The organism is Nodosilinea sp. FACHB-131, assembly GCF_014695395.1.
In the GTDB taxonomy this organism is placed as follows: domain Bacteria; phylum Cyanobacteriota; class Cyanobacteriia; order Phormidesmidales; family Phormidesmidaceae; genus Nodosilinea.
Genome location: NZ_JACJOF010000016.1, coordinates 57,528 through 170,664, shown reverse-complemented (window position 1 = coordinate 170,664; position 113,137 = coordinate 57,528). Strand labels below are relative to the sequence as shown.

The following is a 113,137-nucleotide window of genomic DNA, read 5'->3' as shown; positions in this document are numbered from 1 at the left end:
TAAGGGTTGTCTGTGATTTGATCGAGGTAGACATGCACGGTTTTGGCCCCATAAACCCCTATTCTTGGACTACTTCACTGTACTTACGTCGGGACTTTCGATTTACCCCAAAAGATGGAATCCAACCTAAAGTTTCTAAAGCAGGAATTCATCAAATATCTGAGTATGATTCACGCAGCAAAAAGAACTAAACTCTACTTGATTGATTCTGCTTTATTTAATCTAAATAAAAATGGTTAAGATTCAGCCTGTAAAGTATCTTAACCGACTAAAGAAGTTGGTAAAGGTGTCTGTTGAGGATACATTCATTTATCCTCTAAATATCTATAGTCATCATAACTTATCTTTCTCACAAGAGGGTGAAGATCGAATTTTGTGTAGAATCTTTGAGTATCAAAATCAAGGTTTCTATGTCGATGTTGGAGCTCACCATCCCCAACGGTTTTCAAACACTTATCTCTTTTATCTTAGAGGGTGGAAAGGCATTAATATTGATGCTATGCCAGGCAGCATGAAGCAATTTGAAGAACTACGTCCAGAAGATATTAACGTAGAAGCGGCAATTTCTGACTCTCAAGAGACTTTGAATTACTACATGTTTGATGAGCCTGCCTTAAATAGCTTTTCCGAAAAAGTCTCTGTTGAAAGAGGTGAGATGACCAACTACAAAATTATAGATAAAAGCCTAATCAAAACCAGAAGGCTTTCAGAGATTCTCGATCAGTATTTACTAGTAGATCAAGTGATTGACTTCTTGAATATTGATGTCGAAGGGTTAGATTATCAGGTATTACTATCTAACGACTGGTCAAAATATAAGCCCAAGGTCATTTTGGTAGAAGAATTATCCTCGTCGATAAATTCTATAGTATCATCGCCTACTGAAATAGGCTCTCTATTAAGCCATCAAGGCTATGAGCTATTTGCTAAAACATTTAACACGTCATTTTATCGACTAGTTTCTACATAACGTATGCCTTGCGCCACCCCAGTTGTCTTTCTAATCTTTCGTCGCCCTGACCTCACTGCCCGCGTATTTGAGGCAATTCGCCAGGCCCAACCTAAAATCTTACTCGTAGTCGCCGATGGTCCCCGCAATGAAGTTGAAGCCGAACTATGCCAGCAGGCTAGGGCTGTGACTGAGCAAGTAGATTGGGATTGCGAAGTGATAAGGCGCTACTCAAATAGCAACTTAGGCTGTGGCAAAAATGTCTCTCAAGGTATAACTTGGGCTTTTGAGAAAGTTGAAGAAGCAATAATTCTGGAAGATGATTGCCTGCCTCATTCGAGCTTTTTCCTTTTTTGCGATGAGCTGCTGAAGGAGTATAGATATGATGAACGAGTTATGCAGATTTCTGGCACAAATCTTTTGGGGAAATGGGAATCTAATACCCAGAGCTATCACTTTTCTCAATATGGTGGAATCTGGGGCTGGGCTTCTTGGAAAAGAGCCTGGTCTTTCTATGACTATAACTTAGAGCTCTGGGCCGATGAAAAGATCAAGAGCAGCATTCACGACATTCTTGTCAAAAAGCAACAAGTCCCTACCTGGTATAGAGCTTTCTGTGAAACTTATAGTGGTGAAATTGACACTTGGGACTATCAATGGCTTTTTGCTAGGCTGATTCAATCGGGTTTATCAATTGTACCTTCTGTTAACCTAGTGGCCAACCTTGGTTTTAGAGAGGATGCTACTCACACAAAAAATAGAGAATCTATTTATGCTCAACTCAAGCACAGTGAGATCACATTTCCTCTAAAGAAACGACTTGTGACTATGGTTGATTACGATTATGACCAACAATCACAATTGGTGCCTACTTCATCTCCTAAATCCATTATTGGCACAACAGCTTTCTTAAAAATAAAATTAAAAGCAATATTACAGAAGTACTTTAAACCGCTTAGGAATCAGAATGTAGTAAAGCGCTTAAGATTGGATAAGGCAAAATATGGGTTATCGATTTTCTTAAGAAATGTAATTCAATACAGTGAATTATTAGAAAGGCGCATTCTTCTAGATAAAAGCATCCAATTGGATCCATCAGCAAAGATTTTCCCTGAAGCTAAGATCACAAACTTAGCTGAAGATTCTAACTTAATAAGAGTAAATAAAGACTCAGTTGTAAGAGGTGAACTGCTTGTATTTGCTCATGATGGCAAAATTAGTATAGGTACTGATTGTTATATAGGCGAAGGCACTAGAATTTGGTCATCAAGTTCAATTCAGATTGGTGATCGTGTGTTTATTTCACACAATGTAAACATCCATGATACAAATTCACATTCGACTAATTCCCAGTTGAGATACCTACATTTTCGCCATATTATGTCAAGTGGTCATCCCAGGACAGATGATTATGATATAAAATCTGCGCCTATTTGGATAGATAGTGACGTGTGGATAGGGTTTAATTCCACGGTTCTAAAAGGTGTAAAGATTGGAAAGGGCTCAATAGTAGCTGCCTGTTCAGTAGTTACAAAAGATGTTCCTGAATACGTTCTTGTCGCTGGGAATCCAGCAAAAGTTGTCAAAAACTTAGAGATTGATTTGAAAGATGAATTGGCTAAAGAAAGCAAATGATAAACTGAATTTGTTGTACAAAGTTCTTTCCCTTTTGAAGGAGTTAAAAGTTACTTTAGGGAAAATTCAAGAGTCCTTAGGAAGAATAGAAGCTCGCCAAAATCAGCACTTAGATAGTAAGGATCTTCTCAGTCATGAATTTAGAACTTTTTCTCAGTGGGGAGAAGATGGAATTATTCAATTTCTTTTACGCCACATAGAAGTATCTCGGAAAGTATTCGTTGAATTTGGCGTTGAAAACTATTCAGAATCTAACACTAGATTTCTTCTTGTCAATAACAATTGGTCTGGCTTGGTAATAGATGGAGACAAGAGTAATGTTGATCACATAAAAAACGATCCAATCTATTGGAGGTATAACCTGAAAGCAGTTCACGCTTTTATTACGAAAGAAAATATTAATATCATTCTTTCTGAAAATGGTATTAAAGGTGACATTGGTATTTTATCCGTCGATATTGATGGAAACGATTATTGGGTTTGGAAGGAAATCAGTACTATAAACCCTGCAATAGTTATCGCTGAATATAATTCTAGATTCGGTAAAGACAGAGCAGTCACTACCCCATATAATGAAAATTTCGTCCGTTCTCATGCCCACTACTCCATGATCTATTATGGAGCATCACTAAAAGCTCTGTATTTCTTAGCAGAGGAGAAAGGATACACATTTGTTGGATGCAATTCTGCGGGAAACAATGCTTTCTTTGTGCGCAAAGACCTGAAGCCAGATTATATTAAAGAGTTGACTCCGGAGGAAGGTTATGTTGCAGGAAAGTTTAGAGAAGCAAGGGATGCTAATGGTGAACTACTTTTTCTTAAGGTAGAAGAAGAACAAAAGATATTATCTGATCTCCCACTAGTAGAAGTGAAGTAAACTTGATGAGTAGCCAGCCTGTCTTAGTAACAGGTGCAGCAGGCTTTATCGGTCGCTATGTTGTCCGCCATTTCATGGAACAGGGCTGGACCGTGGTAGGAATTGATAATTCTCCTCCAGAAAATGCACCCTTAGAAAATCTAACTGTCTATCATCGTCTGCAACTACCTGACAGTAGTTTAAAGTCTATTTTACAAGGAACATCTCCTCAAGTTTTTATTCATTGTGCAGGTAGGGCGTCGGTAGGGCTCTCAGTTAAAGCTCCAGAAGCAGATTTTTATGGCAACACTGTTCTCACCTTTGAACTACTAAACGCATTACGTCTCTATGCTCCTCAATGTCGTTTCATCCTGTTATCAAGTGCTGCGGTCTATGGCAACCCGGCTTCTATTCCCATTAGTGAAGACCAGTTAACAGCTCCCATTTCTCCCTATGGCTTCCACAAGCTGCAATGTGAGCAAATCTGTTTAGAATTTAACAAGCTTTATCAAGTGCCTACTGCCGCTGTTCGCATTTTCTCAGCCTATGGACCTGGGTTGCGCCGTCAGGTACTCTGGGATATTTGCCAGAAAGCCATCGTCCATCATTCCGTTCAGCTCCAGGGCACTGGACAGGAGAGCCGAGACTTTATCCACGCTTTGGATATCGCCAAAGCGTTATTTACGATCGCCAATGCCGCTGTTATGAAAGGGGAAGCCTACAATCTGGCAGCGGGCAGAGAAGTGACTATTGCCGAACTTGCTGGATTAGTGCTGGCAGCTCTGGAATATCAAGGGGAACTGAAGTTTGATGGCAAAGTACCAATTGGCAACCCCTTGCACTGGCAAGCAGATATCTCGAGATTACAAGCCCTAGGATTCACTCCCTCTGTTGCATTGGAAAGAGGTGTGCGAACCCTTGCAAACTGGTGTCGGGCTGAGTTAGTTGGCGTATGAGTAAACCACTCAAAATTTGCCTTATAATGCAGGGCGGGCGTGGCTGGATTGGTGGCAGCGAATATATCAAAAATATTGTCTTAGCGCTGGGAAGTTTGCCAAGTGAAATCCGATCAACCTTTGAATTGACTCTGTTGTGCGATGAAAAATTAGAGGATGAAATCGCGAGCCAGATTTACCTGTATTTAAGTAAGACTTATACTCAGGCAGATCTTCAGCCTATAAATTTATCAAATCGAATTCTTTGGAAAATTTCTCGAAGTCTTATTAAGATAAGTGATCCGCGACTCGAATCTTTTTTTGATAAAGAACAAATTGATTTTGTTTATCCTTATTTTAATCGAACTACCAGAAAAAGATCTTATCGCTCTGCTGCATGGGTTTATGACTTTCAGCACAAGTACTTGCCGCAATTCTTTACAAGTGAGATTCTTGAGTATAGGGATAAGCTATTTACTGATATCGCCCAATATGCCCCTTCTATCGTTTTGAGTAGTAAAACTGCTGAGACTGACCTCCATAAGTTTTTCCCAGAAACAATTGATAGAACTACTGTCCTATCCTTTAAAACTTTTCCTCGCTCTGAATGGTATTTAGGTGATCCTTTGCAGGCACAAAAGAAATACTATTTACCAGACAAATTTTTCATCATTAGTAACCAGTTCTGGCAACATAAAAATCATTTAGTTGTCTTTGAAGCATTGAAGTTTCTTAGAGAAAAGTCTATTTATCCAGTCGTTGTTTGCACAGGTCACATTCACGATTTTCGTCAGCCTGCTTATTCTGATACTATCTTACAAACAATTCACACATGGGGCTTGGCTCAGCAAGTATTTCTTCTAGGGTTAATTCCTAAAACCGATCAGGTACAACTCATGCGACGTGCCCTGGCAGTCATTCAGCCATCCCTTTTCGAGGGATGGAGTACTTTGGTTGAAGACGCAAGATGTCTTGGAAAACATTTAATTTTATCGGACTTACCAGTTAATCAAGAACAGAACCCACCCTATAGTGTTTCCTTTAGACGGGATTCTGCAGAGCACTTAGCTACTTTCTTAGCAGAATATTGGGAGAATTTAACACCTGGTCCCATTCTAGAGGATGAAGGAATGGCAAGGGCCAATAGTTTAAGGGAGATTAGAATATTTGGTGAGGCTTTTCTAAAAATTGCCCAAACACTTGGGTAATTTCCAAAGGAGGAGGCGCGATATTGCGCGATCAGACCTATGCCACAAATGACGAAAGCTCTTACTCTTGTTGACTTGCCTACCCCTGCTCCCGGCAAAACAGGATGGCCCTGGACTGAGCAAAGTAAACCTGAAGGCGGTCGAATGCCTGATGGTTCTGAGTATCCCGGCATCAGTATTGTGACACCTAGCTATAACCAGGGACAGTTTATAGAAGAGACGATTCGGTCGGTTTTGTTGCAAGGCTATCCTAATCTTGAGTACATCATTATTGATGGAGGAAGTACAGACAATACAATTGATATAATCAGGAAGTATGAAGCATTTTTGACTTTCTGGATTAGCGAAAAAGATGAAGGACAAAGTCATGGCATAAACAAGGGATTTCATCGCGTTACCGGCGATTTAGTTGGATGGCAAAACTCAGATGATTTCTATTACCCCAATGTATTTTTTGAGGCCGCAGTTAAATCTAAATTTTTCCCGGATTATGACGTATTTTATGGTGCTAGGACCTATCTGAACTTGGAGGCTCAAGGAAGCTTTACTGAAGACATTAATATGTCTAACTTCGATCTCCTGAAAATGATTCCTGATGGCAACATGTCTAACCAGTCAATGTTTTTTAGACGGAAAGTTTTTCAAGAAGGAAACTTCTTGGATCAATCGTTTAATCATTGTATGGATATAGAGTTTTTCTGGAGGCTGATCGAGAGAGGATATAAATTTAAGTTCGTACCCGAATTGAGAGGGTGTTACCGCCTGCACGAAAATTGCAAGGGTCAATCCGACAATAATAGTTACTTTTCTGACATCCTCAAAATACATGAAAGAATCTATTTGAATAGAAACCTCAAGCGCGCAGTTAGAAGAAAGGCTTGGCATCTTCTTAGAGCTTTTTGCCTGGATCTTTATGGTAAGTCACACCTTTCAGAATTCAGAAAGCATTGCAAAAAGCTGTGGATTTTGAGTAGTTTTGACATTAACAATTCAATACTGCTCGATGTGGAAATTATTAGCAAATATCTGCTTTCTCTTTTTGGAGATTCCTTCTTACAGCAGATTAGATACTACAAATCTACTCTGGTGACCAAACGTAGGTAATAAAAAAGGCATGTACAAAGCGATTGTGACTCTAGCTATTGGGAAAAAGTATCAAGAAAGATGGCAAGCAACTTGCAAAAAAAATTGGTCACAATATGCTGAAAAGCATGGCTATGATATTATTTGCATTTCTGAACCCCTAGATGAGTCGAAGCGAGCTGAAACTCGTTCTCCAGCTTGGCAAAAGTGTCTGGTGTTAGGGCATGAGAAAGTTAAGCGATATCATCAGGTTGTATGGATAGATTCGGATGTTCTGTTAAATCCTTATGCTCCTTGTATAATCTCTCAAGTTAGCGAGCCGCAAAAGGTAGGAGCAGTTGAGATGTTTTCTGGCCCTCTAAGTGAAACCTTTCCTAGTACCTCTACAAAACTTGAGTCGTTAGCGGATAGGTCTAAATCATTTTGGAGCTGGCCTTTTAGAACAGGAAAAGAATTTTATAGAAATGTAGGTCTATCTGATGATTTTTCTGAGGTGGTTCAAACAGGTGTAATGGTCTTATCCCCTAAGTTTCATCGCGACACACTTGAGTACGCGTACTATAAGCATGAGCATCAAGATGGTCAATCCTTTGAGATGGAATGTCTCTCATATGAATTAGTTAAGGCCAATTTGGTTAATTGGCTTGACCATCGATTCAATCGGTTATGGGCTGAGTGTATTTTACGAGACTACCCATTTTTACTTCCTCCAGAACCAAGTAAGAATAAAATTATCCGGCACGGGCAGAACTATTTGCATCGTATTTCAAAGCTTTCCAAGAAAACATTGACTGATTGTTGCATTAGTACCGCTCTGATAAATAATTATTTTTTACATTTTGCAGGTACGGCTCAGTTTATGAATAGCTTTAAGCCTTGTGCGTCTTCTTGGCAACAATTAAGAGGTCGTCTCCAAGCTTGAAAATTACTTACTAATGCAGGAGAAATTAACTTAAATGAATCTTTTGCAGAATAAAGACAAACAATTACATGACCCTAGTAAGCCACTGGTTCTATCTGTAGGATGCGGTAAATGTGACCCTAAGCCAGGAATTGTCAGGCTTGACATATCTAAAGATGTTTCACCGGATTATGTCTGGGATTTAGACAATACTCCTTATCCATTTGAAGATAAAGTATTTTCAAAAATTGAATGCTTTGATGTCATTGAACATCTTGTTAATATTCCCAAAACTATTGAAGAATTTCATCGAATACTGAAACCCGGAGGTGTCTTAATTATCACAACACCTCATTTTAGTTGCGCAAATTCATACATTGATCCAACTCACAAGTATCATTTGAGCTATTTTTCCTTTGACTATTTTTGTGATGGTCATGAACTGGCTTACTACTCCAAGGCACGATTTGAACTTCAATATCGCCTTTTGATGTTTCAAGGAGGGCGGTTTAATCGGTCAATTGTTTCACGGTTAGCAAATCGTTTTCCTAAATCCTATGAAGAACGATGGGCTTGGATAGTTCCAGCATGGTACCTCTATTTTGAGCTGAAATCTATTGCAGGGGTTGATTGATGCGTGTCGCTCACATTACACCCACTTATTTTGATAATAACTCAGTCATTGGTGGTGGGGAGCGATATCCAACCGAGTTAGCAACCTGGATGTCAAAACAGACCCCAACTACCTTGGTCAGTTTTGCTCCTAGTCGCCAGACCCGCTATCTTAGCAGTCTTCGAGTTGAAACCTACCCAGTTAAACACTTCATTCACGGAAACCGTGTCAACCCCGTTAGTCTTCGCTACCTTACATCCGTAATTAACGCTGATATTGTCCACATTCACAACATTAGTACTGTCGTATCAGATATGGCGTGTTTAGTAGGGCGGCTGCTCGGCAAAAAGGTATTTGTAACCGACTATGGAGGGGGCGGTAGTTTGGTACTCAATCAAAAACTTCCAGTATTCCAAGGATATCAAGGGGCCATTACTTACTCTCAGTTTGGAGTAAGCTTTATTCCTGAATCATTGCAACGAAAAGCAACTTTAATTAAAGGCGGCATCGACATCGATAAATTTTGCCCTGATCCTTCCTTGCGGAAAGAAAATAAAATTCTCTATGTAGGACGGCTAATGCCCCACAAGGGCATTAATTACTTAGTTGACGCAATGCGGTTACTTCGGGCAACAGATTATCGCCTGGTCATCATCGGCAGAGCTTATCATGACCAGTTCTACAGCGACTTAAAAGAGCAGGCGGAAGGATTACCCATTGAGTTTGTTCATGATGCTAATGATCAGCGTCTCATTAATGAGTATCGAACAGCAAAGGTAACCGTATTACCCTCTGTACACACTACTTGTTATGGCAACTATACTCCCGTACCAGAACTTATGGGCTTCACGTTGCTAGAGTCACAGGCTTGTGGAACTCCAGCTATTTGTACCGATGCAGGGGCAATGCAAGAGTTTGTAGAGCATGGACAGACAGGTTGGGTAGTTGAGCAAAACTCAGGAAAGGCGATCGCTGAAGCCATCCACCAAATCATTAATCTATCTCCAGAAGAGTTTGAGCAGTGGCAAACCCGTTCTCGCCAATGTGTAACATGCCTGAACTGGGAAAGCGTCGTTGAGCAACACCTAGAGCTTTATGCAAAATCTTAGTTTGCGGCAGGGAATGACCAGGAAACTCGAAAGACGACCTCTTCGCATTTTGATTGTGACTCATGCTCCGTTACTGCCTGAGTATGGAGCGGCCCAAGTAGCGATTAACCTAGGTCAAGTTTTCAAAGATCTAGGACATGAAGTTACCCTTTGGTCTCCACAACCGGTTCCAGAAGTTAAGCCATGGAATCGATCTCGTTATATGCGAAAAAAGCTAAAAGACTATCTAGAAACTCAAGATACATTCGATATAATTGATTGTCCCCCAATTTTTATTAAAAAGTATCTTGGAAAAAAAACGATTGTTGTTTCTCGGCATGTACAGCCTGACTTGCTATATATATTAAGCACCTTAAATATTGATCGTGATGCAACCTGGAGAAATTTTCTCAGTTTTCCAGTAAGATTGACTATCTCCATTTCTGACGCTATTAGCATTATCTTTGGATGGTATATAGCTGATTATATTTTCTGCTTGGGTACGCATGAATTGAAGTGGATGACAAAGTGGTTTCCATCTTTACGTGAAAAACTCAGCGCTTATTACAACGCAATATCTGAGAATGAGCAGGAAAGTTTAAAGAAAATAAGGGTAGCTAGAAGTCTTGAGCGATTGCCTCACATTAGGTTTTTGTGGATTGGTCGGTGGGTAAAACATAAAGGTATTAAGGAATTAGAAAACTTTATAAGCTCTTGGCTCTTAAGCAGCCCTCAAGATAGTTTTACAATCGCTGGATGCGGTGATTGTGAGACCTCAAAATCTCTTTTGAGGTTGAAGAAAATGGAGCAGGTCAGCATAGTTCCTAATTTTGATAGAGCAACACTTTTGGAATTGTTGAATAACCATGATATCGGCTTGTTTTCCAGCCAAGTAGAAGGATGGGGACTTTGTTTAAACGAAATGCTGGAATCTGGAATGCCTGTGTTTGCGACTAACACAGGTGGAGTTCCGGATCTTAAGCAATTATTAGGTGAAAAAGTTCTTGCATTCCCGCCTAATGCTCAGTCGATAAATGAGGTAACAAGTCAACGCACTTTTGATGACATTTATTACAATCATTTCTCTTGGAATTCTATTGCGAACTCCTATCTCGAAAAGATATTTGATTAAGGTTAATTTACTACTTAAAGCAGCACAAACTGTCCACGTAAATAGGTATCATCATTTACAGTCTAAACATAGACCCCTGGAAATTAGTTCAAAGCACCTTCAAAACGGCTCTAACGTGTCTTGAAGGTTTCGATGCATCTCCTTCCAGCAAATCAGTGCCCAGTCAGCGAAAACAACATCTTTTATGAAGTCGTTCTTTGTCATAGGTTGTCCGAGATCAGGAACAACTTTTCTAATGGAATGTTTGGAAGCATTGCCCTACACAGAATGTGTATCTGGTATCTCTTTTCCGGTGCCTATGGCCCATCTTGCCGCTCAACAACTACCTGAGCAAACAATGCACTGTTTGGAGTATGGTCTAAGATCTACTCTGAACGTGTATCTTGATGCTATCCCCAACTCTCGGTTTAAAGCATTTCACCGCTTAGCCGCTGGTTTTCTAGGGGTTAGCGAAGCCAAAAAAATATTTCAGCGGCAACGAAAAATTCAAAACTTGATTTATAAAGAGCCATTTTTTAGCTTTTCGCCTAATTTCCTTTATAGAGCACTGCCGGATTGTAAAATCATATATTTGTATCGTGATGGTCGCGATTGTGCTAATTCATTAGTTAAAAGCTATGACGTACTCACCAATGAAAAGCTTAAAACTTTAAATACATCAGAATCAGCACTCGGTTATCCATGCCAAGATTTTTGGATACCCTGGTGGGTTGCAGTTGACCAAGTAGATAACTTTATTGAAGCATCACCTTATGTTCGTTCTATTTGGATGTGGAGAGAAATGGTGCGTTGCTGCGAATCCTTTTTTTCTCAAACTAACGTAGTAACAAGCGGACGAATCCTGAAAATAAAATACGAAGACTTGGTATATGAACCTATGGTTTTCGGGGAAAAAATTGTTAACTATATTGGTGCTGATTTTGACAATCGTCTTCAGAAATGCTTTAAACAAGCCTCAACTAAATCAATTGGAAAGTATAAGAAGCGAGATACTATAGATATCAAGTCGGCGGAGCGAGTTGCGCATCGTGAATTGAGTTCTTACGGTTACATCGCTTAGTTCGGTCTAGCATTCTCTAATCCTTAACTAATAAGCAAAATAGAAATCCATTCAAATTCCTCCTTACAGCTCTGCTTGGAAAGCAATTATGGTTAAGCAAAGGGTTGTACTGAAATCAGTAATTAAGATATTAAGCTGAAGAATAATTTAAGGATGAATAGTAGAATATATAAAGAAATTTGCCAAATCGTCCCGCGTCTTTCTCCGAGTGTTGACGGGGTAGGTGATTATGCTCTTAATTTAGCGCACCAGCTTAGATCAGATTTTGACATTAATACCAACTTCGTGGTTTGTGACCCAGCTTGGGTAGGAGATAAACAATTAAAGGGATTTCAAGTTGATCAAGTTGGCTCTCGATCAAAAAAATCTCTTCTTGCTCATGTGTCTGATATTAATCCTGGGAGCCCTATCCTACTTCACTATGTTGGTTATGGTTACGCCAAACGCGGCTGTCCGACCTGGCTCGTCAATGGGTTAAAAGCTTGGAGGCACCAACGCCAACAGGCGCACTTGGTGACAATGTTTCACGAGACTTCTGCCTTTGGCCCAATCTGGACAAGTGCTTTTTGGCTTTCTGCAACCCAGAGATACTTAGTAAAACGATTAGTTAGATTAAGCGATCGCATTCTCACTAACAAACGTTCTTACGCCGAGCTACTTCAGAGCTACGCCCCAGAACGGTTTGTAACTATTCCAACGCTTCCTGTCTTTTCAAACGTAGGCGAACCACAAAATCCTTCCAGCCTTTTTGAAAAGACCCGTCGCCTTGTTATCTTTGGAGGGCGTAGCCAACGTTCTAAGGTTTATAAAGATTCCCTAGAGCAATTGCGCCACATTTGCCGATACCTAGACATTCAACAAATTTTTGACATCGGACCAGTCCTCGACCCGCTCCCTGCTGATGTAGATAATGTACCAATTACTGTTGCGGGTTGTCTCCCTATTGAAGAGGTTTCTACTATCCTCTCCGACTCGATAGCAGGTTTTTTCAGCTACCACCCTGCATTTCTTGGCAAATCCACTATTTTCGCGGCGTACTGTGCTCACAGAGTCATACCTATCAGCGCTACTATGTCTGATGTTTCCGAAGAGGGATTGCAACCTGGTAAGCACTATGCACTTCCAGAACAATACAATACCGAGAAAAGGGATATGGCATTGATGCAGGCGATCGCAGATCGTGCCTATGCCTGGTATCAGGTGCATAGCTTATCGGCACAAGCCAAAGCCTACTACACGCTTCTGTCAGATTTGGAAGTCACATAACCATGAGTCAGCCAGTTCTAATTCCCGCGGCGCTGCACCAACATCGGCAACAGGCTGCCGAAGCAAGCGCTGGTATCAGCAGCGGAGCTATCTATACCTGCTTTGAGAGAGAACTACTGCACCGGTCAGCTAATGGATCTGTGCTGGACTGGGGATCCGGACAGGGGCTCTTAACCCAGCGGTTGATGAACTTAAAGCAATTTCAATCCATTACTGCCGCAGATATACAGCCTCGTCCTGAAACTATTGATGCTGCCATTCAATGGAGCCAGGCTGATCTTAATAACCCGCTGAACCTGGAAGCCGAGATCTTTGATGTAATTGTATCTGCAGAAGTTATCGAGCATCTTGAAAATCCCAGAGCCGTTGCTCGGGAATGGTCCCGATTACTTAAGCCCGGTGGTCTGCTTATATTTAGTACTCCTAATAACGAGAGCTGGCGAGCAATTCTAGCCTTGATTCTGCAAGGACATTTTGTTGATTTTGGTGATTCGTCCTACCCTGCACATATCACCGCTCTGGTACGAAAAGATATTACTCATATCTTGAACGAAGCAGGCTTTTGCTCGCCCGAATTTGCATTTACTAATGTTGGAAAAATTCCCAAACTTCCTCGTTATCAATGGCAGAGCTTATCGTTAGGTTTCCTAAGAGGTCTACGCTTTAGCGATAACATTCTGGCCATTACCCATAAATCTCAATGAAGCTCCAAGTTATAGAAATGCGGATTCTAGAAGCAATCTTGATAAAAAACTAGATTACAAATATCTATCTTAAAATATGGGAGTCATCAGCTTCATTAATCGCCCGGAGTATTTCTTTCAGCCCAATCAGATCGTTAAACGGTTTAAGTTAAATTTCAAGGCTTCTCCTGTTCCCGAAACTTTCAACTTACCCTGGGGAGCTAAACTCAATGCTTTTCCTGGAGAAGTTATTGGACGCTCTATCTCTGCTATGGGAATCTATGATTTGTGCGTCTCGGAAACACTGTGGCGGATTATTGACGAGGGTGAAACCTGCGTTGATGTGGGAGCAAATATTGGTTATATGACCAGTTTGATGGCACATCGGGTTGGTTTGAGAGGAAAGGTTATCGCTTTTGAACCTCATCCAACCATTTACCAACGGCTCTCTAATAATGTTCGAAGCTGGAGTACAGAAAAGAACTGGACTCAGATCGAAACTAGCAGTCTGGCTATTTCTGAACAACTAGGTCAAGCACAGTTGTTCATACCCACCAACTTCGACCTCAACCAAGGTACAGCTTCTCTTATGCTCTCCTCAGATGAAGTTGACTGTTCGACAGGCCAGCAACTTGTAGTTGAAACTGATACCTTGGACAACCTATTCAATAGTCTTACGATTGAGCTTTTAAAGATAGACGTCGAGGGGCATGAAATAAATGTGCTGTCAGGTGCAGAAAAATTGCTAGGAGAAAATCGAATTCGTGACATTATTTTTGAGGAACACCGAGCTTATCCAAATCCTGTTTCTGAGTTTTTGAAAGAAAAAGGGTATTCCGTCTATAGAGTTACAAAAAAGTTTCTTAAGCCTGATTTAGTGCCACCTCAAGCAGCAGGTTTTCATCCCTGGGAACCGCCTTGCTACCTAGCTACAAAAGACGTTGATCGTGTGGCTAGTCGATTTAAATCGCTGGGTTGGAAGTGTCTTAAAAATACGACATTTTGATACTGAAACCGGTTGGGTAACACATATTTCATGAAGATTCTTCTTTATTCGACCTATTTTTATCCAAGTTTAGGAGGCAGTGAAACTGACGCTGAAATTTTTGCTAGAGAATTCGTCAAACTAGGACATGTTGTCAAAGTTGTAACTCAAACTCCAGGGAGTAATTTCGACGATAGGGGCAGGGCTTTTCCTTTCGAAGTTATTCGCCAGCCCAGTGCATTACATTTGCTTAGCCTCACGCATTGGAGCGATGTTTGCTTTCAGAATGGCATTATTCTTAAACAAGTCTGGGCACTGTGGCTTACCCGAACCCCTTGGGTCATTCGTCACCAGACCTGGATTCAACATCCTGGTCAACAGGCTACTTGGTTAACTCAGCTAAAACTTCGTATGGTTAGGCTTGCCACCTCGATTACTATCAGTCAACCTATTGCTGAGCATCTCAATTACCCATCTACCTTGATTCCTAACCCTTATCGTGAAGACTTGTTTCGCTATCTTCCAGAGGTTCCACGCATTAAAGAGTTAGTGTTTTTAGGGCGTTTGGTATCTGATAAAGGCTTAGATTTGCTACTAAATACCGTAGCAAACTTTAAGAATAGCAACCTATACCCTCAGCTAACTGTAATTGGTACAGGTGAAGATAATGAGGTTTTGCGTCAACAAGCTAAGGATCTTCAAATTCATGAACAGGTTCATTTTGTTGGTGCAAAAGTTGGCGATGAGTTAGTTCACTTACTTAATGAACACCAAATTTTAGTTGTTCCCTCCCGTTGGCACGAGCCCTTTGGGGTTGTAGCCTTAGAAGGTATTGCCTGCGGTTGCGTCGTCGTTGGGTCGTCGGGAGGTGGGTTAAAAGACGCCATTGGTGATTGCGGTACTACATTTCCTAATGGTGATGAGACCTCTCTAGGGCAAGTGCTTTACCAACTGCTTACTCAGCCTGAGTTACTAATCCGCTATCGAGCTAATGCGCCTAGTCATTTAGCAAAGCACAAACAAACGACCGTGGCTAAAGCCTATCTTCAAGTTTTAGAGGCTGCTGGCCGATGAGTACTCTTCTTGCAGCCTTGTCTGCTATTGGTCTAATAGTGCTGCTCTCTGCTCAAGACTGGCAGCGATCTGTAAAAGTGGTTCTGGTCTTGGTAGTGATCGAGGGAGCATTGCGAAAGTGGGTGCTTCCCCAAGCAAGCCAACTTATCTATTTTCTGAAAGACTTTGTTTTAATCGGTGCGTATCTGCGATATTTTCTGCTGTCTCCGGTTCAGATGCGGCTGTTTATTCAGAAACCTCTTATTCTAATTCTGGTCGGTTGTATAGCAGTCTGGGGTGGAATACAAGCTTTTAACCCAAGTTTGGGGTCGCCGGTAATCGGTCTATTTGGCTTCAAAAGCTATTTTCTCTACGTGCCCCTGGTTTGGATGGTGCCTCAGATGTTTAGCACTGAGGAAAAGCTGTATAAATTTATCCGTAGCTATCTGCTGTTGCTGGTTCCGGTATGTATTTTAGCTATTGCTCAATTTTTTAGCCCTTCTACTAGCCCACTGAATGTCTATGCTTGGGGTGAAGATGGCCCTGCTGTAGTGAGTTCTGGCCTGGGCACAGTGAGGGTAACGGGCACCTTCTCCTATTTGACAGGTTACGCAACTTATTTATTGGCATGTTTGTGCCTGCTATTGCCCCTAGTCTCTCGTCCTCAATCTCGCCTATGGCAGATGGTAACCCTCGCTGAAGGTGGGCTGATAGCAGTCACTTCATTTATGACTGGTTCTCGCGGCCTTGTCTTTGGTTCTGTGCTGCTTATAACTGGTTATGGACTGCTGTTGGCGCTAACGAGTTTTTCTAGCTTCGCTAGCAACGTACGTAAGGCGATTTTACCGACTGTGGTAAGTTTTTTGGCAGTTTCGCAAGGAGGACGATTAGCCTTTGAGTCTTTTTGGACCCGAGTAGAAAATGCTAATGACAGTATTTCTGATCGATTTTTAAGTCCCTTTACTGAGCCTTTTAATAATTTTTATCTTAAAGGTTTAGACGGGTATGGTTTGGGGGCCACGTTTCAGGCTAACGGAATTATCCGTCAGGTGCTTCGGCTTCCTCCAGGAGAAATGATTCCAGTCTATTTTGAAAACGAAATAGGGCGTATTGGTTTAGAAATTGGCCCCGTTGGTTTCTTTATGTGGTATGGCTTACGACTAGTACTACTCTTTACTCTAATGAGGGTTTTTCTCAAACTTTCACATCCGTTCTTGCGCCAGCTTGCCCTAAGTGTTCTTATCTATCAAGGTGTAACCTTCATTGCTCAGATGGTCTACAACCATACTGCTAACGTCTACCATTGGTTCTTTTATGGCTTTATCCTTTTGCTTCCTTATCTGGAGCGGGTAGACCAATGGCAGCGAGCTCAACAACCTAATTTTTCACATGGTCAACCGACGTATCTCTCTAGTACACCCCACCAGTAACCCTAACTCTCGTAATGCAGCGATCGCACTGGCTGAAGCCAACCTGCTGCACGAAATTGTTACTACTGTCGCGTACAACCCCAAAGGTCAATTAGCACAGGCTATTGAGCAGTTGCCTAATTCAATTGGCCTGCCTCTCCAACGAGAGTTAGAAAGACGTACTTGGGTTGCACCAGGGAGTTCAGCCCTACGCACTCATTCGTGGAGAGAAGCCCTAAGAGTTTCTTTAGTAAAGTCAGGAGTAAGTGCCAAGGTAGGGTTAGGGCAACAAGGACCTGTAGATTGGGTATACCTGTCTCTAGATCGCCATGTAGCACGACATCATCTCAATGAACTTGACGCGGTCTACGCTTATGAAGATGGCGCGGCCTATACATTTCAAGCAGCTAAACAGCGGGGTATACGCTGCTTCTATGAACTACCTATTGCTTTTCACCATACTAGCCGGCAGATTCAACAGGATGAAGCCACACGTTTTCCGGAGTTTAACTCTTCCCTTCAAGCTGCTCATGAACCTTTATGGAAACTAGAGCGAAAAGATCAAGAAATTGCATTAGCAGATCATATTTTTGTAGCCTCTTCTATGACGCACCGATCGCTTTTGGATGCGGGTATAGCTTCTGAACGTATCTCGGTAATTCCCTATGGCGCACCAATTGACTATTTTCGGCCCCAACCTAAACTTGATAAAAAATTTCGAGCGTTGTTTGTGGGTCGGGTGGGTCCCCGCAAAGGTGTTCACTACTTAATACAGGCTTGGAAAAAGCTTAAGCTCAGTGATGCCGAGCTTAAGCTAGTGGGTGTCAATGAGTTTCCAGCTGGTTGGTTGGAGTCGTTTCAAGATTGCATTCGTTATTTACCGAGTGTTCCCCACGCCACACTGAATCAGCACTACTGCAATGCCAGCGTTTTGGTTTTTCCCTCTTTAGTTGAGGGCTTTGGTCTAGTCATGCTTGAGGCTATGGCTTGTGGAATTCCGGTTATAGCTACTCCCAATGCCGCAGGCCCTGACATTATTACTGATGGAATCGAGGGGTTTATAGTTCCTATTCGTGACGCTGAAATACTTGGAGAAAAGCTAGAGTGGTGCTACCAAAATCCTGACGAGTTAGCTAGAATGGGACGCTCTGCTCGGGAAAAGGCTGAAACTTCAACTTGGTCCAGCTATCGTCAGAAGTTAGCCTCTAAAATTCAAACGCTACTTTTGGAGTAGCTAGGGATTAGAAAATATGGGAAAGAGACTTAATCAAAAATACTTAATTCATTTTTGGGTACCTAATCTCTTCGAATTTAAAGGCGGAATTCAAGTTTATCTGTGTGATATTTTATCCACGATTAGCCAGCTTCAGGTTCAAAGGAGCATTTCTTCAAGCACCAGTATATTTATTATTGACAAGCTTGACTCTGATAAACCAGAGAACTTATTGAAGACAAACGAATTAGCAGATAACTTTTCATTTGCTTTCACAGGCCAAATCCCTAAGGTGCTACGAACTTTTGCTTTTGGCTTGAAAGTTTTAGTTACTTCTTTTCAACAACGCCCAAACTTAGTTTTGTGTGGACATTTGAACTTTACCCCTGTGGCTTATTTGCTCCGCTTTTGGCTAGGTACTCCATACTGGATTTTGGTTTATGGCGTTGACGCCTGGGATATCAAGCACCCTCTTCGGCGTCGAGCTTTGCAGACAGCTGAGAAAATAATCTCGATCAGTGACTATACCCGTAACCGTTTGATAAAAGAGGAGAGTTTGCAGCCCGATAGAATCTCACTTCTGCCGGTTACTTTTGATATTGAACGTTTTCAAATAAAGCCTAAACCATCCTACTTGCTCAACAGACATAAGCTTAAAGAGAGCCAACCCATAGTGTTAACGGTCGCTCGTTTGGCTGACGACGAACAGTATAAGGGGTATGACCAGGTCATTCGAGCGATATGCTTTGTACGTCAAAAGGTACCTGATGTACATTATGTTTTAGTCGGGAAGGGCAGCGATCGCCCCCGAATTGAGCAGCTAATTGAGTCACTTGGTCTAAAAGATTGTGTAACGTTAGCAGGATTTGTCTCAGACGAGGAAATTTGTGACTACTACAATTTGTGTGATGTATTTATAATGCCTAGCAAGGGCGAGGGCTTTGGCATTGTCTACCTCGAAGCTTTGGCCTGCGGCAAGCCTACAGTTGGAGGCAATCAGGATGGTGCTATTGATGCTTTATGTAATGGCGAATTAGGCATCTTAGTCGATCCTGATAACACAGAAGAAATAGCTACTACCTTAGTAGAAATTCTTCAAGGTAAGTCAACTCATCCTATACTTTATCAGCCAGAGATATTGCGCCAGAAAGTCGACGAAATTTATGGTTTTAACCAGTTTCAAATCAATCTCTTAGGGCTACTTAACGAGGCTGGCTTCGCAGCACTGTAAGTATGAGAGTTCTTCACGTGTTGCCGTCTCTAAGCTACAAGCTGGGTGGGCCAACTCAAGTCGCCTTAAACATTATTCGCGCCCTACGAGAGATAGAAGTTGATGCCGAAATAGCTACCACCAATGACGATGAAGCCGAATTGCTAGACGTGCCTATCGGTCGGCGAGTTGATTACGAAGGCGTACCGGTTTGGTTCTTTCCGCGTCTGGCTCGATTTAAAGCATTTATTCCATCGATTGGGTTGACCCAGTGGATGGTCAACCATTTGCGCCAATACGACATTGTTCACAACCATTACCTGTTCTGCTACGCTCCCACAGTGGGGGCAAGGCTAGCCCAGTATTACCAAGTACCCTACGTCTCAAGTACGATTGGTCAACTAACTCCCTGGGCACTTCAGCAAAGCCGGTTGAAAAAACAAATCTATGGCCGTTACATAGAACGTTCTACACTCAACCGAGCCGCTGCTATCCATTGCACTACCTCTGCAGAAGCCGAGGACGCCCGACAGTTTGGAATTAGCGCACCTGCCTTGGTTTTACCGCTTGGGGTTAATCCGATAGTCACGATCGCAAGTGCAGCAGCAAAATTGCGCGATCGTTATGACTTACCTTCTGACTGCGCGATAGTTCTATTTTTATCGCGCCTGCATGAAAAAAAGCGACCTGATTTTCTGCTGCGTGCGTTTGCTCAGCTTGACCCTCAATCTCACGGCTATCACCTTCTACTAGCCGGTTCTGGGGATGCAGATTACTGCAACTATCTCAAGACTTTAACTAGCACCCTAGATATTGCCGATAGTGTCACCTTCACTGGCTTTGTCTCTGGCTCAGACAAAGATTTACTACTTCAGGGATCTAATCTCTTTGCGCTGCCATCTTATTCAGAAAATTTCGGCATCGCTGTAGCAGAAGCCCTAGCCGCTGGTCTCCCCGTTGTAATTACCCCTGACGTTCAAATTGCCCCCGACATCTCAGCTGCCCAAGCGGGGTTGGTAGTTTCTGATGATTTGGACGCGTGGGGGGATGCTCTAAGTCAACTGCTCCGCTCGCCTGATTTAAGCACCGAGCTAGGTTATAACGGCCAACAGCTGGCCGCCGCGAAGTACAGCTGGCCTACGATCGCGCGAAATCTGAGCCAGTCCTACGATGAAATCCTTACTGGTCAGCCCCTATCGTTTGCCTATAGGCCTTGACTCAGTGGGTGACACGATCGCAAATGAATTGTCGTAAAGCAGCTTCAAAATAGGGCGTAGCCAACTCTCGATCAGCGCCGGTAGGCTGTCGGCAATCGTAGCGTTTAACAGGTCGGCTTTTGCCGTTGATGCTGACAACTACCCGATACTCCCAGGTATATTTGGCACTGCGCTTAATTGTTTCAATACAGACTTGCTGCCCTTCTACGTTGCGGCAGAGAACGCTGGCCGAGGACTCAGGGATCCAAACCCACAGAACTGCCCATAGCCCGAGCAGCACGGCAATCAAAGCGCGCACTATACCCTTACTCTTTCGTCCGTTAGCGCAGGTCATAGCCAAACAAATTTGGATCTACATCACCTAGATTTAGGTCGCTCAAGCCATATTCAACCCAGCGGCTATCCACCAGCGCAGCTGTATCAGGGTCGGGGGTGAGTTCTTCACTCCAGGGGCGATCGGTTTCGGGGTAGACCTTGGTGGTAGCGTCGATGCCCATACGGCTGCCAAGGCCAGGCTTTTCGGTGGCAAAGTCAAGGCTATCAAAGGGGTTGTTGGGCAGGATAAATACGTCGCGTATTGGGTCAACCTTAGAGGTCACAGCCCACATTACCTGACGCGGGTCGCGAATGTTGAGCGATTTATCAACGACGATTACAAACTTGGTATAGCTGAACTGGGGCAGGGCTGACCAAAAGGCGAGGGCAGCACGCTTGGCCTGGCCAGGATACGACTTTTCAATGGAGAGCACGGCGGCTTTGTAGCTCAACCCTTCCATCGGTAAAAAGAAGTCCTGAATCTCGGGCACCTGCTGACGCAGAATTGGGTTGTAGATGCGGTTGAGGGCGATCGCCATCATGGCGTCTTCCTTCGGCGGGCGACCGCTGAAGGTGGTCATATAGATCGGATTTTTGCGGTGGGTGAGGCAGTGGAACCGCAGCAGAGGCGCGGCTTCGTTGACGCCGCCGTAGTAGCCAATGTGGTCACCAGCGGGGCCATCGATGGCAGTTTCACCGGGGGTGATGGTGCCCTCTAGCACGATCTCAGACTGGGCTGGAACTTCTAGATCGACGGTTTTACACTTGGCTAGGTTGAGACCTTTGCCAGCGTAAAGCCCAGCAAACAGCCACTCCGAGAGGTCGATGGGCAGCGGCGTAGCGGCGGCCAGAATCACCAGAGGGTGAACGCCGATCGCGATCGCCACCTCCAGTTTTTTGCCCATTTCAGCGGCCTTGCGCAGGTGACGGCTACAGCCTCGCACCGAGAGCCACTGCACCGTAGCAGTGTTTTTTGACTGAAGCTGGAGGCGATAGACCCCCACGTTGGGAATATGGGTTTCCGGGTCTTTGGTAATCATTAACCCTAGGGTAATGACTTTGTCGGCGTCGCCAGGATAGACCCGCAGTAGGGGAATTTGGTTGAGATCCACGGCGGCGTCTTTGAGCACTACCTGCTGACAGGGGGGCAGCAGATCGCGCATGGGCTTGGCTTTGACCACGTCAAACAGCGCTTTGCCGAGGTCAATCGCCTGGGAAAATTGCTTAGGCGGCCGAGGCTGGTAGAGCAGCGCCAGCTTTTCGCCCAGGGTTTCAAGTTCGGCGGGGTGCTCCATGCCCATGGCCCAGCACACCCGCTCGACGGTGCCCAATACGTTGATGGCCAGAGGCATAGTGGCACCCTGGACATTCTCAAATAGCAGGGCCGGACCACCCCCCAGCAGCAGGCGGTTGGCGATCTCGGCAATTTCTAACTCTGGGCTAACGGGGGCCGTAATGCGGCGCAGCTGACCTCGCTGTTCCAGAAGGGTGAGAAACTGCTGTAGATCGTTTGCCATAGGAAAGGGTTTGTGAACGAGTGTTAAGGCCACTTTTATTATGGTGGAGCGAGGGGCCAGTCTGGAGACCCTGACCCAATTCTTTGCCCTGGTGAGGTAGTGGAGACAGCATGCGATCGCGCCGACTTCCTGGCACAATCGGGATATTGCCATCGGCAATGACAGCTGCTCAAGGAATCCTCTGGCTCAATGCAAAGGCGCACGCTGAGATTATCTATATCTAAATATTTGGTCTGGCCGCTGGCTCTGGGTCTGACGGCCTGTGGCAACCGGCTCGACACCGCTGAGGTCGAGAGCACCATTCAGGCCGACATTGAGCGCCAGGGCCGCCGGCTCTCGCTTAAGGCGGTGCTCTGCCCAAAAGATGTCCCACGCCAGGCAGAGGCCTATTTTCGCTGTGTGGGCGAGGTGGAGGGTGGCGGCACCTTTACGATCAACGTGATTCAGCAAGACAACCAGGGCAACGTCACCTGGGAGGTGCCCAACTCTAAAGCGCTGCTCAATTTGCCCAAGGTCGAAGACAGCATTCAGCAAGAACTCTCGCAGGCCTACAGCCAGCGCGCCCAAATTGACTGCGGCAGCGCCACCTACCGGGTGAATCAGCCAAGAGATCGCTTCGAGTGCCAGGTCGTGGGGGGCGTGTCTACCGACACCGGCACCATCACCGCTGTTTTAGTCAGCATCGACCCCAACGGCAATCTCAGCTGGCAGGAGCAGGCGGTTGCCCCTAGGGCTTCCCTCCAGGCGATCGCTGCCCCAGGCAGCCCATCACCCACTAGCACCGCCGCCGCATCCCAGACCAAACCTGCAACAGCAGCCCCTACGACCATGCCTAAATCCACTGCGGTGACAGGGCCCACTGGGCGCACCGTCAATCGCCCCTACGTTCGCGGCGATGATGATTAAATGGGCCGCTTAATCTTTTTTTAAGTAGCCAACGCCTATTCTTTAATTTTTGGGACAACCGCTTTCGGTAGGCTTATCGTGTAGAAATACTAACGAGCAAACCAATTTAAGGTTGAAGCTGGGCTATGGCAACTGTTCTCGACGTTTTGGTCAAGGGTGGACCGGTGATGGTACCCATTATGGGGTGCTCGGTACTCACCATTGCCACGGCCCTAGAGCGCGCCTTGTTTTGGACAAAGCTCCTGCGCCGAGAAGACCAGGTCGTGTCTGAGGTGCTCGATGCCTCTCGGCGCGATCTGAGCAAGGCTGCCGAGATTGCAGCCCAGTCCCAAGATTTGCCCATCGGTCGGTTTTTGCTGGCTCCCCTGCGACTCAAGCAGCCCTCTCCCGATACCTTTCGTTTGGCGATGGAAACAGTGGGCGATCGCGAATTGGTCAAAATGCGCAAGGGCGACAAGCTTCTAGAAACCGTCGTGGCAATCGCGCCGCTGCTGGGTCTGTTGGGAACAGTAACCGGCCTCATTGCCACCTTCAGCAACCTCAACATTGGCGGCGGCGGTTCGGGGGATCAGGCGACCGCTGCCGCCGCTGGTATCGGCGAAGCATTGATTACAACCGCAGCGGGCATGGTCGTCGCCATCCTGGCGCTGCTAATTTTTCGTGTCCTAGTGACCCTACAGGCTCAGCAAGTCGACTACTTTTCCGATGCTGGCAATGAGCTAGAACTCATCTACCGCCAGTATTGGTACGAGCCCACCGCCCTGGCCAACGACCCTGCCCATCGGGAAGAGTATATCGGCAGCAGCGATCGCCTTTAATCCTCTGTGCGATCCACAGCTGCTGGACGGACAGTCTCGCAAGCAGCCCAGTCGATCCTGGCAGCGCCCCGACAAAGCAAGTGTCTCCCAATTACCCTGGCGCAGAGATTGTTATTAACCCCTGTGCTTACTTTTGTGCCGACTGTAGCGCCAGCACCACATCGCCTTCCAAAGGCCATCTCCGAGGTGCCACCAGGGCATAAAACAATGCTTCGTAGCGATCGATCGCCCGCTTAGCTGAATAATGCTCCAAAGCATACTGCCGCCCGCGACGAGCTAATAGCTCTGCCGTTTCGGGCTGATGGTACAGCGTGAGAATGCCCTTGGCTAGGGCCGTAGGATTTTCGGGTTCGACCACCAGGCCGCCACCACTGGCCAGCACTGCCTGGGCTGCCGTGCCATGGGCCGGCACAGAAGCCAAAATCGGTCGTCCACTGGCCAGCAGCACCTGAGTTTTGGAGGGCATGTTGAAGCCCACTACGCCGTGCTTCTGCAAGATCAGCCCCACATCAGCCGCCGCTAGCAAATCGGGCAGTTCGGCGCGGGGCACAAAGGGCAACAGCGACACGTTTGTTAGCCCTAGCTGCTGGCAAAAGTGATCTAATGCTTCTAGCTGCTTACCTTCACCCACAATCACCATTTGAATGTCTGGGTAAGCTCTTAGCGCTTGGGCCGCTCGAATCGCCGTCCGGATGCCCTGGGTCTCAGCAATATTGCCGGTATAGAGCACCACAAACTTGTCTTGCAGCCCGTGGCGGCGACGAAACTCACTGCTGGCCTGAGGTCGAGGGGCAATAAAGTCGACATCCACCCAGTTAGAAACGAGCACCATTTTGGCGTCGGGCACCCCCTTAGCCAACAGATTGTCGCGAAAACCCTGAGCAATGACGGTGATGCGAGTGGCGTTTTGATAGGCAAACTTTTCTAGCACCTCGAACAGGCGAATTGCCCAAGAATTGGTTAGCAGCCCGGTTTGGACGGCGGCTTCCGGCAAAATGTCTTGGAGGTTCAGCACACTGGGGCACTGAAACAGCAGCTTGAGGGCCGCCACCGGCAAGCAAGCCGGCAAAGAAGGGCTGGCGTTGAGAATGATGTCGGGTCGCCAGCCTCGCAGGGCGGGCCAGAGGCTGAGAGCAATAAAGCTCGATTCCAGCAGCAGCCGCCCCACTAGCCCCCGTCTGGCGTTGGCTAGCACAAAGCAGCGCTGAATAATGACGCCATTGCGCTCTTCGGTGGCATAGAGCCGCCCGCGATATTGAGGATAAATACTGCGCTCGGGGTAGTTGGGCATAGCGGTTACTACCCGCACCTGATGACCTCTAGCCACCAACCCCTCTGCCAACTCAGTCATCAAAGGCGCAATGCCGATGGGCTCAGGATAGTAATTATAGGAATAAATTAGAATTCGCATCGACAACGCCTGCTCCAGAAAACCACGTACACAACAGCTGTGTTGGGGCAAAAGACGACTAGGGAGAGTCTAAGGGAAAGCTAGTTTGCGCCCTAACCTGGGGTGGCTTGCTTCTACTAGACTGAGGGCAAGCGCCGTTATCCGGAAGCATCAAGGCTTTGTTCATCAAATATTGATGCATCGCCCAATTTTGCTCCATGAAAACTTTAGCCTGTAAGTCTAGCCTCACACTGGTCAACGATGGCCAGAACCACTGGCCAATCGCTAATTTGAGCGCCTAGTTATCAATAGGTTCAGCATACCCAGAGGAGAGTGACAGGTTAATGAGTAAATTCACAGAAAAGATGGCTCTTAGGGTGACAGGCCCAGCCAGATTAAGCATTCTGCAATTATTGTTCTGCTAGGTTTCCCGATGGTTTGGAACCCCCTCAGGCTGTTAAAAACCCTGATTCACTTCGAGGTCGCTGGACCTTTGAGTAAAGGACTGCGCAACTTACCCGGCATGACAGACTCAGGTATCGTTATGACACAGGCTTTAGACGCCAATAGTTTAGTTCCAGCACTGGCGAAACAGGTGCTGTGGCTACCGGGAGCAGCCGTAGGAAACGCTGAGGCTCTAGCTCAATCCGTAGCATCCCTAGGCTACTCAGTTACCACCGAGATGTCGGACCACCCGCTGGTGAACACACCCTTGGTGGTTTGGCCGGGACCGGCAGCGGGTCTACAGTTTGGCTCCATGCTCGAAGAGTTAGGGCAACGAGCCATCTACCAGGAAGCTACCCTGATCGATTTTCGCCAGCCCGACCCGGCGATCGCAGCTCTGTGGGGCAGTTTAGACGACGGTGTCATGGGTGGTGTCAGCGCTAGCCAAGTGCAGTGGCGGGAGGGGCTGCGGTTTGTAGGAGAGGTGTCTACGGCCAACAGCGGTGGGTTTGCCTCGATACGCACCCGCAACCTTGAGCCACCGCTAAATCTTGGACAGTGGCAGGGGACAGTGCTCTCTGCCCAAGGCGACGGCCAGCGCTATAAGTGGATTTTGCGCGACACCCCAGGCTGGGATAGCCTGGCTTACTGCCGCTCTTTCGATACAGAGGTAGACCGACTTAGCACGGTGAGAACGCCGTTTCTAGATATGGTTGCTACTCGTCGCGCCCGCACAGTGCCGGAGACTAGCCCCCTTAACCCGGCTCAGTTGTATTCTATGCAACTGATGCTGAGCAAGTTTGAGTACGACGGTGAATTAAACCCAGCGTTTCAAGCCGGTTCCTTTGAGCTAACGGTGCAGAGTCTTGGGGTCTATCGGCAGGGGCCAAAGCCGGTAGTCGTGCTGTTAGGAGAACATGCGGCTGAAGCTGAATTCGCCCAACTGCTAGCAGCGGCGGGGCTAACGGGAGTAATTCGCCAGGGAGAGGGCTTTGCGGTGATTGGAGCCAACGACAAGCTGCCGACAGAGGTGGAGCAAGCAGTGATAAGGGCGATTTTTGGGATTTTTAGTTAAAAACCAAGAGCCCGTGGCTTAACAGAGACTTCCGCTAAGCCACAGGCTCCTAAACGTTAGAAAGGGTTGTGTGAAGGGGTTAGTAGGCCGATCGCATGTCGCCACGTTCAGCACGGGCGCTCTCTTTAGCTTTAGCAGCGCTCTTTTTAAGCGCTTCGAGACGCTTGATGTAGCGATCGCGCTGACGCTTCTTAGGGGTTTGCTCAATTAGGGTTTTGAGGGCACTACCCAGGCTCTTATAGGCGTTGGGCAGAGTGTAGCCAAAGCGAGTGGCGATGGCGATCGCCCGCTCGTCAGCGCTGATGCTTTCTTGCAGTGTCTTTTGATTGTTATTGCGCTTATAGAGCCGCCAGCTGGAAAAACCGCACAACCCCAGGGCCAGCATGAGCAGCAGCCCGTCTTGCACCCACAGCTCGCCCACAGCGCCGCCAAGACCGATGGCGAGAGCGGCCATCTCCCAACCGTCGCGGGGAATGGTGTCGTTTTGAATGCGACCGACCTCGTGCCAAAACAGCAGGTTGCGCTGGTCTAGAGCCAGCTGCTCCCACTTGATCAGATCGACCTGAATTTCGACCTGGTCTTTGCCCAACTCTTCGCAGGTGATTAGCGGTGGGGTGACATCAATCGCTGACTCCACCGTCACCCAGCTCTGAAGCTCTGGAGGCAGCAGGCTTCTCAGACGGCGAAGCTCACCCATATCGGCGCGGGCAGTGGCGGTGGCGTACGAGGTCATGGAGATTACGGGGGTGACAACAAATCAAATTTATTCATAGATCCTACCTTAAACCTTTTTAGTCAAGGGGCGGATATCCACGTTCGGGTCTGGGGGCGAGAATTAGGCTTCGCTAGCAACGGTCAAACGATACTACAACAATAAAATTTCAGCGTTAGCCCAACCCAAATTCGAGGCTGTCATTGGCCTCAAGGTTCGGTGAGACTGAAGGGTTTTCGCAGCTCAGGCTTCTGAGGTTGAGATGAACCATAGCGACTGCGCCAGAACGTCACGTTCAAGAGGCCAAAGTGGCGGGGGAGCGACCTACGGGCGATCGCTACCAGTCTCACCCTCCAACGCAGCGATCGCTCTATCCAGCAGATCATAGCCAGCCTCCACCGCGTCAATCTGGCAGAGCTGCTGGCGGAGGGGAGCGGCGCCCTCAAAACCTTTGACATACCAGGCCATATGCTTGCGAGCCTGGTGAATACCCTTCTGACCTTTGTACTGCCACAGCAGGCTCAGGTGCTCACGGGCGCAGCGCAGCCGCTCTACTGAGGTAGGCTCTGAGGGAACGATGCCGGTTTTTAGAAAACTGTCAATTTCGCCCACCAAAAACGGGTAGCCCAGGGTGCCCCGTGAGCACATCACCCCGTCGGCCCCGGTTTCTTTCAGGCAGCGCACCGCTGACTCCACTGAAACAATGTCGCCGTTGGCAATCACCGGAATTGAGAGAGACGCCTTGACCCGGGCAATCCAATCCCAGCGGGCGGGGCCGTGGTAGCCCTGGCTACGGGTGCGACCGTGGAGGGTGAGCATTTGAGCCCCGGCTGCCTCCATGCGGCGGGCAAACTCGATCGCATTGATGTGGTCATCATCCCAGCCAAGGCGAGTTTTGACGGTGACAGGCACGGGTACTGCCTCGGCCACAGTGCGCACAATTGCTTCAGCTATTTCGGGCTGGCGTAACAGCGACGACCCGCCCCCCTTTTTGGTGATTTTATTCACCGGGCAGCCCATATTGATATCGATGGTTTTGGCCCCCTCGGCGACGGCCTTGCTGGCGGCGGCCGCCATAAAGTCGGGGCGACAGTCAAACAGCTGGATAGATATGGGCTGCTCGCGATCGCCAATATCCATAATTTTCTCCAGCTGCTGGGCATGGCAAACCCCAGTGGCCTGCACCATCTCGGTGTAGAGCATCGACACTGGCGCGTAGCGCCGCACCAGCTGCCGAAAGGCGCGATCGGTCACGCCCGAGAGGGGAGCCTGAAGCACCCGGCTTTGGATAGTTACCGAGCCAATAACCAGCGGCGATCGCAGCCGCTGGAGGAGCGTAGAGGAGAGAACCGTAGTCATGCTAATACCCGACTAGAGCTTGCTCACCAGCCAGTAGGTGAGCATTTGGCCGCGCCCCTTAACCGCCACGTAGCCACGCTGCTCAAACTGAAACTGGTCCTTCAGCCTTTCATATAGGTCGGGGGTGACTTGAATGCGCTGGGCTTCCCCAGTAGCTTCCATGCGGCTGGCAATGTTGACGGTGTCACCCCACAGGTCGTAGGCAAACTTGCGTCGCCCAATCACCCCGGCCACCACCGAACCGGTGTTGATGCCTACCCGAATTTGAAAGGTCTTGCCATCGGGGCGGGGAAACTGCTTGATCGCATCGCAGATGTCGAGGGCAAACTGGGCAATTCCCGCCGCATGGTCGTCATTGGCGGAGGGCAAGCCCCCAGCCACCATATAGGCATCGCCGATGGTTTTAATTTTTTCTAATCGGTGAAACTCGGCCAGCTGATCAAACATAGAAAATACTTCGTTGAGCAGCTTGACCAGCTGGCGCGGCGACATCTCGCTAGAGGCGGCGGTAAAGTCAACTAGGTCGGCGAATAGCACGCTGACCTGGTCGAGGCTCTCGGCAATGGTGCGTGCCCCGCCTTTGAGACGCTGAGCAATGCGATAGGGCAGAATATTCACCAGCAGGCGATCGGCCTGCTGCCGCTGCTGGCGCAGCTCAGTCTCCATCTGGCGGCGTTCGCTGATGTCGTGGACAATGCCTTCGTAGTGCAAGAAGGTGCCCGCTTTATCCCACACCTTCCAAATGTCTTCGCTCACCCAAAAGGTTGTGCCATCTTTGCGAAACACCTCTGACTCGGCGTCGGTAATTTTGTCAAAGCGATCGAGGTATACCGCCAGTTCATCGCGGCGCTTGGGCTGGAGGTAGATCTGGCGGCTGATGTCTTCGACGGTAGCTACCATTTCCGGGGCCGACTCATAGCCATAGAGGCGAGCCATGGAGGGGTTGACGCTAAGCAGCTGCCCCGTAGCCGAGGCCTTAAAAATACCCACCGTTGCGTTTTCAAAAATGCTGCGGTAGTTCATCTCAGCCGCAATCAGTGCCTGCTCCATCTGGGTGCGCTCCTGCACCTCTTGAATGAGGAGCGCATTTTGCTGACTGAGCTGCTGTCGCTGCTGGGCCAATCGCAGCTGGTTTTGCACCCGCACTAGCACTTCCTGCACCGCAAAGGGCTTGGTGATGTAGTCAGTAGCCCCAACCTGGAACGCTTTGACCTTGTCTACCGAGTCTATGAGAGAACTTAAGACAATCACCGGGATCTCGGCGGTGAGGGGGTTGTGCTTGAGCTGCTGACACAGGGAGTAGCCATCCATGTCGGGCAGCAGAATATCGAGCAGCACTAGCCCTGGACGTCCTGCCAAAATCAGCGCGATCGCCTGCTGCCCACTCTCAGCCACCTGAATTCGGTACCCCTGCTGGCTCAAAAGCCGCTGCAGCAGGCACGATGTCTCAGCATCGTCATCAACGATGACTAAATCAATGGCGATGGGGGCATCATCCACAGCACGGGGGCAGGACAAACTAGGGGATTGGTCTAAGCATACGGGTATTAAGCCGAAACGATGCACCGGATCTACACCCTGGGCTCTAGGGTAACGCCATCCTGCCAGAGGGTGTGCTCAAAGGAGTGTAATCAATGGCTGGCTAACGCACCTTCAGTGCGCCACTGCGATTGCGATAGCCCGTCACCAACCCCTGCCGAAAAGTGACTTCGCCGTCGTCAAAGTGAAACACCTCTTCGCAGCTGTTGTCGTTGCGGCTGATGGCCACCGGGGTTTGCCCCTCGGCCCGCAGCACTTCGGTCCGACTGGAGCCCATCGTCCAAAACTCGGAGGCAGTTTGGCCGGGCAGCAGGGCTGGGGGCTGCGCCGACACCTTGAGGTTTTGGTCAGAGTTGAGGTAGCCAATGACCTGGCCGTTTTCAAACAGCACCGAGCTTTTGCCGTAGTACAGGGTTGTAAAACCGTTTGAGGTGTATTGCTCCTGGCGAGTGGGTGTGCCCTGGAGCTGTAACACGTCGGTTTCGGAAGCTCCTAGGGTCCAGCGATCCTGGGGTGCGCTAACCGACACCACCACATCGCCGTCGGCCAACACCTGAAGGTTGCCGTCGGGGTTGTCGTACTGCTTTACGTAGCCGTTGTGCAGCTCAACGATGCTGTTGCCGTAGCGCAGGGTTTGCTGGCAAGCACCCTGGTACTGCATGGTTTGGGAAGGCGCTCCCTGAATTGCCGTTACCAGATCGCGATCGGAGCCTAAGGTCCAGTAGGTTTTGTGATCGGGGGCGCGGCTAGCCCGGTTACCCACATTGCTCTGGGCATACTGCAAGTTGCGCTCGTACTCGACGACCTTTTGTTTGGCCAGAGCCGCATTGGTGTTGCCATTGGGCACTGCTCGCATGTATGCGATCGCCCGTTGCCAAAGAATGACCACCTCAGCCCACTCTTCGCTAAACTCTGCACTTTGGGTGAGCTGGGCCGCTTTCATCGCCTGCTCGGACCCCTGCCGAAACGCATCGTTGTTGACGGACACAGCCGCGCGAGCGGGCAACCATGACCAGGTGCGATCTTGGGGATTAAGAAATATGAAACCAGCGGCGACGCCAAGGCCTACCGATAGCCCGACTGCACTCCAGGTCAGCCGTTCTCGCAGGGTTTGCCCTGGTCGTTTGAGTACAAAACTGTACAGAGTTTGAGGATTTTGCCCGTCTAGCTCAGGATGGCTACGTTTGGTCATGAGGATTAAGGAGGAGTGAACAACCCCAGCACTAGTCTGTGGGCCAAGGGCCACAGCAGAACTCGTCTGGAGCTTCCGTTAAGGATCAAAACCTAAGGAGATATGCAGACAATAGAAGAGGATAAAGCCCCAGGATAACGCCGGAGAGCGCAGAATTAGTATGGGTATATTTATCCAATGTGGAGGAAACTTTAGCCCTCGCCCAAGCTATCTCACAAAACTGAACTATGATTTTAGGCTTTCTTTAGTTTACGGAAGCTTCTTTAAATTGCCCGTCTGAGCCAAACTCTCACCACCTCCACCTCACTATTTCTGGATGCCCCATGGATGCCCTACCGCTGCGCTGGAACTTGCCCAAAGCGGATGCCGCCCCTGAAAGCTGGGTAGAGACAGTAGCTCGGGCAACAGGAACAACGCCTTCCCGCTGGCTGGCCCAGGTGCTGTGGCAGCGACAGATGGGTTTGACTGAGCCGTTGGAAGGTTGGCTAAACCCTGCTCTCTACCAGCCCACCCCCGCCAGCGCCCTAGGGCCAGCGATGGCGATCGCCGTCAGCCGCCTCAAGCAGGCGATCGCCACTGAGGAAAAAGTAGCGATCTGGGGAGACTTTGACGCCGACGGGGTGACCTCCACTGCCGTGCTGTGGGATGGGTTGGGGCAGCTGATCCCTAAGGGCGATCGCCTCACCTATTTCATCCCCAACCGCCTCAGCGAATCCCACGGGCTGTCGCAGCGGGGGGTCGACCACTTGGCCGACTGGGGCGCAACTCTGCTAGTGACTTGCGATACCGGCAGCACCAGCGGCGCTGAAATTGCCTACGCCAAAGCCCAAGGATTGGAGGTGATTGTCACCGATCATCACACCCTGCCTGACGGCGATATTGGCGCAATTGCGCTGATTAACCCCCGCAGCCTGCCCGCCGAGCATCCCTTAGCCACGCTGTCGGGGGTGGCGGTGGCCTACAAGCTGCTGGAGGGGCTGTACGCAGCGCTGGATTCACCCCTACCGCTACCGCTCGATCACGTGCTCGATCTAGTGGCCATTGGCCTAATTGCCGACCTAGTGGAGCTACGGGGCGACTGCCGTTACCTGGCTCAGATCGGGCTTCAGCGCCTGCAAACCCAGACCCAGCCCAACCCAACCTACCCGAGACCGGGGCTGGCCGAGCTGCTGGCGTTGTGCAAGCGCACGGGCGATCGCCCCACCGATATTTCCTTTGGGCTGGGGCCGCGCATCAATGCCGTCAGCCGCATCCACGGCGACGCCAGCTTTTGTGTGGAGCTGCTGACCAGTCGCGATCGCGATCGCACCAAAACCTTGGCCTACGAGGCCGAATTGGCCAACACCCGCCGCAAAGCCCTCCAGCGCGATCTCTATACCCAGGTGATGGCGCGTCTAGCCCAGGTCGATTTAGCTACCACCCGCTGCCTGGTGCTGGCCGACGAGACCTGGCCCACCGGCATTTTGGGATTGGTGGCAGGGCAGGTGACCCAGGCCCTCGGACGCCCAACCATTCTGCTGCGCATCGACCCACCTACGGAGGACAGTAGCCCTCGGCTAGCGCGGGGCTCGGCCCGATCGGTAGCGGGGCTCGATCTCTACCAGCTATTTCAGGCGCAATCGGCGCTACTGACCGGCTTTGGCGGGCATCCATTAGCGGCGGGGCTAACGCTGCCTGTGGAACATATTGAGGTGCTGGCGGCGGCGCTCAACCGCATGGTGCGCGAGCAGTTGGGAGGCGACGGTGCGCCCCAGCCATTACTTCAAGTCGATCTTACGGTGACCGTGGCGGATCTGGGTCAACCCCTATTTCGCGAACTAAAGTGGCTTGAGCCCTGCGGCATGGGCAACCCGGTGCCAAAGCTGCTGCTTGGCAATGTCTGGTTTCAGAATGTCTTTCACAAGAAATTGCGCGATCGCCAAAACAAAGCGGTGAGCTTCATCAAAACCGAGTTTGAGCTGTGGGATGACGCTGCCGAGGTGGGCTTTCCTGGGGAGTGGTGGGGCCACTATCGCGACGAACTGCCCCCAGGCCGCTGCGATATTGTGGTCGAACTCGACTTCAACAGCAATACCGGCTATCACGTCAAGCTCATAGACGTCCGTCCTATTGCCGTAGGCACGCCGGGGGCAGAAGCAGGGCCATTTAACTCCGTTCTCGACTGGCGGCAGCATCCCCCTGAGGAGCAGGAGCCCGCCCTGGTAGTCAGCCAGATACCGATGCAGTGGAGCGACTGGCAGGCGTGGCAGCGGCAGGCTGCTCAGGCGAGGTTGCCCCTGGCCCTGGCCTTTTCTCCAGCGATCGATGAGCTGTCGCCAGGGGAGGTATGGCAAGAGTTAGTGGGCTTAGCCAAGTACCTGGCCCGCACCCAAACCCCAGTGACGCGATCGCAGCTCGGCGATCGCCTGCGCCTCTCGCCCACCGGCCTTACCCTCGGCTTAGCCGCCCTAGCAACCGCTGGCTTTAAAGTCGCTGCCCAGGACAGCACCGCCCCTGAGGCAGACACCATTACTCTTCAGGCTGCCCCTGACCCGGTTTCGCCTGAGCCAGCAGCCGTACAACATTTCCTTGAAGTGGTGCAGGAGGAGCACTTTCGCCGCCGCTATTTTGCCCAGGTGCCAGTAGCTGCGCTTTCCTGGTAGGGTGGGCACTGCGCACCATCTTCGCCACCATGACCGCCGATTGGTTCTACCCCTTTCCGCCCCTGATTGAGGGCACAGTACTAAAGCGCTACAAGCGATTTTTTGTCGATATTGAGCTAGAAACCGGTCAGGTGATCGTTGCCCACTGTCCCAACACCGGACCCATGACCGGGGTTTACCACGTCGGTGGACGCGCACTGGTTTCCTACAGCCCCAACCCTAAACGTAAGCTGGCCTACACTTGGGAACTGGCAGAAGTACGCGACACTGTGCCCACCTGGGCCGGAGTCAACACGGCGCTGCCCAATCGCGTGGTGAAGTCGCTACTGGAGGCGCGGCAAATTCCAGAGTTGGGCGACTACACCACCATTCGTCCAGAGGTTCGCTACGGCGGTGACGGCAAAAGCCGAATCGACTTTGTCGTTTCTGGGGAAAATGCAGCCTTAACGACCTATGTTGAGGTCAAGAATACCACCTGGGCAAAGGGCACCCTAGCCCTGTTTCCCGATACGGTGACCACTCGTGGCCAAAAGCATTTAAGGGAACTGGCGGCGCTGGTTCCGGAGACCCAGGCGGCGATGCTGTACTTTATTAACCGAGGCGACTGTACCGACTTTGCCCCTGGAGACGAGACCGACCCCACCTATGGTCTGCTGCTGCGCGAAGCCATGGCTAAGGGCGTCCAGGTTCTGCCCTGTCGGTTTGAGGTGACTCCAGCCGGGCTGCGATACCTAGGTCTGGCGAACCTGAGGCTGGATTGAAAAAGGTGCAGGGTATAGGGTTTATGGCAAACCTCAAACCCTATACCCTGCACCTTGCACCCTTAAATCTTTAGCGGGCCGAGTAGGTGAGCGATCGCCACGCAAAGTGAGGCAATGCCAACATTCGCCGCCAGCGCCAGGGCTCTTTGTAGAGGCGGTAGAGCCATTCTAGGTGGTTGTTGCACATCCACTCAGGGGCGCGAGACTTGACCCCAGCCCAGATATCAAAGCTGCCGCCCACGCCAATCCACACGCTGTTAGGACAGAGGTAGCGGTGGTCACGAATCCACAGTTCTTGTCGGGGCACGCCCATACCAACCAAAATTACGCTGGGCTGGAGCTGCTCTAGATGGCGCAAAAATTCGGGCTGATCGGTTGGCCCCAAGTAGCCGTGCTGGGTGCCCACTACCTTCAGCCCGGCTACCTGGCGCTGCCAATACATAGCGGCGCGATCGGCTACGCCCGGTACACCGCCATACATAAAGACTGTTTCTTGAGGAGAGATGCGCTTGAGCACGGTGGCGGCCAGCTCAATGCCCGGCGCGCGCGCGATCCGCTGCCCTCTGGTGCGAAAGTACAGCACAACCCCTGCCCCATCGGGAATCACGAGTTCCGCATTGACAATGACCTGGCGCAGGTCGGGGTTCTGGTCCGCCTGCATGGCCATTTCGGCATTCAGAGTGACCACATGGGCGCCATACCCTCGGCGATACTGATCAACGAGCCAGTCTGCATAGTTGGTCCGCCAGTGAACAGGCAGACCCATCACCTGCAAAACTTCTGGTGCATTTGACTGTGCCAACACCATGAACACCTTCCCCAACTGAATCGTGGGCGCTAAACCGCTGAGTGTCTGTCTTCAGCGCTCGGGCTTGGGCCCCTATGCGCATTAACCATAGAAGACCATACCTCGAAACTGAATCAATGTGTTGCATTTCTCAACGTCAAGGCAGAGGCTTTAATTTGTAGCGTCGGCCAGTTCGCCCAAGGTCTCCAAGGCCCTACAGGCCCGGGCCTGCACAGCAGGAGTTTCGTCGTGGTGAAAGACCTGCTGAAGACAGGCGAGAATTGGTGGCTTTTGAGTTTCAGGCGCCGCTAGAGCTTTTGCTAGGCCCTCGAGAGCAGCCATTGCTGCATAGCGCACTACCCATTCCGGGTCTTGGGCTGCTCCAATTAGTACGTTAAGCACCTCTTGTTGAGATGAGGGCGCTTGGTCGGAAGGCAGCTTAGCCCAATCGATGGTGCCCAACCCCCGTGCCGCGGCGCGGCGCACGCTCAGAGCAAAATCCCCTTTGGCCGTCTCTAGCAGCACGGGCAGGGCGCGCGGGTCGCCGATCAGGGCCACGGCCCGAATGGCCCAGGCTCTAGCGCCGTAGTTGTAGCCATCAATTTGTTCCAACAGTGCAGGCACAGCGTCTTGGCCAAGGGCTACCAGTCCGTCCACGGCGGCCACCGCAGCACCAGGGTTGTTGTACCCCAAAACGGTTATGAGAGTAGGAATAGCAGCGACATCTTGAGCGGCTGCTAAATGATGGACCGCAACAACCATTGCGCCCTTAGAATCAGCGGCTTCGACCGCCCGAACTAGCTCTGCTACTGTCGCGCCCACAACTAACCGGTCTCCAGCCCTAATTGATACTCAATTAATTTGTTTGTGCTGCCAGCCCTCAGCCCTTACAGCAGCTCATCCATTAGTAACAATACCTGGCGAGCTTCATCCGTCAGGCCGCGCTGGGGAAACCCAATCTGTCGCAGATGAGCGTCTAAAACACCCTGGAGGGCGATCAGCTTAAGGCTGTTTTCGGCCAGGGTGGCGGCAATGGGTTGGGCGGCGGGCAAATAGCCGATCGCCCCTAAATCCATCATGGCCGATCGCCGCAGCTGCAGGTTGGGCTCTTGCAGGCGCTCTACTAGGCGATCGCAGTAGGTTGCCTGCCCCGTCAGCTGGTAGAGGGCACGGGTGGCGGCATTTTGCACTTGGGCCACCTCATGCTCTAAAAACGGGGTGATTTCGTCTACCGCATCGGTAGCGCCCAGGGTGCCCAAGGCCTCTAGCACAGCGTTATAGGGCTGCACCAGGTGAGGTTTATCGGGCACCGCAACCGCAGCAGCAACCCCGCCAGCCAGCAGCGATCGCAGCGCTGGAATCGCCTGGGGATCGCCCAGGGACTCCAGGGCTTGGGCGGCAGACTCGCGCACGTAGTAGTCGTCGCAATCTAGACATTGAATTAGCGCTGGAACAACGGTGCGATCGCCCAATTTTCCCAGTGCTCGAGCGGCATTGCGACGCAGTGGGTACCCCCCGTCGGGGGCGCGATCGCCCTCATCCTCAAGGGCCGACACCAGAGCGGCAATAGCGTCAGGCTGGGCCACGCGAAAGCGACCCAGCCACCAGGCAGCGTAATAGCGCAGCCCGGTATCGGCGGTTTGACGCAGGTTCTCAATGGCCTGATCCACCGTCAGGGATTCTCCCTGGGCGTTGACCAACTGCTGCGGATTTTGTCCCATACCTCAGTACGTCTCCAGCATTTCCAGACCCGCCGCTTGGCTTAGTCGGCCGACAAGGGCTGAATGCTGATGATTTTGCCACCCATACGGGTAATGCGCTGCATTTCTTCGTTCATCCGGCTGTAGGGCACCTTGATGAAGGTGCTGCCGCTCTGACGAATGGGGTAGTTGTTTTGGTCGGTGGCATCATTTTGGCGCAGCCCCTCAACCTCATAGAGAAAAATGCGGTTAGTAGTCTGACTGCCAAAGGCGTTTTGAGCGAGCATAGGAAACTCTCCTGGTCGTTGCGAGATCTCGTCGAATGCGGCATTTCACACATCACTGGCGCATTCACAGAGAATGCGCCAGTGATGCCATGTAATTAGAGGCTGGCAGCGGTAACACTGGTTACCCGACCACCCTGCTTATGAATCTGCTGAAGCTTGGCAGACAGCTGCTCGTAGGGCACCAGGTAGGCGGTATTGATGCGCCGTACCTTGGGATATCGGGGCAGATTAGCGCCAGATACCTCGATCCGGTAGACCTTGCCAGCACCGGCACCGTAGGGAGTAGAACCGCCTAGGGCCTGGCTGGGGGTAGCCAGCTTATTCGCCTGGGCTGACCAGCCGGCAGCAGCGCTGGTGGGGCTGATGATCGAAGACGAGGTATTGCGGCCCAGTTCTCCAGCTAGGCGCGACTTTTTGCCGCCTGCTTGGGAAGTATCACTGGTGGCATAGCCCCGGTACATTTGGAACATCCGGGTAAAGCCCACCGAACGCTGCCCCGCTTGATAGACAAAGCTGCGGTAGTAGGGCACTACGCTGTCGCCAAAGTTGGCCTGATACTCTTCGCTGTCGATGAACGAGTCGACATCGGCATCGTAGCCCTGGGTCTCGTAGCGATCGAGGTGATCAACCACCTCAGACTCATCGTAGACGGCGCGACCGAGCAGGTGCTTGGTGTGCAGCTCAATCACGCGGGTTTGGAAATTGCCGTAGAAGAATTTTTCTTTGTAGAGCTCAGATTTGGCCACAGCTCGCACAAAATCGCGCACGCTGATGTAGCCATTCTTGAGTAGCGACTCGGCACCAACTAGGCGCTCGGATTTCATCAAGTAGTCGTTACCCAACAGCTGGCGATACACGGCTCGGATGACCACATCGGCATCGTCGGGAGTCCAGTTGGCACGCAGCTCTACGGGCAGGGTTTCGTCAAACGCAGCGGTCCCCAGACGGGATGCTGCCGTTGTAATAGGCACAGGATTATCCTCCTTATCAACACAGTGAGCGTGAGCTCAATCTACACAGGCAGAATAAACGAATGGCGCAGTACTCAAGTTAGGTCTCCTTGGAGCGAGCAAGCTAAGGCCTAAACCTAGCCAACTCCACCCCGAGGAGATACCAACGCGGCCTGCAAAAGCAAGACCAAGCACTCCGCCATATGAGGTATTAAAGCCGCAGCCTAGGCCAGGTCGACTTTAGTTACCCGACCGCCGGAGCGGTTAACTTGTTGAAGTTTGCGAGACAGCTGCTCGTAGGGCACCAAAAATTCGGTGCAGGTGCGTCGCACCTGGGGGCGACCCGGCACAGTGGCCTGGGTAACTCGCACCCGATAGAGCTTCTCGCGATCGCCCCCAGACCCACCTACAATGGCGGCTCCGGTAGCTCCGCTGCCTACAGGCGACGAAGAGTTTTTAGCGATTTCAGACACGAGCCGCGAACGAACACCCCCCTGGGCGCGATCGCTGGTGCCGTAGCCCCGATAGAGCTGAAAGAAGCGGGTAAACCCGACCGTCTTTTGGCTCCGCTGGGTGAGGTGGCCACGATAGTAGGGAACTACATTGTCCCCAAAACTATCGCGGTACTCTTGGGAATCAATATAGGAGTTGATTTCCGCTGCGTAGCCATCAGTGTTATAAAGGTCGGTGTGAAAGGCGACTTCGTCCTGGCCGTAGGGCGCCCGACCCAGCAGGTGCTTATAGTTCAGCTCGATAAAGCGATTTTGTGGCCCGCTCAGGAAAAACTTATCCCGATAGAGGTCAGACAGGGCCAAAGCCCGCACAAAATCTCGAACTGAAATAGCTCCCTGCCGTAGCAAAGACTCGGCGCTGGTATTGCGCTCGCTGGCCATAATGTACTGGTTGCCAAAGACCTGACGGTAAGCAGCACGAATTACTGCCTCCACATCGGCTTCGATCCAGTTGGGCCGCAGCTCTACCCGCATCGACTCGTCGTAGGGCGAAACGCCAAGGCGTCCCGCCGCAGTGGTTACTGCCATGGTTGCCTCCTTGGGCGTATATAGATACAACAATGCCCGGAGCAGCAAACAATCGCTAACAATGCGCTAACAACTGTCTGCCCCTCCGGGCAAATGGCCAACCTAACTTAGAGCGTTGATGGCGTAGTCGATGTAGGAGTTGGCTTCGGTGGCTGCGTCGCCAGACAGACCGTGGTTAGCTTTGATGTACTTCAGAGCTTCCACGTACCAGCTGGGGGACAGTTCGAAGGTGCTGTTGATTTCGTCGAGGCCAGCAACCAGGTACTCATCCATAGGGCCAGTACCGCCAGCTACGCAGCAGTAGGTGACCATGCGGAGGTAGTAGCCGATGTCGCGGGCGCACTTGCCTTTGCCGCGCTCATCAGAAGCGTAGTTAGCTCCCTGCATTTGGGTGGTGTAGGGGAACTTGTTGTACACAGCTTGAGCAGCGCCGCTGACTAGAGAATCAGCTTTGTTGGTCAGAGCTTTAGCAGCTTCCAGACCAGCGGTGGCTTGACGTAGACGACCAAAAGCAACTTGCAATTCAGAAGCGCTCAGAAAGCGACCCTGAGAATCGGCTGCTGCAACAGCTTCGGTTAATGGGGTTTTCATAGTCTAAGATTCTCCTTAAATTGTCTTCACAGCAAACAAACAGGCAGTGAGAATTAAGCCAAATTGGCTCAACTCAAGTGAGGTTTAACTTAGGCTAAACCTAGGCAACAGCTGCAGCAGCCAGGTCGAAGTAGCTACCGATCTCAGAGTAGAGGGAGCTGCAATCGCCTTGGGTGATGCCTTGGGTGTCAGAAACGATACCAATAGCAGCAGCCTTCATTTTCTCAACGCCAGCAGCTACGGAAGCACCGGGAGTGCCCAGAGCAACGTAGGTCTCGCGTAGGCCGTTCAGGCAGCGATCGTTGAGGACGCTAGCATCGCCAGTGAAGGTAGCGTAGGTCACGTAGCGCAGGATGATTTCCATGTCGCGCAGGCAGGCAGCCATACGACGGTTGGTGTAGGCATTACCGCCGGGAGCGATGAGCTGAGGCTGTTCAGCGAACAGAGCGCGAGCGGCATCAGACACGATCTTGGAGGCGCTACCGGTCATGCGGTTAACAGCATCAATCCGCTTGAGACCGTCGCCGGTGACACGGGACAGAGCATCTAGCTGATCGCTAGACAGAAAATCGCCTCGTGCATCAGCCTGAGAAACAACCTTAGTGTATGCGTCAAACATCGACTCAAATCTCCTAATTTTTGTCGCTGAGTTGCTTGAAAATGGGTCCAAGGACCAAGTTAATCATTAGTTCAGCCGGAGCTGTCTAACCAATCTATAGGAAGGATCTTAAAGATCAGCGTGCTCGGTTTTCTCATCTAGTTTACATTTCTTCAAGGTTGTTCAAGCTTCTACACATTCGGCTCAACAGTCTCAAAGGGAAGGCAGATGAGATGAGGAAAGGCGTCTCTGTAAGGGAGCCGCAACATTCCTCGAAACCGTTGCCTGAATTGGCTTTCGCTAATTCAATTAACCCTCCAAAGATGTTTATACACTGCTGGTGTGTCTTTGTCTTTTACAAGTTATTAAGGAAACGTGACCTATACAGTGGGGACAAAGCGAAAGAATTCTGCTATTCCAAGCACTCCGGGGACTTTGAATTGGGTTCAAGTCTTCTCAGGTAACGTAACATTTCGCAATATTATGACCAGAAATGGAGCCTAATTCGCAGGGGTTAGGGGCTTTCCTGGGAAGCGCGATCGCCACCTCTACATCCGATTGCAATGGTCAGTAGACCCTCTACCTACGGCAGCCAGCCCAGGCCACCGCTGCAATAGCCCGCAGACAGCGGTAAGATCAAACCTATGCGACCTGGGGTCGGCCAGATCGGATTTGTAATTCTGAGAACGCCAGTAAGCAACAGTTAAGACATTTAGAGACTTGCCCATGGACGTAATGGATTTTTTCCGCATGAGTGCGGGCCAGTGGAACTCTCAACGCACTACTCACCACCTACCCTTTCGCCGGGCTGAGCTAGGTGGTTCTACCATTGCGGTGGAGGCATTGGATGCTGGACACCCCAGCGTAGTAGAAATTTGTAATCTGCATGAGGTCGACCCTACCCTTGCCGTCGGCGGCGCGCTTGTTACCTGGCAAGGGGCAATGGCCTGGGATAAAGAGGATGAGAACCATGAAGGCAGCACTGTGTTTGCCCTGGTTCCCGATGCTGACGACCCTAGCCGCGGTCAGCTGCTACGCGAGCGGGGCTACGCCGAGATTGTGCCCGTAATTGGCCGCTACGAAATTGACGGTGACGAAGGGCTGCTGCTGATTACTGAGTACGAAACCATGAGCTCGGTGGAGCGCTTTTGGTTTGCCAACCCCAACCTGCGCTTGCGCACCAGCGTAGTGAAGCGGTTTGGCGGCTTTAGTACCGCCTCGTTCTGCGCCGAATCGCGGCTAGCTGCACCGACTGCCGAAGCTGAGGACGAAAGAAAACAAGCGTTGGTGCCTGTGTCGGCCTTTGGTTGGTAAGAGGCTAAGTCGGGTCACCCATCTTGGTAGCACCTGTAGCTCGAACGACAAACCCCTCTTTACAGATAGCAAAGAGGGGTTTTGTGTGGGCATCTGGATTCAGCAAGGGCCAAGTCTGATGCATCAACGAGCTGACCCCCTACGGTGGATCTAGGCTGAGGGTTCGATCAGAAATTCACTTTTTCACTCCAATGCCGCATTGAATATCTTTGCCAAAAGGAAAATAGCTGAACTTCTGCTTATTTGAAGAAACATAACTGTTTGTTGCTCTCTCTGTCGAAACAAGAATACTTAATTCCCCTATCTTGTAGGCTAAGCCTTAGCTTTTTTGGCCCTTATCCAATTAAAACTCAGAGTTTTAACAAGCAGCAAAAATAGTGACGAGGTCGCTGGAAACAGCCGATCTCCAAGCCGAGAAAGAGATCTTTTTATTTTGCAAGTGGAGGAAAAATAGTTGTGACTTTGCCACTATTGGCCTATACCCCCAGCAGCCAAAATCAGCGTGTCGAGGGCTATGAGGTACCAGGAGACGAGCATTCTGGGATTTTCACCCTAAATAAAACCTTCTCCACCACGGATGTGGATGTGCTCGATATGGATGCCCTGATTTCGGCGGCCTATCGACAGATATTTCATGAGCAGCAAATGCTGAAAAGCAATCGCCAGACTCTATTAGAGTCCCAACTGCGAGGCGGTTTGATTTCAGTAAAAGGTTTTGTACGGGGATTGGCAATATCAGACGCATTTCGCACCTGGAACTACGAGGTTAACAACAATTACCGCTTTGTAGAATTGTGTGTGCAGCGGCTGCTAGGTCGCAATGTCTACGACGACAAAGAAACCTTGGCCTGGTCAATTGTGCTGGCTACTAAAGGTGTTGAGGGGCTGGTGGATGCCCTGATGGACAGTGAAGAGTATGCCACCAGTTTTGGTGATGGTACGGTGCCTTACCAGCGACGACGGGTCTTGCCCCAGCACGCCCAGGGCAACCTGCCCTTTGAGCGGGTGCCCCGCTACACCCACGACCACCTGACCGAACTGGAGTCGTTGGGCTACAACTTCTCGGCCGATCGCCGCCTCACCCAGGGCGACTGGATGGAGACTCCTGACGGGGTCCGCAAAGCCGCTGGGGCAATTACCGCTGGATTGGCCATCTTCCTGAGTTTGGTTGCGATCGCGACCATTTTGTCGTGGTTCGGCTGGATTTCTCTCTAGCTCCCCACTTTAATTACAGCCGTATGAGCGCCCCAGTAGCCGCTCACGCTGACGCATACATCGAGTTTCCGCGCCTGTGACTAGCCCTCCGCCACCAACGGGGGGCTTTTTTTGCCGGCAAAGGTGATGACTGCACCGGCCCAGGGTCAAGCCCATCACAGCGCGATATCTAAGAACATCATGATCACAAAGCCACCCATGAGACCGAGGGTGCCTCGCTGGCCAAAGGCCTTTTGATCGATGTCGGGAATGATTTCATCGACAATCACAAACAGCATGGCCCCGGCGGCAAAGCCCATGGCCCAGGGCAGGGCAGCTTGGGCAAAGGTAACGACAGCCGCCCCAAACAGGCCACCAATCGGCTCAATTAAGCCTGTCAACGACGCAACCGCAAAGGCCTGACGGGGGGCATAGCCAATGTTTCGCAGGGCGATCGCCACCACCAGCCCCTCCGGAATATTCTGAAGCGCAATGCCCAGTGCCAGGGCCACAGCCCCGGCCTGTTCACCGCCGCCAAAGCCTACACCGACCGCTAAGCCTTCAGGGAAGTTGTGTAGGGCGATCGCGATCACAAACAGCCAGATGCGCTTAATGTTTTGAGCCTCTGGCCCCTCTGGTCCCTTGAAAAAATGCTCGTGGGGAAAAACATTGTGGGCTCCCCACAGAAACGCACCGCCGAGCAGAACCCCGGTGACCATGACTAGGGCTGCGATCGGGCCGGGATAGCCCAGGGCGATCGCCGCGTCGGTACCAGGCAAAATAAGCGAAAAGGAGGTGGCCGCCAGCATCATACCGCCGCCGATGCCTAGCAGAATCCCCTGGGTGCGCTCAGACGGCTCGAAGGGCAGCAGCACCGGCAAGGCACCAATGCTTGTACTCATGCCAGCGAAGAGACTCGCGAAAAATCCGGCGGCTAGGGGATTCATGGGGTGGATGGGTAGATGGGTGGATGGATGGGTGACTGGGGTTGAGGCGGCGGTGGGCTGCTAGGCCCAGCGAGGTTACTATACTAGTCTCACTATCTTTAGTAGAGCAGTAGAACGAACTACACCCAGGGCACCCATCCACCCCTCACCCATCCACCTCTCACCCCTCACTCCCTATGACCCCTAAACTCACCCGCTTTGGCGAGGAAATGTCTCACCTCACCGGCGTGCGCGCCATTATGAAAGACATTATCGAGACGCTGCGTGCGGGTGAGGGCCAGCATTTCATCAATCTCAGCGCCGGCAACCCAGTGATTTTGCCCGAGATTGAGCAGCTTTGGCGCGACTGCACTCAGGAGCTGTTGGCCAGTCCAGAGTATGGCAATGTGGTGTGTCGCTACGGCACCAGTCAGGGCTATGAGCCTTTGATTGAGGCCATCAAGAATGACTTTAACCAGCGCTACGGGCTGGAGTTGAGCGATCGCCACATTCTCATCACCCCCGGCAGCCAGGCGCTTTACTTTTTGGCGGCCAACGCGTTTGGCGGCTACCACACCACTGGGCGCATGAAAGACATTGTGCTGCCCCTCAGCCCCGACTACACCGGCTACGGCGGCATTTCGCTGGTGCCCGAGGCGGTACGTGCCTACCGGCCCACGATTGATGTAGATGAGGCAGCTCACCGCTTCCGCTACCGGCCCGACTTTAGCCAGCTCAGCATTACCGCCGACACCGGGTTTGTGCTGTTTTCGCGCCCCTGCAACCCTACGGGCAATGTCTTGAGTGGTGAGGATGTGCGGCACATCGCCAGCTTGGCCGCGACCCACGACGTGCCGGTGCTGGTCGATTCGGCCTACGCGCCCCCCTACCCAGCGCTCAATTTTACTGACATGGAGCCGGTGTTTGGAGACAATATTCTCCACTGCATGAGTCTGTCGAAGGCCGGGCTGCCGGGTGAGCGGTTGGGGGTAGCGATCGGCGATCCGGCAATTATCAACGTGCTGGAGTGTTTTCAGACGAATTTTTGCATTCACTCGTCGCGCTACGGGCAGGCGATCGCCGCTCGAGCCATTGCCTCCGGCGAGCTGGCCCGTCTAGCCGAGCAGGTGATTCGCCCCTACTACCAAGACAAATTTGCGGTGCTCGCAGCGGCTCTAGACCAGGCCATGCCCAACGACCTGCCCTGGTACCTGCACAACGGTGAAGGGGCAATTTTTGCCTGGCTGTGGTTTGATCAGCTGCCGATTACTGACCAAAACCTGTACGACCAGCTCAAGCAGCGGGGGGTAATTGTGGTACCGGGTAATCCCTTCTTTCCAGGTCTGCGCGAAGATTGGCCCCACACCCGCCAGTGTGTGCGCATTAGCCTGACTGCCAGCCGCGAAGATTTAGCGGAGGCCGCTACCCGCCTGGGGGCTCTCGTAAGCGAGGTCTATCAAGCCCAGCCTAGCCCCGTGGCGGTAACTGCCTAATGGCTTCTCCTACGCCTAATGCAGCGACTTCCGAAGATTGGGTTGAGATTGGCCGCATTGTTGCGCCCCAGGGCGTGAAAGGTGAAATGCGCGTCTATCCCAGCAGCGATTTCCCAGAGCGATTTTTAGAACCGGGAGAACGCTGGCTCAAGCGCCCGCGCAGCCTCACGCCGGAGACCGTAGAGCTAGTGCGCGGGCGTCATATCGATGGCAAGGGGCTGTATGTGGTGCAGATTGCGGGGGTCAACAGCCGCGATGAGGCCGAAGCGCTGCGGGATGCGGTGCTGCTGGTACCAACGGGCGATCGCCCCCAGCTTGATGACGACGAATTTTATGTAGCCGACCTGGTAGGGCTACGGGTGATCGTGCAGGCTACGGGCGATGAAATCGGCACCGTTACTGACATCTTTGCCGCCGGCAACGACCTCTTAGAAGTTACTTACTATCCCGCTGCTGAAAAGAACTCGCAGCCCGCTAAACCCCGTAAGGTGTTGGTGCCCTTTGTCACCGCCATCGTACCGGTGGTCAATCTAGCTGAGAAATACCTTGAAATCGACCCTCCAGCAGGGCTTTTAGACCCATAGTCTTATGACTTTCTTATCTTTAAATCTTATGGTGACCGTCAACGACCATGAATGGAACGACCAATTCGCCCCAGCTCTCTCTTGAGAGCTGGGGTTTGCTTATGGAGTTGAGTCATCTAAGGGTTCAGCTATCACCAGCCGAAATACAAGTTTATTTACAATGCTCGCGCCTGCACCTCTCCCCACAGGTAGACCTCAAGGTATAAATTTTGCGCAGGGATTCCGTCCAACACTGACAGAAACCCACAGCCACAACATTGACAACGAAACAGACGTTGTAATTCGGTACTCTAAGGCATAGCTACCAGTGCCTAGCAAAACGAGGTGAATCGATGAAGTGGCAATCGAGTCGGCGCAGCATCAATATTGACGATCGCCGAGGCATGCCCGGTGGCGGCGCTGCCATAGGGGGGCTGGGGTCAATTCTGCTGGCACTGGTGGTGGCACTGTTGGGCGGCGACCCATCGGTGGTGTTCGAGCAGGGAGGAGAGAACCCCTACGACAGTGCTCCCCAGCCCACCTCAGAGGAGAGCGATCGCGCCGCCGATTTTGTGGCAGCCGTGCTGGGCGAAACCGAAGACACCTGGCACAGCATCTTTCAGTCTGAGTTTGGGGCCGCCTACCAAGAACCCGGCCTAGTGCTTTACTCTGGGGCTACGCAGTCTGCCTGCGGCACGGGGCAAGCGGCTATGGGGCCGTTTTACTGCCCGGCCGACCAAAAGGTGTATCTCGACACCAGCTTCTTTCGCGACTTGCAGGTGCGTCTCGGAGCCCCAGGCGATTTTGCCCAGGCCTATGTGATTGCCCACGAAGTGGGGCACCACGTACAAAACCTGCTGGGGGTGTCTAGCCAGGTGCAGCGCGCCCAGCAGCAAGCGAGCGAGACCCAGGCCAACGAGCTGTCGGTGCGGCTAGAGTTACAGGCCGACTGTTTCGCGGGGGTGTGGGCCAACCGGACGCAGAGGTCGCGGGAAATTTTAGAGGAAGGTGACATTGAAGAAGCCCTTAACGCCGCCAGCCAAATCGGCGACGATCGCCTGCAAATGGAGTCCCAGGGCTACGTTACCCCCGACTCGTTTACCCATGGGTCGTCGGAGCAACGGGCCGAATGGTTTTATCGCGGTGTTGAAACAGGTGATATCAACCAGTGCAACACCTTTGATGTAGACCGCATCTAGCCAGTGTTGCTAGCGTGAGAAATCTATCTGTAAAAGCAGTCAACTCTAGCGCGGTTGCCCTGCCCAGGAACATTTATGAATTTCTTATGTTTGTGATCTAAGCTCCTGAGGTCAAAAATGACTGAGTTTAGCGGGCAAACTTATAAGCTATTTGAGATCGCCTGTCTTTTAATTAACCCTGGGGTGATGACAGACAAAGGAGGCTAGCCGGTCACAAAGTTTTGACCATCAAGGAAGCAATTCTCTAGCTTTATAGAAGCTTTTTGAAGCAGCTTAACTCGGGTTTAAATTTTGCCCAGTCAGTTGGGCTGTAGTGTCTTTAACAACCTAGAATTCATGTTCTAGAGGTTTAGCAATCCTCTCTGTTTAAATTGGGAATATTCTGGTGCCTGCTTATGTTCAAACGCCACAGTGCTAATGCTCAAAGCGCTATTACAGCGGAGGGGCGATCGCTGCTTTGGATGACCGCAGCACCCCTACTGATTGTCGCTACCGTCGCACTCGATCGAGATGGTGGGCTTTGGGCCCAGACCGCTGACCCCCTGGAGGGCGTTGAAATTCCCACCTCGTTAGAGCGGAACAGCAAGTTAACCATTGAGAGTTCAGAGGCCATGCGTCTGGTGAATGAGACGCTGCGATCGCGCTTCTCCAGTGAGTACAGCGATGCCGATGTAGTCGTTGAATATGACAGCGCCAACAACGCCCTACAAGCCCTAATTGATGGCGACGTTGACCTCGCCGCCATCGGTCGCAGCCTCACCGAGCAAGAAGTCAGCGCCGGGCTGCGAGAAGTGCCGGTTTCGCGCCCAAAAATCGCCGTTCTAGTCAGCCCTAGCAACCCCTTTGCCGGCAGTCTAACTATTGAGCAATTTGCCCAAATCTTTCGCGGCGAAATTACCAACTGGTCTGAGGTCGGCGGCCAGGATGCCCCCATCGTGCTGGTCGACCAACCTGGCAACAGCGATACCCGCCAGGCCTTTCGCAACTATCCGGTATTTGAGAGCGGGGTTTTTGAGTCGGCCCCTGGGGCAACCGTGTTGTTAGAGGCCAGCGCTGCGGCCATCGCCGAGAATCTCGACGAGAACAGTATTAGCTATGTCGTTGCCGAACAGGCGCTGAACAATCCGGCGGTGAAAATTGTGCCCATGCACGATACTCTGCCAGACGACGAGCGCTACCCCTTCTCCCAGCCTCTTTCCTACGTTTACAATCCCGAAACGGCCAGCCCAGCGGCCCTCGCCTTCCTCGGGTTTGCCATCAGCCCTGCCAGCGAAGCGCTGATTGAAGGAGCTCAAGATGCGGCGATCGCGGGTGCGGGTACCCCTGAGGTAGAAACCGACCCCACTGCCGAAGCGACCCCAGAAACAACCCTCGAAGAAACCGACCCCGTTCCTCCCGCCTCAGCTCCGGCACGGGGTCTGCCCTGGTGGCCCTGGCTGCTGGCGCTGCCCGTCCTAGGTGGCCTACTCTGGTGGCTGCTCAAGGATAGTGCGCCGGTGGCAGCACCTTTAGCGGCTCCTCTAGCGGCCGCCGCCGATCGCCGTATCATTCTCACCCCGCGCACCTGCCGCGACGCCTACGCCTACTGGGAACTACCCGAGGGCGAAGTCGAGGCGCTTCGCCAGCAGAATTGCTCCCTGGCGCTCAAGCTCCACGATGTCACCGATATTGCCGATGTCGACCGACAGTCACCCCACAACACCTACCCGTTTGACTGCGACACCGTCGCTGTGGGCGATCGCCACCTGCCTGTGGCCGTCGACGACCGCGACTATCTAGTCGAACTGGGTTACCTAGGCCCCGATAACGCCTGGCATGCCTTGGCTCGATCGGCTCACGTGCGCGTACCGGCCTGCCCCTGCAGCGTCACCCCCAATGCTGCAGGGGCAGGCGTGACAGCGGCGGCTGGTTTGGGTGCTCTAGGGGTAGGCGCAGCTGCGATCGCCCGCCCGCCAGAAACCGCTGCCCCAGCCCGGGCCATTCTCACCCCGCGCGATTGCAGAACGGCCGACGCCTACTGGGAACTACCCGCCTCAACCGTGGACGATCTCAAGGCTGGCTCTCGCAGCCTCAAGGCTCGGCTGTACGATGTCACCGAGCTGCCCGGCCACGGCAACCGCCTCAACAGCCTGCAAGAGTTTAATGCCGAGCTGGTGGCCCAGGGCAATCTGCAGTTGCCCATTGCTATCGACGATCGCGACTACCTGGTCGAGGTGGGCTATGTAGACAGCAACTACCAGTGGCAAGCTCTGGCTAAGTCCGAACCAGTGCGCGTACCCGCCTGCCCGTCGACTGAAGCCGCAGCCTTCCCTGGCACCACCCTCGATAGTCCCCTCGGCGGGGCCGCTGGTCTGAGCGACGACCTACAGACCGAACACAGAGAGAGTGCGATCGCAGAGACAGCCCTCCCCGGCCTAGCCGGTGGAGTCACTGCCGCCGGGCTAGGTGCCAGCTTGGGGAGCCGCACTGCTGATGTCACCACCCCAGGGCGAGAGACCGCCGTTGGCGTTGGTCGACGCACCGACATGGGGGCCGAGAGCAAAATTGTTCTGGTGCCCCGCAGTTCCACCTCCGCCTACGCCTACTGGGAAGCTGCCTCAGCCCACAAAGAGGCCCTACGGCAAGAAGGCGGTCGAGTTATGGCCCTGCGCATTCACGATGTCACCAACGTAGAACTTGACAGCCAGCCCCCCCACGCCACCCAGGAATACATTTTGGCGGACAGTGACCAAGAACACCACGTATCGATCTGGACCGCCGATCGCGACTACGTGGCCGAATTGGGCTACCTCACCGACAGCGGTCAGTGGCTGCGGCTGGTGCGATCGCTCCCCGTGCGCGTGCCTACCTAGACTGTGATCCCGGCATTACCTCTCTCTAATCGCAACTCATTAGAAGGAACGACCATGTCTCTGTTTTTTGATGTTCTCAGCTCCATCAATAACCCCAACCAACAGGGCAGCATCGATCAGCTCAGCTCGGTGATGACCTCGGTGCAGCAGCTCGCCGGAAGTCAGGGCATGAACACCGACCAAATGGGGGGCATTCTCAACGCCCTGGGGAACGCTCTACAACCCACTCTCAAAGAGCAGGCTGCCACCATGGGGACCGGGCAGCTCGAAGGCATGCTCGGCAAATTGTCCGGAGCAGGTGGCGCAGCGGCACTCGCCGCCGCCATGCCGCCTCAGATGCAGCAACAGCTAATCGAGGCTGTGGCCCAAAGGAGTGGTCTCAATGCGGGCATGATTCAAGGCATGCTGCCCAAGCTGTTGCCCGTGGTAATTGGGCTGCTGAGCATGGGAGCCGCCAAACCCGGCGCAGTCAGCAGCGGCAACCCGTTGCTCAAAACATTCCTCGATTCTGGCACTCCCAACTCTACCGACCTGGGCACCGTGGTGAAGTTTGCCGAACGCTTTCTAAATCTGCCTCAGTAGGTTTTAGGCGAACCGTTCAGCGTTGGTCATGACTTCTCCTGAGCGCTGCCTTTGGGTGGCGCTTTTGCGTGAGGAAGGTGGGGAGGGTGAGGAAGGTGAGGAAGGCGGTAGCCTGACACTGCTTTTCTTGATCCCTCACCTCCTCCATCTTCCCTATCTCTTGCCTCTCTCTCACCCGCTCCGTCGCTGTAGCGTCCAAAATGGCGGCGCTTGCTCGGCGAAGGGGCCAGTCTTAACGATTTCAAAGCCGTGGCGCTGGTAAAAGCGCACCGCGCCCTCGGTCGAGGTTTCAACGTAGCAGGGGCAATGGGTACGAGTACTCTCAGCTAGGCCTGGCTGCATGAGCTGATGGCCAACGCCCTGGCGCTGAGAGTTGGGGCTAACCGCCAGCAACATCAAATACCAGTGGGGCTGAGGCATGGCTTGGTGGCGATATTGATCGAGGGCTAGGGCCGCTTGCCAGCGGGGCAAATACTGTAGGGGCAAGCGAAAGGGCAGCTCGTATAGCCCTGCCCGCAGCAGGTCGATGAGATCGACTGTCTGCTCTGGCGGCATCCAAATCACTACCCCTTTAAGAGTCTGGCCATCACTTAGACAATAGCTGTGCCCGCCCCCAGCGCCGCAGATCAGCAGCATGCGAAATAGGTAGGCCATCACCGTCTGGCGATCGCACACATCGGCAGGTACCAGGTAGCGCAGCAGCGGGTCGTCGGCGAAAGCTGCTATCAGAAGCTCGGTAGCTCCATCGAACTGGGTGGGTTGCAGAGTGGTTAGGGCCAGGGTTTCCATGGGGTTCACCAGATTAGATCGTTGAGAAGCGCGGTCAATTTAACGCCGTCAATTTTTACCAGGGTGGACATCCAGCGAATGGCGGCGCGTTGGCGCTTTAGCGCCTGTCCCGGACTCTCGCGCTCAACCCCGCACAGCAGCAGCCACTGCCACCCCGCCCACGTCAGCACCAGCCAAGGATAAATTTGGCGGCGACCATAGCGCAGCCACACCCAGAGCGAACGCAGGGTCATTGCCTTCCTCCAGGAAATTTCTCTAGGTAGGCGGTGAGTAAGTCAGCCAAAAGCTCAGCCTGCTGACGGTAGGACACCATTGCTGGGTCCACCATGCGCTCTGAGATCAGTCCGTCAATTAGACAGAGGATGTGAGTGGCTATCAGGGGATTGTCGAGCTGGAGGGCGGTCATGATTTCATCGCGCGATCGCACCGAGACCCGCTGCACCGCCTCATTCACCCGCGACTGCCCCACCCCCGCCTGCTGGTAAAAATCCATCATCAGCAAAGTCTGCTTGATGAAGTCGTCTTCGTTGGCTTCTAAAAAATCGCCTAGGGCCAAAATGCGCTCTCTCAAAGTGCTAAGTCCTTGAATCTGAGCGGTGGCCCGCAGCAAATCTTGGGTGGTCAGCTCTTCGATCAGCTGCATAAACAGATCTTCCTTACTGGGGAAGTAGTAGTACAGCGTGCCGGTGGAAACGCCTAGCGCTTTGGCAATCTGCCGAGTGGTCAGGCTAGCGTAGCCATGGTCGGCAAACAGGTCAAAGCACTGACCCAAAAGCTCTTTGCGATACTCGTCGTGATCGACAACCTTCGGCATTCTTTTTTGACTGAGCGCTCGTTATTTTTTAGAGTATCACAAGTTTTTTGATCGTCAACGTTGCCAAGCTGGTGGACTAGTTATCCAGTCTGGTCAGGGGTGAGAGCCGCGATCGCCTAGCCAATAGCCCTTAGAAATTTGCCAAACCCTCTACAATTCTTCGGGCAGGGACATGGCAAAAAACCGACGGCAAACTGTACTGATTGCAAGCTACAGATGCAGAAATTTTTCTAAGGCGGCGACCATAGCTGGAGGCCAGCGGCGCACGGTGCTGACCCAGTCTAAATCTCTGTAGCGGTGATCGAGGCCCATGACAGCGACCCAGTTGCTTTCGGCTTCGCCGCTTTGGCCCTGGCCCCAGAGGGCGGCGGTGAGGGCAGCGCGGGCGTCGGCAAAGTTGGGGTAGCGGCGGGTGAGGCTGCGGAACTGGCGAATAGCTTCTTCGGCGTTACCCAGTTGGTATTCGGCTAGGGCAGCGTTGACCCGAGCAAAGGCAAATTTGGGGTCGAGATCGACGGCTTTTTGATAGTCAGCCAGAGCTATTTCCCAATTGCCCAAACCGGCCTGGGCGTTGCCCCGGTTGTTGTAGGCGGCGGCATCGTTGGGGTTAAGAGCCAGCACTTGGCTGTAGTCGGCGATCGCATCCCCCCACCGCCCCAAGCCTTCTAAAGCCGCGCCCCGGTTGAGGTAAGGGTCGGGCTGCTCTGGGGCCAGAGTCACCGCCTGGTTGTAGTCCTCCAGCGCTTCAGCCAGCTTGTTTTGGCTCACCCGCACGTTGCCCCGGTTGCTCCACAGGGCGGCCTCGTTGGGCAGGTAGTCGATCAGCTGGCTCCAGTAGGTTTCGGCCTCGGTGAACTGACCCTTTTGGGAGGCGGTAAAAGCCTTTTGGCGTAGGTCAGAAATCTCCTGCACCACCTGGGGAGAAAGGTCTGCTGGGGTGGATTGCGCTCGGGCAGGCAGGTTCCAACCCGTGACACACAGCAGGCAGAGCAGAGCTATTACTAAAGGCCGAAAAACCAAATTCATCACAATGCTCGAGGAAAGAATGCAGCGGGTGAAATGTGGAAAAAATCAGCCAACTTTTCAATGTGCTCAACGGTAAAATTGCGTTGGCCGTTGAGAATGGCCGAGACAATGGACTCGGTTTTGAAGATGGGGACCAGATCTTTCTGCTTGAGCTTAAACTCATCCATCAGTGCACGCAGTAGGTCGATGCCACTTAGGTCTGGCACTGACGCATGCTGCTCTTCGTATTCATGGACAAGCATACCTAGAACATTGAGATAGTCTTGCTTCTCTAACGTTATCTCTTCAGCATCTACCAAGCTGTCGATTACATTTTGTACGGCTAGAAACTGTTCCTCTGACCTGATCGGTCGGGGCGGAAACTTCTGCAAGAGTTGAAGGTAGCTTTCTGGCTCAGTGGCAAACATGGTAAATTCCTCTACTGCTTGCGATCGCTAATTTTCCAGCAAATTGTTCTTTGCCCACGTCGTGCTCTGAACTGGCCTGTTAGATCACTCATACCAGTTGTCTTTCTTCCAGTTGTTCTTGTCATACTCGGCATGGGTAAGAACGTTGCGGATAAACACTTTTTGGTAGGTATAGTCAATCAACGTGATCAGGCGATATTTATTGCCGCCTATATTGAAAACGGTCAGGTTGCCAACTGAGTCGGCAGTCGGAAATACGCTGCGCACTTCAGCCAAGTTTTGCCATCTGGCTGTAAACGTCAGCTTATACCAAAGCAGTAGGCTGGTTTTTGAGTCAGGATGGTTCTCCCAAAACGCTACCAGACGAGCACGAGTAATGATGTGCATGAGCTTAGGTAAGTTACTCTGAATCTTAGCAAACTGCGAAGTTTAATGCTGGCCTAGCGGTTTGGATATGCAATGTTCAAACAAACCCTAGGTCATTGCTGCGTCCGGCGTGGGCCAAGGCGAGTTGGTGATATTTCTGGGCGTGCTCTAGAAGTTCTAGAGCCTGCTGATCGGAGATCTGGCGCACCACTTTACCGGGAACGCCTATAACGAGCGATCGCTTCGGCACATCCTTAGTTACCACAGCACCAGCTCCAATAATGCTGCCGGTGCCCACCCGCACCCCGTCCAGCACAATCGCCCCAATGCCGATCAGGCAGCCCCGCTCAATGTGGGCGCTGTGGATAACGGCGCGGTGACCGACAGTGACATAGTCTTCGAGCACCGTCGGCTGACCGGGGTCACCATGGAGAATTGCGCCATCCTGCACGTTGCTGTAGGCACCGACTTCAATGCGTTCGACATCGCCGCGTAGCACGGCACCGTACCAGATGTTGCAGCCTGCATGGAGTGTGATTTGGCCCATCACCGTGGCGTTAGGGGCCACAAACGCCGCCTGAGACAGGTCGGGTCGGGGCCAGAGAGAGCTAGGGGAAGAGGCCATAGCCAGAAGAGTCTCCAGGGAAATTCTCAAAAAAATCGGCGGTTTCAGGCAATGGGATGCCCCGGCTACGGAGACAGCCGAGTTCCCACAGGTATAATACGGCTATAGCCCATGCCCCTATCTGTTTCTCGCCCTCAAGAGGACACGTCTGGTCTCAGCCCAATGGTCAACTCCGCCTTGCAGTACCCCATCTATGGGCCAGAAATCCAGTGCCCTCACTGCCGTCAAACAATTCCGGCCTTGACGCTGACTGACACGTATCTGTGCACTCGCCACGGAGCCTTTGAGGCCAACCCCGACTCCAAGGAGCTGGTGCACCTCCAGTCGGGTCGGCACTGGCGTCAGTGGGAGGGCGAATGGTATCGCCAGCACACCCACCCCGACGGCATTCGCTTTGAGATTCACGAGGCCCTCGATCGCCTCTACACCCAAGGCTACCGGGCCACGCGGGTGATTATCGCCGAGCGCTACCAAGAGCTGGTCAATTCCTATCTAGAGCGCAACAACCCCTGGCGCGGGCAGGCAGAAACCTCTACTGCGCCCAAGCTCTACGGCCTGCCGGTAGAGTTTAGCCCCCCCGCCGAGGTCGATTCTCGCTGGGCGGTGATCAACTTTAGCCTTGAAAAAGAGCCCGGCGTGCCGGTGCGCTATCCCTATTTCCGTCTCTTTGAGTAGCTCTTTTGAGCCGCCCGCCCGATGCTCCACCACGCGTCAATTCGCACCCAGGATATTCACCGCGCGATCGCCTTCTACGAAGCCCTGGGGTTTACCGTCCACGAACGCTTTACCGCTGGCATTACCCTGGCCTGCTGGATGGAGGGCTTGGGGGGCCGCATTGAGCTGATCCAGGTGCCGGAGCCGCGCCCCGCCGCCGATGCCTTTAGTGATGAGCACTACACTGGCTATTATCATCTATCCTTTGATCTCACTGAGGCGACCTCTAGCCTGCCCTTGTGGCTAGAGGAGCTGCGCCAGCGGTTTGAGCGATCGGCGGCGGCGATGCCCAAGGTGCTGCTGGAACCCCAGCAGCAAATCATCGGCGATCGCGTCTATGAGGTGGCCTTTCTCGCCGATGCCGACGGGCTGCCTTTGGAATTTATTCGAGTGCTGGGCTATGTCCAACCCTGAGGGGTCCAATTTCGAGAGAATGACTCCGTTTACCGACAACTGGGCTTACTTAAAAACCGAACTGGCCTGGCTCGATCGCCTGCTGATGGTGGCCGTATCGCGCCAAAAGCGCGAGCTGCAAGAGCTGGACGACTTTGCCCTCTCCGGCGAAGACCGGGTCACTCGCCACTGGTGGAAGGGCATTATTAGCCTCAACGGCCAGCCCAACTACGACAACGCCCGCCCGCCCAAGACCCAGCGCCCCAGCGGTAGCTACGCCCAGCAGCTCGAGGCCCGCATTTTGGCCAGCCAGCGCCAGGGGGTGGTGCTGGCCCTGCCCCAGCTGCGCGATCGCCTCCAGCTCACTATGTTTGAAAAAAACGTGCTGCTGCTGGCCTTGGCCCCCGAGGTCAACCAGCGGTTTGGGCGGCTCTACAGCTACCTACACTACCAGCACGACGAGTCTGACTGGGACTTGCCCACAGTCGACCTGTGCCTGCGGCTGCTGTGTAGAAATGACCAGGAATGGCGGCGATCGCGCCCCCTGATTGCCCCCAACAGTCGCCTGTCAAACCTGGGTTTGGTGGAGTGGCTCAACGCCGAAGACACCACCCTGCTCAGCCGCCACCTGCGCCTGACCGAAGATCTCACCACCTACCTGCTCTCCGAAGAACCCGACCCCGCCACCCTCGATGCCTGGGCTGTGGCTCCTGCCCTAGAAGCGGAGGAAGCGTCAGAAGTTCCGGCCGAAAGTTGGAATAGCCTAGTGCTGCCCGACCCTCAGCTGGCCCAGCTCAGAACCGTGGCCGCCGCCACCCGCGCTACCGACGGCACTATGGTGCTGCTGGCGGGCCCCAACGGCACCGGCAAAACCCTCGCTGCCAAGGTGCTAGCCGCCGAGCTAGAGCTGCTGCTGGTGATGGTTGACCTGGCGGCGATCGCCCCCGACGAAGAGGGCAACATTCCCGAGCTCGAAGACCTGGCCCACCTGCCGCCCTGCGTGCTGCTGCTCAAAAATGCGCCCCACTGGTTTGGTCGCAACCCTACCATTGAGGCGGCTCTGGTGCAGTCCTGGGGCATTCAGCGCCGTCGCCAGCCAGGTTTGACGCTCTTGGCCAGCCCCTACCTGCAAAGCATCAAACCCTCCTGGCGACAGGCTATGACTGGAGTGATCGAGTTCCCCCGACCCGATGCCGCCGCCCGCGAGCTGCTGTGGAAGCGGGCCATTCCCACGGGCGTCAAAAAAGAACGCACCCTGCGGTGGCCCCAGATTGCTCAGCAGCTGCCGCTAACCGGCGGTGAAATTGTTACCCTGGCCCAGACTGCCGTCGCCATAGCCCAGCAAGCTGATCCCCCAGTGCTGACGGTCGAGGGGCTGCACCAGAGCCTGGCTCTGCACCATCCGGGCCTAAAGCTGCCCACGGCAAACGCAGCGCGATCGCCCAAGCCTGGCCCTAAAAAGCTATCGCAGCAAACCAAATCTAAAAAAGCGTAGCGTCGGGTAATAGGTGGATCACGCCACCGCTACAGTTCGCTGGGAGAATCGGGCGCAACGACCTCGCCAGGTTCTGGTATCAGCACCGTTGGCTTGTTATCCACTAAATCTGAGAGGCCATCGATCGCAACATTCATGTCGCCACAGGCCGCCTTTAGCGCCGCTTGAAACTGGGCGGTGTCATTGCCGTAGCCACAGCGCTCAGTGGCGATCGCCAGCCCTTCACTGGCATTCGCCTTGGCGCAGTCCACTAGAATGACTCCCGTCAGCGGAGATGAGCTAGCCATAGCAAAAATGTCTCTAAACGGCGATCGTTCGACTTCCAACCTAGGCCTGTCACCCGCCTCCCACATCTAACCTACGAAAGACTTATCGCCCCAAAACATTCCCAGGTTAGGGACTTTTGAGCCACAATGTCCCGCATTAGGCAGATGAGACTATTGGGCCGCTGCGGTTAGATAAAGGAGAACGGACTCCGAAGAGACAATAACTATGAGCATCAACATTGGCCTTTCCGAACAAGAACGCCAGGGTGTAACCGAAATTCTCAATAAAGTTCTGGCCGACGCTTATCTGCTGCTGATCAAAACCAAAAAATACCACTGGGATGTAGTTGGCCCTCAATTCCGCACCCTCCACGAACTGTGGAAAGAGCATTACGAAGCCCTCACCGTTAGCATCGATGCCGTTGCCGAGCGGGTGCGCCAGCTCAACGGCTACCCCCTGGGCACCGCCGAAGGATTTCTCAGAAATGCTTCTCTGAAAGAGCACCCTGGCGATCTGCCCTCTGCTCAAGAAATGGTCAAGCGCTTGGTCAACGATCATGAGCAGATCATTCGCAACCTGCGCGGGTTCGTTGACCAGACTTCCGAAGAGTTCCATGACGAGGGCACCTCAGACTTTCTGACCGGCCTGATGGAAGCGCATGAAGAAATGGCTTGGATGCTGCGCTCCTTCCTGGATGGCGAAGCATTTGAATCGAGCGGCACCCGTGACCAAGAGCTAGCTACTAGCAACCTGGCATAGGCTGCTTCATTACAGCACTAACTGCTTCGAGTAGTTTAGCCGTGGATTCTTGAGCTTGCTCTGGTAATTCTAGCGGCGAGTTCAATTTAGACTTGTTAACCATCCTGCCCATAGGCTTCTTTAAGAAGCCTATGGGCAGGATGGTTTTTGCGCCCATCTGTACCTAACTCCCCATAACCTATGGGAGGATCAACTCACTCATCTCCCCCACCCGCCCCATCTCCTCACCCTCTCCATCTCCCCCATGCCCACCGTCACCTTTCCCCTCACCTACCTGCAACGGCTGACGACCACCACCCCTCAGCAGCTAGCCCAGCAGGCCTTTGACTACGGCCTAGATGCCACCCTGGGCGACCAAACCCTAGAGGTCGAAGTCACCGCTGAGCGGCCCGATCTGCTAGCGGCAGAAGGGTTTACCCGCGCCATCAACATCTATAACGGCCTACCCCGTACTGTCCCCGAGCAGCTGCTTGCTTCGGGTCGCCGGGTCACCGTCCAGCCTGAGGTATTGCCCCTGCGGCCCCACATTGCTGCTTTAGTTGTGCGGGGAGCTGATCTGCAAGGCGGCGGGTTAGAGGTGCTGGTGCAGTTTCAGGAGAAGGTGACCCAAACCTTTGGTCGCCAGCGCAAGAAAATTGCGATCGGTGTCTATGACCTCGACAAAATTAGTGGCGACTTAACCTACGCAGCAGAATCGCTAGACCAGCTGACCTTTGTGCCCCTACACAGCACCCAACCCATGACTGCCCAGCAGATTCTGCGCGAGCACCCTGCGGGTAAAACTTATGGCCATACCCTGCCAGGAAATGACTATGCCCTGGTGCTGCGCGATGCCGGCGGTACTGTACTTTCCATGCCGCCCATCATTAACGCAGCGGGGGTAGGAGAAGTGGATGCTAACACCCGCAATCTGTTCATCGACGTCACCGGCATTCTGGCTCAGACGGTGCTAGAGACCGCCAATATTCTGACCCACAACTTTTTAGATACCGGAGCTGAGGTGCAAACTGTGGAGATTGCCACTCCCCAGGGTATTCTCACCACCCCAAGCCTAGATCGCCGCCCCGTGCAGTTTTCGGCCAAGTATCTCAACGAAATTATGGGCACCGCTATTCCTAAGAGCGGCCTGGGTCAAGTGCTCTCCCGCATGGACCTAGAGGTGAGTGGCACCGATGTGGTGCATGTGCCTACCTATCGCACCGATATCTTTAGCCAGGTCGATCTAGCAGGGGATTTACTGGTGGCGATCGGCATTGGCACCCTCCAGGCCGAACCCCTAGCCGTCAAATTTCATCTAGGGGAAGCTGATGCCCTACGCCAAGCCGTATTTAAGGTGAGCGATCTAGCCCAACGCATGGGACTAATGGAAGTGAAGAGTTTTGTGCTCACCGACCCCGAAATTCTCGATCTGTTTGGGGCGCCCTATGTGCAGGCTGGCAACGCCAAAAGCCGCACATTTAGCGCCACTCGCACCACCCTACAAGCGGGGTTGCTAGATATTCTAGCCCGCAACATTAACGCACCCAAACCTATCAACATCTATGAAACTGGGGAAGTGCTGCGGTTCAAGACGGCAGACATCCCTGACGAAAGCCAGCACTGGAGCTTCGCCAGTCTAGATGCCCGCGCCTCGTTTACTACCGCCAAAGCCTACATGCAGACCATGCTTAAAGCCCTAGGGCTGAGCTATGAGTTAGCTGTCTGCCATGCCCCCTACTATCTCCCCGGACGGGCGGCTACGGTGTTGATCCAGGGTCAGCCAGTGGGAGAATTTGGCGAAATTCATCCCCAGGTGCTCGAGCATTTTTCGTTCCCTGAGCCGGTCTGCACTGGAGAACTAGACTGTACCGCTAGCCTGCTTACGACCTCTGAGCGGCGGCGTTAACCTAGGCTGGTCAAGTTGGGAAACCAATGCTCTGGGTTGATTTAATCCATAGAGGTGCCGCAATCCAGCGACACCTTGCCCAATGAAATGCCACACAGAGCTGGGGCGTTCAGTAGGCCAGGTTATGGGAGAAAGTGCCATAACCAAATATTACGGTTGCCACCAAAATTGTGATGCAACCATTATGTCCCTCTGCTCTTTGGCTAATCTGGTCATCATCCTCCAGCCGGAATGCCATGAGCGACTCTTCTATTGACGGCCCCAGCCGGGTCTATGCCAAACCGAGCGAAGGCCACGTCTCCCTGGGGCGAGGGGTGCGTCAGGTGTTATTTTTGGTGCCCGTGGCGGTTTTGTTTGCCCTGCTCTTCTTTGGGCTACCCGTGCGCCAGCGCACAGTGGGGCTCACGGCTGGAGCGATTGTCGCGGTGCTGTGGGGTGTGGTGGTGAGCGGGGTACGGGTAGCTGCTGAGTGGGAGCGGGGGGTCATTTTGCAGCTGGGCAAAATTCAGGACGTGCGGGGGCCAGGGTTGCTGTACGTTGTGCCGGTGCTGGAGTCGGTGCAGTTTATCGACACCCGCACCTTGGTGATTAACATTCCGCGCCAGAAGGTGATTACCCGCGACAATGTGCCCGCTGAAATCGATAGCGCTCTGTTTTTTCAAGTGAGCGATGCCCAAAGGGCAGTCATTTCAATTCAGGACTTTCGCTTTGCGGTGTCGCAGTATGCCCAGGCGGCGCTGCGAGATGTGGTGGGTGGCCTTTCGCTCGATGACCTGCTGTCGGAGCGAGAGCAGATTCAAACTCAAATTGGGGCGATCGTGGAGGCTCAGGTGCAGGAGTGGGGGATGCACATCGACTCCATTCGCCTACAAGATATTGAGCTGCCGGAGGATCTGAAGCGGATGATGTCGCGCCAGGCCTCAGCGGAGCGAGAAAAGCGGGCGACAATTACGAAGGCGGATGGCGATCGCCTCGCCGCCCAAAGTCTAGCCGCCGCCGCCCAAATTATGGAGGCTAACCCCATCGCCCTTGAGCTACGGACCCTGCAAAGCATTGATGGCCTAGGGGCTAGTCCGTCGAATACGGTGATTTTGTTTCCGATGGAGCTATCCCAAGCCCTAGGCAACCTGCGGGCTAAACCTGCGCCCGAGGAGTAGCCACCACGCCAGTAGGTGTCGTGGTCATAATGATAAAGATCAATTACGACAGCGAACTCACCATGCGACTACTACACACCATGCTGCGGGTCGGCGACTTGGATCGTTCTCTCAAGTTTTACTGCGATGTGCTGGGTATGCAGCTGCTGCGCAAAAAAGATTACCCTAGCGGCGAGTTTACCCTAGCCTTTGTGGGCTACGGCGACGAGGCTGACAACACCGTGCTAGAGCTGACCTACAACTGGGGCGTAGAGTCCTATGACCTGGGCACCGCCTATGGCCACATTGCTTTGGGCGTAGACGATATCTACGGGACATGCGATCGCATCAAAGCCCAGGGCGGTCAGGTAGTGCGCGAGCCTGGCCCCATGAAGCACGGCTCGACCGTGATCGCCTTTGTGCAAGACCCCGACGGCTACAAAGTCGAGCTGATTCAGCTGGGCACCTCCGAAGGGCACCGCAAAGCGGTAGAGCCGGAGATGGCAGTCAGTTAAGAGGGATAGACGGGGTTCAGGGTTTTAGGTATAGGGTTCAAGGTTCGATCCTGCACCTTAAACCCTATACCTTGCATCCCTCCTAGCGATCTTTAGAAGGCATAGTTAACCGTGGCTGTGATCTCAGTGTCAGTATCGTCAGGCTTAAACAGGACGCTGCCATAGACGAGGTTTAGGGTTTTAGGTACAGGGTTCAAGGTTCGGCCCTGCACCTTAAACCTTAAACCCTAAACCTTGCCCCCCTACTAGCGATCTTTAGAAGGCATAGTTAACCGTGGCCGTGATCTCAGTGTCAGTAGCGCCAGGCTTAAACAGGATGCTGCCGTTGATGTCGACGACCACACTGCGAGTGATACCCCAGTCGAGCCCGGCGGTAATCATTGGGTCAATGGCAGAGCGACCGTCAGCATTGTAGGCGACTCCAGCTCCGGCGTAGGGGTAAAGAGCCTGGTCGAGGGCGTAGTCTACGGAGATGGGCAGCCGCAGTTCGGTGCTGCTGTCAAAGACCAGGGAGGGACGCACCGAGAGCGTGGTGCGATCGCCCAACTCGACAGCTTTGGCTTTAGAGTCGATGACAAAAGATGTGTCGTCATTAAAACCGGCGCGCACACCAGCACCCACATAGTAGTCGGGGACTTGCTGGGCCTGAGCTTGAGATGCCATAGCACTCACCACCGCCGCAGACAATAGGGCTACATTCAGTTTCATCATCACTCCTCCTCAATAACGGGCTCGGTAACGGTTGAGTCAAGCCAGCTTGCCTGACCAGTCTGGATTTTCAGCCGTTTTGGGTCAAAATCCTGCCAAAATTTGGGGTAGAGCAGGGTGCTTGGGTAAAGGTTTTGTGAGGTTTTGCTGACCGCGGAGGTTAAGGCAAGCGATGGTCAAAGACCGGCCTGGGGGGCGATCGCTCTCCCAGTGACTCAGCCCAGATAGCTAATCAGCCCGTGGACAGCAGCAGTTTCAACAGCCCCATTAACAGCATCGAACCAGCGAGGAACCTCTGCTAAAAGCAGGTGTCTAGGGCGATCGCCCCTAGCAAAACTTAGGCTAAGCGGTGCAGGCCTAGACCCATAGCGATGAGTCCTAGGACCTGTAAAAGCACTTCCGCGATCCCCCAAACTGCGGCTTAAACATTGACCAATCTGGCTTTAATGTATTGAGAATAGCCGTAAGAATTGCCTTATTTTTTGTCTAGAAAGCCGCTAAGTTTAAGCCGGTATGGCAATCCGTTTTGTCAATCTCTTGGCACACTAGAATAGTGATTCCCTTACCATAGATGCCAACCGCGTGCTAGACCTCGCCAAATTATTTCCCTTTCCCCTCGACGATTTTCAGTACCAGGCGGCGGCGGCGCTCGATGCCGATAAGTCTGTGGTGGTGTGCGCCCCCACTGGCTCCGGCAAAACCCTGATTGGCGAATATGCCATTTACCGTGCTTTAGACCACGGCAAGCGGGTGTTTTACACTACTCCCCTTAAAGCACTCTCTAACCAAAAGCTGCGCGATTTTCGCGACCAGTTTGGCTACGAAAAGGTTGGTTTGCTAACGGGCGATCTTTCCATCAATCGCGACGCCCCGATCGTGGTGATGACCACTGAAATCTTTCGCAACATGCTCTACGGCACCCGCATTGGCGAAACGGGTACCACGCTGCAACAAGTAGAAGCCGTCGTGCTCGACGAGTGCCACTACATGAACGATCGCCAGCGCGGCACCGTTTGGGAAGAGTCAATCATCTACTGCCCACCCGAAATTCAGCTCTTGGCCCTCTCCGCCACGGTTGAGAATAGCGGCCAGCTCACCGATTGGCTACAAAAAGTCCACGGCCCCACCGAGCTGATTTATTCTGACTTTCGTCCAGTGCCGCTACAGTTTCACTACTGCACCGGCAAGCGACTCGTACCGTTGCTGGATGCGTCCCAAAAGGCCATGAACCCCCAGCTCAAAAAGCAGCGGGCTCCCCAGCGCCAGCCAGGCAAACGGGGCAGTGGCCGGGTGAGCCTGCCCTTCGTGGTGGGTCAGCTGCAAGAGCGGGATATGCTGCCTGCCATCTACTTTATTTTTAGCCGTCGGGGCTGCGACAAAGCGGTGGATGAGGTCAGCCACCTGTCGCTGGTCACGGACGAGGAAGCGCAGGAACTCAAGGTCCGCATTGATACCTTTCTTGGCCACAACCCCGATGCCGGACGGGCTGGTCAGGTGGGGCCGCTGTATCGGGGCATTGCCGCCCACCACGCCGGCATTTTGCCCCTGTGGAAAGGGTTGGTCGAAGAACTGTTTCAGGCGGGGCTGATCAAGGTGGTGTTTGCCACCGAAACCCTGGCCGCTGGCATCAACATGCCCGCCCGCACCACCGTGATAGCCAGTCTGTCGAAGCGCACCGACAGCGGCCACCGCCTGCTCACCTCCTCAGAGTTTTTGCAGATGGCGGGGCGGGCGGGGCGGCGCGGCATGGATCTTCAGGGCCATGTGGTCACTGTCGAAAGTCCCTTTGAAGGCTCGCGGGAGGCGGTGCACCTGGCTACTTCTGGGGCCGATCCGCTGGTCAGCCAGTTTACCCCCGGCTACGGCATGGTGCTTAACCTGCTGCAAACCCACTCGCTGGATGAGGCGAAGGACCTAATCGAGCGCAGCTTTGGCCAATATCTGGCCACCCTGCACCTGGTGCCCCAGCAGCAGGAAATTGATCGCCTAGAGGGGGCGATCGCCCATCAGCAGGCCCAGCTCGCCGCCTTCGACGAGGGGCTACTGGCCGAATACGCCAAACTCAAAGAGCGTCTTAAAGAAGAACGACGACTGCTGAAAACGCTGCAGCAGCAGGCGGCCCAGGTACTGGCCGACGATGTGGCCAAGATGGTACCCTTTGCGATCGCCGGTACGCTGCTCTCCCTCAAGGGCAAGCACATTCCCGTCAGCGAGCCGGTGCCCGCCGTGCTGGTCACCAAGGTGCAGGGCTCGGGCCAGTTTCCTTACCTGGTGTGCCTGACCAAAACCAATCAGTGGTGCATGGTCACCGCCGCCGATGTGGTGGGCCTGCACGCCGATATTCCCCGCCTGCAGTCGGTCGACACCCTAGCCCCGCCGAGCGATCTTGCCCCCAGTCCGGGCCAGCGCCGTCGGGGTGACGACTACACCGCTGCGATCGCCGCCACCATGGCCACGCCGCCTACCCTCGAAATGCTGGCTCCCGAGGTGCAAGACCAGCTCGATCGCATGCGCGAGGTCGAGCACACCCTGGCCAACCACCCCGCTAGCCGGTGGGAAAACGCCAAGGGGCTGCTCAAGCGCCAAAAGCGGCTGCGCGATCTGGAGGAGGAATGGCGCGATCGCCGGCAAAAACTCTCCCAGTACACCGGCCGCTACTGGCAAGAATTTCTCCACATCATGGAGGTGCTGAAGCACTTCGGCGGGCTTGAAGACAACCACCCCACCAAGCTGGGCGAAATGGCCGCCGCCATTCGCGGCGACAACGAGCTGTGGTTGGCCCTGGCCCTAGAGTCGGGCGAGTTTGACCACCTCGATGCTGCTCAGCTAGCCGCCGCTTTTGCCGCTTTAGTCACCGAAAATTCGCGCCCCGATAGCTGGTGCCGCTATAAACTCTCCGGTACCGTGGAAGAAGCGCTGGGCGGGCTGCACAACCTGCGCCGCCAGCTTTACCAGCAGCAGCACCGCCGCCACATCACTGCCCCCATCTGGTTAGAGTACGACCTGGTGGGCTTGGTCGAGCAGTGGGCCCTGCAAGTCGACTGGGTCACCCTATGCAGCAACACCAGCCTCGATGAGGGCGACATCGTTCGCATTCTGCGGCGCACCCTCGACGTGCTGTCGCAGATCCCCCACGTGCCCTACATCAGCGACAGTCTGCGCACCGCCGCTCGCGACGCCAAAGACCTGATGAATCGCTTCCCCGTTAACGAGGAAATTGGCTAAGCACGGCAATCGCATCGGTCAACCTTAAGGTCAGCAGCGCAGGTGGGCAAGCTATAGGAGTGCGTTTCCGTTCCAGGTATAGCCATCGCCTCCTGGTGATGACCAGCGAAGCCAACCCGCCCCGAGTGGCGTGACGAGCCAATATAACGTCCTAGATTTCGGCGTTGTCAGCTTCTCTAGTCCTCAGCTACCTGGCCAGCGCTATAGATACTCCCTAGCCGCTGGCCCGTTTGGCTCCGTAGACCATGCTCGACCACCGTCCCAAACCTACCGCTGAGCCTTCCATCGCTGGGGGGGCACGACCAAAAATTTCAATTTTAGTCAGTGATTTATCCAGTCGGGGCGCTGGACGCTGGGGCAGCGCCGTGCGACCCTTTTTGCTGGGGCAAGCGCTGCAAGGCATGGGCTATTCAGCAGAAATCGTGGGGTTTTCGACCGAGGGCGATCGCCAAATCCCGCCTTCAGAACGGTCCGACACCGCAATCCCCCTGCATACCGTTGCTATCTCCTCGCCCTACCCAGGGCCAAAGGCGGTAGGCGAATTATTTCGGCACCTCAGCGGCGATATCATCTACGCCTACAAGCTCAAGCCCAGCAGCTTTGGCCTGGCGATGGCCCATCGTTTGCGCCATCGTCGCCCCGTCATTCTCGACATTGACGACTGGGAGCTGAGCTGGCATGGGGGAGACAGCTACCGCTACCGGCTCTCTGCCCGGCAGCTAGCGCGGGACCTATTGAAGTCTAACGGCGCTCTGCGAAACCCCGACCATCCCCTCTACTTGCAGTGGCTAGAACGTTGGGTTGCTCAGGCCGACTTGGTAACTACCCACAACGGATTTTTGCAGCGGCGCTTTGGCGGCACTATCATCCCCAATGGCAAAGATACCGAGCTGTTTGACCCCGATCGCTATTCCCCCGCCGCCAGTCGCGCTGCCTACAATCTGGCCAACTACCGAGTGCTGATGTTTCCCGGCGCACCTCGCCCTTACAAAGGTGTAGAGGATCTGCTGACGGCCATGGATCTGCTGAATCAGCCCGATCTGAAGCTGGTGATTGTTGGCGGCAGCCCCTACGACGACTACGATCGCACCCTGCGCGATCGCTGGCCCCAGCACATTATTCACCTGGGCAAGCAGCCCTATGGTGAGATGCCCAGGGTGATCGCCGCCGCCCACGTCATTGTCGTGCCCCAGCGCCAGACCCCCGCCGCTCAGGCCCAGTTTCCGCTGAAGCTGACAGATGGTATGGCGATGGCAAAACCAATTTTAGCCACGCGGGTGGGCGACATTCCCGAGATTCTTGGCGGCTGTGGGTATATGGCCGATGCCGATGCCCCAGCCCAGCTAGCGGCTCAGATTACCACTATTTTTGCCAACTACGACCATGCCCTTGAGCTAGGGAGGCGGGCGCGCGATCGCTGCCTCACCCACTACAGCATGGCCGCCATGGGCGCGGGCCTACACCAGGCCATTCAGCAGAACGTCTTCGCCAAGGGGCATCAGCGGCACAACATCCTGGGGCATACCAACCCACCCTAATTGCCGACTGCACCCTGTACACCCCCTACCCCCTACTCCCCACCCCTCTACACATCCACTCCCCACTCCCCTACGCACCCACTCCCTATGTCCGCCCAAAAGCTGCTCTTCAACCATGCAAAACGCTATCCCTGGCGCATTCTGGCCGCCATCGGGCTGGGCTTTTCGGGGGCGGTGTTTAACGGGGTGGGCACGACGCTGATTGTGCCAGCGGTGTTTGAGCTGTTGGGCACCGGGTCCAGTAGTGCTGGGGCGATCGCCCTCCCTCCCCTGCTAGAGCGACTGCTGGAGCCCGTTTTGGGCATCCCTGGTCCGGGACGAGCGGTGCTCATGCTGAGCTTTATTGTGTTGACCATTCTGCTCAAAAACCTGGCCAACTACCTCAGCAGCGTCACCAGCGAAGGGCTCAGCCGCCGCCTCACCTGTGATCTGCGCCGAGACGGGCTCGACCTGCTGCTCAGCGTCGATATCGACTACCACAACACGATGCGTACTGGAGATATTATCCAGCGGCTGAATGACCAGATTGGCCGGGCGGTGACCTCCATCAACGCGGTGATCAACCTGCTGCGGGCGTCGCTGAATATTTTGTTTTTTACGGTGGTGCTGCTGTCGATTTCGGGGGCGCTGACCGTGGCGGCGGTGGTGCTGATGGTCGGGGTGCTGCTGCTTAACCGCTACGTGATCACCCGTGCTCGCGAGTATGGCAAGTCCTTGGCAGAGGCTTCCAAGGACTATTCGGTGCGTACCTTAGAAATGCTCAACGGCATGCGCTTGGTGAAAGCTACCGCTAACGAAGCAGCAGAGTTTGCCCAGGTCGAAGCCCTGATCGAGCAGCGCGAGCAGGCCGCCCTGCGATCGCAGATGAACACCGCCATCATTGGTCCGCTGAACGAAATTCTCAGCATCTTGGCCCTGGTGGCGATTATTCTCATCAGTCAGTTTTGGCTGGGCAGCGGCTCGGCGGCCTCGGCCACCCTGCTGCTGACCTTTTTGTTTGTGCTGTCGCGGGTAATTCAGTTTGTGGGGCAGCTCAACTCGGCCCGCAGCCAGCTGGCCAACAGTGCCGCCAGCGTTGACCTGGTCTACGACTTTTTGCGCCGCGACAATAAACCCTTCATGGCCCAGGGCGTTGGCGCAGCATCTCCTCAAGATGCTCGCCCCCTCAAGGCCTTCAGCCAGGGCATTACCTTCGAAGGCATCGCTTTTAAATATCCCACTGCCAAAGATTGGTCGCTGCACGATATCACCCTCTCGCTGCCCAAGGGCACCACCCTGGCTCTGGTAGGGGCCTCCGGCGCCGGCAAGTCTACCCTGGCCGATCTGCTGCCTCGTTTCTATGATCCGGTAGCGGGCCGCATCGCTATTGATGGGGTCGATCTGCGCGAGTTTGACCTGGGCAGCCTGCGTCGGGCCATGGGCATTGTTAGCCAAGACACGTTTTTATTTAACACCACCGTGCGCGATAACATCGCCTACGCCCAGCCGGCGGCCACCGACGATGAAGTGGTGCAGGCAGCCCAGCGGGCCAATGCCTACGAATTTATCAGCCAGCTACCCCAGGGCTTTGACACCGTGGTGGGCGATCGCGGTGTCATGCTCTCGGGCGGTCAGCGGCAGCGCATCGCCATCGCCCGCGCCCTGCTGCAAAATCCGCCGATTTTGATCCTCGATGAAGCCACCAGCGCCTTAGATACCGTATCAGAGCAATTGGTGCAGGAAGCCCTGGAGGATCTGAGCCGCGATCGCACCACCTTAGTCATCGCCCACCGCCTCTCCACCATTCGCAAAGCTGACCAGATTGCCGTGCTCGATCAGGGCCGCGTCGTCGAGCTGGGCACCCACGAAGAACTGCTGCAAAAACATGGCCGCTACACCTACCTCTACACCGTGCAGTTCGCCCAGGAAACCGGCTCCTGCCCCATCCCTCCAGCCATTAGCAACGCCGCCTCCTACGATCTCCGCACTGGGCTGAATATTGTGCTCGGCTCCCTCCAGCTGTTGGCTGACGGCTTAGTCGAAGACGGCCCCGAAGCCGAAGAACTCGTCCAAGAAGCCTATCGCGCCGCCCTCAATCTGCTCCCTACCTTAGAAACCGTCGAAAAGCGGTCTGCGTCTTCCAACGATCCAATCCCTCCCTCCGTTTCACCACCAGAGCCTCACCCTCCCTCCCTCCCGCCGCTCCACCACCAGAGCCTCACCCCCACCGCTACCCACCCCTAACCGCTTTCCTCCCTATCTCCTCATCTTCTCCACCCCCCTCACTCCCCACCTATGCCCCGTCCCTACCTCTTCTTCATTCGCGACACCCTACCCCAGCCAGCGGCCCACCTGATTCAAACGGTGCAGTGCGCCAACGCTGCCGCCAACCTGGGCTACCCCACTCAACTCGCCTTTCTCGATCGCAGCGCCACAGCCTGGCAACCCTGGCGCTGGGTCAACCCACAGCCCCAGCCATTGGATGACGCCTTTGCCCGATTTTTCAACATTCAAAACCGGCTAGAACTGCTCCCCCTGGCCATGCCTTGGCCCATCGACCGGGTTAAGCACAAGCTCACCAACGCCAGCACTGTAGCATGCAAATACTACTGGCCCCGGCACCTGGCTGCCCGCACCGCCCTCGTCCACACCCGCGACTGGAATTTTGCCAAAGCTGCCCTAAAGCAGGGGGTGCCAGTGGTGTTTGAGTGCCATCACCACACCGAAAAACCCTTCGAGCCTGAGATGGCGACCCATCCCCTACTGCAAGCTGTAGTCACCGTCATCGACACGGTGAGAGAAAGCATTGTGCGCAACGGGGTGCCCGAAAAAAAAGTGATTACGGTGCCCAACGGGTTTAATACGCAGTTTTTGACGCGGCATCCAGGGGCGGCGCAGGAGTGGCGCGATCGCCTCCTGCCTCCACCCTTCACCCAGCTCGTCGTCTACGCCGGAGCGCTACACGAGTTCAAGGGCGTCGATTTGTTGCTGGAAATTGCCCCCCAGTTTCCCCAGGTAAAATTTGCGTTGGCTGGTGGCCCCGTTGAGCAGCAGCAGCACTACCGCGATCGCATCGCCGACCTAGACTTAAAAAATGTGGATGTGCTTGGATTCTTAGCTCAGCACGACCTGGCCCACCTGCTGCAAGCCGCCGATGCCCTAGCCCATCCCCACCTGCTGGGCAAGGCTGCCACGTTTACCTCGCCCCTCAAACTATTCGACTACCTCGCCTCAGGCACTCCGGTGGTGGCCACCCGCATTCCATCGCTCGAAGACTGGCCCTTGGCCGCACAGATTGCCGCCTGGTGCGACCCCAACCAACCCCTGGCGTTTGCAGATAGCCTGAGGCAGGTACTAGCCGACTGTCCCCGCCCGGCTGAGGGGTTCGCTCCGAACATAGCCATCCTTCAACCCTATTCCTGGGAAGCCCGCATTGAGGAAATTTTGTCCCATGTAGAAGCCCGATACCACCCCCAACTGTCGGGAGAAAACCCATGACCCGTCCCATTGTCGGCATGCTATCGAGCTACGGTGGCCTCACTCAGTGCGACTGGCTGTGGAAGCAGACGCCCGAGCCCTTTGGGGCGTGGGGCAACATGCAGCTGCAATCGCAGCACCCAAATCCAGACTACCTGCTGCTGTATCAGTTCAACTTTCACGAGCGGTTGGCCCCTAAACCCCAGTCAAAGTCGCAGCGGTTGCTCAACGCGTTGCCCTTTGCCAAGCCCGCCGCTGTAGAAGGCCAAGGCCAGCTACCGCCACAGTTTAGCCAGGTGCCAAAGGAACGCACTGCATTCTTGCTGCGCGAGCCGCCTTTGCCGGAGGTGCGATCGCAAAACCTGCTCAACTACGCCTACGCCCGCGACTACTGCGGCTACGTCTTTGGCCCCGACAACGCGGCCCCTACTCCGGCCTACATGCCTGCCATCTGGTACGTGAATGTCTCCTTCCGCGAGCTGAACGAAGCGCCGCCCCCCGAGAAGCACAGCCCCTGCAGCTGGATTACCTCCGGCATCAACCGTACCGAGAGCCACCGCCAGCGCCTCGCCTTCTTGCAAGCCCTTCAGGAGAGCGGCGTGCCCGTAGAAGTCTACGGTCGTGGACTGCCCCCCGGCACCCGCACGGCGGGGGAACTCAGCAACAAATGGTCGGGCATGGCCCCCTACACCTACAACCTGGCGATCGAGAACTACGCCGACAACGACTGGTACGCCAGCGAAAAGCTCTGGGATGCCCTGCTGGCCTGGTGTCTGCCTATCTACTACGGCGGCGGCGCAGCGGATAAGCTGCTGCCCCCCGGCAGTTTTTTGCGCCTGCCCAGCCTCGATGAGAAGGGCATTGAGTACATTCGTGAGGTGACAGCGAGCCCTGATGCTTGGCAAGAAGCGAGGGATGCGATCGCCGAAGCCCGCCAGGTGATCCTCCACAAGCTGAACCTGATGAACTGGCTGTCGGAATGGGTAGGGAGTGAGGGGTAGGGGAGTGGACGAGTGAGGAGATGAGGAAGAGAAGGGAGATAGGGAAGTATTTAGAAAGTAGGGTGGGCACTGCCCACCATTGAGGTAACTTGAATGGACGGCATTTGCACTCTCGGCAACGATCGCGTCTACGACCAAATCGTCGCTTTAATCAACAGCATCGAAGTCTCTGCCCCAGGGATGCCGGTGTGCATTTACCCCTACGACGACCAAGTGGCTCGGCTTCGGGACCTGGTGCGATCGCGCCCCCACCTCACCCTCTACGACGACACCGCCTCCATTCAGCGATGGGATGCCTGGGTAGAGCAAATCTGGGCCACCCATCCCACCGCTCGGCAGCAGTGGGATGCGATCGGCAGCGCTGGTGTACACCGCATGGGCACCCATCGCCGATTCTGCGCCTTTGACGGCCCCTTCGATCGCTTCATTTATATGGATGCTGATACCCTACTGCTCAGCGAGCCATCCCCAGTGTTCAACGCGCTGGACGAACACGACTGGGTCACCTACGACTTTCAGCACAAAGACCTCAGTCATGTGTACGACCTGAACTCTGGATGGATGGAGCAGCTGTTTTCAGCGGAGCAGTTGCAGCGGCAGGCATTTTGCTCGGGCTTCTACGCCAGTCGCCGAGGGTTGTTTGATCTTGATCACGGCCAGGACATTTTGGATTGGCTGAAGGCTGGAGAAGCAGCGGTGCTGTACCCCATGGCCCCAGACCAAACCATTCTCAACTACCTGGTCATGCGGCGCAGAGCCAACTCCTGCAACCTGGCGCTGACCCTGCCAACCGCTCAACGCACCGGTAATTCTGTCACCTCTCAACACTTCACCACTGAGAATCACCGCGTCTATGACAAAGGCGTGCCGCTGCTGTATCTGCACTACATCGGCCTGTCATCCCAGCTGTTTGCCCGTCTCTGCAACGGCGAGAACGTTGACCTTCCCTATCGCGATGTGTTTTTGCACTACCGCTATCTGCACGATTCTGAGAATCGCCCAACGCTAACGGGCAAACTAGTGACAGCCAAGCCCCAAGGCTGGCGACGGTACCTTAAACCCCTGGCCCAGTTGCTCCCCTGAGGATTGCTATGACCCCGCGCGGCATTTACATTACAGCCAACGACAAAGTGCTCGACCACGCGATCGCCTGCCTCAACAGCATTCGCGCCCATGACCCCAGCATCCCCGTCATGCTGATTCCCTACAACGACGACTACCACCAGGTGGCCGAGGTGCTGGGCCGGGACTATGGGGTTGAGGTCTATCCCGACCTGGCGTTCATTCAGAGGTTGTCAGAAAATTTGCACGGCATCTTTGGCGAGGGGTTCTTTGCGCGACCCAACCAGTTTCGCAAGCAGGCCTGTTGGTTTGGCCCCTTCGATCGCTTCCTCTACATCGATACCGATGTGGTGGTGTTTAGCGCGATCGCCAAAGTCCTCGACGCCCTCGACAACCACGACTTTATCAGCTACGACTACCAGCACCGAGGCGGCATTCGCAACGTGTTCGCCCCCGCTATTGTTGAGCAGGGTGTTTTTACCCCCGCCGAGCTAGAGGATATGTTTAACTGCGGCTTTTGGGGTTCTAAGAAGGGGCTGGTCAGCGAGCAAGACCTCTACGACACCTTTGCCGAATGCGCCGCCCATCCCGACTATTTCGACTTCTCCGAAAAAACCTCCGACCAGCCGATCATTAACTACCTGATTCTCAAGCGCATGGCGCGACGGTTTAACCTAGTACGCCAGCCCGGCGGCGGCCCCGGCAACTGGGCGGGCAGTCCCCACTTTGTTCAAGAGGGCATGACGCTGAGTGATCCAAACGTAAACAAGCCCCTCGACTATCTGCACTGGGCAGGCTACCGTATTCAACCCGGCTGCCCCTACTGGGATATTTGGGCTCACTACCGCTACCTACGCGACCCCGACAGCCGCCCAGCAGAAGTGCCCTCCGTCGCCCCATCTCCAATAAAAACCCTTAGGCGTAAAGCAGGAAAGCTGCTAAGTCGTCTGGGACGATAGTTAGTACCATTCACCCCTAGGTGCTGCCCTCGCTAAAACAATCGACCCTGCTGCGCTTCCCCTAACGCCGATCGCGCCGTACCGGAGGACGCCAGGCGATCGGCGTAGCGGGTAGTTTCGGGCAGGCGGTATTTCGTGCTGCATCGCAACACCAGGTCGATGGCCGTTTCTAGCGTTGTGTAGTGACCGGGGGAAATGTACAGCGGTTTGGTATTGGCGCGGTTGCGCAGCACGGCTCCAATGCGATCGCCCCGATCCATCAGCGGTACCCAAATTCCTTTGTCGGGCGGCACCTCAACGTGGGTGCCTACCAAGCGCGACTTGGCCACGCCAATGGTGGGGCGATCGCACAACAACCCCAAATGCGACGCAATGCCTAACCGCCGAGGATGCGCGATCCCCTGGCCATCGCAGAGAATTACATCCGGTTCGGTTTTGAGCTGCGCCAGTGCCGCCAGCACCGCAGGCACTTCTCGAAACGACAGCAACCCCGGCACGTAGGGAAAGACGGTAGGCTGCCGCACCAGCACCTCGTCCACCGGGGTCAAGTCGGGGAACGACAGCACCACCACAGCAGCGCGGGTCGTTTCGCCCTCATCCTCAAACCCCGCATCCACCCCGGCAACGTAGCGAATCGGTTTGGGGATGCGGTCTTGAAGGACGATTTGGGGCGCGAGGGTTTGCTGAAGGGCGATCGCCTCAGCAGGCGTCGTCGGCCAGCTCTCTGGAAACTGAATCTGCATAGGCAAAGCATTCGTTACGCCATAGCCTCTACCTTGCCGCAAATGTCATAGTAGAAACAATCCTCGTTAGAAGGAGACGCAAATAACTTGGTATGCATGTGATCACGCGTAAGCGGCTCAATGAGTTTGCCGCACTGCATCCGAATACACGCACTGCTCTTGCTCAGTGGTACAGGATCATCAAAGAGAATAACTTTTGCCAATTTTGCTGAACTTCGGCGGCTCATTCCGTCTGCCGATCAAGTTGGAAAATTAACTGTCTTCAATATTGGAGGCAACAAAGCTCGGCTTGTTGCAGCTATTCACTACAATCGAAGCAAAGTCTACATCCGGGCTATATTGACCCACGCAGAATATGACGAAGGGAGATGGAAAGAATGATTCAGAGCATTAATCTCGATCAAACTATTGCCGCTTGGCAACCCGTAGCCAACACTGTATTTGTCCCCCATACTGATGAACAATACGAGCAATTGGTAGCCTTGCTAGACAGGCTTATCGATCAAGTGGGCGAAGATGAAGAACATCCGCTTGCTTCAATGATGGACGTCATTGGTGCCTTAATTGAGAACTATGAGACGAAGTATGTTCCTGTGTTGGAAGAGGTTGCCTAGCGGTTTGTCTCAACCTGAATCTCAAAAAATTTTGAACGCTTTCAGCACCAGCGCTTAGAACATTGCTGGCTTTTTCTATCCTGTGCGTGCCAAATCTTAGAATTTGCCCCGCACCCCCAACTTTCACGTGTTAGCTTGATCAAGCCCCCATCCACTCAATTTTATGACTAATCGTCTGGCAGATTCGCCCAGTCTGTATCTGCGGAAGCATGCCGAAAACCCGGTCGATTGGTGGCCCTGGTGTGATGAGGCCTTGGAGCGGGCGAGAGCCGATGACAAGCCAATTTTTCTCTCCATTGGCTATTCCAGCTGCCACTGGTGCACGGTGATGGAGGGGGAAGCGTTCTCGGATGAGGCGATCGCATCCTATATGAACGCCAACTTTATCCCCATCAAGGTCGATCGCGAAGAGCGGCCCGATATCGACAGCATCTACATGCAGGTGCTGCAAATGCTGACCGGCCAGGGGGGCTGGCCATTGAACGTAATGCTGCACCCTGAAACGCGGGTACCGTTCTATGGAGGCACTTATTTTCCGCTAGAGCAGAAGTACGGGCGACCTGGTTTTTTGCAGGTGCTCACGACCCTGCGCCAGTTCTACGACACCGAAAAAGCTCGCTTAGCCGAGATCACCGAGGCGGTGATGGGCAATCTGCACCAGGGCGCGCAGCTGCCAGAAACTCCGGCAATTCCATCGGCAGATGTGCTCTATGCAGGATTAACGACCAACGCCAAAATTCTTATCCCCTCAGGCCAGGGCACCTGCTTTCCCATGATTCCCTACGCGGCAGCGGTGCTGGGTGGGCTGCGGTTTGATCTGGAGCTGGATGTGGCGCACCTCTGCGGCCAGCGAGGACAAGACATGGCCCTGGGCGGCATCTATGATCACGTAGGCGGCGGCTTTCACCGCTACACCGTCGACCCGAGCTGGACGGTGCCGCACTTTGAGAAGATGCTCTACGATAACGGCATGATTGTGGAGTATCTGGCTGACCTGTGGGCTAGCGGGCAGCGAGAACCGGCCTTTGAGCGGGCGATCGCCCTTACCCACACCTGGCTCTTGCGTGAAATGACCGCCCCAGACGGTTATTTCTATGCCGCTCAGGATGCCGACAGCTTTGTCACCCCCAACGACATCGAGCCAGAGGAAGGCGCATTCTACGCCTGGCCCTACAAGACTTTGGAATCGGCACTGACCGCTGACCAGTTGAACGCGTTGGCGAATGCTTTTGCGGTGACTCCCCAGGGCAACTTTGAGGGGCAAATCGTGCTGCAAAGATTTGACCTTGGCCCCCTCTCCAGCGAGGTCGAATCGGCCCTCGATCAGCTTTTCACCCTGCGCTACGGCACCCCGGCGGCTGAGTTAGAGACTTTTCCCCCAGCGATCGATAACCAGGCGGCTAAGACCCAGACCTGGCCAAGGCGCATTCCCCCCGTCACCGACACCAAGCTGATTGTGGCGTGGAACAGCCTGATGATTTCTGGCCTGGCACGGGCAGCAACGGTGTTGCAGAACCTCGATTATCTGGCCACCGCTACCACTGCCGCCGAGCACATTCGCCAGCACCAGTGGATTGGCAGTCAGCTGCACCGCTTGGGTTACGACGGCGTGCCCCGGGTGCAGGCCCAATCGGAAGACTATGCCCTGCTGATCAAGGCGTTTCTCGACCTGCATCAGGCCAGCTTGGCCACACCCGGCTCCAAGACCGACACCGACTGGTTGACGCTGGCGATTTCAACCCAGCAAGAGTTCGACCATTTACTGTGGAGCGCTGATCAGGGAGGCTATTTCAGCACCGCCGCTGGCGAAGATTTGCTGGTGCAGGAGCGTCCTTACCAAGACAGCGCGACCCCGGCGGCGAATGGGGTAGCCGTTGCTAACCTCGTGCGTCTATCTCTGCTCACCGACAATCTTAACTATTTGGACCGCGCCGATCGCACCTTACAGGCCTTTGGCACCGTCCTAGAGCAAATTCCTCGCGCCTGCCCCAGTTTGCTGGCGGGCCTTAACTGGTTTCGCAACGGCACTGTGGTTAAAGCTGTAGCAGACATTATTCCTAAATTAGCGGCAGACTATTGGCCAACGACTGTTTTCACCGTTTCCAATGATCTGTCCGCTGATGCGGTGGGCATGGTGTGCCGAGGCACCACCTGTTTAGCCGTGGCAGATTCTGTGGATAAACTACGGCAGCAGTTACAAACCCTCCGGCCCCGCTAACCTATGCCCCACAACCCAGATTTGTACCAGGTGCTGTGCGATCGCATTCGCCAGTCGCCCCACCAGCGCATCTCCTTTGCCGAATTTATGGAGCTAGCTCTCTACCATCCCCAGGGCGGCTACTACACTAGCAAAGACGCCATCCTTGGGTTTGAAGGCGACTTCGTTACCTCGGCCCACCTAGGCCACGACTTTGGCGAACTGTTGGCCAATCAGTTTGCCGAAATGTGGGAGCATTTGGGCCGCCCCAATCCCTTCTCGCTGGTGGAAATGGGGGCAGGCCAAGGGCTAATCGCCGCCGATGCGCTAGGTGCCTTGCAAAACCATTTTCCCGACTGCTTTGCCGCCCTGAGCTATCAAATTGTTGAGAAGTCTGACCGACTGCGAGCCGCCCAGGAGCAGCGCCTGTCGCCTTGGGCTGGACGCGTTACCTGGCTGAATCTAGAAGACATTCCTGACGACAGCATCACCGGCTGTTTTTTCACTAACGAACTGGTCGATGCCCTGCCCGTGCACCAGATCGTGATGACAGAATTGGGATTGAAAGAAGTCTACATCACTCTAGCCGACGGCCCAAACGCCCCTGTAGTAGAAGTCTTGGATGCTCCATCGACCTCGCGTTTAGCCGACTACTTTGCCTTTGTCGGCATCGACCTAGCCGATCCCCAATATGCCCCTGATTACCGCACCGAGGTTCATCTCGCCGCGCTTGATTGGATGAAAACCGTCGCTGCCAAGCTGCATCGGGGCTATGTGCTCACCGTTGACTACGGCTACCCCGCCAGCCGCTACTACAGCCGCGCCCGCGCCCAGGGCACGCTCCAGTGCTACTACCAACACGCCCACCACGACAACCCCTACAGTCACCTCGGCCACCAAGACATTACCGCCCATGTCAACTTCACGGCATTGGAGCGACAGGGGGAACACTGCGGCTTAGAAACCCTGGGGGCAACGCAGCAGGGCATGTTTTTGATGGCGCTGGGCTTGGGCGATCGCCTCGCTGCCCTCGGCCAAATTCAGGCCAGCGACCCCGCCACCGTCAACCTCGCCATCCAACGACGCGACAAACTTCACCAGCTGATCAACCCCATGGGCCTGGGGAATTTCGTGGTGCTGGTACAGGGTAAGGGGCTAACGGCGGCCGCCAAGACGCTGAAAGGGTTGACGGTGCCGCCGCTGATGTAGGTATCCGTAAACCCTCAAATATCCATTTCTAAACAAGTAATGATAAGCAAGACTCGCTAAGCCTCTACAGGTTCTAGCGGTTTAGTTTGCTGCTGCTCGACCCGGCGAGGCTGGCCCCAAATCACCGTTTCGTGCTTGTAGATCACCATGCCGGGGCGTGCGCCCTTGGGCTTGTAGACGTGGCGAGGCTGGGTATAGATCACCGGCACCTGATCGGCCTGGCGAGCGCGACTAAAGTAGGCGGTTAAGTCAGCGACGTAGGCCAAGTCGCGATCGCTGGGCGCTTGCCCGGCCCCCAGCCGCAGCAGCACGTGGCTACCAGGAATTTCCTGGGTGTGAAACCAGAGATCGTAGTCGGTGGCCACCGTTGAGATCAGCAGATCGTTTTGGCGGTTGTTGCGGCCGACTAGCACCGGCAGGCCGTCGGGGGTCTGTAGACGACGGAAGCCTTCATCGTTGGCCCTGCGCTCAGTTGGCCGGTAGTCAGGCGAGGCCATGTAGCCCTGCTGAACTAGCTCATTGCGAATATCGATCAACGCCTCCAAATCCGCCGGTTCGTCATAGGTAGCGAGCTGGGTTAGGGCCGCCTCCACCTGCTCTAGGTAGGCCAGTTCGCCCTGCACCTCGGCCAGCAGGGGGGCCACCGCATCTTTGGCCCGCTTCAGTTTTTGATGTTGTTTGTAGAAGCGCTGGGCCTGCTGAATCGCCGTTTTGTCGGGGTCAATGGCGAGGGTGACGGGTGCTCCGGTGTCAAAGTCTTCTACTGTGAGCTGGGTCATACCCGGTTGCCACTGGTGGCTGTAGGTCATCAGCAAATCGGCCTGCTGGCGGTACTGGTCGGCCTGGGCCGATTGATCGAGGCGCTGCCCAAAGGTGTTGGCCTTAAGCCGTAGCTTGTCGAGCACACCCTTGAGCCGCTGCTGAATCTGGTTTTTGAGGCGATCGAACTGCTGTAGGGCAATCTCGCGACCATAGTATTCATTTAGCAATGTATGCACATCCGCCACCGGAGCTACCCCTTCCCAATCGAGCACGGTGTAGCCGCCCTCGGCCCAGCCAGGGTGAAACTCGCCCTTCTCAAGACAGACCAGCCAGCGCTGCCAAACCTCATACAGGCGATCCCAGTCGCTTTGGGTCAGGCTTCCGGCGGCTTGGTCGGAGGTTAAGCTGGCGGCGGAGAGGAGCGATCGCACCAGCGACGAACTCAAGCCCCCATAGCTCTGCATCAGCATTTTTTTAAGCGTCGTGGGCACCAGCGTCACCCGATCCTGCCAAGAGACTTGGGATTCCTTGAGGCTAGGCAGCGTATTCATGATGGCTGGCGGCAGCACGTAGGTGTCGCCGGTTTGAATGGGTCGCACCCGCGACTGCTGATCGCTTACCTGGTGAGCAGCCGTGACAATTTGATTTTGGGCGTTGGCCAGAATCACGTTGCTGTACTTGCCCATGATTTCAACGTACAGGTGCCACTGGGGCGGATCGCCGGGCCGAGGGCCAAACTGCAAGTCGATCGCACGCTCCCAGGGGGCAACAGGGGCGATCGCCACCAACGCCAGCTGGCTAATCTGGTGCTTCAACTGCTGGCTAAACGTAAACGTATCCTGCCCCTTGGGCGGCGCATCGCCTAGGTGCAGCCGCGCTGCCTGGGGGTGCCACGAAATCGTCAGCCAGCTACGGCGATCGAGGGTTCTGAGCGCCAGCGCCAGGGTAGTCGTGTCAATTTGCACCACTGTCTCGCAGCGGGCAGGCACCCAGTCGGCCTCGAGGCTCTGGCACAGGGCCATCAGAGTAGTAAAGTCAACCGGCTGCACAGGACAATCCTCCAGGCTGAGACAGGGTGAGCAAGGCATCCCAAGGCTAAGTTAGCTGGGGAAACCCAAAAAAGGGCTAAGAAGACCCGATTGGGCCGCCCTTAGGTCGAGCGATGTAGCCCAGGGAACGAAAACGCCAAAAATCTGAAATTTCGCCCGATATTCACCCTCAGCACCAAACGGATTCGTTAGTATGGCAATAAGTCATCTGGGCTCAAATGTAGAGCATAGTGCCAAAAAGTCCCGGGTTTTCTGGCCAGTTGGGGGTTAACCCTGGCGTTAGCACCAGCACCTCCCGTTATCGCCCTTCTATATATTATGGACATTAAGCTCATCAATATTGGCTTTGGCAATATCGTATCGGCCAATCGGGTAATTGCCATTGTTAGCCCCGAGTCTGCCCCCATTAAGCGCATTATCTCCGACGCTCGCGAGCGTGGGCAGCTAGTCGACGCCACCTACGGTCGCCGCACCCGTGCCGTCATTATCACTGACTCAGGCCATACCATTCTTTCCGCCATTCAGCCCGAAACCGTTGCCCATCGCTTTGTCAGCGGCAAGGATGGGGATGGGAAAGGGTAGAAAGATAGGGGGATGAGGAAGGTGAGGTGTGAGGAAGGGGGAGTGCAAGATTCAAAGTTCAAAATTTTGAATTCTCAATTTTGAATTCATCCATTCCCCTATCTCCCTCATCCCCTGACACCGCTTGGTAGACTACTAGGAGGTCGTTACCCTACCCACCCCATGCCCGCCGATCGCCCCGAGTCTATTGAAAAAATTGTGGCCCGCTTTCAAAAGGCCGCTGACCCTAAGCGTCGCTACGAGCAGCTGCTGTGGTTTGCCAAGAAACTTGACCCCCTGCCCGAGGAGTACAAAACCCCGGAAAACAAGGTGCCGGGCTGTGTCTCTCAGGTGTTTGTAGTAGCTGATTTAATTGACGGCAAAGTGGTTTATCAGGCCGACTCCGACGCTCAGATCACCAAAGGGCTAGTGGCTCTGCTGATCAAAGCCCTCAACGGTCTTACCCCCGACGAAATTGTCACCCTCACCCCCGACTTCATTAAAGACACTCAGCTCGATGTCAGCCTCACACCGTCGCGGGCCAACGGCTTCTACAACATTTTTAAGACCATGCAGCAAAAAGCTCGAGGACTGCACGATGGGGCGGCACCGGGGGCACTGTTGAGCTGAACATAGCCTAAACAGCGGTGGCTACACCGGGGCTAGACGGTCTATTGCTCCGGCACTCCGTCAAACTTTGGTAAACTTTGGAATGCGATTCAGCCTCGGTTGAATTCTGCCTGCATTCCTTCTGCCACTGGTTGGGCCTAATTCCATGAGCGAGTACAGTATTTTCACCTCTGAGTCGGTGTCTGAAGGCCATCCCGACAAGATGGCCGACCAGATCTCCGACGCCGTTTTAGATGCCATTCTCAAAGAAGACCTGCATGCCCGAGTAGCGGTCGAAACCTTGGTCAAAACCGGCATGGCCGTCATAGCTGGGGAAGTGCGCACTAATACATACGTTGATTTAGAAGACATTGTCCGCAATGTGATTTTGGCCATTGGCTACGACAGCTCCAATGTGGGCTTTGATGGGGCCTCCTGCGCGGTGCTTAACGCCATTGGCAAACAGTCTTCTGACATTGCCATGGGCGTCGATGTAGCTAGTGACAAAGACCTGGGCGCAGGTGACCAGGGGTTGATGTTTGGCTACGCCACCAACGAAACAGATACCCTGATGCCCGCCCCCATCTACTACGCCCACCGGCTGGTAGAGCGGCAGGCCTACCTGCGTAAGCACGGCGTGCTGCCCTGGCTACGCCCCGATGCCAAGAGCCAAATTACCCTGCGCTACGAGCATTTGAAGCCGGTAGCCGTGGAAGCGGTGGTGCTCTCTACCCAACACGACCCCGATATTTCTCAAGCCGACATCCGCGAAGCGGTGATGGAAGAAATCATCAAGCCGGTGCTGCCCAACGGCTGGCTCCACGCCGATACTCAATATCACATCAACCCCACAGGGCAGTTCATCATTGGCGGCCCTGTCGGCGACTGCGGCCTTACCGGGCGCAAAATTATTGTTGATACCTACGGCGGCATGGCTCGCCACGGCGGCGGCGCATTCTCGGGCAAAGATCCCACCAAGGTCGATCGCTCGGCGGCCTATGCTGGGCGCTACGTGGCCAAGAATATTGTGGCGGCAGGTCTGGCCGAGCGCTGCGAAATTCAGGTCTCCTACGCTATCGGCGTGGCTCAGCCCACCTCGATCTCAATCAACACCTTTGGCACGGGCAAGATTTCTGACGGGGCGATCGCGGAGCTGGTGCGCAAACACTTTGACCTCCGTCCCCAGGGCCTAATCGACATGCTCGATCTGCGCCGCCCGATTTACCAGCAGACGGCTGCCTACGGGCACTTTGGCCGCGAGCTGCCCGACTTCACCTGGGAAAAAACTGACAGAGCTGACCTGCTCAAGACCGCTCTTTAGAGCGCGGCTCAAGCGGGTAGAACACAAAGGCGGGGGGCGGTCAGTTGACCGCCCCCCGCCTTTGTAATTGCATTCCTAAATTGGTAGGAGCTTCTACTGATTGATGACGGTGGTCTGGTGGGGCAGAGCGCGTTCTTCGTCGTGGGGCTCGCTCTGGGTGCCGTGGTCGTGGTCTTTCATATCTTCGGTGCGGCGACGGCTCAGCAATTCCTTGAGGGGATCGCGCTTTTCCTCAGACATATGAATTTGAATGTTGGGCCCTGATCGCGCCAGACGAATCACAATGCCGTCTTCTACGGGGACTTCGGTAATGCGACGACCGTCGAGATAGGTACCGTTGGTACCGATGCTTTTCACCGCCCAGCCATTGTCGGTGCGGTGAATTTCAACGTGGTGGCGAGAGACCACAGCGCTGTATAGAACCACGTTGTTATCGGTCGATCGACCAATGCGAATCACCGATTCTTGATCAAAAGACCAGCTCTGCACTGGAGTTTTGTGGAGAGGATGGAGCAGCGAGAGGGTAATCACATTACTCAATCAAAAACGATCCCTGTAGTGTCTAATCATAGAAGAGTCTGACGAAGCCCAACCCCCATTTTAGGATTCTCAGCCGCTGACGGTCGGCAGGCGCCATTTATCTCCAGGACTGTCGAGCAGCCTGCTTAGATAATAGTTCAGCGCCGCAGCAATTCAGAGAGGAGTGAAACCCCTGGTTGAAAGCTTTAATTAGGGACCGTCGCTGCCAGGTCGAGGTCGCCCACCGCCGAGCGATCGAGCAGCCAGCGCAGTTCTCCCTGGGGGCGCACCATCCGGGAGGGATAGGCCGCGTCATCGCCATCGGCGGCAAAGACTTGACTTAGGGCAGCTTGCTTGTCGGACCCGGCCACCAAAAACATGACCCGGTGGCTGTGGTTAATTAGCGGGGCTGTAAAGGTGAGGCGAGGGTCGCTGCCCTTTTGGCCCACAGTAATCAGGCGATCGTTGACCCCCAACGCCTCGGTGTGGGGAAAGAGGGAGGCCGTGTGGCCGTCATCGCCCATACCCAACAAAATGAGGTCAAAGCGGGGCACCTGATCAGGGCCGAGGCCTTGGAGCCCGCCAAAAATCGACTTGACCATCGCCTCGTACTGGCGGGCCGACACGGCTGGATCCCCCTCTAGGGTAGGGGCATAGAGAATGTGATCGGGCGGAATAGGTACCCGGTCGAGCCAGGCGGCCTTGGCCATGCCTCCGTTGCTATCGGGGTGGTCGAGGGGCACGTAGCGCTCGTCGCCCCAAAAAATGTAGAGTTTTTCCCAGGGCAAGTCTTGCTCGGCCAGGCCGCTGTAGAGGGGCTTGGGGGTGCTGCCACCCGCTAGGGCCAGGGTGCAGTAATCGTGGTCGGCTACGGCGCTGTGGATGGCCTCGACCACCAGGGCCAAGGCCCGCTGCACCAGGGCAGGCTTGTCGGACAAGATCTCAAGCTGCGGCGCGGTCATAGGCAGGGGTTACCAAATAAGGGTTCTAGCGGGTCTTGGGGGCTAGATGTTAGAACGTTTTGATTGTTTCTCACCAGCAGACTAACGTAGTTATTACCCTGGCGCCGATGGCTTAAGCTTTAATTTTGAAGCCAGAACTCAATCAGGTGAAGGCCTTGGTTGACAAGCCGCCCAAAACCTTGAAAGCTTACGGTTAGCTCTGTACCCTGCGATCGCCTCTTGCCCCATGCAACTGACCCCCCAGGAAAAAGACAAGCTGCTAATTTTTACCGCTGCCCTGGTGGCGGAGCGCCGTAAAGACCGTGGGCTGAAGCTCAACCATCCCGAGGCCGTTGCCTACATTTCTGCGGCCATTTTAGAGGGGGCGCGCGATGGGCGCACTGTGGCCGACCTGATGAGCTACGGCACCACTCTGCTCAGCCGAGCCGAGGTCATGGATGGAGTGGCGGAGATGATTCACGACGTGCAGGTGGAGGCTACCTTCCCCGATGGCACCAAGCTAGTTACTGTTCACGAACCCATTCGGTAGGGCAATCCATGGCTGTTTCTGGCTCTAACCCAGGGGATATTGTGCTAGATGCTGAGGCGATCGAGGCGGTGCTGGGAGCCCTGGTCACCCAGCTCGATGCCTACGTATTTCCCGAGGTGGCGGAAAAAATTCAGAACGACCTTGAGCAGCGCTTAGAGGCAGGGGGTTACGGCGACTTGACCGGCGGGCAGCAGCTGGCCGATACGCTAACGGCTCAGCTTCAGCAGATGAGCGGCGATCGCAACCTGTGCCTGCATTTTAGCCCCGCCCCCCTGCCCCACCTGGAGTCGGACACCGCGCCCGACCCCGCCGAGATCGAGCGCCAGTACCAGGCCAGTCGCCGCCGCAATTTTGACTTAAACAAAGTTGAGCGCCTGCCGGGCAATGTGGGCTACATTCAGCTGTTTAGCTTTGAGCCGCCGGAGTTTGCCGGCGATACCCTAGCTGCCGCCATGACCCTAGTGGCTCATACCGACGCCCTAATCTTCGACCTGCGCCACAACCAGGGGGGCTCTCCGGCCACGGTGGCGCTACTGTGCAGCTACCTACTCCCCGCCCACCCCCCCGTTCATCTCAACGACCTGTACTGGAGTGAGACCGACGAAACCCACCAGTGGTGGACGGTGCCCTACGTGCCGGGGCAGCGCTACCTCGACAAGCCCGTCTTTGCCCTCACCAGCCCTGAGACCTTCTCAGCGGCGGAGGAGTTTGCCTACAACCTGCAAGTGCTGAAGCGCGGGGCCGTGGTAGGTGAAACCACGCGCGGTGGAGCCAATCCGGGGCGTGGCTTTCGCCTGCACGACCATTTCTGGGTATTTATGCCCACGGGCCAGGCGATCAACCCCACCACCGGCAAAAATTGGGATGGTACAGGGGTGATCCCCACCGTTAAGGTGCCGGCGGAGACGGCCCTCGATACGGCCCACCTGATGGCCCTCAACCACCTGCTGGAGGCTGGACCCGAGGGCGTGGCCCGCCGCGAGCTGGAGGAAACCTTACCCAGAGTTGAGCGATCGCTCCAGCAAAAGCGCCAAGATTTAATTGCCAACCTAGGAGGCCCGTCATGATCCCCGGAGAACTGCTGCCCGCCGAGGGTGAGATCGAGCTAAACGCGGGTAAAGCCACTGTGACGCTGGCGGTGGCCAATACGGGCGACCGCCCCATCCAGGTCGGCTCTCACTTTCACTTTTTTGAGGTGAATGCGGCGCTGAGCTTTGAGCGCAACCAGACACGGGGGATGCGGCTGGATATACCAGCGGGGACTGCGGTGCGGTTTGAGCCGGGCGACGAGCGCGATGTAACTTTGGTGCCGTTAGCGGGGGAGCGGCGAGTGTACGGCTTCAACGCTCAAGTCGAAGGGGCACTGTAGCTCCATTGTTGTAGGCATTCCCTATGGTGAAGATACTCGAGTGAGCCTCCCTTGCCCTCTTTGAAGATGCGGGACCGTGCGCCAGATTTGATTGTGTACTTTGACGATCTGGTCTGGCGATCGGTCGGCAGCGTGGGCATTAACAGCCTCTACACGAAAACGACACCGGCCCCGACAACGCTAACCATGCACCCCTAGGAAGGATGATTTTCTACGAGCCAAAGGTTCCCAAAGAAGGGAGGTGTTGAAAGGGGTGCAACTCTATGACCTAGTACCGACCTTGCTGCACCGCTATGGTACGAAACCCCAACAGGTCTACAAGGCAAGATGCTGGTAATTTAAGGCAAAGCCAGGTGACGTTCGCAATTACCGAAATCAGACAACTCTTAATTATCAACCCTCATGTTCGAAGGTCCGGTACAGTGCAGTTGTTAGACCGCCGATTGAATTAGCGGATCGACAGCTACAGGAGGAGATAAACGACTAAAATGCTCGACCCACTTCAGGACAACAGGTAACGTTAGGGTAGGGGTAGCTTTGAACCACTCGACACCGCCTTTAGCAGGTTTACCCGTCTTGTCAGATAACCTCTTGCCTGCAAGTTCTTGGTGAATTTCATGTTCACAAGATACTACCCATTGTGTCCAAAAGACTGCAAGCAGAATTGGAGGTTCACAAATCCCCGTCTTACGGTCAAGTTGCTGATCAATTCTGCGAAGGACGTTCTGTTCTGTTCGGCCTATCTTCAACTTTGCTTCATAACGTTTAGTTCGCCACCAGAGCAAACCTGGTTCATACAGACCTGCTAAAACATTATCTTCAAAAGTATAAATATAAATGAATCCGCTTCCATTGGCAGGAGATGGCTCGTAGAAATCTGTATTTAGTAGTTTTTTAAGACTGACAACATCAGTAAGAACGGTATATTCCTCAAAATAATCAACGTTAAAAATGCTGCTGAGTCGCTCACGCTTCTTTGATGGATGCATTGACGGGAATCCTTTCCAAGCGTAGATAAAATCTTCAAGACAAACTCGGAAAATAGAGCCGTCGTCGATAAAATCTATGAGTTCTTCATCAGAAATGTCAACTTCTGGAATGTCATGCCAAATATCATCACTACTGAATCGCATAAGCTATTTTCTGAGAATTCTGAGTTGAAGTCAGCGTGTGAACTTGCTTCAGTGTTCCCCAGTGTTGAGACGACTTAACTATAGATCAAGTATCAGATCTGCCAAATAAGATTATACATTTGAGGTTGGGAGGTCATTGCGCTGACATCATTCAAACTCAAGGTCGAAAAGGCTTATATCCGAAGATTTCTGGTCGTCAAGGATGTTGCTATGGCAGAAATGCACGTGGCGTTCCTTAAGGGAACGCTGCCTAACCTTCGATCAACCGCTGATCTCAAATTATTCCCAAGTGCATTAATATCATCGACACGCAGCACGTTTTTTATGCTTGGAGGCTCTTGGATTTAGGGCTAGATTGGATTGTGGATTAATCTCTCACGACCTTGCCTCGGATGCGGCGGTAGATTTTTTCGGCTTCGACCCAGACAAATAGCAGGGTGCTAAAGCCAAAGCAGATTAGTAATTCGAAGGGGCTGAGTAGGTGGGTGCCAAAGAAATTTCGCAGCGGCTCGACGTAGATCAGCATGAGCTGGAGCACGCAAGTGAGAAGCACAGCCGCCAACACAAAGGGGTTTGACCAGGGCGACATTTCTACCGTCAGACGACTGCCAGAGCGCACGGCGATCGCATGGCCCATTTGAGCCAAACAGAGGGTAGTAAACACCATCGTCTTCCAGCGCTCGGGGTCGCCGCCCTGCTGAGACCAATGGTAAGCCCACACCATCATTGACACTGAGATAACGGCAAACACTACGCCAATGCGAAGCATATAGGCCCCCAATCCACGAGCAAAAATGCCCTCCTGGGGGTCGTGGGGTGGCTGCTCCATCACGTCGGGTTCGGCCGGTTCCACCGCTAGGGCCAGCGCCGGGAAACCATCGGTGACCAGGTTCATCCACAAAATTTGCAGCGGACTGAGGGGCACATCTAAAATCGGCAGCAGCAGTGGCGAGAGGGCAATGGTGAGCAGTTCGCCAATGTTGGAGCCGAGAATGTATTTCACAAAGCGGCGAATGTTGGTGTAGACCACCCGGCCCTCTTCGGTGGCGGCGACAATGGTGGCAAAGTTGTCGTCGAGCAGCACCATGTCGCTGGCCTCTTTGCTCACGTCGGTGCCGGTGATGCCCATGGCGATGCCGATCTCGGCCTGTTTGAGGGCGGGGGCATCGTTGACGCCGTCGCCGGTCATGGCGACAATCTGGTGATCTTTTTGCAGAGCTTTGACAATGCGGAGTTTGTGCTCGGGGGAAACTCGGGCATAAATGTTCACCTCTTTGACCACAGCCTCTAGCTCGGCCTGGCTCATGGCCTCTAGCTCAGCGCCGCTAAGGGAACGAGCATCAGCATCGGCCTCGGCAATGCCGAGGTCTTGGGCGATCGCCATGGCGGTCAGCTGGTGGTCGCCGGTAATCATCATCGGGCGAATGCCAGCGGCCCGACAGCGCTGCACCGCCACCCGCACCTCGGGCCGTAGGGCATCGATCATCCCCACCAGGCCGAGCCACACCAAGTCTCGCTCAGCCAGATCGGGGTCGCCCTCATCGGGCACGGTGGTAATGGGGCGATAGGCAAAGCCCAGCACCCGCAGCCCCTGAGCGGCCATCTCAGCGCTGGTGTCTAGAATGCGCGATCGCGTCTCCTGATCTAGCTCAAACTGCTCGACCCCCTTCAAACCGCTGGTGCAGCATTCGAGCAGCATCTCCGGTGACCCCTTAGCGAGCATTAGGTAAGGGGCATTGGCCAGGGCCTTGGGCAGCGCCAGATCGATGGCGAGGGCGTCCACACCGCTAAACACCACGCTCATGCGCTTGCGCTCTGAGGAAAAGGGAAACTCTACAACCCGCTGCAATTCGTGGCCCAGGCGATGGCGATCGAGGCCGCTTTTAGCCGCCATCACCACTAGGGCTCCCTCAGTAGGGTCGCCCATGATCGCCCAGTCGCCCGCTTCTTTTTGCAGCACAGAATCGTTGCACAGCAGACCGTCCACCAGCAGCAGACCCACGTCAGTTACCTGGCGAGGGTCCAGGGGCTGCCCCTCGCTGACAAACTCACCTTCAGGAGCGTAGCCATCCCCAGTAATTTGCAACGATTGGGAGAGGGTGTGCACCCGCTGCACCACCATTTTGTTTTGGGTTAGGGTGCCGGTTTTATCAGAGCAAATCGTGGTGACAGAGCCCAGGGTTTCGACTGCGGGCAAACGACGAATCAGAGCCTGACGGCGCACCATGCGCTGGGTGCCAATCGCCAGGGTGACGGTAATCACCGCCGGTAGGCCTTCGGGCACCACCGCTACAGCCATACTCAGGGCCACCTCCAGCAGACGTTCAAAGGCTCCCCAGCCGCCAAAAAACACGCCAGCGCCCACTACGATAGCGACCAGGGTCAGCGACCCACTAACCAGTACGTTGCCCAGCTGGGTCATGCGCTGCTGTAGCGGAGTGGGCTCGGTTTCAACCCCTTGCAGCATGGCGGCAATGCGGCCCAGCTCGGTTTTCATGCCGATGCCGGTCACCAACACACGACCCCGGCCCTGCACTACCTCCGTGCCCTGAAACACCAGGTTCTTGCGATCGGCTAGGCCCGTGTCAGCAGGCAGGGTGCGGGTGGCCTGTTTGTTGACCCCTTGGGCTTCACCGGTCAGGGCTGACTCGCGCAGCTGCAGGTTGCTGGCCTCTAGCAGGCGACCGTCGGCAGCCACCTGATCGCCCGCCTCCAGCAGCATAATGTCGCCGGGCACCAGGTCTTGAGAAGGCACTTCTTGCAGGCGACCGTCGCGCTGCACCCGCACACTGGGCGACGCCATCTGCTTGAGGGCAGCCAGGGCTTTCTCGGCCCGGCTCTCTTGCAGGTAGCCCAGCACACCATTGAGAATGACGATCGCAAAAATCGCGATCGCATCTTTGGGAAATTCTTGCTCTCTATAGGACAGCACCCCCGACACCACCGCCACCGCAATCAGCATCAGCAGCATGATGTTGGTGAACTGGTCGAGTAAGATGCGCCAGGAGGGACGGCCCCCAACTTCTTCTAGCTCATTGGGGCCGTACTGGTTACGGCGATCGAGCACCGCTTGAGCCGTGAGGCCAGTATCGTCGTTGCTGTCTAACTGGCTCAAAGCCTGCTCAACATCAACCGTATGCCAGGCGGTCGTAGAGGTTGGGGGAAGGTCATTCATACAACACCACCGGCTACCGTTGAATCTATGGCTCTAATGGTATAGCTTTGGCCAGAGCTGCGAAACTGGACACAAAGATTGATTTTGAGTGATTTTGGTACATGGCACTGGGGCTCACCGGAAGGCTAATGCAACCTATTCAAATTATTCTGAAGCGATTCGCGCAGCGACCCCTCCGGGAAACGCTGCTGCTGCTGCTGCCCCTGCTGCTCAGCGGCTGCCTGCGCTACGACCTCACCCTGCGCTTTGACCACCAGAGCCACGGCCAGATTTCGCAGACGATTAATTTAAGCGATCGCGGTGCTGCCCTGGCCCAACCCACCCTCGAACCCTGGCTAGAGGAACTGAAGGTGCGATCACGCCCCCTCGGCGGCCAGCTCAGCCAAAGCTCGCAAACCGTTACCCTCACTGTGCCCTTTGGTACCGCCGCCGACTTGGGCGATCGCTTTCAGCAGCTTTTTGCTGCTACCGCTGCCCCAGCGATTGAATCTGTCCTTGCCGAAGCGTCCCTCGCCGACGGCCCTACCTACCTACAACTGCCCGGCTGGGAACCAGTTCCCTTTGCCCTAGACATCGATCAAACCAACTGGCTGCTGGCCAGCCGCACCCACCTCACCTACGCCCTCGACTTGCGTCAGCTCCCCCCGAACGGAGACGATTCGGCTGCGCCGGCCCCTTGGGCAGACCTGCGCTTTCGGCTGCAAGTGCCCTGGGGCCTCCAACTTTTGCCCACCGCCACTCCCCCCACCAAGCAGGATGCTACCGGAGCTACCTGGCCCCTCGAACCTGGCGAAATTACAACCATTGATGCCACCTTCTGGCTGCCCAATGCGATCGCGATCGGCACCCTCGGCATCGTAGCCCTAATGCTGGCAGGCTACGGCCTCCGCTACCGCATCTTTAAACCCAGGTTCCCCAACCCCTAAGCACTTCCCCACCCTCTGCTTCGACTGGTAAAGCCTCTACGCCAACAGCACCAAACTCCCTCACCTTCCCCATCTTCCTCAGCTCTTAACGTTACTCACCTCTCATTTCCTAAAAACCTTTACCCAAAAACAAAGCTTGCCTGGTTAAATAGACCTAGCGAATTTGACTAGCGATGGGAGGCCCAGAGCCATGAGGCAGATAAATTTCGTCGTTATCTTTGTAATTGCCCTAGCCCTGGTGCTATTTGGCATTGAGAACACTGAACGGGTGCTAATTCACATTGCCCCTGGCCTGGATGTGGAAGCCCCGCTGTGCGTCGAGCTAATTATGGCGATGGGCATTGGGGCAGTGTTTGCCTGGGTATTTAGCGTCTGGGCACAGGTGCAGGGCTATATGTCTTTTGGAAAGCAGGTGCAGCAGCGAGAAGTTCGCATTCAGGAACTGGAGCAGGATGTGCAGCGCTACCAGGTCAAGCTCGAAGAACAGAGCCTGCTGCTGCCCGCCGCCCAGGTCGAAGATGGAGAAGCGGTCGCTTAATTGCAACCAGCGAGCTGGACGTGTGAGCTAGATCGCCATCAACCTCAGTTGTTATGATCTGGCTGATGGACGAATATTGAGTTCAAGAAGACGTCATAGTGCCCGAGAATAGTGACCTTACTCAGCACTCACCCCTCAGGTGGGCCTTGCGGTTTGCCGGGGGTGCTGCCCTAGGCGCTGTGCTAGTTGCGCTGCCGCTCTCTTACGGCTCTCCACTCAGCCTTGATTCAATGCAAATCGCTAAGGCCGGTTTCGTGATCATTGGGTGCGGGGTAATGGCGACAATCTGGGGACCAGCGCTAATCAATGCGGTGATAGAGTCGTTAGGTAAAACGGGCCTTTGAGCTATCATGGGCCGATAGCCGCGTCACGGCGCCTCAGACAGCAGGGGCTGTCTAGCGATCTCTAAGCTTTTGCACCGCCCGATCTATGTCATCGTCCCTGGCTCAAACTGCGATCGCATTTCTCATCGACCTGGCCGATCAGGGCGAAATCGACCCGTGGGATGTCAAAGTAATCGACGTCATCGATCGCTTTCTGTCGCTGCTCAAGAGCCAGGCCGAAACCTTGGCCAGCCAGGGCCGCACTCCCTACGAAGCCAACCTATCTGAGTCGGGCCAGGGGTTTCTCTACGCCTCCATGCTGGTGCTGCTCAAGGCCGACACCATGGTGCGGGCCGAAGCCGAAGCCGAGGCCGAAGCCAACCCCGAAGAGGTGTGGGAAGAGGACATTCCTGACCTGGTGCCCCTGCCCCGCAACCTGGAGCGGCACCTGCACCGTCGCGCCGTCGCCCCCATTCCCCAGCGGCGGCAGGTCACGCTCCAGGAGCTGATTCAGCAGCTCGAAACCATGGCCACGGTGATGGCCGATCACGCCCCACGCCTGCGAGCCCGGCGAGCCCGACCCCAACCCCAGCGCCAAGCCGTGCGCGCCATTGCCCAGCTGGCCCACCAGGAAAACCTCTCTGAAATTGCCGCCGCCCTCGAAGCCTTCCTCGATCGGTACTGGGACGAGCTGGGCGAAGACACTCTGTGGATTGACTTTGAACTGTTGCTAGAGCATTGGCCCCAGTTTAAGCCCGCCGATCTCGAAGACGCCCACGACTTTGAAACGCCCCACGCCGCCGCCGTCCACGAAAAGGTAGGGGTGTTTTGGGGGCTGCTATTTCTCTCGGCCCAGTCCAAGGTAGAGCTCGGCCAGGATCAGTTCTACGGCGATTTACGGGTTAGAAATCTCAATCGCGCCCCTCTCACCGCAGCAGAGGCCGAACTGCCGGCCTTTATTCTGCCTGACTAAGACGGACAGGTCCTCAGGAAGATTACCGTTTCGAGGGCTGCCGGGCTATTTTAAAGAAAGTGTAAGGACTCGTTGAAGGTCGATGGGTTACCAGTGCTCTGGTTTTAGGCGCTGTTAGCATGACCAAGTGCGATCGCCCTAGGTTGACGTTGTTTCCAGCTTTTTCTGGGTAGGCGGCTACAGCCTGAACTAGCAAAACTACTCTACAGATCATAACCCCATAAATCTAAGGATCCTATTCATATGAAAGCCATGATCTTGGCTGCCGGTAAAGGCACCCGCGTACGGCCCATCACCTACACCATTCCCAAGCCCATGATTCCGATCATGCAGAAACCGGTGATGGAGTTCTTGCTGGAGCTGCTGCGCCAGCACGGGTTCGACCAGATTATGGTAAACGTCAGCCACCTGGCCAACGAGATTGAGGGCTACTTCCGCGACGGGCAGCGCTTTGGGGTTGAGCTGGCCTACTCCTTTGAGGGCCGCATCGAAGAAAATGGCGAACTGGTGGGTGACGCAATCGGTTCGGCTGGGGGCATGCGTAAGATTCAGGACTTTTCACCCTTTTTTGACGACACCTTTGTGGTGCTCTGCGGCGATGCGCTGATCGACCTCGACCTTACCGAGGCCGTGCGCCGCCACCGCGAGAAGGGCTCCATCGCCACGATTATTACCAAGACTGTGCCCCTCAAGCAGGTGCCCAGCTATGGGGTCGTAGTCACCGACTCCGAAGGGCGAGTCAAGTCATTCCAGGAAAAGCCCTCCGTCGAAGAGGCCCTCAGCACCGAGATCAACACCGGCATCTACATCTTCGAGCCGCAGGTGTTTGACTACATTCCCTCTGGCGTGTCGTTTGATATTGGCGGCGACCTGCTGCCTAAGCTGGTGGCCAACAATGCCCCCTTCTACGGCATTCCCATGGAGTTTGAGTGGGTCGACATTGGCAAGGTGCCTGACTACTGGCGCGCCATTCAAGACGTGCTCACCGGCGTGGTCAATTTGGTAGACGTTCCCGGTCAAGAGATTCGCCCTGGCGTCTATGTGGGTCTCAACGTTAAGGCCAACTGGGATAAAGTCAACATCGAAGGGCCGGTCTACATCGGCGGCATGACCCACATTGAGGATGGAGCCACCATCATTGGTCCCAGCGCCATTGGCAACAACTGCTCAATCTGCAGCGGGGCGATCGTCGACAAGAGCGTGATCTTTGAATATTCGCGCATTGGCCCCGGAGTGCGCTTGGTGGACAAGCTAGTGTTTGGTCGCTACTGCGTGGATAAAACCGGCGCTTCCATCGACATGAAGGCAGCTGCCCTCGACTGGCTGATTACCGATACCCGTCAAGAGTTTCCGTTGGTGCCGCCTGTGGAGCACCGGGCGATCGCCGAGCTGCTAGAGCAGCACATTTAGAGCGCTCAACTCAAGCCTAAGCCAATCACCCTTTGCCCCAAAGTCGCTTAACTTTGGGGCTTTGCTTTAGCCAATCTCTATCTTTAGATAGTGGCGAAGAACCCGGCGAAGTGTGGTTTTTGCTACAACTACTTCAGAAGCTTTTACCAATTCTTAGATGATGGTGTAAAAGCTAAGGGCAGCCGTTCACGAATCGAGGCGATCTCACAGGCGGTTCGGTTCGTAACCAGAGCTGTGAGTCTGACACTGTTATTGTTTGCCCCTGTACAGGAGAGAGTTCCACAATGAGCGATCGCAACCGTTCTTTTCGCCTATCGCGACGGCAGGTGGTGCGGGGGCTGCTGGCCTCCTCCGCCTTTGGGCTGACGGCCAAGTTGAGCACCGGCTGCGCCCAGTCGCCTGGCACCGAGGGCAGCGCGGCCACCGATGGATCTGCCCCAGAAGAACTGGTCGTGGGCTTCATCTACGTCGGGCCGAAGGATGACTTTGGCTACAACCAGGCCCATGCCCAAGGGGCCGCAGCCATGGTCGCCAACGTGCCCGGCATTCGCCTAGTGGAAGAGGCCAGCGTGCCCGAAACCACCGCGGTGGCCGAAGCCATGCGCAGCATGATCGAAATCGATGGGGTCAAGGCGCTGTTCCCCACCTCCTTTGGCTACTTTGACCCCCACATTCTCGCCATGGCGGAAGAGTTTCCCGACGTGCAGTTTTTCCACGCCGGGGGGCTCTACCAGGAGGGCGTGCACCCCAAAAATATCTGTAGCTACTTTGGCTACATCGACGAAGCCCAGTACGTGGCCGGGGTGGTAGCGGCCCAGATGAGCCCAGCCGGCAAGCTGGGGTTTGTGGCGGCTAAGCCCATTCCGCAGCTGCTGCGCAACGTCAACAGCTTTACTCTAGGGGCCAGGTCGGTCAACCCAGCCGCCACCACCCAGGTGATCTTTACCGGCGACTGGTCGGTGCCGGTGAAAGAGGCCGAGGCCACCAACAGCATGGCCGACCAGGGCATTGAAGTGATCACCTGCCACGTCGATAGCCCCAAGGTGGTGATGGAAACCGCCGAACGGCGCGGGGTGATGACCTCGGGCTACCACGCCGACCAGAGCCCCCTGGCCCCTAAGGGCTACCTCACCGGAGCCGAATGGGACTGGTCCAGCATTTACACCGCCCTGGGCAAGGACTTCATGGCCGGGAAAACCCTCATGGCTGGCGACATTCCCCACGTTTTGCGGGGCGGGCTAGCCGATAGCTTCTGCAAGCTGTCGGCCTACGGTCCGGCTGTCAGTGACGAGGCCAAGGCCGCTGGCGATGCCGCCATCGCTGGCATCAAATCTGGCGAGATCGTGATCTACCAGGGGCCGCTCAAGACCAACACCGGGAGCGAAATTTTGCCCGTCGACCAGCAGCTCAAAACCGACAATGTCGAGCTTGAGAAAATGGATTACTTTGTCGAAGGTGTCATCGGGTCCATTAGCTAGGACATCACCATGGCGTTGACAACAACCTGGCGGCGATCCCTTGAATCAGTGGCGCTGCCCATGGGGGCAGTGCTGTCTGCCCTAATAATCTTCGGGGTATTTTGTGCCCTGGTTGGAGCCAACCCCCTAGCGGTGTATGCCTCCATCTATCGAGCCGCCTTTGGCAGCTGGAGCGCCTGGCAAAACACGCTGCTGCGCGCTTCACCGCTGATGCTGACGGCCCTGTGCACGGCTCTACCGGCCCGACTGGGGCTGGTGATTATTGGCAACGAAGGGGCGCTGGTGGTGGGGGGCCTAGCGGCGGTGCTGGTGGGTCTGGCCCTGGGGTCGAGTTTGCCTGGCGAACTGGTGCTGCTGGCTATGGCCCTGGGTAGCCTCGTGGCTGGGGGCCTATGGATAGTGGTGGCAGGAGCCCTGCGCCACTACCGGGGGGTGAACGAAACCATCAGCAGCCTGCTGCTGAACTACGTTGCGATCGCCCTCATGAACCACCTGGTGCAAGGCCCCCTGCGCGACCCCGCCTTTGTCAGCAAGCCCTCCAGCTTTGAAATTGCCCCAGCCGCCTGGCTGGGCAATCTGCCTGACACCCGGGTGCACTGGGGGTTGGTCTACGGTCTGGTGGCTTCGGCTCTGGCCTACATTTTGATGCAGCGCACCACCTTTGGCTTTGCCGCCCGTACCGCCGGGGGCAATGTGCGCGCCGCCCGCATTGCCGGGCTGCCGGTGGGCAAGCTCACCCTGGCAGTGTGTTTCTTAGCCGGCTCCTGCGCCGGGCTAGCGGGCATGGTAGAAGTCGCCGCCGTACAGAAGCGGTTGAATGAATCGATTGTGTCGAACTACGGCTACGCCGGAATTTTGGTCGCCTTCGTAGCCCGCCACAACCCTCTGGCTACGGTGCTGGTGTCGGTGCTGCTGGGAGGCATTTTGGCCAGCGGTGGCATTTTGCAGCGATCGCACAACCTGCCCGACGCTACCGTGATGGTTTTTCAAGGCATTGTTTTTCTCTGTGTGCTCTACAGCGAATCGCTCTACGGGCGCTTTAAGGTGTTTCAGGAGCGCGAGATCCAAGCTGAAGGTGCAGCTGTGGCTGGGTAGATGGATGGGTGGATGGGTAGGCGGGTAGGCGGGTGGATGGGTTAGGCACTCAGCACCTACGGGATGCGCAGCAGGAAGCTTGCCGAATAGGCCGAATTATCAACACGTGAGGGGAAGCAATGGCAACGGAAGCACTGGGCTGGTGGGGCGTGCCCCTGGGCATCTTGGCCGGTACCCTGCGGGGCAGCGTGCCCTTTCTGCTGGTCAGTTTGGGTGAGTGCCTAACGGAGAAAAGCGGCAAAATCAACCTTGGTCTAGAGGGCACCCTGCTGATGGGAGCAATGAGCGCCTACGCCGTCTCCTACCTGAGTTCAGGCATTGTTGGCCCCACCCTAGCGCCTTGGCTAGGAGTGCTGACGGCAGGGGCCGCGGGCATGGGACTGGGGACAATCCACGGCTGGCTGGCGCAGCAGCCCCGGGTCAACGATGTGGCGGTGGGCATCGCCATGATTATCTTTGGTGGCGGACTGGCCAACTTTTTGGGCAAGCCCTTCATTCAGCCCCAGGCTCCCCAGTTGCCAACGCTGGCGGCTGGCGGCTGGAGCAGCCTATCCCAGGTGCAGTCGGCGCTGCAAATCAGCCCGCTGTTTCTGCTGGGGGTGGCGATCGTACCGTTGATGAGCTGGTTTTTCAAATCGACCCGCTGGGGTCTCTACGTGCGGGCCGTAGGCGACAGCCCCGATGCTGCCTTGGCCATGGGAATTTCGATTTTTTGGGTGCGCATGGCCAGCATTGTGGCGGGCAGCTTCTTGGCGGGCATTGGCGGGGCCAGTCTATCGCTGTTTTACCCTGGCGTCTGGACCGAGCGCATCTCCAGCGGCCAAGGGTTGATGGCGGTGGCCCTGGTTATTTTTGCGCGCTGGCAGCCGTGGCAGTGTCTATGGGCCTCACTGCTGTTTGGCGGAGCCCAGGCGCTAGGGCCCGCGTTCCAGTCAGTGGGCATTGACTCGTACTATTACCTGTTCAACGCCGCCCCATACATTCTGACCCTGCTGATCATGGTTGCCACATGCTCACCTAAGCGCACCCTGACCGGCGCTCCGGGGGCCCTAGGACAGAGCGATTAGCGGCCTGACTTCTCATCTGAGGACCAAAGTATTCGCAGGATCATTGCAGTGGGATAATAAAAACCGGCGACCCTAAGACGTTTGTCTTCAACCCTGGCCGCCCTTGTACCTAGCCTGAGATATTTTCCATGACCCAAGCTGAGCAGCTCATTCGGATGGCAGAAGACGAGCTGACAGAGTACAGCACCGATGCCCGCAAGATTGAGAAGCTGCGCCGCAAGTTTAGCTTTGCTGTGCCCTACCCCCAGCAGCAGGTCGTGCGGGAGGAGGTGGCGGCGAGCATTCCCAACAACTTTGTCGCCAAGCTGATTGAAGAAAACCGCCAGACAGTGGCCCTGCCCTTTTGGGGCATTGGCGGACTGGGGCTGCTGCTGGGTATTTCAGGACAGCAACCTCTAGATTTTATTGCCACGGGCGTAGGGTTCTACGTGGCCTTTCAGGTGCAAAAGCTGGGCTGGGAGTTGCAGGCCAAGCGACTGGTGCTGCAAACTCTCGATGAAATCGACGCCAGTGTGAAGAATCCAGAGCCAGAGACGGCTCCTTAAGCAATTTTTCGCTAAGAAGCTACTACCCACGCGGGAGCGCGAGGCCTGCGTCCTTGAGAAGCAGCAGACATGCAGTATTTTCGTCTACAGCATGGTCTTTGAGGCGATCGCACAGGCACTACTGCACTGCGACAGCTTGATGCGTTACCCTGGCGCGATAGCGGAGTCCTACGCAACCCTAGACTTTGTGCAGGGCAAGATACCTTGTTTTATCTTGGGTTGTCGCCGCAACATCTGAACAATCAGTATTTAATTTTTCTCTGCTATGGCCACCTCGATCGCTAACAAAACCGTCCTGATTACCGGCGCTAGCAGTGGCATTGGGGCCGCCTGCGCCCGTCAACTTGCAGCCGCTGGAGCGAGGCTAATTTTGGCCGCCCGTCGCCAGGAACCCCTACAGACATTAGCCGCAGAGCTTCAGCAGCAGCACTCCAGTGAGGTACTGACGGTGGTGCTAGATGTGCGCCAGCCGGAGGCCGTCAGTGGAGCGATCGCAGAATTACCAGAGGCGTGGCAGGCGATCGACGTTTTGATCAACAATGCTGGGCTCAGCCGAGGACTCGACAAGCAGTACGAAGCGCCCCTAGACGACTGGGAAGCCATGATTGATACCAACATCAAAGGATTGCTCTACGTGACGCGGGCGGTGGTGCCGGGCATGGTGGCGCGAGGGCATGGCCACGTGGTGAATGTGGGCTCGATCGCCGGGCGGCAGACCTACCCCGGCGGCAGCGTCTACTGCGCCACAAAGGCCGCTGTTCGATCTCTATCGGAGGGCCTCAAGCTCGACCTGCTGGGCACGTCGGTGCGGGTCACCAACATTGACCCAGGCTTGGTCGAAACCGAGTTTAGCCTGGTGCGCTTTGGCGGCGATCGCGATCGCGCCCAGGGTGTTTACCAAGGCATGACCCCTCTGACCGGCGACGATGTGGCCGACGTCATTGTGTTTGCCGTTACTCGCCCCGCCCACGTCAACATCAGCGATGTCATGCTGATGCCGACCGCCCAAGCCTCCGTGTTTCACACCCATCGGCAAGCTGAGTAATTCTCGTAGGCAGTTCTTTTGAGTCGGCTGCAAACCCCTGGCAGCCAACCACCGCTATACAATGGGCGATGGCACAACCGTTCCTTCATTCGCAATACCGACCATGACCCTTTCCGCTGGCGACCCCGCTCCCGACTTTAGCCTGCCTGATGCTACCGGCAAGACCTATAGCCTGGCCGACCTCAAGGGTCAGCGAGTGGTGCTGTACTTTTACCCCCGCGACAACACTCCCGGCTGCACCAAAGAAGCCTGTGGGTTCCGCGATCGCTACGCCGACTACCAAGGCAAGGATGCCATTGTGCTGGGGGTAAGTACTGACGACGCCAAATCCCACAGCAAATTTATCGACAAGTTCAACCTGCCCTTTCCGCTGCTGGTGGACGAGGGCGGCGAAGTGGCCAGCCGCTACGGCGTTTATGGCCTGAAAAAGTTCATGGGTAAAGAATATATGGGTATTACCCGCAGCACCTTTATCATCGGCCCCGACGGCAACCTGGAGAAAACCTACCTCAAGGTCAAAGCCGAAACCCATGCCGACGAGGTGCTAGCCGACTTGGATACCCTCTAGCCCATGGCCTACTTTGCCCATATTTTACGTACCCTGCTGGGGCTGCTGCTACGCCGCCCCATTCTCGGTACCTGCGTCATTCCGCTGATGCCCAATGGCACCATTGTGCTGGTGCGCCGCCGCGACAACGGCCTGTGGAGCCTGCCTGGCGGCATTGTCGATTGGGGTGAAGATGTGATCACCGCCGCTGCCCGCGAGCTGAAAGAAGAGGCCGGGCTCCAAACTGTGGGGCTAGAGCGTCTAGTCGGGGTGTACTCTCAACCGGGACGCGACCCCCGGTTTCATTCGGTGTGTGTGACCGTGGCGGTGCGGGTGACGGGCAAGCCCCATCCGGCTGATCCCCGTGAAATTCTAGAGGCCTCCGCCTTTGGCCCTGACGAGCTGCCGTGGGATCGCCTCTCCCACGACCACCGCCAGCATTTGCAAGATTTCTTTAAGGGAGAAACGGTTTTAGCCTAAGCTTTTGGGTAAGTTTGCTGGGTCTGACGGACTGGGCGCTGCCTTCCGGTTACCCTAGTGCCATCTACCCACCGAGTCCCTATGCCGTTACCCGCTGAGATTCCCATTCGCACTGGCCGCATGAAGCTCCCCAGCGGCAACGTGTTTTGGCACGAGGGCGGCAAAACCCAGGCAGAAACGGTGATTTTCTTGCATGGGTCTTGGCAAGACGGCACCCAGTGGCTACCGGCCATGCAGTGCTTGGCGCCTCAATACCACTGCCTGGCCCCCGATCTGCTCGGTTTTGGCGAGTCGTGGCACGAGGGAAAAGCCTACTCAGTGGCCCTCCAGGTAGAGGCATTGCACAGCTGGCTGAGCGCCCTGCGCATTCATCGCTTTCGACTGGTGGGCCATTCGCTAGGGGCCTGGGTGGCAGGCCAATACGCCCTCACCTACCCCGACCAGGTGCAGAGCCTAACGGTGCTAGCTCCCGAGGGAGTGAACGATCGCACGTTACGAGGCCGCTGGCAGCGCGATCGCTGGCTGGTCGCCCCCTGGTCACCCCTGCCTCTGATGCTGCCATGGCTGGGCAAAGCCGCTTGGGTCAAGGCGCTGCGCGATCGCCACCGCTGTCTGCACCAGTCCCCCGCCGCCTGCAAAACGCTCTTTCAGCGTCGCACAGCCGCCATCAACGGCGAACTGCTGCACCAGGGGCTGGGGCAACTTTGGCTGCCAACCCTGGTGCTAGAGGCCGCCGCCGCTGACACCGTGACCCACCAGCTCACCCACGCCTGGCTACGCCTCCTGCCCGATCCGCAGTACCGCGAACTCACCGCCACCAACACCCCCTTGGGCGTAGATGAGCAGGAGTTTGCAGCGGCCCTCGGTCAGCTCAAACTCCCGGAGCTACCCCTCCAGGTGCGCAAGACACCCTCTGTACCCACTCAGCCCAGCTCCACTATTCCCTAGTGCTCCACGGGGTTAGTTGCCAGCGTCGCCATCAGCAGTTGAGACAGTTCCTCGGCCCGGTTGAGCACCATCAGATGGCCACCGTTGGGCACGACCACATCGGCACTGCGGTAGCCAAAGGGAAAGACACGATCGCTACTGCCGTGAATATGAACTAAATGCTCAGGCACCACCTGATTCCGCCAGCCCATCACCTGCTTGATGGCCCAGGTGAGAAAACAGGGATCGGTATCAACCAAAACCTGTCTGAACAATGAGCAGTCATCGCGGTTGTTGAGGCCAAATAACCAGTCTAAAAGCCAGTGCACCGCCCACAGCAGGTGTTTAAAGGGCACCACCAGCTGCACCGGCAGCCAGCGAAACACCTTAAAGTAAGCCGGAATTTGTGCCCCAGTAGTTGCGCTAGAAATCACAATCACCTGCTCTGGGTGGCAGAGCTTCGCCATTTCGATCGCCATCAGCCCGCCAAAGGAAAGCCCCACAAAAATAGGGTTTTCGACCGTGACCTGAGTCAGCAACCGCTGGGCATACTGCTCGATGGACTCGTGGCGCTCGGGGCGCTGCCAAAGAATGTGCACCGGTCGATAGCCCTCTAGCTGCAAGCGCTGAAACACCCGCCAGTCGGCACCGAGACCACTGATGAAATAGATTTCGCGCTCGGCGATCGCCAGATCGGCGTCAGTTGCGATCGCCGCAGCTTCCTTGCCCTCCGGGGATGATGTTGCAGTACCGACCATGCTTGTCCTAGCTCTTGAGCGCCTCGATCTCGCGACGAATTGCTGCTAGCTCTAGAGTCAGGGCCTCTAGATCGCTCTGCACAGCGGTGTCAACCACGGGGCTAGCCACGGTAGTAATTGTGGTCTCACTGGCTGCCGAGCTAGAGCCACCAAAGGGGTTAGGCATCTGGCTGAGCAACCCATCCACAAACTGCCGGGCCTCACGCTCGGTGACCTCACCTTTAACTTCTAGCTCTTCAGCGAGGCGGTTGACGTCGCCGCCCAGTTCAGAAAATTTTTGGCTTGAGGTTTCGGGGTCCTGTATGGCTTCAATTAACGATGCGGTGGCCCCGAGGGTAACGCGAATTCCCTTCTGCAAGGTTTGAGACAGGTCATCAGGGTACATAGCTTGCTGCCTTAAAAACTCCAAATCAAGCGTTTGAGGGTCAGAGCAGACCGTTCTAAACGCAGCCAATGCCGCTCCAGCGGTCCAGCGCCCATATTCTATCGTGCCTCTCCCGCAGGATGTGGCATCTCAGGCTACTATCCAACCTGGGGTATAGGGAGGCGACCCATGGTCCCTAGCCCAGATAAGTAATGACGTCGTCGTAGATCTGCGACAGCTCGGCCTCGGTGGTGACGCGAATGCGATCGTCCCGCAGGGTTAGCAGCACCTTAGCCGCAAAGGGGCTAGGCCAAATGTTGGGATTGCAAAACACTTCCAGAAACACCTCTCCGCTGTGGCGATATTCCATCGACGACTGGGGAGTTCGACGACCGGCATCTCCCCCCTGGGCCGCGGTGCTTTTCAGCGTAGTCATCAGCTCGTCTAGGGAAGTCTTGAGAGACTGGGCCGCTTCTACCGAAAAGGTAAAGCGAACAGATCCCTGGGGCAGGTTGAGGGTGAGGAGGGCGCTCATGGGTACAGTACTCGTTGCGATCGGTAAATGGAGCAGTCGGTTTGCTTGGCCACCTAGGCCAAGAACGTTTCGCTCACTGGCGCTAATCCGGCCAAGCGGCAGAGCCATCCCATTGTGCCACTTGGGTGTTACCTGGCGCCGGGGCCGGGCATTCAGACCGGCGATCGCCCACACCACACCTACCGTCACATTGACATCGCCCTAGATCGCGATCGCCAAAGGTAACAATAAGTTACGTTGTGTGTCCTGCTACGGCACAACCCCAGCTTTATATATAGCCGCCCAGAGCAGCCTGCGAATCCCAAAGAAAACCCTAAAGCTTTGCCCAATCAAGGGTTGACCTCTCTAAAGTGGTAAGTAACAACCCAGGTATAAGGACTAAGGTATGTATTTAGTTCTGTAATCATACGCCTGAGTATTTGCTCCTAGGTCTCGTCTGGCTTGGCAATTTGGGGCAACTTTCCTAACTGCCGTTCGAAGCCTGACCTAGACCACATTGCTCACCGCTGGAGATGGCATGGCCGCAAATTTCCCCTCGTTATTATCCCCGGCTACGGCCCGTGAAGCGCTGTGGCCCAACACCAATGCTGCTCCTACCCCGGTTGATCGCATTCGTCGACTGGTCTGGAAGATTGCCATAGCCACCCTCGCCCTCATGGCTGTAGGCAGCGCTACCCGAGTAATGAATGCGGGCTTGGCCTGCCCCGACTGGCCCTTGTGCTACGGCCAACTAGTGCCTCAGCAGCAGATGAACCTCCAGGTGTTCTTAGAGTGGTTCCACCGGCTCGATGCCGCCCTAATTGGTCTCAGCACCCTGTGGTTGGTCGCCCTTAGTCTGTGGTATCGGCGGCAGGTGCCCAACTGGCTGCCCTGGGCATCGGTGGGAGCGCTGGCGCTGATTGGTGTGCAGGGAGCGCTTGGGGGGTTGACGGTAACTCAGTTGCTGCGCTTCGACATTGTCACTGCCCACTTAGGTACAGCGCTGCTGTTCTTTAGCGCCATGTTAGTGATTGCCTGCTGCCTGCTGCCCTACCGCAGCACTGGCACCGTGGGTCGTTTGCCCTGGATAGGCTTAGCAGCACTGACCGTGGTCTACACTCAATGCTTGTTAGGGGGCCTGGTAGGGTCACGCTGGGCGGCTCACCAGTGCCTAGGGCTCAAGGAGCTGTGTCAGGTGATGAATAGCCATCTGCTGGGCATTTTGCCCACCACAGCCATGGTGCTGGCGCTCACCTGGACGGTGTGGCGCACTCCGGCACTAACGTATCCTTTAAGGCGGCTAGGCAGCCTGGTTAGCGTGCTGCTGGTGCTCCAGCTAGTGATGGGCATTGCGACCTTTCGACTCCGGCTACAGATTGAGCCGCTGACGGTAGCTCACCACACCTTGGGTGCAGCGCTGGTGGGCACCCTGGTGTGCTTTACGGTGCTAGCCTGGCGCGATGCGCGCAGCGATCTGTCCCAGAATCGCCCAGAGTCACCCTCTGAGAACGGTCGTCTGGGCGCCGCCGAACCCCCCTCTAATCCCACAGTTTCTCCCGCCGAGGTCTGAAACGTTTGCCGTCATGACGAGGTTGATATCAGCTTCTTTGAGCCTGTTGAGCTGACAGCTACGGTTTTAAAACCATTTAGGATTTTTTGCATGAATCAGACCACCACATGGAATGCCCCCACTCGGCACCACGAAACGTTTAGAGCCGTTGTGCAGAGCTATGTGCAGCTGACCAAGCCCCGGATTATTCCCCTGCTGCTGATTGAGACGGCGGCGGCAATGTGGGTAGCGAGCCAGGGCGAGGTCGACCCCGTACTGCTAATGGTGACTCTGCTGAGCGGCACCCTGGCGGCGGCTTCGGCCCAGACCATCAACTGCATCTACGATCGCGACATTGACTTCGATATGGAGCGCACTCGCCACCGTCCCATTCCCTCCGGGCGCATTCAGGTGCGCGACGCGCTGGTGTTTGCTGGGGTGCTGGCGGCGCTGTCTTTTGGCCTACAAGCCTGGGTGGCCAACCTGCTTAGCGCCGGGTTGGCGATGCTGGGCATTGCCATTTACGTGGGGGTCTACACCCTCTGGCTGAAGCGATCTTCCCCTCAAAATATCGTCATTGGCGGCGCTGCTGGAGCGATTCCGCCCTTGGTAGGCTGGGCAGCGGTGACAGGCGATCTACCCCTGGCAGCATGGCTATTCTTTGCGATCGTGTTTATCTGGACACCACCCCACTTTTGGGGACTGGCCATGCTCATTCAAGATGAATACGCCAAGGTCAACGTGCCGATGATGCCAGTGATCGCAGGCGACGAGGCCACGGCGCAGCAGATCTGGTACTACACCCTGGTGTTAGTGCCCCTGACGCTGATGATGACGTTTCCCTTAGGAGCGACTGGTGCAGTGTATGCGGCGATCGCCCTGGTGCTAGGTGGCATGTTCATTCAGCGGGCCTGGGCATTACTGCAAGCACCGGGCGATCGCGACTTGGCTAAGGGACTGTTCAAGTTCTCCATTCTCTACATGATGCTGCTATCGGCTGGCATGGTAGTCGATAGCTGGCCGATGACTCGTGCCCTAGTGGCCAGTCTATCGGGTCACTTAAAGCCGCTGGTGAGTATGCTGCCGTTTTAGGTGGAATGGGTGGAGCAATTTCTGCATTTCTTTAGACAGGCTTAGTAATCCGTCAGCGGCCCCATAGGAACAATATGTCGTCACGGCAGACCCTTCACTGTGTGAGGGTAAAGGGGTAGGTGGGTTGCTAAGCGAAATCCAAATTCCTAATTTAGAAACAAAATCCTGCCCCCCTTCGCTTAAAGGAGTTCTGTAGAATAACCAATGTAGGAACCAATACGTTTGGGGTTAGCTCTACAGATGGCCGCGGCGGTAACAATTCAAAACCTGAAGAAGTCCTACGGGGCGGTAGAGGCAGTGCGCGATGTGTCGCTCACCATTGAGCCTGGCGAAATTTTTGGCCTGCTAGGGCCCAACGGAGCGGGCAAAACTACCACCATTCGCTGCCTCTGCACCCTGACCACCCCAGACAGCGGCACGCTTGAAGTAATGGGGGTTTCGGTAGTCGAGCAGCCTCGGCTAGTGCGCCAATATCTTGGCTACATCGCCCAGGAAGTTGCTCTAGACAAGGTACTCACCGGACGCGAGCTATTGCGGCTTCAAGCCGATATTTACCACATGCCTAAAAGTGTGTCTGGCCCTCGCATCGACCAGATGATCGACCTGCTAGAGCTGGGTGACTGGGCCGACAAAAAGACCGGCAACTATTCTGGGGGCTTGAGAAAGCGCCTAGATTTAGCTCTAGGGCTGCTGCATCAGCCCGATCTGCTGGTGCTTGACGAGCCCACGGTTGGCCTCGATATTGAGACGCGATCGGCGGTGTGGAGCTTTCTGCGACAGCTGCGGGCAGCCGGCACCACGATTTTAATTACCAGCCATTACCTCGAAGAGGTCGATGCCCTGGCTGACCGGGTGGCGATTATTGACCGAGGCCGAGTGATTTCGGCGGGCACCCCTAGCGATTTGAAAGACAAGATTGGGGGCGATCGCATCACCCTGCGCATTCGCGAATTCACCTCCGACCAGGAGGCTGCCAACGCCCGCACCATGCTGGCTGAGCTGCCCTTTGTGCGCGAGGTGATCGTCAACGCGGCCCAAGGAAATTCACTCAACCTAGTAGTTGACCGTCAGCCCGACGTGCTGTTGACGGTACAGCAGGCGCTCAAAGCCGCTAATCTGCCTGTGTTTGGCATTGCCCAATCGCGCCCTAGCCTTGACGATGTGTACCTGGCCGCCACAGGCCGCACCCTGATGGATGCGGAGCTGGCTGCCGTAGGCCAGCGCGACCTCAAGAAAGAAAAGAAACAGGCCATGAAGGGACGCTAGGATAACACCATGAGCACCACTATTCCCACTCCATCCCCCCGGCGCGAGGCTGCCCCCAGCCTTGAAAATTCAGACCTCAAAGCCTGGAAGGCTGACCTGATCAAATCCCAAGGGCTGGTCTCTGGAGCCTTTGTGCAAGAGACCCTAGCTATGACCCGGCGACTGTTTATCCAGCTTCAGCGTCGCCCGACTACCCTGGTGGCCGGGGTAATTCAGCCGCTGATTTGGCTGGTGCTGTTTGGGGCGCTGTTTCAAAACGTACCGGCTGGGCTGTTTGGCGAAAGTCGCAACTACGGCCAGTTTTTGGGGGCGGGTATCATTGTGTTCACCGCCTTTGGGGGGGCACTCAACGCCGGGCTACCGGTGATGTTTGACCGCGAGTTTGGCTTTTTGAACCGGTTTTTGGTGGCACCTTTGGCCTCGCGCTACTCCATTGTGGTGGCGTCGGCACTGTTTATTGCCGCCCTGAGCCTGGTGCAAACGGCGGCAATTTTAGGCCTTAGCGCTGTGCTCGGTGCAGGGTTGCCCAGCCTGCCGGGGCTGCTGCTGGTGCTGTTTATTGTTATGGCGCTGGTGCTGGGTGTGACGGCCCTCAGCTTAGGGTTGACCTTTGCGCTACCTGGCCATATTGAGCTGATCGGGGTGATCTTTGTGACAAACCTGCCCCTGCTATTTTCCAGTACGGCTCTGGTACCGCTGGAGTTCATGCCCCAGTGGCTACAGGTAGTGGCTAGCTTAAACCCACTCACCTACGCTATCGAGCCCATTCGCTATGTCTACCTGCACCCAGCATGGGGTTTCGGTGACACAGTGCTGCAAACGCCTTTTGCGGCAGTTTCACTGGGGGTTTGTTTAGCGGTTTTGGTGGTTTTCTGTGGTCTGTCGTTAGGGCTAATTCAGCCTCTGCTGCGCCGCCGGATTGCTTAGTGCCAGATCTACTCGACCAGTTACAGAGCTGGTCTGATAGGGGTCGGCAGCTAGCGAGTTAGCCGCTACAATGGCAAGCGTAGGCAGCACAGTTTCCCTGTGCCCAAAGTCTTAGTTGTTATGGTGTCAAGGAGTGCTCCTATGGCTTACCCAAGTTTTCTCTCTAGACCGGTAGCTGTTGCGATCGCAGCAGCTAGTCTGTTAGTTCTGGCTCCGGCAGCCTTGGCCCAGTCCACGGACACCGACCCAACCCGCACCCCGCGCGTCGATACCAATGAAGGCTTTGGGGACAGCGATGCCAACGGCGGTATCTTTGGCGAAAGCAGCAGCCCCTTCGATTTGATTCACCGGGCGGTGCTGATGAATGAGCGCAGCTCTACCGACTTTAGCCGCCAGCATCGGGGCCGCATCAGCGACGAGGCGCTCAATTTCCGCACTCTGCAGCAAAATGCCCTGCGCCGCCAGCAGCCCCAGATTGAGGCGACTGAGGTCATCACTCCCACCACCGGAGAAGAGTAAGCCACTTCTAGGCAAAAGATAGCTTGCCCTCGAAAATGGGCGTACCCCAAAACAACGAAACATCGCCACTGAACTCTCGGTGGCGATGTTTTTTAGCTGCTTCGAGCACCGGCCTGAAAGACAGAATGAAAGCTTTGTATCCCTGTGTCTAAGCTTTTAATCCATTCACGAACCGCTACAGCTGGCAGGTGAACAGACGGCTGAGAAAATAGTTGACCATTTTGGCTCCATAGGGAGAATCCCACCAGATAATGGGATAGCAGCCGACGGGATCATCTAGATCGTGGCGGGCTTGGTCAATCGTTTTCCACTGATCGTCTTGCCGCCAGCCAACCTGTTCGGCTAGGCGATTAAGGATGACGGTGTCTTGAATCAGCGCTGTTTCAAGGGTGCCGCCTACAGATTGGTAAATTTGGAGCTGCACGCTAAAGCCAAAGCGACCGCCCGTGTAAGTCGTCCACAGGCGATCGACCACCCGCAGTACGTTGCACGAAAACAGGCGCACGGCATCTGGAGTTAGGTCTTCGCGATCGGGGGTGCCTGCCTCCTGCAAAATTACCCGCACGGTTTCTTCGTCAGCCTCCCTCAGCTTGCCCGTCTTAAGCAGCCGCTGAAGGGGTTGGTAGCGTTCCACGTCGGTTACAAGGGTTAGCGCGTCTTCCAGACGAGCGACGCGCTCCGTTATCCCCTGCTGAATAAAGCCTTCTACCCTGGCCTCTAGCGCCTCTAAGCGAGCAGCTAGGTCAGCCTGCGACCCTTCATCCATATCGACTCCTTAGAAGTATTGAGAGCCAGAGCCATGCTCTGGGACGGCTGTGCGCCTTGGTCACCAGATGCTAAACGAACTTGATCAACGCTATAAATTCTAGTATTGCCCGGTCGCGATGATCGCGATCGCAGCCCTAAGCAGGGTTCTCCCCCTGCGATTCCCGGGGGGGTTGCTCCACAAATCGCATCGGTGCCATGGCCTCGTCTTCGTCTAGGGAACGAGAGCCGTCGTTGCTGAAGTTGGTTGAGGTAGTCGCAGTCGGCGGTGCCCCTGGCCCAACGCGAAACAGCCGGTCTTCTAGGCCCTTAAGCAGCACGTAGAGCACCGGCACTACTAGCAGGCTCAGCACTGTCGCTACCAGCAGCCCCCCAAACACCGTGTAGCCGACCGACCAGCGGCTGGCGCTACCCGCCCCAGTGGCGATCAGCAGCGGAAAGAAGCCTACCAGTGATGAAATCGCCGTCATGATGATTGGGCGAAATCGCTGCTCGGCGGCGGCAATTGCAGCAGGCACCAATCCCAAACCCTGACTTCTGGCCTGGTTAGCAAACTCCACAATCAGAATGGCATTTTTGCTGGCGAGGCCAATTAACATGACCATCCCTACCTGAGCATAGACATTGAGCTCTAGCCCGCGCAAAAACAGAAACACCAGCGCCCCCAAAATTGCCAACGGCACCGTCAGCAAAATAATAATCGGGTCGATGTAGTTCTCGTACTGGGCTGCCAGCACCAAAAACACAACCAGCACCCCAAGGCCAAAGATCACGGTTGAGAGGCCGCCAGAGGCAATTTCTTCGCGGGCAGTGCCCTGCCAGTCCTGAGCTACGACTGGTAGCGCCGCCTGGGTATGGGCATCACCCATAGCCGCGATCAGCTGGCCGGAGCTAGCCCCCGGCGCGGGCATCCCCTCTAGCTTGATCGATCGCAGCAGATTGAAGTGGTTGATGGTAGATGGGCCGACCACCTCGCTCAGAGTGACCACCTCTCCTAGGGGCACCATAGTACCCTGACGCGATCGCACGTAGATATTATTGACATCAGACGGTTCGTTGCGGGCTTCTTGCTCAGCCTGCACATAGACGCGGTAGTTGCGCCCACCGCTGGTAAAGTCGTTGACGTAGCGGGACCCCAGATAGGTGCCCACAGTACTCAGCGCCTCGCTAATGTCCACATCGAGCGCCTTAAGGCGATCGCGGTTAATATCTGCCTGCACCTGGGGCGAGCTGGCGGTGAACTGAGTGAAGACCCCCATGGAGGCGGGTGACTGGTTAGCCAGTCCCATAATTTCGTAAGCGTTGCCCAAAAACTGGTCGATGGTCATCTGGTTGCCACTGCGGTCTTGCAGCTGCATCTCCAGCGCACCTGTGGGGCTAAAGCCCGGCACGGGTGGAGCGTTAAAGGCAATTACTAGCGCCTCTTGAATGCCAGATAGCGCTCCATTAACCTTGGGCAATAACCCCGCGACGGTCGACTCAGTGCCACGCCGCTCCTCCCAGGGAGCCAGGGTGGCAAAAAATACCCCCCGATTGGGCGATGGTCCGTCAAAGCCAAACCCCGACAGCATAAAGGTGCTAGTCACCTCCGGAAATTGGGAGATTAGCTCATCGGCCCGCCCCATGACCTGCTTGGTGTATTCCAGCGAGACCCCGTCAGGGGCCTGCACAATGCCCAGAAAATAGCCCTGGTCTTCTTCGGGCACAAAGCCCGTGGGCACCAAGCGCAGCATGAAGAACATTAGCACCAGGCCCACGGCAAACAGTGCCAACACCCCATAGCGCAGCCGAATCAGCACTCGCACCAAGCGTCGGTAGCGCTCAGTTATCCACCCCAGGAAGATGTTGAAGCGATCAAAGAACCGCCCCAAGAGGCTACTGCGTGGGCCGGGAGGCGTTGGTCGCAGCAGCAGGGCCGACATGGCAGGCGAAAAGCTGAGAGCGTTAAACGTCGACACCAAAATAGCGAAGGCGATGGTAAGAGCAAACTGCTGGTAGATCTTGCCGGTGCTGCCCGGGAAAAACGCCACTGGAATAAACACCGCCATCAGCACTAGACTGGTGGCCACCACCGCTCCAGCCAGCTCCTGCATAGCATCGAGGGCAGCTAAGCGGGGGCGCATGCCCTGGTCAATCTTGGCAGCGATCGCCTCCACAATGACGATCGCATCGTCCACCACCACGCCCGAGGCCAGAATGCAGCCAAACAGGGTCAAGGTGTTGATGGAAAATCCGAATACCAGCAAAAAGGCCATGGTGCCGATCAGCGAGACGGGAATTGCGATCGCCGGGATGATAGTCGACCGCCAGTCCTGCAAGAAGATAAACAAAATCAGCAACACCAGGACGATCGCTGTTACCAGGGTAATCAGCACCTCTTCGAGGGATACCCGCACAAAGTCAGTGGTATCGAACACCAGCTCGGCCCTGAGACCCGGTGGAAAGCTTGCCTGAAGTTCAGCGATGCGATCGCGCACGGCCTGAGCGACCTGTAGAGCGTTACTGCCCGGCAGCTGATATACCAGCAGACCGGCTGCTAGCTTGCCGCCCGTTTTGGCATCAAAGCTGTAGTCCTGGGCACCTAGCTCAGCCCGACCGACATCCCGCAGTCGCACCAGATTGCCGCTTTCGCCCACCTTCACCACTAGATTCTCAAACTCGCTCACCTCCTCTAGGCGACCGGGCAACCGCACCGTGTACTGGTAAGCTTGGCTGCTGTCCACCGGCGGTGCCCCAACTGAGCCGCCTCCCACCTGCACGTTTTGCTCTTGCAGGGCTGTTACCACATCACCGGGGGTGAGCGACTGACTTGCTAAGGCAGTAGGGTCAAGCCACAGGCGCATCGCATAACGACCCGCCCCAAACACCTCAGCGTTACCCACACCGTTGATCTGC

General features: G+C 54.9%; 109 protein-coding genes and 1 pseudogene (2 of these 110 only partly in view). 74 read left to right on the top strand and 36 right to left on the bottom strand.

From position 1 onward, the window contains the following. The 20 genes from H6F75_RS10940 to H6F75_RS10845 all read left to right on the top strand — a co-directional run. A protein-coding gene (locus H6F75_RS10940) for an SAM-dependent methyltransferase (RefSeq protein WP_190752058.1) crosses the window boundary here: on the top strand, positions 1–191 show its 3' end. Its footprint begins 499 nt before the window's first position; 191 of the gene's 690 nt are visible here — the last part of the coding sequence; the start codon falls outside the window, past its left edge; the stop codon is at positions 189–191. A gap of 41 nt (positions 192–232) precedes the next feature. After that, positions 233–970 carry an FkbM family methyltransferase gene (locus H6F75_RS10935; RefSeq protein WP_190752056.1) on the top strand — a complete coding sequence of 246 codons (738 nt, stop codon included), beginning with the start codon at positions 233–235 and terminating at the stop codon, positions 968–970. 3 nt (positions 971–973) lie between these two features. Then, positions 974–2,584, top strand: a complete 1,611-nt coding sequence (locus tag H6F75_RS28090) for an acyltransferase (protein WP_190752054.1) — start codon at positions 974–976, stop codon at positions 2,582–2,584. Continuing rightward, the gene (locus H6F75_RS10925; RefSeq protein WP_190752052.1) at positions 2,559–3,461 is read left to right on the top strand and encodes a hypothetical protein; all 903 of its coding nucleotides are present in this window, start codon (positions 2,559–2,561) and stop codon (positions 3,459–3,461) included. The genes H6F75_RS28090 and H6F75_RS10925 overlap by 26 nt, the downstream gene beginning before the upstream one ends. 5 nt (positions 3,462–3,466) lie before the next feature. Beyond that, positions 3,467–4,396, top strand: a complete 930-nt coding sequence (locus tag H6F75_RS10920) for an NAD-dependent epimerase/dehydratase family protein (RefSeq protein WP_190752050.1) — start codon at positions 3,467–3,469, stop codon at positions 4,394–4,396. Continuing rightward, a complete protein-coding gene (locus H6F75_RS10915; protein ID WP_190752048.1) occupies positions 4,393–5,583 on the top strand; it encodes a glycosyltransferase in 1,191 nt (396 codons plus the stop codon). The genes H6F75_RS10920 and H6F75_RS10915 overlap by 4 nt, the downstream gene beginning before the upstream one ends. A 39-nt stretch (positions 5,584–5,622) precedes the next feature. Continuing rightward, the gene (locus H6F75_RS10910; RefSeq protein ID WP_190752046.1) at positions 5,623–6,687 is read left to right on the top strand and encodes a glycosyltransferase family 2 protein; all 1,065 of its coding nucleotides are present in this window, start codon (positions 5,623–5,625) and stop codon (positions 6,685–6,687) included. Between the two features lie 10 nt (positions 6,688–6,697). Next, on the top strand, positions 6,698–7,588 hold the full coding sequence (locus tag H6F75_RS10905) for a hypothetical protein (RefSeq protein WP_190752044.1): 891 nt from the start codon (positions 6,698–6,700) through the stop codon (positions 7,586–7,588). Between the two features lie 34 nt (positions 7,589–7,622). Beyond that, on the top strand, positions 7,623–8,201 hold the full coding sequence (locus H6F75_RS10900; protein ID WP_190752042.1) for a methyltransferase domain-containing protein: 579 nt from the start codon (positions 7,623–7,625) through the stop codon (positions 8,199–8,201). Then, a complete protein-coding gene (locus tag H6F75_RS10895; protein ID WP_190752040.1) occupies positions 8,201–9,289 on the top strand; it encodes a glycosyltransferase family 4 protein in 1,089 nt (362 codons plus the stop codon). The genes H6F75_RS10900 and H6F75_RS10895 overlap by 1 nt, the downstream gene beginning before the upstream one ends. A 55-nt stretch (positions 9,290–9,344) precedes the next feature. Next, positions 9,345–10,400, top strand: coding sequence for a glycosyltransferase family 4 protein (locus H6F75_RS29010; RefSeq protein WP_190752038.1), 1,056 nt, complete (start codon positions 9,345–9,347; stop codon positions 10,398–10,400). A 184-nt stretch (positions 10,401–10,584) separates the two neighbouring features. After that, on the top strand, positions 10,585–11,460 hold the full coding sequence (locus tag H6F75_RS10885; RefSeq protein WP_190752036.1) for a sulfotransferase: 876 nt from the start codon (positions 10,585–10,587) through the stop codon (positions 11,458–11,460). A gap of 153 nt (positions 11,461–11,613) precedes the next feature. After that, entirely contained in the window at positions 11,614–12,726 is a 1,113-nt protein-coding gene (locus H6F75_RS10880) for a glycosyltransferase family 1 protein (protein ID WP_190752035.1), read from the top strand. 2 nt (positions 12,727–12,728) lie between these two features. Continuing rightward, on the top strand, positions 12,729–13,430 hold the full coding sequence (locus H6F75_RS10875; protein ID WP_190752033.1) for a methyltransferase domain-containing protein: 702 nt from the start codon (positions 12,729–12,731) through the stop codon (positions 13,428–13,430). A gap of 76 nt (positions 13,431–13,506) precedes the next feature. Beyond that, the gene (locus H6F75_RS10870) at positions 13,507–14,415 is read left to right on the top strand and encodes an FkbM family methyltransferase (protein ID WP_190752031.1); all 909 of its coding nucleotides are present in this window, start codon (positions 13,507–13,509) and stop codon (positions 14,413–14,415) included. 30 nt (positions 14,416–14,445) lie between these two features. After that, positions 14,446–15,468 (top strand): glycosyltransferase family 4 protein, encoded by a 1,023-nt coding sequence (locus H6F75_RS10865; RefSeq protein WP_190752029.1) that lies wholly within the window; start codon positions 14,446–14,448, stop codon positions 15,466–15,468. Continuing rightward, entirely contained in the window at positions 15,465–16,877 is a 1,413-nt protein-coding gene (locus tag H6F75_RS10860) for a hypothetical protein (RefSeq protein WP_190752027.1), read from the top strand. The genes H6F75_RS10865 and H6F75_RS10860 overlap by 4 nt, the downstream gene beginning before the upstream one ends. Further along, the gene (locus H6F75_RS10855) at positions 16,837–18,090 is read left to right on the top strand and encodes a glycosyltransferase family 4 protein (RefSeq protein ID WP_190752025.1); all 1,254 of its coding nucleotides are present in this window, start codon (positions 16,837–16,839) and stop codon (positions 18,088–18,090) included. The genes H6F75_RS10860 and H6F75_RS10855 overlap by 41 nt, the downstream gene beginning before the upstream one ends. A 16-nt stretch (positions 18,091–18,106) precedes the next feature. Next, entirely contained in the window at positions 18,107–19,300 is a 1,194-nt protein-coding gene (locus H6F75_RS10850; RefSeq protein WP_190752023.1) for a glycosyltransferase, read from the top strand. Between the two features lie 2 nt (positions 19,301–19,302). After that, complete coding sequence (locus H6F75_RS10845) at positions 19,303–20,496, top strand: glycosyltransferase (protein ID WP_190752021.1); 1,194 nt, start codon at positions 19,303–19,305, stop codon at positions 20,494–20,496. Position 20,497: 1 nt separating this feature from the next. Here H6F75_RS10845 and H6F75_RS10840 read toward each other — a convergent pair whose 3' ends face one another. Both H6F75_RS10840 and H6F75_RS10835 read right to left on the bottom strand, forming a co-directional pair. After that, entirely contained in the window at positions 20,498–20,794 is a 297-nt protein-coding gene (locus tag H6F75_RS10840; RefSeq protein ID WP_190752019.1) for a hypothetical protein, read from the bottom strand. A 22-nt stretch (positions 20,795–20,816) separates the two neighbouring features. Further along, positions 20,817–22,328 carry a UbiD family decarboxylase gene (locus tag H6F75_RS10835; RefSeq protein WP_190752017.1) on the bottom strand — a complete coding sequence of 504 codons (1,512 nt, stop codon included), beginning with the start codon at positions 22,326–22,328 and terminating at the stop codon, positions 20,817–20,819. Between the two features lie 228 nt (positions 22,329–22,556). Between H6F75_RS10835 and H6F75_RS10830 the strand changes: the two genes are divergently transcribed. Then, positions 22,557–23,234 (top strand): DUF4333 domain-containing protein, encoded by a 678-nt coding sequence (locus H6F75_RS10830; RefSeq protein ID WP_190752015.1) that lies wholly within the window; start codon positions 22,557–22,559, stop codon positions 23,232–23,234. A 125-nt stretch (positions 23,235–23,359) separates the two neighbouring features. After that, complete coding sequence (locus H6F75_RS10825; RefSeq protein WP_190752013.1) at positions 23,360–24,052, top strand: MotA/TolQ/ExbB proton channel family protein; 693 nt, start codon at positions 23,360–23,362, stop codon at positions 24,050–24,052. Positions 24,053–24,179: 127 nt separating this feature from the next. On the opposite strand, the gene H6F75_RS10820 is transcribed toward H6F75_RS10825, so the two are convergent. Beyond that, positions 24,180–25,463 (bottom strand): glycosyltransferase family 4 protein, encoded by a 1,284-nt coding sequence (locus H6F75_RS10820; RefSeq protein ID WP_190752011.1) that lies wholly within the window; start codon positions 25,461–25,463, stop codon positions 24,180–24,182. Between the two features lie 412 nt (positions 25,464–25,875). Between H6F75_RS10820 and H6F75_RS10815 the strand changes: the two genes are divergently transcribed. Next, complete coding sequence (locus H6F75_RS10815) at positions 25,876–26,961, top strand: CIA30 family protein (RefSeq protein WP_190752009.1); 1,086 nt, start codon at positions 25,876–25,878, stop codon at positions 26,959–26,961. 79 nt (positions 26,962–27,040) lie between these two features. On the opposite strand, the gene H6F75_RS10810 is transcribed toward H6F75_RS10815, so the two are convergent. The 4 genes from H6F75_RS10810 to H6F75_RS10795 all read right to left on the bottom strand — a co-directional run bounded on the left by H6F75_RS10810 (position 27,041) and on the right by H6F75_RS10795 (position 31,763). Beyond that, positions 27,041–27,694: a DUF3318 domain-containing protein gene (locus tag H6F75_RS10810; protein WP_190752007.1), complete on the bottom strand. Its 654-nt coding sequence runs from the start codon at positions 27,692–27,694 to the stop codon at positions 27,041–27,043. Positions 27,695–27,997: 303 nt separating this feature from the next. Continuing rightward, complete coding sequence (gene dusB / locus H6F75_RS10805) at positions 27,998–29,032, bottom strand: tRNA dihydrouridine synthase DusB (protein ID WP_190752005.1); 1,035 nt, start codon at positions 29,030–29,032, stop codon at positions 27,998–28,000. Between the two features lie 12 nt (positions 29,033–29,044). Then, on the bottom strand, positions 29,045–30,532 hold the full coding sequence (locus tag H6F75_RS10800) for an adenylate/guanylate cyclase domain-containing protein (protein WP_190752003.1): 1,488 nt from the start codon (positions 30,530–30,532) through the stop codon (positions 29,045–29,047). A 142-nt stretch (positions 30,533–30,674) separates the two neighbouring features. Then, complete coding sequence (locus H6F75_RS10795; RefSeq protein ID WP_190752001.1) at positions 30,675–31,763, bottom strand: hypothetical protein; 1,089 nt, start codon at positions 31,761–31,763, stop codon at positions 30,675–30,677. 323 nt (positions 31,764–32,086) lie between these two features. Between H6F75_RS10795 and recJ the strand changes: the two genes are divergently transcribed. Further along, positions 32,087–34,405, top strand: a complete 2,319-nt coding sequence (gene recJ, locus H6F75_RS10790; RefSeq protein WP_190751999.1) for a single-stranded-DNA-specific exonuclease RecJ — start codon at positions 32,087–32,089, stop codon at positions 34,403–34,405. A gap of 29 nt (positions 34,406–34,434) precedes the next feature. Further along, the gene (gene sfsA / locus H6F75_RS10785; protein WP_190751997.1) at positions 34,435–35,166 is read left to right on the top strand and encodes a DNA/RNA nuclease SfsA; all 732 of its coding nucleotides are present in this window, start codon (positions 34,435–34,437) and stop codon (positions 35,164–35,166) included. A 70-nt stretch (positions 35,167–35,236) separates the two neighbouring features. Here the strand turns inward: sfsA and H6F75_RS10780 are convergent, their stop codons facing one another. From H6F75_RS10780 to H6F75_RS10745, 8 genes are all read right to left on the bottom strand, one after another. After that, positions 35,237–35,974 (bottom strand): WecB/TagA/CpsF family glycosyltransferase, encoded by a 738-nt coding sequence (locus H6F75_RS10780; protein ID WP_242019875.1) that lies wholly within the window; start codon positions 35,972–35,974, stop codon positions 35,237–35,239. A 150-nt stretch (positions 35,975–36,124) separates the two neighbouring features. Further along, positions 36,125–36,715, bottom strand: coding sequence for a HEAT repeat domain-containing protein (locus tag H6F75_RS10775; RefSeq protein ID WP_190752276.1), 591 nt, complete (start codon positions 36,713–36,715; stop codon positions 36,125–36,127). 125 nt (positions 36,716–36,840) lie between these two features. Then, a complete protein-coding gene (locus H6F75_RS10770) occupies positions 36,841–37,674 on the bottom strand; it encodes a HEAT repeat domain-containing protein (protein ID WP_190751995.1) in 834 nt (277 codons plus the stop codon). Between the two features lie 41 nt (positions 37,675–37,715). Further along, entirely contained in the window at positions 37,716–37,940 is a 225-nt protein-coding gene (locus H6F75_RS10765; RefSeq protein ID WP_190751993.1) for a phycobilisome linker polypeptide, read from the bottom strand. A gap of 95 nt (positions 37,941–38,035) precedes the next feature. Next, on the bottom strand, positions 38,036–38,911 hold the full coding sequence (locus H6F75_RS10760) for a phycobilisome rod-core linker polypeptide (RefSeq protein WP_190751991.1): 876 nt from the start codon (positions 38,909–38,911) through the stop codon (positions 38,036–38,038). Between the two features lie 203 nt (positions 38,912–39,114). Further along, positions 39,115–39,930, bottom strand: coding sequence for a phycobilisome linker polypeptide (locus H6F75_RS10755; RefSeq protein WP_190751989.1), 816 nt, complete (start codon positions 39,928–39,930; stop codon positions 39,115–39,117). Between the two features lie 102 nt (positions 39,931–40,032). Continuing rightward, entirely contained in the window at positions 40,033–40,521 is a 489-nt protein-coding gene (cpcA, locus tag H6F75_RS10750; protein ID WP_190519399.1) for a phycocyanin subunit alpha, read from the bottom strand. Between the two features lie 100 nt (positions 40,522–40,621). Next, positions 40,622–41,140, bottom strand: a complete 519-nt coding sequence (locus H6F75_RS10745; protein WP_190705549.1) for a phycocyanin subunit beta — start codon at positions 41,138–41,140, stop codon at positions 40,622–40,624. A 705-nt stretch (positions 41,141–41,845) separates the two neighbouring features. On the opposite strand from H6F75_RS10745, the gene H6F75_RS10740 reads away from it, so the two are divergent. Both H6F75_RS10740 and H6F75_RS10735 read left to right on the top strand, forming a co-directional pair. After that, positions 41,846–42,433 carry a phycobiliprotein lyase gene (locus tag H6F75_RS10740; RefSeq protein WP_190751987.1) on the top strand — a complete coding sequence of 196 codons (588 nt, stop codon included), beginning with the start codon at positions 41,846–41,848 and terminating at the stop codon, positions 42,431–42,433. Between the two features lie 456 nt (positions 42,434–42,889). Next, on the top strand, positions 42,890–43,648 hold the full coding sequence (locus H6F75_RS10735; RefSeq protein WP_190751985.1) for a phycobilisome rod-core linker polypeptide: 759 nt from the start codon (positions 42,890–42,892) through the stop codon (positions 43,646–43,648). Between the two features lie 155 nt (positions 43,649–43,803). On the opposite strand, the gene H6F75_RS10730 is transcribed toward H6F75_RS10735, so the two are convergent. Continuing rightward, the gene (locus H6F75_RS10730; RefSeq protein ID WP_190751983.1) at positions 43,804–44,574 is read right to left on the bottom strand and encodes a ZIP family metal transporter; all 771 of its coding nucleotides are present in this window, start codon (positions 44,572–44,574) and stop codon (positions 43,804–43,806) included. 176 nt (positions 44,575–44,750) lie between these two features. Here H6F75_RS10730 and H6F75_RS10725 point away from each other — a divergent pair, with 176 nt between their 5' ends. The 5 genes from H6F75_RS10725 (at position 44,751) to H6F75_RS10705 (ending at position 51,242) form a co-directional block, all read left to right on the top strand. Beyond that, positions 44,751–46,046, top strand: coding sequence for a valine--pyruvate transaminase (locus tag H6F75_RS10725; protein WP_190751981.1), 1,296 nt, complete (start codon positions 44,751–44,753; stop codon positions 46,044–46,046). Then, positions 46,046–46,630 carry a ribosome maturation factor RimM gene (rimM, locus tag H6F75_RS10720; RefSeq protein ID WP_190751979.1) on the top strand — a complete coding sequence of 195 codons (585 nt, stop codon included), beginning with the start codon at positions 46,046–46,048 and terminating at the stop codon, positions 46,628–46,630. Before H6F75_RS10725 ends, rimM begins: the two co-directional genes overlap by 1 nt. A 332-nt stretch (positions 46,631–46,962) precedes the next feature. Continuing rightward, complete coding sequence (locus H6F75_RS10715) at positions 46,963–47,808, top strand: neutral zinc metallopeptidase (RefSeq protein ID WP_190751977.1); 846 nt, start codon at positions 46,963–46,965, stop codon at positions 47,806–47,808. 395 nt (positions 47,809–48,203) lie between these two features. Then, positions 48,204–50,660: a DUF4912 domain-containing protein gene (locus tag H6F75_RS10710; protein ID WP_190751975.1), complete on the top strand. Its 2,457-nt coding sequence runs from the start codon at positions 48,204–48,206 to the stop codon at positions 50,658–50,660. 54 nt (positions 50,661–50,714) lie between these two features. Further along, complete coding sequence (locus H6F75_RS10705) at positions 50,715–51,242, top strand: DUF937 domain-containing protein (RefSeq protein WP_190751973.1); 528 nt, start codon at positions 50,715–50,717, stop codon at positions 51,240–51,242. Between the two features lie 171 nt (positions 51,243–51,413). Here H6F75_RS10705 and H6F75_RS10700 read toward each other — a convergent pair whose 3' ends face one another. From H6F75_RS10700 to H6F75_RS10670, 7 genes are all read right to left on the bottom strand, one after another. After that, entirely contained in the window at positions 51,414–52,031 is a 618-nt protein-coding gene (locus H6F75_RS10700; RefSeq protein ID WP_190751971.1) for a GNAT family N-acetyltransferase, read from the bottom strand. Between the two features lie 5 nt (positions 52,032–52,036). Further along, positions 52,037–52,264: a hypothetical protein gene (locus H6F75_RS10695; RefSeq protein WP_190751969.1), complete on the bottom strand. Its 228-nt coding sequence runs from the start codon at positions 52,262–52,264 to the stop codon at positions 52,037–52,039. Then, positions 52,261–52,845, bottom strand: a complete 585-nt coding sequence (locus H6F75_RS10690) for a TetR/AcrR family transcriptional regulator (protein WP_190751966.1) — start codon at positions 52,843–52,845, stop codon at positions 52,261–52,263. The genes H6F75_RS10695 and H6F75_RS10690 overlap by 4 nt, the downstream gene beginning before the upstream one ends. A gap of 210 nt (positions 52,846–53,055) precedes the next feature. Next, positions 53,056–53,871, bottom strand: coding sequence for a tetratricopeptide repeat protein (locus tag H6F75_RS10685; protein ID WP_190751964.1), 816 nt, complete (start codon positions 53,869–53,871; stop codon positions 53,056–53,058). Then, positions 53,871–54,278, bottom strand: coding sequence for a transcriptional regulator (locus H6F75_RS10680; RefSeq protein ID WP_190751962.1), 408 nt, complete (start codon positions 54,276–54,278; stop codon positions 53,871–53,873). The genes H6F75_RS10685 and H6F75_RS10680 overlap by 1 nt, the downstream gene beginning before the upstream one ends. Positions 54,279–54,362: 84 nt before the next feature. Continuing rightward, the gene (locus H6F75_RS10675; protein ID WP_190751959.1) at positions 54,363–54,665 is read right to left on the bottom strand and encodes a type II toxin-antitoxin system HigB family toxin; all 303 of its coding nucleotides are present in this window, start codon (positions 54,663–54,665) and stop codon (positions 54,363–54,365) included. Positions 54,666–54,741: 76 nt separating this feature from the next. Then, on the bottom strand, positions 54,742–55,269 hold the full coding sequence (locus H6F75_RS10670; RefSeq protein WP_190751957.1) for a gamma carbonic anhydrase family protein: 528 nt from the start codon (positions 55,267–55,269) through the stop codon (positions 54,742–54,744). A 162-nt stretch (positions 55,270–55,431) separates the two neighbouring features. Between H6F75_RS10670 and H6F75_RS10665 the strand changes: the two genes are divergently transcribed. From H6F75_RS10665 to H6F75_RS10655, 3 genes are read left to right on the top strand one after another with little or no spacing between them, the layout of a single operon-like run. Beyond that, positions 55,432–55,944 (top strand): TIGR02652 family protein, encoded by a 513-nt coding sequence (locus H6F75_RS10665; RefSeq protein WP_190752274.1) that lies wholly within the window; start codon positions 55,432–55,434, stop codon positions 55,942–55,944. Positions 55,945–55,965: 21 nt separating this feature from the next. After that, entirely contained in the window at positions 55,966–56,397 is a 432-nt protein-coding gene (locus H6F75_RS10660; protein ID WP_190751955.1) for a VOC family protein, read from the top strand. 19 nt (positions 56,398–56,416) lie between these two features. Continuing rightward, positions 56,417–57,871 (top strand): AAA family ATPase, encoded by a 1,455-nt coding sequence (locus H6F75_RS10655; protein WP_190751953.1) that lies wholly within the window; start codon positions 56,417–56,419, stop codon positions 57,869–57,871. A 29-nt stretch (positions 57,872–57,900) separates the two neighbouring features. On the opposite strand, the gene H6F75_RS10650 is transcribed toward H6F75_RS10655, so the two are convergent. Continuing rightward, on the bottom strand, positions 57,901–58,158 hold the full coding sequence (locus tag H6F75_RS10650; RefSeq protein WP_190751951.1) for a hypothetical protein: 258 nt from the start codon (positions 58,156–58,158) through the stop codon (positions 57,901–57,903). 205 nt (positions 58,159–58,363) lie between these two features. Here H6F75_RS10650 and H6F75_RS10645 point away from each other — a divergent pair, with 205 nt between their 5' ends. The 4 genes from H6F75_RS10645 to gloA all read left to right on the top strand — a co-directional run bounded on the left by H6F75_RS10645 (position 58,364) and on the right by gloA (position 62,433). Further along, the gene (locus tag H6F75_RS10645) at positions 58,364–58,897 is read left to right on the top strand and encodes a Dps family protein (RefSeq protein ID WP_190751949.1); all 534 of its coding nucleotides are present in this window, start codon (positions 58,364–58,366) and stop codon (positions 58,895–58,897) included. A 244-nt stretch (positions 58,898–59,141) separates the two neighbouring features. Further along, positions 59,142–60,782: a phenylalanine--tRNA ligase subunit beta gene (gene pheT / locus H6F75_RS10640; protein ID WP_190751947.1), complete on the top strand. Its 1,641-nt coding sequence runs from the start codon at positions 59,142–59,144 to the stop codon at positions 60,780–60,782. 236 nt (positions 60,783–61,018) lie between these two features. Further along, entirely contained in the window at positions 61,019–61,939 is a 921-nt protein-coding gene (locus tag H6F75_RS10635; protein WP_190751945.1) for an SPFH domain-containing protein, read from the top strand. A 62-nt stretch (positions 61,940–62,001) separates the two neighbouring features. Further along, positions 62,002–62,433: a lactoylglutathione lyase gene (gene gloA / locus H6F75_RS10630; protein WP_190752272.1), complete on the top strand. Its 432-nt coding sequence runs from the start codon at positions 62,002–62,004 to the stop codon at positions 62,431–62,433. 255 nt (positions 62,434–62,688) lie between these two features. Here gloA and H6F75_RS10625 read toward each other — a convergent pair whose 3' ends face one another. Continuing rightward, the gene (locus H6F75_RS10625) at positions 62,689–63,141 is read right to left on the bottom strand and encodes a hypothetical protein (protein WP_190751943.1); all 453 of its coding nucleotides are present in this window, start codon (positions 63,139–63,141) and stop codon (positions 62,689–62,691) included. Positions 63,142–63,723: 582 nt separating this feature from the next. On the opposite strand from H6F75_RS10625, the gene H6F75_RS10620 reads away from it, so the two are divergent. From H6F75_RS10620 to H6F75_RS10590, 7 genes are all read left to right on the top strand, one after another. After that, on the top strand, positions 63,724–66,366 hold the full coding sequence (locus tag H6F75_RS10620; RefSeq protein ID WP_190751941.1) for a DEAD/DEAH box helicase: 2,643 nt from the start codon (positions 63,724–63,726) through the stop codon (positions 66,364–66,366). Between the two features lie 245 nt (positions 66,367–66,611). Continuing rightward, a complete protein-coding gene (locus H6F75_RS10615) occupies positions 66,612–67,904 on the top strand; it encodes a glycosyltransferase (RefSeq protein ID WP_190751939.1) in 1,293 nt (430 codons plus the stop codon). Between the two features lie 87 nt (positions 67,905–67,991). After that, the gene (locus H6F75_RS10610; RefSeq protein ID WP_190751937.1) at positions 67,992–70,127 is read left to right on the top strand and encodes an ABC transporter ATP-binding protein; all 2,136 of its coding nucleotides are present in this window, start codon (positions 67,992–67,994) and stop codon (positions 70,125–70,127) included. Between the two features lie 51 nt (positions 70,128–70,178). After that, a complete protein-coding gene (locus H6F75_RS10605; RefSeq protein ID WP_190751935.1) occupies positions 70,179–71,381 on the top strand; it encodes a glycosyltransferase in 1,203 nt (400 codons plus the stop codon). Then, entirely contained in the window at positions 71,378–72,361 is a 984-nt protein-coding gene (locus H6F75_RS10600; RefSeq protein WP_190751933.1) for a glycosyltransferase family 10, read from the top strand. The genes H6F75_RS10605 and H6F75_RS10600 overlap by 4 nt, the downstream gene beginning before the upstream one ends. A 93-nt stretch (positions 72,362–72,454) precedes the next feature. After that, on the top strand, positions 72,455–73,444 hold the full coding sequence (locus H6F75_RS10595; RefSeq protein ID WP_190751931.1) for an Npun_R2821/Npun_R2822 family protein: 990 nt from the start codon (positions 72,455–72,457) through the stop codon (positions 73,442–73,444). An 8-nt stretch (positions 73,445–73,452) separates the two neighbouring features. Then, the gene (locus tag H6F75_RS10590; protein ID WP_190751929.1) at positions 73,453–74,382 is read left to right on the top strand and encodes an Npun_R2821/Npun_R2822 family protein; all 930 of its coding nucleotides are present in this window, start codon (positions 73,453–73,455) and stop codon (positions 74,380–74,382) included. Positions 74,383–74,414: 32 nt separating this feature from the next. Here the strand turns inward: H6F75_RS10590 and nfi are convergent, their stop codons facing one another. Further along, entirely contained in the window at positions 74,415–75,125 is a 711-nt protein-coding gene (gene nfi, locus H6F75_RS10585) for a deoxyribonuclease V (protein ID WP_190751927.1), read from the bottom strand. Between the two features lie 92 nt (positions 75,126–75,217). On the opposite strand from nfi, the pseudogene H6F75_RS28780 reads away from it, so the two are divergent. The 4 genes and pseudogenes from H6F75_RS28780 (at position 75,218) to H6F75_RS10565 (ending at position 79,145) form a co-directional block, all read left to right on the top strand. After that, positions 75,218–75,506, top strand: a pseudogene (locus H6F75_RS28780) (type II toxin-antitoxin system HigB family toxin). Next, on the top strand, positions 75,506–75,739 hold the full coding sequence (locus H6F75_RS10575; protein ID WP_190752270.1) for a hypothetical protein: 234 nt from the start codon (positions 75,506–75,508) through the stop codon (positions 75,737–75,739). The pseudogene H6F75_RS28780 and the gene H6F75_RS10575 overlap by 1 nt, the downstream one beginning before the upstream one ends. Positions 75,740–75,902: 163 nt before the next feature. Further along, positions 75,903–77,957, top strand: coding sequence for a thioredoxin domain-containing protein (locus H6F75_RS10570; protein ID WP_190751925.1), 2,055 nt, complete (start codon positions 75,903–75,905; stop codon positions 77,955–77,957). A 3-nt stretch (positions 77,958–77,960) separates the two neighbouring features. Then, complete coding sequence (locus H6F75_RS10565) at positions 77,961–79,145, top strand: class I SAM-dependent methyltransferase (RefSeq protein WP_190751923.1); 1,185 nt, start codon at positions 77,961–77,963, stop codon at positions 79,143–79,145. Positions 79,146–79,201: 56 nt separating this feature from the next. Here the strand turns inward: H6F75_RS10565 and H6F75_RS10560 are convergent, their stop codons facing one another. Continuing rightward, entirely contained in the window at positions 79,202–80,956 is a 1,755-nt protein-coding gene (locus tag H6F75_RS10560) for an NFACT RNA binding domain-containing protein (protein WP_190751921.1), read from the bottom strand. Positions 80,957–81,274: 318 nt separating this feature from the next. Here H6F75_RS10560 and H6F75_RS10555 point away from each other — a divergent pair, with 318 nt between their 5' ends. The 3 genes from H6F75_RS10555 to metK all read left to right on the top strand — a co-directional run bounded on the left by H6F75_RS10555 (position 81,275) and on the right by metK (position 83,447). Continuing rightward, positions 81,275–81,538 carry a DUF370 domain-containing protein gene (locus H6F75_RS10555; RefSeq protein ID WP_190626447.1) on the top strand — a complete coding sequence of 88 codons (264 nt, stop codon included), beginning with the start codon at positions 81,275–81,277 and terminating at the stop codon, positions 81,536–81,538. A 162-nt stretch (positions 81,539–81,700) separates the two neighbouring features. Then, positions 81,701–82,147: a SufE family protein gene (locus H6F75_RS10550; protein ID WP_190751919.1), complete on the top strand. Its 447-nt coding sequence runs from the start codon at positions 81,701–81,703 to the stop codon at positions 82,145–82,147. Between the two features lie 145 nt (positions 82,148–82,292). Then, complete coding sequence (gene metK / locus H6F75_RS10545) at positions 82,293–83,447, top strand: methionine adenosyltransferase (RefSeq protein WP_190751917.1); 1,155 nt, start codon at positions 82,293–82,295, stop codon at positions 83,445–83,447. A gap of 93 nt (positions 83,448–83,540) precedes the next feature. Here the strand turns inward: metK and H6F75_RS10540 are convergent, their stop codons facing one another. Beyond that, a complete protein-coding gene (locus tag H6F75_RS10540; protein ID WP_190752268.1) occupies positions 83,541–83,978 on the bottom strand; it encodes an FHA domain-containing protein in 438 nt (145 codons plus the stop codon). 194 nt (positions 83,979–84,172) lie between these two features. After that, positions 84,173–84,928, bottom strand: a complete 756-nt coding sequence (gene pgl, locus H6F75_RS10535; RefSeq protein ID WP_190751915.1) for a 6-phosphogluconolactonase — start codon at positions 84,926–84,928, stop codon at positions 84,173–84,175. 226 nt (positions 84,929–85,154) lie between these two features. Here pgl and H6F75_RS10530 point away from each other — a divergent pair, with 226 nt between their 5' ends. The 4 genes from H6F75_RS10530 (at position 85,155) to H6F75_RS28475 (ending at position 87,024) form a co-directional block, all read left to right on the top strand. After that, positions 85,155–85,457: an urease subunit gamma gene (locus H6F75_RS10530; RefSeq protein WP_190519478.1), complete on the top strand. Its 303-nt coding sequence runs from the start codon at positions 85,155–85,157 to the stop codon at positions 85,455–85,457. Positions 85,458–85,465: 8 nt separating this feature from the next. Then, complete coding sequence (locus H6F75_RS10525) at positions 85,466–86,524, top strand: S41 family peptidase (protein ID WP_190751914.1); 1,059 nt, start codon at positions 85,466–85,468, stop codon at positions 86,522–86,524. Further along, positions 86,521–86,826 (top strand): urease subunit beta, encoded by a 306-nt coding sequence (locus H6F75_RS10520; protein ID WP_190751912.1) that lies wholly within the window; start codon positions 86,521–86,523, stop codon positions 86,824–86,826. Before H6F75_RS10525 ends, H6F75_RS10520 begins: the two co-directional genes overlap by 4 nt. A 66-nt stretch (positions 86,827–86,892) precedes the next feature. Next, positions 86,893–87,024, top strand: coding sequence for a hypothetical protein (locus H6F75_RS28475; RefSeq protein WP_277874248.1), 132 nt, complete (start codon positions 86,893–86,895; stop codon positions 87,022–87,024). 233 nt (positions 87,025–87,257) lie between these two features. On the opposite strand, the gene H6F75_RS10515 is transcribed toward H6F75_RS28475, so the two are convergent. Together H6F75_RS10515 and H6F75_RS10510 are read right to left on the bottom strand one after the other, a co-directional pair. Continuing rightward, the gene (locus H6F75_RS10515; protein ID WP_190751905.1) at positions 87,258–87,959 is read right to left on the bottom strand and encodes a GIY-YIG nuclease family protein; all 702 of its coding nucleotides are present in this window, start codon (positions 87,957–87,959) and stop codon (positions 87,258–87,260) included. A 367-nt stretch (positions 87,960–88,326) separates the two neighbouring features. Then, positions 88,327–91,134: a cation-transporting P-type ATPase gene (locus H6F75_RS10510; RefSeq protein ID WP_190751903.1), complete on the bottom strand. Its 2,808-nt coding sequence runs from the start codon at positions 91,132–91,134 to the stop codon at positions 88,327–88,329. 128 nt (positions 91,135–91,262) lie between these two features. Here H6F75_RS10510 and H6F75_RS10505 point away from each other — a divergent pair, with 128 nt between their 5' ends. The 12 genes from H6F75_RS10505 (at position 91,263) to H6F75_RS10450 (ending at position 102,509) form a co-directional block, all read left to right on the top strand. Further along, positions 91,263–92,060, top strand: coding sequence for a DUF3153 domain-containing protein (locus tag H6F75_RS10505; RefSeq protein ID WP_190751901.1), 798 nt, complete (start codon positions 91,263–91,265; stop codon positions 92,058–92,060). Positions 92,061–92,250: 190 nt separating this feature from the next. Continuing rightward, positions 92,251–92,598, top strand: coding sequence for a LapA family protein (locus tag H6F75_RS10500; RefSeq protein ID WP_190751899.1), 348 nt, complete (start codon positions 92,251–92,253; stop codon positions 92,596–92,598). A gap of 429 nt (positions 92,599–93,027) precedes the next feature. Next, positions 93,028–93,894, top strand: a complete 867-nt coding sequence (locus H6F75_RS10495; RefSeq protein ID WP_190751897.1) for a segregation/condensation protein A — start codon at positions 93,028–93,030, stop codon at positions 93,892–93,894. 243 nt (positions 93,895–94,137) lie between these two features. Further along, positions 94,138–95,304 (top strand): NDP-sugar synthase, encoded by a 1,167-nt coding sequence (locus H6F75_RS10490; RefSeq protein ID WP_190751895.1) that lies wholly within the window; start codon positions 94,138–94,140, stop codon positions 95,302–95,304. A 284-nt stretch (positions 95,305–95,588) separates the two neighbouring features. After that, complete coding sequence (locus H6F75_RS10485) at positions 95,589–96,782, top strand: BMP family ABC transporter substrate-binding protein (RefSeq protein WP_190751893.1); 1,194 nt, start codon at positions 95,589–95,591, stop codon at positions 96,780–96,782. A gap of 9 nt (positions 96,783–96,791) precedes the next feature. Further along, complete coding sequence (locus H6F75_RS10480; RefSeq protein ID WP_190751892.1) at positions 96,792–97,877, top strand: ABC transporter permease; 1,086 nt, start codon at positions 96,792–96,794, stop codon at positions 97,875–97,877. A 119-nt stretch (positions 97,878–97,996) separates the two neighbouring features. After that, positions 97,997–98,944, top strand: a complete 948-nt coding sequence (locus H6F75_RS10475; RefSeq protein ID WP_190751890.1) for an ABC transporter permease — start codon at positions 97,997–97,999, stop codon at positions 98,942–98,944. A gap of 128 nt (positions 98,945–99,072) precedes the next feature. After that, on the top strand, positions 99,073–99,489 hold the full coding sequence (locus H6F75_RS10470; RefSeq protein WP_190751888.1) for a hypothetical protein: 417 nt from the start codon (positions 99,073–99,075) through the stop codon (positions 99,487–99,489). A 265-nt stretch (positions 99,490–99,754) separates the two neighbouring features. Continuing rightward, positions 99,755–100,534, top strand: a complete 780-nt coding sequence (locus H6F75_RS10465; protein WP_190751886.1) for an SDR family oxidoreductase — start codon at positions 99,755–99,757, stop codon at positions 100,532–100,534. Positions 100,535–100,637: 103 nt separating this feature from the next. Beyond that, positions 100,638–101,102 (top strand): thioredoxin-dependent thiol peroxidase, encoded by a 465-nt coding sequence (bcp, locus tag H6F75_RS10460; protein WP_190751884.1) that lies wholly within the window; start codon positions 100,638–100,640, stop codon positions 101,100–101,102. A 3-nt stretch (positions 101,103–101,105) separates the two neighbouring features. After that, positions 101,106–101,561 (top strand): NUDIX hydrolase, encoded by a 456-nt coding sequence (locus tag H6F75_RS10455; RefSeq protein ID WP_190751882.1) that lies wholly within the window; start codon positions 101,106–101,108, stop codon positions 101,559–101,561. An 81-nt stretch (positions 101,562–101,642) separates the two neighbouring features. After that, positions 101,643–102,509, top strand: a complete 867-nt coding sequence (locus H6F75_RS10450; protein WP_190751880.1) for an alpha/beta hydrolase — start codon at positions 101,643–101,645, stop codon at positions 102,507–102,509. On the opposite strand, the gene H6F75_RS10445 is transcribed toward H6F75_RS10450, so the two are convergent. The 3 genes from H6F75_RS10445 to H6F75_RS10435 all read right to left on the bottom strand — a co-directional run bounded on the left by H6F75_RS10445 (position 102,506) and on the right by H6F75_RS10435 (position 104,145). Then, a complete protein-coding gene (locus H6F75_RS10445) occupies positions 102,506–103,246 on the bottom strand; it encodes an alpha/beta hydrolase (RefSeq protein WP_190751878.1) in 741 nt (246 codons plus the stop codon). The two genes, H6F75_RS10450 and H6F75_RS10445, sit on opposite strands and share 4 nt — an antisense overlap. Positions 103,247–103,253: 7 nt before the next feature. Then, positions 103,254–103,631 (bottom strand): hypothetical protein, encoded by a 378-nt coding sequence (locus tag H6F75_RS10440; RefSeq protein ID WP_190751875.1) that lies wholly within the window; start codon positions 103,629–103,631, stop codon positions 103,254–103,256. A gap of 175 nt (positions 103,632–103,806) precedes the next feature. Then, positions 103,807–104,145, bottom strand: coding sequence for a hypothetical protein (locus H6F75_RS10435; RefSeq protein ID WP_190751874.1), 339 nt, complete (start codon positions 104,143–104,145; stop codon positions 103,807–103,809). Between the two features lie 517 nt (positions 104,146–104,662). On the opposite strand from H6F75_RS10435, the gene H6F75_RS10430 reads away from it, so the two are divergent. The 5 genes from H6F75_RS10430 to H6F75_RS10410 all read left to right on the top strand — a co-directional run bounded on the left by H6F75_RS10430 (position 104,663) and on the right by H6F75_RS10410 (position 109,477). Then, on the top strand, positions 104,663–105,694 hold the full coding sequence (locus H6F75_RS10430; RefSeq protein WP_190751872.1) for a heme A synthase: 1,032 nt from the start codon (positions 104,663–104,665) through the stop codon (positions 105,692–105,694). Positions 105,695–105,784: 90 nt separating this feature from the next. Continuing rightward, the gene (locus tag H6F75_RS10425; RefSeq protein WP_190751870.1) at positions 105,785–106,765 is read left to right on the top strand and encodes a heme o synthase; all 981 of its coding nucleotides are present in this window, start codon (positions 105,785–105,787) and stop codon (positions 106,763–106,765) included. Between the two features lie 240 nt (positions 106,766–107,005). Then, on the top strand, positions 107,006–108,031 hold the full coding sequence (locus H6F75_RS10420) for an ABC transporter ATP-binding protein (protein WP_190751868.1): 1,026 nt from the start codon (positions 107,006–107,008) through the stop codon (positions 108,029–108,031). 9 nt (positions 108,032–108,040) lie between these two features. Next, positions 108,041–108,958 (top strand): ABC transporter permease, encoded by a 918-nt coding sequence (locus tag H6F75_RS10415; protein ID WP_190751866.1) that lies wholly within the window; start codon positions 108,041–108,043, stop codon positions 108,956–108,958. A 141-nt stretch (positions 108,959–109,099) separates the two neighbouring features. Continuing rightward, entirely contained in the window at positions 109,100–109,477 is a 378-nt protein-coding gene (locus tag H6F75_RS10410) for a hypothetical protein (protein ID WP_190751864.1), read from the top strand. A gap of 175 nt (positions 109,478–109,652) precedes the next feature. Here H6F75_RS10410 and H6F75_RS10405 read toward each other — a convergent pair whose 3' ends face one another. Both H6F75_RS10405 and H6F75_RS10400 read right to left on the bottom strand, forming a co-directional pair. Further along, positions 109,653–110,243 carry a GUN4 domain-containing protein gene (locus H6F75_RS10405; protein WP_190751862.1) on the bottom strand — a complete coding sequence of 197 codons (591 nt, stop codon included), beginning with the start codon at positions 110,241–110,243 and terminating at the stop codon, positions 109,653–109,655. A 136-nt stretch (positions 110,244–110,379) separates the two neighbouring features. Next, positions 110,380–113,137: the 3' portion of an efflux RND transporter permease subunit gene (locus tag H6F75_RS10400; protein ID WP_190751860.1), read on the bottom strand. 515 nt of this gene lie beyond the right edge of the window; the window shows 2,758 of its 3,273 coding nt (coding positions 516–3,273); its start codon lies beyond the right edge, outside the window; its stop codon occupies positions 110,380–110,382.

What these genes read in the sequence shown, in the direction of transcription:
- H6F75_RS10935 (WP_190752056.1), top strand. Translation starts at nt 233, where the DNA reads ATGGTTAAGATTCAGCCTGTAAAGTATCTTAACCGACTAAAGAAGTTG.
- H6F75_RS28090 (WP_190752054.1), top strand. Translation starts at nt 974, where the DNA reads ATGCCTTGCGCCACCCCAGTTGTCTTTCTAATCTTTCGTCGCCCTGAC.
- H6F75_RS10925 (WP_190752052.1), top strand. Translation starts at nt 2,559, where the DNA reads ATGAATTGGCTAAAGAAAGCAAATGATAAACTGAATTTGTTGTACAAA.
- H6F75_RS10920 (WP_190752050.1), top strand. Translation starts at nt 3,467, where the DNA reads ATGAGTAGCCAGCCTGTCTTAGTAACAGGTGCAGCAGGCTTTATCGGT.
- H6F75_RS10915 (WP_190752048.1), top strand. Translation starts at nt 4,393, where the DNA reads ATGAGTAAACCACTCAAAATTTGCCTTATAATGCAGGGCGGGCGTGGC.
- H6F75_RS10910 (WP_190752046.1), top strand. Translation starts at nt 5,623, where the DNA reads ATGCCACAAATGACGAAAGCTCTTACTCTTGTTGACTTGCCTACCCCT.
- H6F75_RS10905 (WP_190752044.1), top strand. Translation starts at nt 6,698, where the DNA reads ATGTACAAAGCGATTGTGACTCTAGCTATTGGGAAAAAGTATCAAGAA.
- H6F75_RS10900 (WP_190752042.1), top strand. Translation starts at nt 7,623, where the DNA reads ATGAATCTTTTGCAGAATAAAGACAAACAATTACATGACCCTAGTAAG.
- H6F75_RS10895 (WP_190752040.1), top strand. Translation starts at nt 8,201, where the DNA reads ATGCGTGTCGCTCACATTACACCCACTTATTTTGATAATAACTCAGTC.
- H6F75_RS10885 (WP_190752036.1), top strand. Translation starts at nt 10,585, where the DNA reads ATGAAGTCGTTCTTTGTCATAGGTTGTCCGAGATCAGGAACAACTTTT.
- H6F75_RS10880 (WP_190752035.1), top strand. Translation starts at nt 11,614, where the DNA reads ATGAATAGTAGAATATATAAAGAAATTTGCCAAATCGTCCCGCGTCTT.
- H6F75_RS10875 (WP_190752033.1), top strand. Translation starts at nt 12,729, where the DNA reads ATGAGTCAGCCAGTTCTAATTCCCGCGGCGCTGCACCAACATCGGCAA.
- H6F75_RS10870 (WP_190752031.1), top strand. Translation starts at nt 13,507, where the DNA reads ATGGGAGTCATCAGCTTCATTAATCGCCCGGAGTATTTCTTTCAGCCC.
- H6F75_RS10865 (WP_190752029.1), top strand. Translation starts at nt 14,446, where the DNA reads ATGAAGATTCTTCTTTATTCGACCTATTTTTATCCAAGTTTAGGAGGC.
- H6F75_RS10860 (WP_190752027.1), top strand. Translation starts at nt 15,465, where the DNA reads ATGAGTACTCTTCTTGCAGCCTTGTCTGCTATTGGTCTAATAGTGCTG.
- H6F75_RS10855 (WP_190752025.1), top strand. Translation starts at nt 16,837, where the DNA reads ATGGTCAACCGACGTATCTCTCTAGTACACCCCACCAGTAACCCTAAC.
- H6F75_RS10850 (WP_190752023.1), top strand. Translation starts at nt 18,107, where the DNA reads ATGGGAAAGAGACTTAATCAAAAATACTTAATTCATTTTTGGGTACCT.
- H6F75_RS10845 (WP_190752021.1), top strand. Translation starts at nt 19,303, where the DNA reads ATGAGAGTTCTTCACGTGTTGCCGTCTCTAAGCTACAAGCTGGGTGGG.
- H6F75_RS10835 (WP_190752017.1), bottom strand. Translation starts at nt 22,328, where the DNA reads ATGGCAAACGATCTACAGCAGTTTCTCACCCTTCTGGAACAGCGAGGT.
- H6F75_RS10825 (WP_190752013.1), top strand. Translation starts at nt 23,360, where the DNA reads ATGGCAACTGTTCTCGACGTTTTGGTCAAGGGTGGACCGGTGATGGTA.
- H6F75_RS10820 (WP_190752011.1), bottom strand. Translation starts at nt 25,463, where the DNA reads ATGCGAATTCTAATTTATTCCTATAATTACTATCCTGAGCCCATCGGC.
- H6F75_RS10815 (WP_190752009.1), top strand. Translation starts at nt 25,876, where the DNA reads ATGGTTTGGAACCCCCTCAGGCTGTTAAAAACCCTGATTCACTTCGAG.
- H6F75_RS10810 (WP_190752007.1), bottom strand. Translation starts at nt 27,694, where the DNA reads ATGACCTCGTACGCCACCGCCACTGCCCGCGCCGATATGGGTGAGCTT.
- dusB (WP_190752005.1), bottom strand. Translation starts at nt 29,032, where the DNA reads ATGACTACGGTTCTCTCCTCTACGCTCCTCCAGCGGCTGCGATCGCCG.
- H6F75_RS10795 (WP_190752001.1), bottom strand. Translation starts at nt 31,763, where the DNA reads ATGACCAAACGTAGCCATCCTGAGCTAGACGGGCAAAATCCTCAAACT.
- recJ (WP_190751999.1), top strand. Translation starts at nt 32,087, where the DNA reads ATGGATGCCCTACCGCTGCGCTGGAACTTGCCCAAAGCGGATGCCGCC.
- sfsA (WP_190751997.1), top strand. Translation starts at nt 34,435, where the DNA reads ATGACCGCCGATTGGTTCTACCCCTTTCCGCCCCTGATTGAGGGCACA.
- H6F75_RS10780 (WP_242019875.1), bottom strand. Translation starts at nt 35,974, where the DNA reads ATGGTGTTGGCACAGTCAAATGCACCAGAAGTTTTGCAGGTGATGGGT.
- H6F75_RS10775 (WP_190752276.1), bottom strand. Translation starts at nt 36,715, where the DNA reads ATGGTTGTTGCGGTCCATCATTTAGCAGCCGCTCAAGATGTCGCTGCT.
- H6F75_RS10770 (WP_190751995.1), bottom strand. Translation starts at nt 37,674, where the DNA reads ATGGGACAAAATCCGCAGCAGTTGGTCAACGCCCAGGGAGAATCCCTG.
- H6F75_RS10765 (WP_190751993.1), bottom strand. Translation starts at nt 37,940, where the DNA reads ATGCTCGCTCAAAACGCCTTTGGCAGTCAGACTACTAACCGCATTTTT.
- H6F75_RS10755 (WP_190751989.1), bottom strand. Translation starts at nt 39,930, where the DNA reads ATGGCAGTAACCACTGCGGCGGGACGCCTTGGCGTTTCGCCCTACGAC.
- cpcA (WP_190519399.1), bottom strand. Translation starts at nt 40,521, where the DNA reads ATGAAAACCCCATTAACCGAAGCTGTTGCAGCAGCCGATTCTCAGGGT.
- H6F75_RS10745 (WP_190705549.1), bottom strand. Translation starts at nt 41,140, where the DNA reads ATGTTTGACGCATACACTAAGGTTGTTTCTCAGGCTGATGCACGAGGC.
- H6F75_RS10740 (WP_190751987.1), top strand. Translation starts at nt 41,846, where the DNA reads ATGGACGTAATGGATTTTTTCCGCATGAGTGCGGGCCAGTGGAACTCT.
- H6F75_RS10730 (WP_190751983.1), bottom strand. Translation starts at nt 44,574, where the DNA reads ATGAATCCCCTAGCCGCCGGATTTTTCGCGAGTCTCTTCGCTGGCATG.
- H6F75_RS10725 (WP_190751981.1), top strand. Translation starts at nt 44,751, where the DNA reads ATGACCCCTAAACTCACCCGCTTTGGCGAGGAAATGTCTCACCTCACC.
- rimM (WP_190751979.1), top strand. Translation starts at nt 46,046, where the DNA reads ATGGCTTCTCCTACGCCTAATGCAGCGACTTCCGAAGATTGGGTTGAG.
- H6F75_RS10715 (WP_190751977.1), top strand. Translation starts at nt 46,963, where the DNA reads ATGAAGTGGCAATCGAGTCGGCGCAGCATCAATATTGACGATCGCCGA.
- H6F75_RS10710 (WP_190751975.1), top strand. Translation starts at nt 48,204, where the DNA reads ATGTTCAAACGCCACAGTGCTAATGCTCAAAGCGCTATTACAGCGGAG.
- H6F75_RS10705 (WP_190751973.1), top strand. Translation starts at nt 50,715, where the DNA reads ATGTCTCTGTTTTTTGATGTTCTCAGCTCCATCAATAACCCCAACCAA.
- H6F75_RS10700 (WP_190751971.1), bottom strand. Translation starts at nt 52,031, where the DNA reads ATGGAAACCCTGGCCCTAACCACTCTGCAACCCACCCAGTTCGATGGA.
- H6F75_RS10695 (WP_190751969.1), bottom strand. Translation starts at nt 52,264, where the DNA reads ATGACCCTGCGTTCGCTCTGGGTGTGGCTGCGCTATGGTCGCCGCCAA.
- H6F75_RS10690 (WP_190751966.1), bottom strand. Translation starts at nt 52,845, where the DNA reads ATGCCGAAGGTTGTCGATCACGACGAGTATCGCAAAGAGCTTTTGGGT.
- H6F75_RS10685 (WP_190751964.1), bottom strand. Translation starts at nt 53,871, where the DNA reads ATGAATTTGGTTTTTCGGCCTTTAGTAATAGCTCTGCTCTGCCTGCTG.
- H6F75_RS10680 (WP_190751962.1), bottom strand. Translation starts at nt 54,278, where the DNA reads ATGTTTGCCACTGAGCCAGAAAGCTACCTTCAACTCTTGCAGAAGTTT.
- H6F75_RS10675 (WP_190751959.1), bottom strand. Translation starts at nt 54,665, where the DNA reads ATGCACATCATTACTCGTGCTCGTCTGGTAGCGTTTTGGGAGAACCAT.
- H6F75_RS10670 (WP_190751957.1), bottom strand. Translation starts at nt 55,269, where the DNA reads ATGGCCTCTTCCCCTAGCTCTCTCTGGCCCCGACCCGACCTGTCTCAG.
- H6F75_RS10665 (WP_190752274.1), top strand. Translation starts at nt 55,432, where the DNA reads ATGGTCAACTCCGCCTTGCAGTACCCCATCTATGGGCCAGAAATCCAG.
- H6F75_RS10660 (WP_190751955.1), top strand. Translation starts at nt 55,966, where the DNA reads ATGCTCCACCACGCGTCAATTCGCACCCAGGATATTCACCGCGCGATC.
- H6F75_RS10655 (WP_190751953.1), top strand. Translation starts at nt 56,417, where the DNA reads ATGACTCCGTTTACCGACAACTGGGCTTACTTAAAAACCGAACTGGCC.
- H6F75_RS10650 (WP_190751951.1), bottom strand. Translation starts at nt 58,158, where the DNA reads ATGGCTAGCTCATCTCCGCTGACGGGAGTCATTCTAGTGGACTGCGCC.
- H6F75_RS10645 (WP_190751949.1), top strand. Translation starts at nt 58,364, where the DNA reads ATGAGCATCAACATTGGCCTTTCCGAACAAGAACGCCAGGGTGTAACC.
- pheT (WP_190751947.1), top strand. Translation starts at nt 59,142, where the DNA reads ATGCCCACCGTCACCTTTCCCCTCACCTACCTGCAACGGCTGACGACC.
- H6F75_RS10635 (WP_190751945.1), top strand. Translation starts at nt 61,019, where the DNA reads ATGAGCGACTCTTCTATTGACGGCCCCAGCCGGGTCTATGCCAAACCG.
- gloA (WP_190752272.1), top strand. Translation starts at nt 62,002, where the DNA reads ATGCGACTACTACACACCATGCTGCGGGTCGGCGACTTGGATCGTTCT.
- H6F75_RS10625 (WP_190751943.1), bottom strand. Translation starts at nt 63,141, where the DNA reads ATGAAACTGAATGTAGCCCTATTGTCTGCGGCGGTGGTGAGTGCTATG.
- H6F75_RS10615 (WP_190751939.1), top strand. Translation starts at nt 66,612, where the DNA reads ATGCTCGACCACCGTCCCAAACCTACCGCTGAGCCTTCCATCGCTGGG.
- H6F75_RS10610 (WP_190751937.1), top strand. Translation starts at nt 67,992, where the DNA reads ATGTCCGCCCAAAAGCTGCTCTTCAACCATGCAAAACGCTATCCCTGG.
- H6F75_RS10605 (WP_190751935.1), top strand. Translation starts at nt 70,179, where the DNA reads ATGCCCCGTCCCTACCTCTTCTTCATTCGCGACACCCTACCCCAGCCA.
- H6F75_RS10600 (WP_190751933.1), top strand. Translation starts at nt 71,378, where the DNA reads ATGACCCGTCCCATTGTCGGCATGCTATCGAGCTACGGTGGCCTCACT.
- H6F75_RS10595 (WP_190751931.1), top strand. Translation starts at nt 72,455, where the DNA reads ATGGACGGCATTTGCACTCTCGGCAACGATCGCGTCTACGACCAAATC.
- H6F75_RS10590 (WP_190751929.1), top strand. Translation starts at nt 73,453, where the DNA reads ATGACCCCGCGCGGCATTTACATTACAGCCAACGACAAAGTGCTCGAC.
- nfi (WP_190751927.1), bottom strand. Translation starts at nt 75,125, where the DNA reads ATGCAGATTCAGTTTCCAGAGAGCTGGCCGACGACGCCTGCTGAGGCG.
- H6F75_RS10570 (WP_190751925.1), top strand. Translation starts at nt 75,903, where the DNA reads ATGACTAATCGTCTGGCAGATTCGCCCAGTCTGTATCTGCGGAAGCAT.
- H6F75_RS10565 (WP_190751923.1), top strand. Translation starts at nt 77,961, where the DNA reads ATGCCCCACAACCCAGATTTGTACCAGGTGCTGTGCGATCGCATTCGC.
- H6F75_RS10555 (WP_190626447.1), top strand. Translation starts at nt 81,275, where the DNA reads ATGGACATTAAGCTCATCAATATTGGCTTTGGCAATATCGTATCGGCC.
- H6F75_RS10550 (WP_190751919.1), top strand. Translation starts at nt 81,701, where the DNA reads ATGCCCGCCGATCGCCCCGAGTCTATTGAAAAAATTGTGGCCCGCTTT.
- metK (WP_190751917.1), top strand. Translation starts at nt 82,293, where the DNA reads ATGAGCGAGTACAGTATTTTCACCTCTGAGTCGGTGTCTGAAGGCCAT.
- pgl (WP_190751915.1), bottom strand. Translation starts at nt 84,928, where the DNA reads ATGACCGCGCCGCAGCTTGAGATCTTGTCCGACAAGCCTGCCCTGGTG.
- H6F75_RS10530 (WP_190519478.1), top strand. Translation starts at nt 85,155, where the DNA reads ATGCAACTGACCCCCCAGGAAAAAGACAAGCTGCTAATTTTTACCGCT.
- H6F75_RS10525 (WP_190751914.1), top strand. Translation starts at nt 85,466, where the DNA reads ATGGCTGTTTCTGGCTCTAACCCAGGGGATATTGTGCTAGATGCTGAG.
- H6F75_RS10520 (WP_190751912.1), top strand. Translation starts at nt 86,521, where the DNA reads ATGATCCCCGGAGAACTGCTGCCCGCCGAGGGTGAGATCGAGCTAAAC.
- H6F75_RS28475 (WP_277874248.1), top strand. Translation starts at nt 86,893, where the DNA reads ATGCGGGACCGTGCGCCAGATTTGATTGTGTACTTTGACGATCTGGTC.
- H6F75_RS10515 (WP_190751905.1), bottom strand. Translation starts at nt 87,959, where the DNA reads ATGCGATTCAGTAGTGATGATATTTGGCATGACATTCCAGAAGTTGAC.
- H6F75_RS10510 (WP_190751903.1), bottom strand. Translation starts at nt 91,134, where the DNA reads ATGAATGACCTTCCCCCAACCTCTACGACCGCCTGGCATACGGTTGAT.
- H6F75_RS10505 (WP_190751901.1), top strand. Translation starts at nt 91,263, where the DNA reads ATGCAACCTATTCAAATTATTCTGAAGCGATTCGCGCAGCGACCCCTC.
- H6F75_RS10500 (WP_190751899.1), top strand. Translation starts at nt 92,251, where the DNA reads ATGAGGCAGATAAATTTCGTCGTTATCTTTGTAATTGCCCTAGCCCTG.
- H6F75_RS10495 (WP_190751897.1), top strand. Translation starts at nt 93,028, where the DNA reads ATGTCATCGTCCCTGGCTCAAACTGCGATCGCATTTCTCATCGACCTG.
- H6F75_RS10490 (WP_190751895.1), top strand. Translation starts at nt 94,138, where the DNA reads ATGAAAGCCATGATCTTGGCTGCCGGTAAAGGCACCCGCGTACGGCCC.
- H6F75_RS10485 (WP_190751893.1), top strand. Translation starts at nt 95,589, where the DNA reads ATGAGCGATCGCAACCGTTCTTTTCGCCTATCGCGACGGCAGGTGGTG.
- H6F75_RS10480 (WP_190751892.1), top strand. Translation starts at nt 96,792, where the DNA reads ATGGCGTTGACAACAACCTGGCGGCGATCCCTTGAATCAGTGGCGCTG.
- H6F75_RS10475 (WP_190751890.1), top strand. Translation starts at nt 97,997, where the DNA reads ATGGCAACGGAAGCACTGGGCTGGTGGGGCGTGCCCCTGGGCATCTTG.
- H6F75_RS10470 (WP_190751888.1), top strand. Translation starts at nt 99,073, where the DNA reads ATGACCCAAGCTGAGCAGCTCATTCGGATGGCAGAAGACGAGCTGACA.
- H6F75_RS10465 (WP_190751886.1), top strand. Translation starts at nt 99,755, where the DNA reads ATGGCCACCTCGATCGCTAACAAAACCGTCCTGATTACCGGCGCTAGC.
- bcp (WP_190751884.1), top strand. Translation starts at nt 100,638, where the DNA reads ATGACCCTTTCCGCTGGCGACCCCGCTCCCGACTTTAGCCTGCCTGAT.
- H6F75_RS10455 (WP_190751882.1), top strand. Translation starts at nt 101,106, where the DNA reads ATGGCCTACTTTGCCCATATTTTACGTACCCTGCTGGGGCTGCTGCTA.
- H6F75_RS10450 (WP_190751880.1), top strand. Translation starts at nt 101,643, where the DNA reads ATGCCGTTACCCGCTGAGATTCCCATTCGCACTGGCCGCATGAAGCTC.
- H6F75_RS10445 (WP_190751878.1), bottom strand. Translation starts at nt 103,246, where the DNA reads ATGGTCGGTACTGCAACATCATCCCCGGAGGGCAAGGAAGCTGCGGCG.
- H6F75_RS10440 (WP_190751875.1), bottom strand. Translation starts at nt 103,631, where the DNA reads ATGTACCCTGATGACCTGTCTCAAACCTTGCAGAAGGGAATTCGCGTT.
- H6F75_RS10435 (WP_190751874.1), bottom strand. Translation starts at nt 104,145, where the DNA reads ATGAGCGCCCTCCTCACCCTCAACCTGCCCCAGGGATCTGTTCGCTTT.
- H6F75_RS10430 (WP_190751872.1), top strand. Translation starts at nt 104,663, where the DNA reads ATGGCCGCAAATTTCCCCTCGTTATTATCCCCGGCTACGGCCCGTGAA.
- H6F75_RS10425 (WP_190751870.1), top strand. Translation starts at nt 105,785, where the DNA reads ATGAATCAGACCACCACATGGAATGCCCCCACTCGGCACCACGAAACG.
- H6F75_RS10420 (WP_190751868.1), top strand. Translation starts at nt 107,006, where the DNA reads ATGGCCGCGGCGGTAACAATTCAAAACCTGAAGAAGTCCTACGGGGCG.
- H6F75_RS10415 (WP_190751866.1), top strand. Translation starts at nt 108,041, where the DNA reads ATGAGCACCACTATTCCCACTCCATCCCCCCGGCGCGAGGCTGCCCCC.
- H6F75_RS10410 (WP_190751864.1), top strand. Translation starts at nt 109,100, where the DNA reads ATGGCTTACCCAAGTTTTCTCTCTAGACCGGTAGCTGTTGCGATCGCA.
- H6F75_RS10405 (WP_190751862.1), bottom strand. Translation starts at nt 110,243, where the DNA reads ATGGATGAAGGGTCGCAGGCTGACCTAGCTGCTCGCTTAGAGGCGCTA.